Below are 110840 nucleotides of genomic sequence, written 5' to 3'. Positions count from 1 at the left end.
CTTCATGTCGCGCAGGCTGCGCGCCTGCAGCTTCTCGATGGCCTCGTCGGTGGCCTGTTGGTCGGGCGACATGCGCGCCAGGGCGTGGGCCTCGGCGATCTGCTCGTCCACGGCCAGCATTCGATCCATCACGCTGCGCACGTCGTCGCTCAGACGCAGGTCGCGGCCCTCGGCGAACTGTTGCAGGGAGCGATACACCCGCACCAGGAAGTTGCGGAACTTGCGAAAAACCGCACGAAGGTCGCGGCTGGGTGCCCGGCCTTCCAACAGGTACTGTTCGAACGACTCGGCAAAGCGCTCGTGGTGCGGGCGTTTTTGCTCCAGCGTCATGGATCGCCAGGTCGGTAGGTCAGGAACCCCGAACCACTCCAGCACCGTCTGCATGTCAGCCACCACGTCGGCCGGGGCGTCGGGCATGGCTGCGACGTCGGCCATCACCTCCCAGAAGAAGTGCCCTGTCTCGTGCAGGAACGTGGACAGATCGGCGTTGTCGTTGAGCGTGATCAGCAATTTGCCGGGGTGGAACGTCCCCCGTGCTCGCTGTTCAAGGGTTTCCCCGAGGGTTAGAATGGAAGCGTTCCCAGGAGGTGTTTCGATGAAATTCCCCGACTCCTTCCCCCCAGGCAGCAAGTTCGTCGCCGACTTCTCTGGCGATGAATTCGTCCGGTTCCCGGACGGGTCCTGGTTCAAGGCATCCGACGACGGTGCCTCGCTCGTGCCGCTCCCCCGCATGGCTCCCGAAGGACCCCGCTCCGGCGCCCCTATGTCCGAATCCGGGTTCATCGCCGTGGCGGCCAAGTCCCGCGCGTTCGCTGCCCGCAAGGCCGAAACCTCGAAAGCCGCCGCGTAAATCGCGGCCTGCAGCGCCTCCAGCTCGCCGCGCCGCGCGTCTCCTTCGGGCAGGGAGCGCGACATCTCGTAGAGCTTGTGCCCGCTGTCCTTCGCGACCAGCATTTCCGGCACGTTGACCTGGATCTCCGCTTCTACCCCTTCCTCGGTGCGCACGTTGATGAGCGCGTCCCGATAGCCAGTCGGAAGCGGGTCCGTGAAGCGATTCTTCACCCGCACCACCTCAAAGCGCTGCGCCACGGCATCGATCGCCTCGGCCACCTGGTCCGGGCTATTCACCACGATGGTGGCGCGCAGTAGGTCGCGAATCTGGTCCGGCTGTGGCTCCCCGTAGACCTCGACGGTGTCGCGCATGAGCTTCACCGCGGCGCGATCGAATCCCTTGACCTTGCCCAGCAGCGGCTGGTTGCCGAACCCCTCGTTGATTTCGCGCACCGCCTGGTCGAAGGCAGGTTTCGCCTCGGTTGCCGCCTCCAGCATGGGCGTCAGGATCTCGCGCGCCTGCGCGACCTCCTCCGCGCTCAGGCTGTCCGTCGCCCGTGCCTTCGAGTACGAGCCCAGGGCCTGCTGCACCGCCGCCAGGGTGTCGTCATCAAGGATGTCTCGCAACAGCTCGCTCTCGCGCACCACCGGCGACTGGGCTCGGCGTTGCAGGGCAACGATCTCCCGCGCGACTTCAGCGGCGGCGGCCTGCGGATCCTGGCCAGCCGCCGCTCGATCCTGCACGCGCTGCTGGAATGCCGCCTCGCCCACCGCCGCGACGGCCTGGGCCATCACGTCCGACATGGGGATTCCCATCACGGCATCGATTTCCTGCGCACTGGGCGGCAGGGAGGGCTGTTCCAGCACAGCCGATGCCGGTGCCTGACTCTGGCCTGCCACACGCAGCGGGTAGCGCTGGTAGGCCTGCAGCGCATTGATGCCCAGGCGCTGGCCCAGCACGGCGTAGAAGTCGCGCACCAGCGTGGCGTAGGCGTCGTTCACCTCGGTGCCAAACCGCCCGGCCGCATTGAGTTCGCCGAGGATGGTTTGCTTCACAGTATCGGCGACGGCCTCGGCCTGTACGGCGTCCGTGGCCTGCTGCATGACCCGAGCCGCCTCCTGCTGGATTAGGCCCTGGGCCTCCAGCGCGGCGGCCTGGGCCTCGGTGGCGGTGAGTGCATCGGGCGACATGCGCACGCTGTTAACCACCGCCTGCTCCAGGCCGGTGCCTGGCACCGCGGTGAGCACATCCGCCAGCTTGATCTCAACCGCGCTGTTCGTGGCCAGGGCATCGGCGAGTTGCTCGGCCAGGCCGGGTATCTGCCGCAGCACCTCGGGCGGCATCTGGTTGAGCACCGCGGCGTCGATGTAGACCGACTCCGTTCCGGCTTGCCGCGCCATCTCGGCCATGGTTTCCCGGAACTGCGCCGGGTCGCGCTCGCGCAGCTTGGACTGCGCGGCGGTGGCCAGGAGCCGCTGCACCGCGATGGCCTGCTGGCCGGCTTCGGTCTGCGCGAGCTGGTCCTGCAGGTAGCCGTTGAGCGCGGTGTCGATGCCCTTCGTGAGGGCCACATTGCCGCCAACGCCGATGACTGTGGCGATCAGCGTCTCGGCCGCGGCGCTGGGTCGGTCGGCCAGGTAGTCACGAAACGAGCGCTCGGGGTTGAGCACCGCCCACTCGTTCATGTCCTGCAGTACGGTGGCGATCTGCTCACCTGGCACTTCCAGGGCGATCTGGCGGCCCAACATGCGCACGAAGCCGGTGTCGACCGCGAGGTCCCCGATCAGGCGCTGCAAAGGCAGCCGCTCGGTGGCGTACTCAATGGCCGCGTCGGACGCGCCGTAGACGAACGACGAAAGCTGCGACACGCCTCGGTCGCGCGCGGTCTGGTAGGACGATCCGAACGACTCGGCCACCATGCCGGTGAGGGCTGCTGCCATGCCTGGGGGGCCCGCAGCCGCCAGCGGCAGGTACTTGCTGTTCTGCACGAAGGACTGCACCCCGGACGAGACGCCGAACACGCCGCTGGTGGTGCGATCTGCGATGGCCGTCTGCCCCTGGGCGATGCTGTCGAACCCCTCAGCCAGGCGGCGCAGTGGGTTGCCGCCGATGCTGGTGAACTCTTCGAGGAAGTCGAACGGCACCGCGAGCGTTTCAGCCACCGCGCGAAAGGCGCCCGCGCTCGCCGCGCTGCTCCGGTGAAAGCCCGCCTTCAGGTCGCCCTGCAGACCGCCGCGCCCGTCAGCGCCCATGAGGTAGCGGGTCGTCGCCTGGACTCCACGCTCGATCTGGGACAACACGCCCACGTCGTCCTTCGCCATCTCGGTGAAGGAGGGGTTTGCCAGCTTCGCGCGCAGCACCGGGGAATCGGCCGAGGCCTCCCAGATCTCGCGGAGCTGAGCCACTGACTTCGCTGCGCCCTCGTCGGTCTCCACGACCGCGCGCGGCATGCCCGTCACCTGCGACAAGTAGTTGAGTTGGGCGGCGCGCTCGGGCGTCGTGTTGGCCGTAGCCGTCAGCGAGCCGCGCACCGCACGCTCCTGGCGGTCCTGCTCGACGAGGCTGTCGTAGAGCGAGGGGGCGGCGTTGGGTTGCTGGGGCTGAGGTTGTGCGGTCAGTTCGTCGTAGATGGTGCCCATCACTTCGCCTTTTGCTGCCGGTACTCGTACCACCGCCGCATGACGGTGATGTCGTCGCTGGGGTGGCCACGCTCGCGGAGGAAGCGCTTCATGTCGGCGAAGTCCTGCGCGGGCACGTCGGAGACGCGCAGCTGCACGTTGTTGTTGGGCCCGACATTGATGTATCCGCGCTCCGCGACCTCGGTCGGGTCCGCCTCGATTAGTCCGACCTCCCGGTCAGGCAGCCACGGGCGATCGATGGTCACGCGAGCGCTCACCACCCCTTGAGCGACGGCGCGCTTCTCTTGGTTGGTCAGCTCGCGCTGCTTGCTCTTCTGCTCGGCCGCGATAGCGTTGTCGATCGCGTCGCGCGCGCGGACCACCACGGCAGCACCAGCCTTGTTCTTGGTGCCTGGCTTGGGGTCGTACCCAGCCGACAGCAGCACCTCGTTGAACATGTCGTTGTCGAAGGTAGCCCGTGACAGCTTGGCCTGGTCCCCCTGGTAGTCCTGCCAGGCCTTGGCGACCTTGGCATAGTTCTTCTCGCCCAGTGCCGGGCGCAGGGCCAGCACCTCATTGCGCGAGAGGCGCGCGAGCGTGTTGGGGTCGGAGTACAGGATCGCAGCATCGGCGGTTCGCTGCTCCTCAGCGCGCTCAGCACGCTCGCGGTCGGCGATCTGGTGCGCCTGCGCGGCGCGCCACCGGTTGGTCTGCTGCTCGGAAAATTGGTCGCGCTGCTGCGGCGTCATGCGTTGCCAAGCGGGCGAGGCCTGAATCTGGCGCATGCTGCGCCCATTGTTCAGCAGGTCATAGGCACCCTGGATGCCGGCGGCCTGTTCCTCGGTCTGGCGGCGATTCCACAACGTGACCGCGCGGTCAAGTTCCTGCCGGGCGGCTTTGAGCGCGTCGGGCTTGCCGTCGAAGCGCTTCACCAGGTCCGCGTCGATCTGGTCGTAGGGCACCGCGTCGTAGTAGGCCTTGTCCTTCATCGTGGCGCGGAACACGTCGCGCGCGCCGCCTGCGCCCTCCTCGGCGTCCACGGTCTGAGCCAAGCGTGCGCCGATCTCTGCGCGCTGCGAGCGGGTGAAACTCTCGGCCACGCCAGGGCGCTCGAAATACTGCTTCGCGCGCTTGGGGTCGGCCTGCATCAGGCCCACCACCACGTCGGCGTGGACCTTGCCCACGTTTGTGCGGATCGCCTCGTCGATCGCCTCCGATGGCAAGCCCTTGCGCACCAGATACTCGCGCGTGGCATCGGTGATCTTCTTGATCGACGTGTTCAGTTCACCGTCGTTACCAGCGATGCCGAAGCCCGCAGCGTCTCGGGCTTCACGCGCGGCCATGGCTTCGAAGGCCACCTGTCCGACCCGGTCAGCCTGCTCGACCTCGAACGTCCCCGCGCGGCCGGTGGCCTGCAGGCGCATGCGCGACAGACTGCGGCTCACCGCCTTCTTCGTTCGGTCGTCAAGCTGGTCGCCGTAGGTTTGCGCCGCCTTCGTCCACCAGTCTTCAACCTCGGCCCGGTAGCCGGCGGCCTTCTCGCCCTGGCGATTGGGCAGGGTCTGCTCCTCGAAGAGCTTGAACTCCTCGGCGATCTTGTTCTCGACGTCGAAGGCCTTTTCGAGGGCCCGCTTCTCCTGCAGCCGATCGAGGCCTATGCCTGCCTGCAGGGCGCCACTTCCCAGCGCCTCAAGCTGACGGCCCTGGACACCGCCGAACGCCGCGTCGCTGCGAACTGCCTGCTGCGGCACGATCTGCAGGGCTTCGGTGCGGACCTGCGGGCCTCGGGATACGGGGACGGTCGCCATGTGCCCTCACTTTTGATACCACCGGCTGGCCACCTGCCCGGCCCCGGTCAACAGCGTGGTGCCGGCGGCCATCAGCGGATTGATGCTGCGCGCGGTCGCGCGCTGCATGTTCGCCTCACCGGTGTAGTTCGCGCCCTGATTGCGGATCGACCACGCCTCCCTCCGGGCGTTGTTGCGCGCGGTGTTGGTGTCGGTCAGAGCGAAGAAGTCCGTCTGGTCCTGTAACTCGGCCGCCGTGCCTTCTGCCAGGTCAAGGCCGCGCGCGGCCATACTGGCGCGCTGGCTCCCCTTGAGCATGTCGGCGTTGCGTCGGATGGCCGCCACCTCTTCCTCGCCGCGGCGCGTGGCGTCCTGCGCAGCGTACTCGGACAGCGTGGCGTTGTTCGCCGCGACCTGGGCGTTGTAGCCCGCCAGGGCCTTTTGCCCCTGCGCCTGCTGGTAGCTGCCGTAGGCGCCGGCAGCGAGGCCCACGCCCATGAGGATGGTGGTCGGTTCGCACATGGTCAGGCCTGCATCTCGAATCGGTGGAACGGCGCGCCTGTGGCGGGGTGCGGCTGCGCGGGGTGGAAGGTAAATCCGGCTCGGCGCAGCCAGCGCACCGCGAACTCGTTGTCGGCATGCACCATGTTCACTAGGTGGGGGTAGGCGCGCAGCATGGCGCCAATGTAGGAGGGGGCCAACCGCATAAGCGCACGTCGATGCCGCGTCACCAGGTCCGTGCCCAGCAGCCAGGGTGCCGCCACGCCGCACACCAAGGACAGCGGCGCCAACCCCAAGATCGCCGCCACGCGCCCGTCGATGAGAACAGTGGCCATGTGTGTCGAGCAAGCCAGGCTGTCGGCGATGGCCTTGCGATGGTCCGTGTGGCCACTGCACCTCAACTCCACGCGGTCGGCCGCGCGCAGGTTGTCGGCCAGCTCGTCCACGTGCGCCGAGGTGGGCTGGACGGTTTCAACCACCGGTGGCTACCTCCAGCGTCATCGCGAGGATGCTGCAGGGCAGCGGCTCGTCCTGGCGCACGCACACGCTGCCGTCGGTTCCCCAGTTGCCCGGAACTTGAACGCGCACCTCGGCCGTCTTGAGCGAAGGCGGCGAATCGAAGGGATCGGACACAGAGCGGGACCGGTTGGGCACCAGCTTGTCGAACGACACGCCCACCTTGAACAGCGACGTCTGGGTCACGCGCAGGCTCACGGCCTGTACGTTGCGCAGCATCCCCTGGCCGGCTGCCTGCATGCCTTCGAAGGCGATTGGCAGCGTCTCCAGGTCGGAGGTGTACGGAAGGCCAGCATGCACCACCGATGCCGCCTTCTCCAGGGTGATGCGCCCCCCTTCCACGGTCTGATTGGGCTCCACGGCACCATCGGCCAGGATGCGCACTTCCTGCCCTTCCAGGTGCCACAGGCCGCGCACCGTGGTGGTGGGCGCCCCCTCGTAGGTGCCACCGCAGTCCACGAAGTAGGACTCGTTCAGGTCGCTGAAAACCCTGTTGGCCAGGCGCTCGATGTACTTGGCGGTGCGCCCGCCCAGTTCCCGCTCCACCACAACATAGGTGGCGTCTTCAATGCCTTCGGCGACGGTGCACACGCTCTTGAAGCTCCCGGCGGTTTCATGCTGGTGCCAGCCGTAGACCTGCTGTTCGGGCACGTAGGTCATGCCCAGCAGGCGCCCGTCGCTGCGCACCGACCAACACACCTGATCCGGGGCGCGGGAATAGGCGAGCTGGTGGATGGTGTACCCGTTGAACAGGTGAGGCGCCATGATCGACATGTCGATCGAGCGGTAGCTGCCACTCGCCGCCTCCCCGCCATAGGCAAGCTCGCGCACGCGAGAGCCCTGGGCCTGGACATACAGGATGGAGCCCGACGTCACCACGGGCTGCACGTTGCTCGCGCCCGAGTAGCCCATGGGCTTCACCGACAACGAGGTGGGCGTGATGGCCGGCTCGTTGTCGGCGAAGATCCGCCATTCCCCGCCAGCGGTCAGCGCCATCAGATCGGACAGCGGCACCAGGTGACGGATGCGGTTCTGCTGCAGCGCGGCGACGCGAAACTCCAGTCCGTCGTCGGCTTGGCTGGGCACGCTGCTGGTGAGGTTGGACTCGGTGCCGTTGCGCGTGGCGATGATGGTCTGTGGCCGCAGATTCGTGCCGGCGAAGAACCGGCGCTGCTCGTGGTAGGTCACTGCGCTGGGGTAGTCGTTCGCCCCCGTGTTGAGCGTGATGAGGGACTCTGGAGGCGTCTTGCCCGTGTCCGGCAAGACGTTGTCATCGATGATCGATAGCCCCGTGGTCTGGCCCAGAAACCCCCAGGCGCCGCCGCGTCGCTTGTAGACGTTGTAGCGACCCGCGCCCACGACCGCAGACCAGCTCACCGTGTTGTAGTTGCCAGCCAGAGTGAGGTTGTTGTTCGTCGACACCTGTCCGGGAATCAGGGACTCGGTGACGCCATCTGTGGACACGGCCGTGACGGTGTAGGCGTGGGGAGATAGGTTGCTGCTCACCGCGATGGTGGGCACCACGCCGAGGCCACCGGGCGCGGCCAGCGTTGGCGCGAAGCTCACGTTGGTCAGTGTCCAGTTCGTCGCCCCCAGCCGCGCGAGCTGTTTGGCCGGGTAGCTCGGATGGGTGAGCGTCAGGACGTCGCTGTTCTGCGCGAAGTGCAGATCGCCCAGGTGGTCGCCGTCGTAGGGGGTCGCCAGCGTGTACGCCCGCGATGCCGTACCACCGCTGGTGTACGCCGGCATGGCCGAGGTGTTGATCGGGTTGCCCGCCAGGTCCGTGAGCTGGAAGGTGTTGGCGCCGGCGTTGACACCGGCCACCTTCACCCATCGGCCGTTGAGGTCGGTCATGCCCCCGATCGAGGCCAGGAACATCCAGTCGCCGTTCGACGGATCCGCGCCGGTGTAGGTGAGCACGCCCGGGTTGGCCTGCGTGATCGCGGTGATGGGCAGGCCCGTCTCGACGAGGGTGGACCCCTGGGTGTGGAAGCGGATGTACTGGTGCCCGAACTCCAGCACCATGGTCTGCTCGGCGCTGAAGGCGAACGGGATCAACCACACCGGCTTGCTGCTGTCGCGCGCCTCCAGCACGTGGCGAGTGCCCGGGCGGCGCACTGCCGGCCCGTGAGGCAGCGTGATGAAGTTGAGGGCCTTGCGCAGCCCGGTCTGGAACTTGGTCAGCTCGAACCGGCCGAACAGCTCAGGTGTGATTTCGCCGCCCGCGAAGGAGCGCCACAACGTCTTGGTGCTCATCGCGCCCCCAGGTGCGAGGGAACGTGGTCAACGCGCTCGTGTGAACCGCGGGCGGCCAGGGTCGCGGCCTCGCTGCCTTGGGCGATAGCAAGCTGGCGGTAGTTCTGCGCCGCCTTGGCGCCATCGGCTCCCCGAACCATGGGGCCGGCGAGGTAGCTGGCCAGCAGGTAGCCCAGGGCCGAGACGAAGGTGGGCGTGTAGCGCGTGGTGTCCACGACGTCACGCAGGTACAGCAGCACCGCGTCCTCGACGTTGGTCAGCAGCACGCCGCTCTCGACCTCGAAAGTTGCGCTGTCCGACTCGTTGAACAGGTCAGCGCTGGAGATCCGTCCGTTGGCGAGATCCCACATCAGCGATTTGGCGATCTGCGGCGTCAGCACCCGCACCGGCCGCAGGCAGTCGGAAGGCACCTGGTAGGCGAACGCCCAGACGTCGCTCGGGTTGCTTACCTGAGCCACTGCTTGGCGCTGCAGGGCAAACGGCCAGGCGAAGCGCTCAATCAGCTCCTTGCGCGCGATCGGATAGAACCGCTTGCAATAGCCAGCCTCGGTGCTCCCGTCGGGCGGGTCGATGCCGGAAATTGTGTTGTCGTTGCCCAGGTGGGCCAGCGCGGTATTGCAGATGTCGACGGCTGATGCCATGGCGATCTCCTTCGGCTCAATGTAGGAGCGGGGTGCCCCGATAAGCGCACTACCGGCGCCGGATCCAGACCACTCCTTTGCCGCCCTTGAAGGTGCCCGTGTACTCAACCCCTGTAGGCCCATAGGTGACGCCCTCACGAACGTCCGCCGGGTCCGGGTAGCCGCCAGGCACGGTGACGGTGGCGTCGAACTGCGCGGTCAGCGTGGTGGTCTCACCGACCGCGCTGAGCATCACCTGCGTGGCGCCCAGCGCTTCGGCCATTGCGATCGCCTCGGCGAGCGAGGTCGAGATCACCACGCCGCCAGCCAGGCTGTCGCCTACTGCCACCGCTTCGCTGATGGACGCGGGCATGACGCGCCCGGCCATGAGCGCGGTGTCGGGCGTGACAGGCTCCGCGAGCGCCGCCCCAAACACACCCAGGCCGATGAGGGCGTCAGCCAGCGCCGCGTTCTCCGCGAGCGCAGCCTGCATGACGTGGGCGGCCACCAGGCTGTCGGCCAGCGTGAGCGCTTCGCTGAGCACCTCGTTGTAGGTTGTCCCGCCCCCGGTCACGCTGCTCGCGTACTGGTCTGCGAGGGTCACGGCGTGGCTCAGTGCCGCGGCGAACTGCTGCGTCCCGCCGAATCCGTCGCCCGTGCTGATGCCCTCGCTGTACGAGGCCGCCATGACACGGGCCACGCTGAGGCCATCGGCCAGCACGACAGGCTCAGCGCGCACGCTCACGAACACCGCTGTGCTGCCCCGTGCGTCCGCCAAGGTGACGCTCTCGGCGCGCGCGCTGCCAAAGACGGCTGCCGCTGTGCGCGCATCGGCCACGGTGACCGCCTCGCTGACGCTCTCGTTGTAGGTGGTGCCGCCGCCTGCGGCGTCGTATACCGCGATGAGGCCCAGGGTGGGGTAGCTGTTCGCCGGGCCGGTGATGGACGTGCTTGAGCCGGCGGGAGCGGTGCGCGTGTACACGCGGCCCTTGTCCGCGTTGGTGACCTGCTCACTGCCCTGCTGGGTCCAGTCGGTGATCGCGCCCAGCGTGCCGCCGCCATCGCATCCGGTCCACGCGACAACCAGGTCGCCCGGCTGGGTCGAGGTCGAGCGGGTGAGCGCGCCCGTTGCGTTGCCGACGCATTGCGGTCCGAGTGCGTTGGGCGGCTCGAGGCGGAAGCAGTTGGCGCTGTCCGCCACTTCGAAGAACGCGATCTGACACGTCGGCCCCTCGGAATAGAAGCCGGGCTTCTGCAGGCGCACGGTTTGGGCGCCGGTGGCGTTTACCCGACCCCAGGCCAGGTAGGCGCCCATGTAGTCGGTCGAGCCCACGGCAATCAGGCCGTCGGTGGTGAAGCCGGACCCCGTGAACGAGGTCACCGCCTGTGAAGCGTTACCGTCGTAGTAGGTGCCGAAGACCGCCCAAGCCTTGGCGCCTGACGGTACGGTGATCCCGACGTTGCCCGAGTCGCCTGAGTTGCTCAGCGCAACGTTGACGAAGCCAACGGGCGTGGCCATGGGGTCGCCCCCTGGCTCAGCTTGCGCTGACGGTCAGCGTCACGTTGAGCGTGTCGCCAGCCACCACGCTGCGCGAGACGGCGAAGTCTCCGGCGCTGTACAGCAGGCCCGACGTGCCGGTGTTCACGCTTGCCACGAACGCGCCGGCTACGGTGGTAGGGCCGGCGACCGTGATACTGAAACTCACCGCCGTCGCGGTGTTGCTGCCGGCGGCCGTGGTGCCGAAGGTGATCGCGGGGCGGTTGCCCGTGTACGGGTTCACCTCGGCCCAGCCAGCGTGCGACGCCAGGGTGTCGCCCACCGCCGCCGTGCCCGTGCCCTTGAGGCCGAGATACCAGGCCGCCGTGTAGGCGGAGCCCTTGAAATACTTGTCGATCAGGTCCGTCTTGCCGACGGTGGTGACCAGGTTCTCGATGCGCTCGGTCCATTTGACCTGGCCATCGGCGCCGACGCACTCGACCTCGTAGATGAAGCGCGGGGCCTTGGTGGTGGCGTTTGCGTCCATGGGAATGTCCTCAGATCGACCGGCGCCCGGCCAGTGTCACGGTGATGTTGGTGGTGCCGTCCCCGCCGATGAGCCACGGCTTGAGAAAGACGGGCAGCTCGACGATCTGCTTGAGACCGCCAGACGAGAAAACGAGAGGCTCGCCACTGGTGTCGGTGAGGCGGTGGTAGGTCACGCCGTCGTTGCTGCCGCCGATGCTTACGCTGGCCCCACCGAACAAGCCTTCGACCTGAATCGAGCGGTCGGAGTAGACGGCGAGTCGCACGGATTCGCCGTCATCCCCTGCCAGCAACCCGGCCCAGGTGGTGACCGCCACATCGAGACTGGTCTCGAATGGGAAGGCGGTCTCTCGTGTCCGGGTTGCCACGGGGCTCAGGCGGCGGTGCCGTCGCCAGCCTCAGTCTTGCCCGCGCCCTTGGCGGCTTGCTTGCCACCGTGGACGTCGTTGAAGCTCTGCCCGCCCTTGGTCATCTCGCTCAGGGTCTGAGGCATGGTCGGCTTGGTCTTGCCCGCGCCCTTGGCGGCTTGCGCGGCCTCCTCCGAGCCAGCACGCACGAACCACGAGCCCTTGGTGCCGTCGGGAACCTCGATGGGCTCGGGCGACGGATACACCAGGTTGCCGGCGAAGAAGGCGGTCTTGACGACAATGACTTGCATGTCGGCCTCCCGGGTCAGGCCTGGAACGGCGCGTCGTAGGCCTTCCACGAGTTCGCGTCGAGCACCAGGAAGGCGTCGAACGAACCCGCGGTGATGGCCTGCGCGCCGGTGACCTGGCGGATGCCCACGTAGCGCTTGTAGGGCGTGTCGCCTTCCAGAGGAAGCTGCACGGCCAGCAGGCGCTTGCCCGGCGCCAGCGCCCCGCCGGCGTTGCCGCTGGTGGTGCTGGTGACGATGGCTGCGGTCATCAGGTGGTCCACCGGGTTGGTGGTCAGTGCGGCGTTGTCGGCACTGGTCAGCTTGAACTGGACCGTGCCGGCGCCTGCCGCGTTGATGCCGGCGGCGCCGACCTGGATGACCAGCATCGGGGCCTGATCGCCACCGAGGTCGCGAACGTTGCCGATGTCGATCTGGTCGCCGACGGTGTACGTGCCGGCGGCGCCGGTGTTGAGGGCAACGCCCTCCGCGAAGGTGGTGCGCTTGTCGGAAATCATGAGGTGCTCCTTGCGGTTCAGGGGGCTGCGGTCAGGCGACCACGCGCGACTCGGTGTTGAGAAGCGAGTCGGTGCGGCGCACGGGGATATCGTCGAAGGTCATCACGCGCTTGCCCTCGACCGTCTCCCAGGTGAGGTTGGTGGCGATCTTCTCCAGGATGCCCAGGCGCAGCTTCTCGCGGATGGTGCGGTTCACGTACCAGCACGCGCGCCCCTTCCCGAAGCTCGGGATGCGCTCGGAAGCCATCACCATCCAGGTGATGAGGTTCTTCGTGTTGGCGAGCGTGCTCAGCTCGGAGATGTCGATGTTCGCGACGCGCACGAAGTAGCGCCAGTCGCGCACGCACAAGCCGGCGTCCTGCCGGTAGTGGGTGCGGTAGCCCTCCATGCGGCCACCGTTGCCATCGACGTTTTCGATCGTGACCTGACCCTTGTCGGTCATCTGCAGGCCGGCCTTCGAGCCCTTGGGCACGATGCCGAAGCCGGTCTGAGGGCCCCACACGCACAGCCAGATCGAGGTCAGGTCACCACCGGAGCCAGAGAAGGCGTCGATGATGTTGTCCGCGTTCTGCGCCGACAGCGAGTTGAAGCGCGGGCCCAGGCCGGTGAAGGCTGCGGCTTCGCTCAGCTCGTTGCCGTAGAACACGGTGCGCGCGAGCTTCTGCGCGATACCCTCGATGTGCGCGGATTCCTCGGAGAGGCGGAAAGCGGCCGTGTTGCCGTTGAGGTCGGCCAGCGCCTTGTCGGTTTCGGCGTAGGCCTCCAGCATGCCGCACGTGTCGGTCACCTGCGCGGTGCCGCTCTTCGTGGGCTTCACGCCACCGTACAGCTTGCGCCAGGTGGGCTCGGGGATCTCAGTGCGCACGGTCGTCTTGTGACCGGTTTCGAGGTTGCCCTCTTGCCAGGTCATGTCCGTGAGAATCTCGTTCTCGGCATTCATGATCTCCACGATCTGGGCGATCTTGCCGTCGGGGTCCTGGCGCTTCGCGAGGTCCAGGAGGGTGGGATGGGTCTTTTCGAGCGCTGCCATTTGGCGGTCCTTTCAGGCCCTCAGGCCATGGTCGGAAACAGAATCTTTGCGGGGTCCTTCTCCGTTCCGGGCTCGCTCTTGCCAGACACGTGGGTGTCCGCGCTGACGAGCTTGCCGACCTGGTAGAAGAACTTCACGACGGCGGGGTGGCTGCCCAGGCCTGTGGCCATGAGCACATCCTTGAGCTCGGGCGTGCCGAACTTCGCCATCGCTTCCTTTGCGACTGCGACGCTGGCGTCGAACTTGGCGCCGCCGATCTCGGGATCGGCCTTCACCTGTTCAACCCAGGTCTCAACCGTCTGCGCGTGAGCCTGTTGCTGGCGCTGCAGCATCTGGGCGCCGATCTCGGCGACCTTCTGCGCTTGCTCAGGCTTGAGGCCGTACTCCTTTGCGAGGGCAGTCAGCGAGTCCGCGGCCGTCTTGTCGAGTTCCACGCCCTCGGGCATCTGGTACTCGAAAGCCAGTTCAGCGGGCTTGCCGTCTTCGCCTTGCTTGCCTTGGCCGTCCACGGCCGGCGCGCTCGCGCTCTGCGATTCGCCGGCTGCGGGCGCTGGGGCTGGCGCTGCAGAGGGTGCTGGTGCGGGGGATGCAGCCGGTGCTGCTGCGGCGGCAGGTGCTGCGGCCGGGGCGGCTGGGGCTGCGGTGTTCTCGTCGCTCATTGCTGGTGTTCCTTCAGCATTTGCAGGTACTCGTCCGGACAGTGCTCGGTGATGGCGCTCAGCAGGTGCAGACCAACGTTGCGCTGCCCTTCGTTGAAGATCGTTCGGTCGTCACCCGTGTAGGACGGCCGGTAGATGCCAGCGACTGCGAGCTGTCGCCACACGAACCGTCGACCACGCTGGTCCGACATCACCCACCTGAGATCCGCCACCTCGGCGGCCAACTCGCGGGCCTGCTCTTCGGCGGCCTGGCGCTGCTCGCTGTTGGTGAAGAAGTCCAAGAGGCTCAACTTGCGGGGGATTCTGGGGAGCGCGATGCGAGATAAGCGCACGGCCTCATAGCGCTGGCGAGGTGCCGTAGCCCTGCAGGCCTTCCATGACGTCGCGCATGTTGTCGACATCGATGTCGCTGGCCGACTTGGCGGCATCGACCATCGCCGGCATGGCCGCCGCCGCCTGTTGCGCGGCCTGCTGCTGGGCGCGCTGAGCACGGCGCTCCTCGGCCACCTCGTTGGGCACCACCAGCTCCGGGTTGACGCCGAAGATGTCGGCGTACTCGTTGACGATCTCGTCGGGGTTGAGCTTGTCCAGCACCTGCGGGTATGCCTGCGCGAGCTGGCCCACGGTGGAGACCATCCGGTCCATGCCGCCCGCGGCGACCATCTGCTGAGCCTGCGCCAGGACGGAGACGAACTCCACCTTCAGCTCCAGGCCTTCCAGCTCTGGAGGCGGCTGCAGGGCGCCCGTGAGCAAGCCCGCACGCGCGATGCGATCGAACGTCATGTCGATCAGTGGTGACAGCAGTTCGTTATGCAGCCGCTCCAGCACGGGGCCGAGCATCAGCAGCTTCTCTTCGTGGCGCTCAGCGATCTCGGTCGCCGTGGTGCCAGAGCGCGTGTCGTTGGCCAGCATCAGGAACAGGTCGGCGAAGTAGCCCTGACGGATGCGCTCACGCACGTCCTCGATGTCCACGAGCATGTGGGAGAGGTTCAGGTTCACCTCGAATGCCGAGCGGATGCCGGACCCTGGGCCCGTCGCATCCACGTAGAACGAGCCACCGGGCAAGCGCGACGAAGTGCCTGCCGACTTCAGCGCCGTGGGGATTTGCAGCGGCGGATTGACCTGGTAGTCAATGGCCTGCCCCTTGCGGAGCTGCTGCTGCTGCAGTTGGCGCACGTCACCCAGCACCATCATCCCGGGGCTGTAGCCGTAGACGTCATTGCCGGTCACGTCCCAGCGCGGGCACAGCGCGGGGAAGCGCTCGAAACCGGATTCGCGAAGCAGCTTGTCCCAGTTGTCGGCCGCCGGCTCGAAGTAGCACGAGGAGAACGGCATGTTCCTCGCGTCGCGCATCTTCACGTCGCGCTCGCGGCGCGGCTCGACCATATGCAGCACCGTGACCCAGGCGTCGAGCTTGTCGCTCGTGTACATGTTCTGCACGGTGTGGCTGCAACTCTCCTTGCCGAACTTCTCGACCATCTGGCCCACGGTCATCTGGAACTCACGGCACAGCGTGTCCACGATGCCCTTGGAGTTCGTCGCGATGGCGTACTCGCCAATGGTCATGGGGTAGTGGTGGATGACGTTCTCGAAGTCGTCCATCACGAAGTTGGCCCAGGTGCCGAACAGGCCCAGTTCGTCGTAGCAAGAGCGCAGCGCCAGGTAGGTGTTGCTCTTGGCGTAGATGGTGCGCATCAGCTTGTTGACGCCGTACAGCCAGGCTTTCACACGGCTGGACTCCATCAGGTCCGTGTCCTCCAGGGCCATCTTGAACCACGGCCGCGCCGGGCTGGTCATGCCCGACATCATCCCGGCGCTCTGCGTGCGCTGCGCCAGCATGGCCGTGTTGTCGATGATGTTCTGGTCGCGGCGCGTGCCACGGTTGCGGTCCGTGACGAAGAAGCGACCCAGGCGCGGCTGCTGGTAGCGGCTGATGTCCTGCCAATGGGGATCCCACGACGATCGTTCCAGCCACAGCGCTTCCTTGCGCTTGAGCTTGCGTTTGCGCCAGTCCACGGGCTTCTGGGTCAGGCCGTTCATCAGGCCCCCAAGAGCGAGGGCAAGCCCGCGCGCGTGCGCTTCACGGACAGGGCGTCTGCGGCGGTGCCGCCGGTCAACAGCGTTGAGGGCCCGCCTGCGCCACCGGTCGAGGCGCGCCGGCCCGGGGCCTGCGCTGCCTTGGCACCCTGACGGTCCCAGGCAGCGAGCTTTGCCTGGTCGGCATCGGCGCGCATCGCCTGGAACGAGGCCTCGCGGTTGGTTTTGCGCGCGGCCACCGAGAACGGATTGTTGGCGAAGGGTGATTTGTCGGCGGAACTGCCGGTCAACAGCGTCCCACCCTCGTCCAACTTCTTCTGGTTGGCGGCGTAGGCCTCCTGAAAACGCGCTTGACGCTCTTCATCCGTCCAACGTTCTGTGGGCGTCCAGGTGCCGTTCACCGGCTTGGTAGCCCAGTCGCCTCCTGGCTGGGTTGGCGTGCACATGCTCAGCCCCCGAGCAGCGAACCGCCGCCGGTGGACAGCAGACGGTTGTCCACGCCAGTGGGACCGGTGAGCAGCGTGCCGCCCGGAATGCCTCCGGCATCGGAGCGCGAGCGGCGCGTTGAGTTCATGTCGGGCGCCTTGGCCTCCTGCGGTGGCGGCGGAGGCGCGGGCGGCGCGGGGATCTTGGGCTTGCTGCCAATGCACACGGCGACTGACTCCTGACGAGGTGCGGGGGATCGACCTCGCGAATCTAGGAGCCCAACCAGGGGATAAGCGCACGCCTACATGCGGTAGGGGTCGTAGTCGAGCACCTGCTCGCGCGCGCTGTCGGAGCGCTGCAGGCTCGACAGCTTGGGGATGTCCATGTTGGCCAGCACCACCGCCGTGGCGCGGTCAGGGCTGCGTCCGATGCGGTCGATGATGTCGTCGCGGCTCTCGACCTTGATCGTGACGCCCGACAGCGTCCACTTCGGCGCGCACAGCTCCTTGAGCAACTCCGGGTCGGGTGGTAGCTCGGCGCCGGTGTCGTTCTCGGGATCGAGCACCTCTCGCATGTCCCACCAGATCTGACTGCGCAGGTTGAAGAACCGCATCCGGCCGGACTTGTCGGTCTTGTGGGACTTCTCGGCGACGTTGATGCCGTAGACGGGTTGATCGGCCTCCTGCAGCTTGTCGTAGGGGCTGGCGCCAACGCCGATCACGTCCAGCGCGATGGGCGCCTTGTGGCGATGGATCGCCATGACTAGGCCGGCCACCTTGCCGCCGTTGGGCGTACTGCTGCCGGGATGGATCTCCAGCTCGTCGAAGTACATCGGGCACTCCGGGTGCTTGTAGCGCGGGGCCAGCGTGGTGTTGTCCTTCCCCCCGCGCGCCACGTCAACACCCAGCAGCATCTGCTCGCCCTTGGGGCTGCGCTTCTTCCACCGCGCCATGGCCGCCTCCACCCAGGCCGTGGGGATCACCTGCCACGGGTCATCCTCAATGCCGGCCGCGAAGTCGCCGAACAGCATCTGCGAGCGCAGAGGCTCGGGCAGGCTCTGCAGCGTGGCCATGTAGCCGCTGTTCATGTAGTAGGGGTTATCCGTCACCCGCGCCGGGATGAACGTGCGCGACTTGGGCTCGATGATCTCCTCGGGCGTGTGCTCGGCCGGGTTGAAGTCGTAGACGATGCGCCCACCGATGAGCACGAAAGGCGCGCCGGTCAATGGCTGGCCATCGCTGTCCACCCAGGTGTCGCGAGACCCCCCGTTGCCGTTGGGCAGCATGGCGGCGTAGCGCAGTGCACCGGGCGCCGTGGGGTACAGGATGTGCTTCTTGTCCAGCCACGGGCCGAAGAAGTCGATCACCCATCGGCCGTCGGCGGTGGTGGGCGGGTTGAAGGTCATCAGCACGCGCGTGCGCTGCCCTTCCCTGTCGGTCCGGTTCCAGCCCATGACGAAGCGGACCTGCTGCTCGCGCATCTCGGTCACCTCGTCGAACACCTTGAGGTCGTGCGGGCGGCCCTGCCAGCGGCGTTCGTCGCCAGGGTTGTCCAGGCCGGCCAGCTCCAGCAAGCGATCGTCCGGCAGTTTCCACGCGCCCTTCTGCGAGTTGTAGCCGTCGGTGGTGCCGAGGATCTCCGTGACCCGCTGGACGAAACCCTCGGTCTGCGCCTTCTCGCGTCGCACCACGAGGGATCGCCGATGCTCGGTCGTGACCAGGCCGGCGGCCAGATCGGTCTTCCCCCCGCCTGCAGCGCCACCGTACCCGGTGATGTCCGCTTGCGCGTGGAAGGCCATCGTCTGCGGCCCAACCAGCGGCGCCCATGGCCGTTCCGTCAGGTCGGCCGCGATCAGCTCATCCAGCTCCCGCCGCTCCGCCTCGGTGAGGTGCGGCAGCAGGTGGCGGACCTGGTCGGCATTCACCCGAATGCCCCGAACACCCCTGCCAGGGTGAACACGACGAGGCCCAGGCAGGCCGGCACCGCGAGCAAGCCGCCCACGACCAGCAGGCCGATGTAGAACCTGTCCGCAGCGTTCAGCCGGCTGCGATCACTCGCCATGGTCACCCGCTGCAGCCTTGCGCTGGGCAGCGGCAGCCATGAGCGCAGCCACCCGCGCCGCGCGCTTCGTGGCGTCGATCTCGATCGGCCCACCGCCGGCACCGGTCTGCTCGATGCGCTCGGCGTACACCTGCTTTCGCCGGCCCCTGAGGATCAGCGACAGGAGTTGGTCGCTGTGCTTGCGGATGGTCAGCGGGACCAGCTTGCCGTCAGGCCCGCGCACTGGGCGCACGATGACGTCGCCCTTCTCGTCACGCTGGATGGCGCCCTTCTCGTCCAGCACCGGCTCGTACAGCCAGGCCAGTTCACCCTTGTGCACCACGGGCTCCTCGTAGCCGGTCACGGCGCGGCGGAAGGCCTCCTGTTCGGCGCAGTCGATGCCGTCTTCCATGGCGTCCTCGACCGCCTTGTTGAAGTCCGGGTCATCCTTGCGTGCGCGCCACAGGGTCATGCGCGTGATGCCGGCCGCCTGGCAGGCCTCGCGGACCACAGGCACGCGGCTCAGCGCCTCCAGGACGATCGGACGCCAGTCCACGGGCTTGGGGTTGCCGACGCGCTTCTCCTTTGCGGCGGGGCCTCGTCCGGCTGGCTTGGTGGTGGTCTTGTGGCTGGTAGTGGCCATGGCGCCAACTGTAGGAGCGCCATACCCGCTCAAGCGCACGGTCAGGCCGCGATGTGCTCTTCAAGCATGCGCAGCCCGCGCAGCTTCCAATCGGTTGGGATTTGGCCACGGCGCCGTCCGGTGCAGATGTCACGCACGTGGGTCTTGCTCACCGCCACCTTGCCGTCGTCGAACTTCTTGGCGATCTGGCCAAAGCTCAGGCCCTGCTCCCTGAGCCACAGGATGAGTTCGACGTCCTCATCGCTCAGCTTGGCACGCGCGTGGTCCTGGCCCACGGCATAGCCTCGGTCGTTGACGCCGACGTACCTGGTTGGTCGCTTGCGTTTCACCACGATCACCCCTTAGGTTGGTCACTTTGGGTATCGCCACGTGAAAGTGGCGGCGTGGTGCGAGCACTCAACCAGCGCCACAGAGACGCGCCCGTCAGGCTTTCCCAGAAGCCGCGCGTCGGCCTTGAGCAACCGCTGCGCCAATGTTGGGACGTGCTGCGAAGGCGGCGGCAGTCCTTGGGCCAGCTCACCCCGGCGCACCGGCGAGTGAGCCCGTCCCGCTGCCAGGATCCAGTCGATCGCCTTCTGCAGACTCTCGGCGTCCTCGGCGAAGAACTCCGCGTTGTAGTCCAGCGCGTTCATCAGGCGATCAGCCTGATCCTGGTTGGCGTCGCGCGCACGCTCCAGCGCATAGACGATCTGTCGCGTGGGCTCGTTCAGATGGGCGAGTTGTTGGCGGGTCAGGATTTCAGCCATGACCCCCCCTTTCCACCCGGCCAAAACGTATTCCACCGAAGGTAGGAATACTGTGAGGGTGAGGGTGCATCGCCAAGTATTCCGTCACGCATTGCGATCGCACACCTCGCCGCAATGCGTTTGGCATGCGATTCGCATTGCGATCGCATTGCGATTGGTATGCGAATCGCATCACTCGTCCCCCCCGTTGAGTCCCCAGCGAGAGCGTGCGGCAATGGCGCCGGCCTTCGACGCCTTCTCTACCTTTGCCCTCGCCTTTTCCAGCTCAGCGCGTACCCTCTTGTGCACCCAGCTGTCGTTGCTGGCAAAAAAGAACGGCTCGATCACCGGTTGGATCCGGGCCCAGCCCTGTGGAGTCATGCGCGTGATCGCTGCCAGCGCGGCAGGGTCGCCGGGCAACTTCCCATCGGCCTTCCAGCTCGCCATCAACAGCAGCAGGTAGGCGCCATGCTGCTCTGTCGTCAGGTGCATCGTGTCGCCCAGATAGTCCGCGATGTACAGCGGCATCCAGTGGTCGTGTTTTGGGGGCTTTTTGGGTGATGCCATGTCACGCAGCCTTGAGGAGAGCGCTCCGCAGGGCCTGCGAGGCCTTGAACAGGCTCGTGCACTGGTGGAAGTCGTTGAAGTCCTGCCCCACAGAGGGGGGCATGTAGTACGGCCAGCCGGTTTCCTTGGCGACACGCTCGCCGGTCAGCGATGCGTCGTTGTCTGCGACGACCAGGCCCTGGGGCAGCTCCTTGGCCAGGCGCCCGAGGTTGTGCGCGCTGAAGCACACGAAGATGGTGAATCGGGCCTTGAGAGCGGAGAGTGCCGCTCGGATGGACAGCGCCGTGGCATACCCCTCGCACAGCACGATCGGCCCGCGGCTGTCGAAGACGAAAGCCGCATCGCTGGTGCGCTGGCCAGACAGAAACCGCTTTTCGCCGGTCTCGCTGATCAACTGGCAGCCGACCAGGTCCTTTCCGACGCGCATGGGGATGACCAGCATCAGCCCGCGCTTGCTCTGCCACACGTTCGCTCGCTCGTCTGGAAAGCCCTTCGACACCAGATAGGGGTGCGTCGCCAGCTCGCACTGCGACAGGATCCACTCAGCTCGCTCGACCGCCTTCTTCTGCTTTGCCGCGATTTCCTGCTGAGCCTGCCGTGCCACGCGCGCGATCTCGGCGTGGTTGACCTTGGACTCCGTGCCATCGCGCCACACCGCTACATCGGTCATGGTGGAATGCTCTTGAGCGAATCCATGGTCGCCCATGTACTTCACCGAGCCGTTGCGCTTCTTCGGGTGGGTGACAGTTGGGTAGCGCTTCCAGCGCCCCACCGGCGGCACCGTGTCGATCACGATGCCGAGCCCACGGCAGAAGTCGATGAAATCGCTCATGCCGCCTGCCTGCCCTTCGCCCAGGCGATTTGCCGACTCTTAACCCACCCCTTCACCTCAGCCGAGGGCGGCATGGCGGCTTCAAAGTGCAGATCGCGCGGCCAGACGCCGAACTTCTCCCGGTACTTGGACGGGGTCCAGGCCTCTTTGTAGCCACGCTCTCGCTGGATGTAGAGCAGCATGGAGTACCACTTCTGCTTCGTCTCCTTGCTGGCGCCAGCCTTGCCGCCTTCGAGCTTAGTCAACTCGCCCGGCACCGTGACCACCTCGTTTCGCTTGAGGCGCACGAACCCGCAGCACGGGCAGGTCTCGGCACCGGTCGGCCAGATGCGCGAGCAGCGCGGGCACTTGGCCTCCTGCTTCTCTCGCTCGGTCGGCTCCTTCTTGGGCTTCTCCCGGCCCTCGTCGATCTTGGTGATGCCGTTGAAGAACACGTCATCCCAATCCTTCTGGAACCGCACGTAGTTACCCGAGTGGTCAAGCCAGAGGGCAAACTCCTTGCCAGGCGCGCAGCGCATGACGCGGCCCATCTGCTGGATGTGGGACGACAGCGACTTGGAGAACGGTCGGGCGCTGATTCCGATCATCACGTCCGGTACGTCGAAGCCCTTGGTGAGGATGTCCGTGGCGATCAGGCCCACGATGTCGGTGTCGGGCTTGGCGAACTCCTTGATCGCGTCATCTTTGAACTGATCGTCATCCTTGTACGACAGCGACAGGAAGTTGTAGCCAGCCTCGGCGAATTTCTGCGCGAGGTCAGCGGCGTGGGCCACACCCGATGCGAACACCACCGTCTTGACCGGCCCGCCGAACACCTCGTGCGTCTTCTTCACCCACTCGGCCACGATGTCACCGGTGATGGCGATGCCCCTGTCCTCGGCGTCCCTGCTCGACCATTCACCGGCCACTTTTTTGGCGCCGGTCATGTCGATCTCCTTGGCCACGAACACCTGCAGCGGAACGAGCCGCTTGCGCTCGACCAGCTCGGCGGTGGTAACCGCTGACACCACGTTGGTGTAAGTCTTGCCCAGGCCCTTGGTGAAGGGGGTGGCGGACAGGCCCACAACCCACACGTGCGGGTTGTTCCGGATGAACTCGATCGTCTGCTTGCGCGTCTGGTGGGCCTCGTCCACGATCAGCAGCTTGAGGTTGGGGAAGCTGCCGCGCTTCTCCAACGTCTGCGCGCTACACACCTGGATCAACTCCTGCGGCCTGAAGCGCCAGTGCCCCGACTGCAGCACACCGTGCCCGATCCCGTACTTGTCCAGGCGTTCGCTGGTCTGGTTGCACAGGACGATTCGATCCAGCACCATTGCCCCTCGGTTGCCCTTGTTGCCGGTGGCCTCCAACAACTCCATCGCCATCTCGGTCTTGCCCGCGCCCGTGGGCGCGACCAGCATCTGGACGCGGTGACCGGCGATGAACCCATCGCGCAGCTTGCCCAGGATCGCCTCTTGGTAGTCGAAGAGTGTCAGCACGGAATGACTCATGCAGTGACCGCCCCGGCCTTCTCGGCCTGCTTGCGCCAGTGCTTGATCTGCTGCTCTTTCTGGGCGGACTCGCGCATGTAGGTGTCGCGCGAGGCTTTCACGGCGTCCAGCTCAATCTGCAGCACGCGCACCTGCTCGCGGAGCTGCGCGATCGTGTCAGCGGCGGCGGTTTTCTCCTCCTCGCTCGCGTCCATCGCCTCGACCGCGAGCCGGTCGTTGAGACGGTCGTTCTCTTCGGAGAGGATGCGCACCGCCTCTTGAGTCTCGGACAGCTTGTCAATCACCTCGGCCGCTTGCTCCTGGGCCTTGTCGCGCTCCTGTACCGCCTTGAGGGCTTGGAGCTGCGCGTCCTTCTTGCTGCCTGGCTCGGGAGGCTTGCCCTTCGGTGACGACGGGCCGGAAACTGCAACTGGCGACCTTTTTTCGGCTCGCGGAGTGGTAACCGTTACCACTTCCGGCGGTTTCCGAAGGCTGGCCACAAAGGGGTGAGTGACGCCGCAGGCCTCGGCGATCTTCCGGTCGCTCCACTGCGACCACTCAGGGTCGGCCAGCAGGGTCAGCACGGACTTGCGCTTGTCGGCATTGGAGCGGCGCAAGCCATGAGCGCCGTTCGCACCCAAGGAATAGAGGATGGCGTCGCGGACCGTACCCTCACGAACCTCGGCGCCAATCGAGGCCTTGCCCGCCTGCTTGTGTGCGTGGTATCGGTGGAAGCCGTCAGCGAGCCACTGGTCTGCTCCATCGTTGAACACGACGATGGGTGGGAAGTCGATGCCGACTTTGACCGCCTCGGCATAGTCGCCAACCACTTCCATGTCGATCTCGACGCGGGACTGGGTGCCGCCATCGATGCGGATGGCGTTGATGTTCAGCTTCTTCATGCTCGTGCTTTGGTGATTGCGGACCGTGTCGCCAGTGCGGCGGCGCGGGGCGAGTTGGCGGAAATCTTGGTGACGTACTGATTGCTGCCGCGCTCCGGCCAGTCCATCCAAGTCACGACGTACGCGGCACGCTGAGACGCGGTCAGCGATCGAAACCAAGCCGTGGCCGTCATGGCTTCGACTTCTGACTGCGTCATGGGGATGACGCCCTCCTTCATTCCCTCGATCTGCTCCGCACTCAGCGTTGGGAACGCCGCTGCAAGCGGGTGCTGGCTCAGTTCCATGTGATTCCTTCGTAGTCAAGCACCCAGCGGGCGCGTGAGATGGAGCAATGGCGCACGCTCCAGTACAGGAGCCGGCCTACGTAGGTGACGCGCTTGCGAGCGAGTGCGACGAGCCTCATGCCGCTACCTTCCCGCTGACGTTGAGACTGGTGATGGCGCGCTCGATCCGTTCGGCCATGGCGCTGTCACCGCGGCGGAACTCGCGGTACTCGCGCAGCAGCTCGGTGAGTTCGTCGCGTGGGTTGACGGGCTGGGGCTCGGCGTAGCTCAGCATGTGGGACATGTGAGCAAAGGCGCTGTGGTGGCCGATGTCGCGCGCCATGCGCAACAGCAGCATCAAGTGATCGGGGCTCAAGCGCTCGGGCTTGTCTTCGTTGAGGCAGGCCAGCAGGTGGCGCTGCGCTGCCAAGGGGTCCTTCTCCGGCCAGAGCCTGGCAGCGACCACCTTGGACCCTCCGAGGGCCTTAACGGCGTCGATCAGCGCGTGGTTGAGCGACTCGTACTCGTTCATGTGGGGCGTTCCTCCTCGTTCCCAATCGAGAGCGCCGAAACCGATGCCACCGGCTGCAGTTGGGAACGCTTGGGATGCGCTGGCGGAGTGCTCGGCTGAAACTGCATAGCCATGAACACAACCAACACCGACAAAAGCACCGCGACCGCCACGCCGGTCATCCACAGCAGCCAGCACATGCGCGTCGTCACCAATGCGCCCGCAGGCTTTGCGCGAGAGCTGATCAGTTGCGTGACCGTCCTCGAACTGCGCTGGGTAGGCGACGAACTGCGCGTCTTCTTCACCATGCGCGAGACGCGAATACCCGCCGGGGGCGGTGCGCGTCGCAGCGCTTCGTTACGCGGGGTGCGTGGGTCGGCTCGCAACATCGGGGATTCGCGATGAAGTCAGACGACAGAAGCAGCCATTTGGTGGGGCGCTCCCTCGCGGATCGCGCGCTGGGCGTTCGCTCGATCGGTCAGCGGAATGTCATCAATGGTCAGCGCGCCACCCGAGAGGGCCACGAACACATCGGCCATGCCGAGATCGACCTTGCGGCCGGCGAAGGCGATCTGGTTGCAGTGGCCCCGGGTCGTTCCGGCCTGTTGGGCGAAGGATTCGCGCTCGTTGACGGGTTTGCTGGTGTAGAAGGTCTTGAAGTCCATGGGGCCTCGCTTTCGCCCCGATCATTACCCGCAGGTAACTTCTTGTCAACACCTGCAGGTAATTTACCTTCTGGTAATTTCACACCGATGGATATCTTCGAGCGCCGACGCGCGAATCTCAGACTCCTGTTGACCAAGATCACGCAGGCGGAGCTTGCGCGCCGCTCCGGTGTCGCGCCCAGCTACATCAGCCGCGCACTGAAAGAGCCGGGCGACGACGGCTACAAGAACATCGGAGAGGTCACTGCGCGCAAGCTGGAGGCTGGAGCCAAGAGGGTCGAGGGTTCGCTCGACCTCATGCCAACCGCGTTCGAGCTGGTGATCGCGAACGCAGCCGACGCCAGCCTCAGGCCTGCCATGCCAGATGACGTCGAGATCCGCCAGTTCGATGCAGGCGGAGGCATAGGCAGCGGCCGTCTGCTGCTCGACGACCAACCCGGGGTGATCAAAAGTTGGCACGTCGATCAGGACTGGCTGCGCCTGAACGTGCGCAACTACACCGCCGTGCAAAACCTCTGCATCGTTACCGGCTTCGGTCCGTCGATGCGCCCCATGTTCAATCCAGGTGATCCGCTACTCGTGGACCGCGGAGTGCGTGAGGTCGTGACAGACGCGGTCTACTTCTTCCGAGTTGGCAGGCAGGGCTATGTAAGAGTTCTCCAGCGCATTCCCACCTCCGAAGGGACCAAGTTGCGCGCCAAGGCGAAGAACCCCGACTACGATCCATTCGACATCGACATGAAGGCAATGGACTTTGAGGTACTGGGCAAGGTGCTTACCGTCTGGAAGAGCGAACAATTCTGAGGAGGACTCCATGCGCACCACTATCACAGCCATCGCCCTCCTCGCCGCCGTTTCTGGCTGCGCCACCAACTCGGCGAACATGCGTGTCGGGACCGACATGAGTTACGCCAGCCTCAAGGAGCAGCGTGAAGCTTCACAGGCCGTACAGGTGGTGCGACAGGCGCCTCAGGGGGCGACGATGCTTGGCCAGATCGATGCGTCTCGCTGTCATCGCAACACGCTCCACAGCGAGCCCACCGATGCCGAGGTCCTTCTCGACCTGAAGGTGGCCGCATACGCCCGTGGCGCAGACGGGATCACCGGCGTGAACATCACGAAGGCTTCCGGCTTGATGCAGAACTGCTGGGCGATCCTGAACGGCACGGCCCAGGCCTTTCAGGTAAAGAAGTGACCGCTCAGCGACCGCAAGTGAAAATATTTACCTGTAGGTATTGACCCGGTTAATTACCCTGGGGTAATCTAGCGCCGTGGCCTGAATGAGGCCGTCATCGGAGCCAGATATGCAATACCTCTCCTGCGCCGACACCGCCAAGCTGGTGCGGCAAGCTCTAAAGGAAGCCTTCCCCGGCATCAAATTCTCGGTGCGCTCCAGCACCTACAGCGGCGGCGCTTCCATCCGGGTGGGCTGGATCGACGGCCCCAACGCTGCCCAAGTCGAAGCTGTGGCCAAGGTCTTTGAAGGCGCCTACTTCGACGGCATGCAGGACTACAAAGGCTCGCTGAGCGCCCTGGTGGATGGTGTGGTGACCAGCTTCGGCGCTGACTACATCTTCTGCGAACGCGGCAACAGCGACGCCGCGGTGCAACGCGCCATCGACTCGGTCTACCGGCGCCTACAGGGCAACTTCGAAGAGCGCGGCATCGCCAAGCCCACGCTCGCCGAGTACCGCAGCGGCAATCTGTGCAATGTGGCGATCACCACCAGCGGGTGGGATGCCTACTGGAACTTGCAGAGCTGGATCACGCGCACTGTGGTCAAGGCCAGCGACCGCCTGGCGGTGGCGAAGTCCAAGACCGCCGGCAAGGTGATTCAGTTGGGCGGCGATGGCTACGGCCAGGGCGGCACCCTGCAGGTCGCGGAGGTGGCGTGATGTACCGCATCATCGACATCCGCACTCAGAAGCCGGTCGGCAAGCCCTACAAGAGCGCGAGTCGCGCGCGGGCCCGCCGCGACAAGCTCGACCTGCAGCACGGCGCAATCCGCTATCGGGTGGTGTCTGCATGACCGCGCTGGCCAGCACCACCACGGCGGAGCTGCAGGCCATGCGCAAGCGCCTGGAACAGCAGATTAGGAGCGCCGAGGGCATAGCCAAGGCGTTCAAGCGTGCCCGCGATCTGTACGCCACCAAGGAATGGGCCGACCGCGTGTCCGGCCTCTGCGCGGAGCTGGAGCAAGTGCGCTACGAACTCACGTCGCGCGGTACGACCCTCGGCGGCTGGCTGGACAAGCGCGATCTGCCGTGGGTGGTGCCCATGGTCCTCTGCTTCGTGATCATGGGCATCGTCGAGGTGCTGGGATGAGCGCCCTACTCTTCCGGCCAATTGATCTTGACGCGCCGTCGCTTGGGCGTTTCGCTGGAGGCAATCGACTTGATGTCCTCGCGAGCTTTCGCAATCTCCAACCGGATCGTGTGCAGTTCTTCCTCAATCTCTCTCACAGACTTCCGGTCTTCGCTCGCCTTGGTACGCAAGCGCTTCGCTGCAACGAGATCACCGCGATCCTCGGCTTGGTCGGCCTCAGCCTCCAAACGTTGCACATGTGCATGTCCACGCTCCACCCTGTCGCGGAAAACAAGCTCCTGAGTGGCAAGGCTCTGCTGCATGTGACGCAAGCGAAGCTCGGCTTCGTCCCGGGAGCGCGCCGCCAATTGTTCCTCCAGAGCGGCCAGCCGGTTGATCACGGTAGTAGTGGCGTCTTCCCTCGCATCACCGATCCCTACGGACGAAAAGCTTTGCTCCAGGCGAGCGACAACCTCCGCAGTGAGGGACCGCTTGTTCTCCTCCGCAGCCCTATCGAGCGCCTCCTTGAGGCCCTCCGGTATGCGCATGTAGATCGTCGGATCGGTTCTCGCCATTTGTCGCCTGCGCAAAAAACCACTTGCGAAGTCTATGCACCGTGCATAGACTTCGATGTGTGCACAGAAAGTGCACAGAAGCTAGGAGTTTAGACCAATGAACGCGAAACCCGGAGGTTCCAAGCCCATTCAGTTGCGACTCGACGCCGAGACTCATCTGAAGTTGCAACAGGAAGCCGCTCGCCAAGAGCGTTCCATGACGTGGCTGGTGAACCGCATCCTCGCCGACGCCCTTAAGGCGTTGCCGCCTGCGCCCGCAACTTCTTAGCTCACAAAAGGTGAAGCCCCAGCAGGGTGAGAGCTGCTGAGGCTTCGAGATCAACACGCTAGTACCAACCAGAGAGTGATCAAGATGGATTCTAAAACGCGAGAGTGCTATCCGGGTGCGGGCCTGCCGTTCATCACGACGGCCGCCTCCAGCGACACTGCTCCGATCAACCACTTCGATGTGCAGCGGCAGGAGTATTGCGATGGGCTCACTACCGGCATGCATGCCGTCTACCGCCTCATGTTTGCAATCGAGACTGGTCCGCTCAAAGACTTCGGTGGCGAGGTGGCGGAAGACGAAGATGAGCTGTTTCGCTATGTCGTTGAGGACGTGATCAAGGCGATGGTCGATGGCATCGACGACCGCCGTGGCGCTGCCGTTGGCTTCCTCTGCGCCATGAGCCGCTTGCTGCGTGACCACGCCATGGGCAAGCCCTGGCGCGAGTCCATGATGGACGCCATTGCCGACGACAACAACTTCGCATTGGGCGAGTACGAATCGAGCCTGAAGCGCAATGCCGACCTGGTGAAGGCGGTGACGCCCGCGCAGCCCGTGTCGCTGGCTGTCGCGCCTAAGGCCACCAAGAAGCCGCGCGCCACCAAGCGCGCCACCGCGGGAGCGCTGGCATGAGCGCCGAGTCCCCCAACGAAATGCCGGAACTCGACCCGGGATGCCTCGCATGCCAAGCCGAGTACGTCCTGGCCGAACTGGACGACGGCCACGCCGCGCGACAGGCCTTGAGCGCCTTCCTCCGCCAGTCGAACGAACGCCTCTTCGCCGCCATTGAATTGGCTGAGAAAGCCGGCGATTCGCCGACCTGGGAAACGATTGAGCCGTTGGAAGCCTCAAGCGTGGACCTGCTGTATGCCCTCGGGTTGTTCGAGGCGATCCTCGGCGAGGCCGACGACCCGGCGATGGAGGCCGTCGGCACCCTCTTGCGCTTGGCCAAGAAGCGCGTGGACGAGATGACCTCATCGATGGTGCCCAGCGCGAACGCTGCGCGTGTGGCCACTCCAGCAACGGCCGCCACAGCCGAGGACAACACGCTGCGCGACCAAGCACTGGCGATCAGCACCCTCAACGGTCTGCTGGCGAGCCTGCGCGCGGCGCAGGCGCTCGACGAAGGCGGGAGTACCTGCTGGCGGGTGATAGATCACGCGCTGCAGGCGTACGAGCCCGCAATGGAGCACCTGCGCGCAGGCAACCGCGAGGACGCCATGAACGAAGCCCACGAGGGCGATTCATTCGTCCAGGCCGCCGCTGCGCTTGCTGCCAGCGCCGGCTATCAGAGCTACTGCAGTGCTGACCTTGCCACCGCACTCGCGGAGGTGTCTCAGCGTCTGGATCAATTCAGCAACGACCTCGATAGCGGCGGCCGTTTCTACCCGCAGGACCCGCCGCTGGCGCCCAAGCCAACCGGGGCCAAGAAGGCGGTGGCAGCATGACTTCCACTGTGCTTGTGGTAAGTGGCAGGATGCGCGATTTCGAACGACCATCTGCAAGGCCATGGATCTCGCACTTCTCACACTCGACGACATCGCCGCCATCTACAAGACGAGTCGCGCTCAGGCGCGCAACATCGTCAAGACTCCGGGGTTTCCCGATTTCGCGCCCGGGACCACGTGGCGTCAACCACGATGGATCGAAAGCGAGGTTTGGACTTTCATTCGCCGAGGCCGGCCACCACGGGACGATGAAGATGCCGAATGAGGGATTCCTGACAGACGAAGACGTTCGACGGCTGACTGGCTTCGCACGCGCCTCTGGTCAGGAAGCTTGGCTCAAGAAGGAGGGCGTACCGTTCAAGCGCCGTGGGCCCGTGGTACTGGTGCTGTGGACGCACATTGAGCGTTGGATTGAAGGCGCGCCAACTCCGACGAGGTCAGGAATAAATTGGGCCGCGCTCGAAGAGTCGAACGCGAAGACCGTCGCCTACAACGAACGAATCGCGAGGAAGAACCGTGAGCGCGGCATCTGAAATCCTATTGTCGGACGCGGATGTTGAAGCCTTGACCGGGTATTCCATCGCGACAAAGCAGCTTCAAGTGCTGCATCGACGAGGATTCCATCGGGCGTACATCAATCGTCGCGGCCAGGTGGTGCTTGAACGCTCTCACTACGAGTCGGTGTCCCGCGGCGAGGCCGCCGCCCAAGCGGGCCAGCTCAAGGCGGCCAACCTCACCATGTTTCGCCAGAAGCGGGCAGCATGATCCGCGCTCGCGCGACCCCTGATGGTCTGCCCTATCGCGTCTACGAGCGCTACGGCAAGCGCCGGTACAGCATCGGCTACAAGATGACCAGCGGGCGCTGGGCGTTCCGCTTCGACTGCGCCGTGGAGGACACCGCCCAGATCAAGACGCTGCGGCGCAAGGCCATTGAGGAATCCGCCCGCGTGATCGAAGACCGACCCCAGGGCGGTTTCAAGGGCCTGGTGACGGCCTGGTTCGAATGGCAAGAAGCCCTACCGGCGAGCGACGCCCGCAAGCGCGCCGACAGCACCATCGCCGAGAACAAGCGCGAAGCCGAGAACCTGAAGAAGGCTTGGGGCCACTTCGACCTGCACGAGATCACGAAGCCGATGGGATACGAGTATCTGGAGGCCTGCCTGCTCGCCGGCCGACCCGAGAAGGGAAACAAGGAGATGTCGCTGGCGCGCGTGATGCTAGAACACGCGATCCGCAAGGGCGCACTTGATGTGAACCCGCTGGACGGCCTGGAGAAGCTGCGCCTGGAGAAGGTGAAGCGCTACGTCACCGACAGCGAGCTGGCCCTGGCGGTGGAGGTGGGGCGACGCTGCGGCGGCGCGCGCCACATCGTCGCGCTGGCGCTTCGCACCGCCTGGCTGTGCGTGCGCCGATCCGTGGAGGTGCGCGCCCTGACGCGCGACGCGATCAAGGAGACCGGCATCCTGTGGAAGGACGGCAAGAGCAAGACCAAACCGGCGGTGCTGATTGAGTGGAGCCCTGAGCTAAAGGCCACCATCGACGAGGCCCTCGCCGTGAAGCGCTTCGCCGTCGCCGGCACGATGTTCGTGTTCGGCAACATGCGCGGCCAGCGCTACACGAAGGGTGGCTGGAAGGCCATGCTGGACGACCTCATGCGGGAGTGCGAAAAGGAAGCGAAGGCGCGGAAGATCGCATTCACGAAGTTCAGCCTGCAGGACTGCCGGCCGAAGGGCGTGAGCGACAAGCTGGAGGCCGGCCACGCGGACACCCAGGACGCCACGCTGCACACGGACGGGAAGATGATCGCGAAGGTCTATGACAGGCGCCAAGCGCGTCGGGCAAAGCCAGCCGCGTGACTCAAGGGAACGCTGACGTCTTCTCCAGAATCAATGCCGCCGTGGCTGCAACGCTGCGCGCTTCGGCTTGGTCGACTTTGTCTTGGAGCTCATAGTCAGCCACCTTGCGACGCACTCGTAGGGCGTCAAGCTGGGCGCCAAGAATCCGAGATTTGGACGCTGCTACAGGGTTCGCCCCGGGAGCAGGATGTCTCAGTTGGCTGCACAACCGCTGATGGGATCCGTTTGCGTTCACTACAGATCCGGGCACTGGCATCTGATCGTGCCAGCCGCTACAAGCGTGATAGGCCGCGTAGTAGGCTCGACTCAGCGCACTCCTCCAACACGCTTCATCGGCGCCGTCCGCGAGCGCCGTAGCAACCACGTGAATGTCTTGCGGGCCGACGCTCATGCCGGCTCGTACTGCAGAGCTTCCGCTCCTTGGCCAAGCACTTGGACATAGAAGCCAGAACGATCCAAATCGCGCTCTACGAGCAGTTCAGAAAACCGCCACCCCAGTTCTGCCGCCTGAGCTGGAGTGATAGCGAACCTGAAGCTAACGGTCAAAGCCGACTCATCATCGACATCTGACAACACGGACATGCCCGGAAAGTCGTCGAGCCACACAAGGCCTTCAGCACGCACCACTTCACCTAGAGTGTCGAGGACACGCATGCAGTGCTGATCATCGATACCAAGCCTGTCCAGGACATCCACAGCTGCGCGCGCAGCTTCAATGTCTTTCGTCAATTGGAGTACCTCACCTCGCTGGCGCGACTCATCCACAGCAGACAGAACCGCATGAAAGCCACCTGCCATGAGCAAACGATGGGCAAGGTTGTGAAACTGCAGCCCTTCACGTCGCGCGACAAGTTCCACGCCGAGCTTGAAGGCATCAGAGAAGTACATGCGATTGACCAAGTGAGAAAGGCGCGCTGCCTTAGCTACTACGCCTCCCTGATTCGCAGCAGCGTTCGCGAAGAGGCGCTCAGCTTGCGTGTCGTCACCTACCAAACCGACTAACACGCCCTCCAGGCAGTTGCCCTCGACCACATTGGTCTTTGCCAGGTCTTGGGCGTCACGCACCAGCCGACGAAAAGTCATCGACTCCTTCGCGTTGACATTTCCCACGCTGCGAATGAAAGCACGAACGCGGCCTTGCAACTCCTCAGCTTTGGAGAGCGGCTGTGGTGCGACCATAGGTGAGTGAGGTGAAGAAGTTGGAGCTCCCGTAGCCCCCCGGATGAGACATTGTGACCGCCCTGGCGGCAAGGAACACTCCTGCTTGTCGCCTATTGCACAACGTGTGTCGTTCGTGCTACGAAGCAAAGCGCTGCGCTACTTCAAGTCAGAGGATATTCCAAAAGCCAAATTCCTCATTCCAAAAAGGCCAACGGGTTACGCGATTTCTCACGTAACCCGTTGATTTTCTTGGCGGAGTGGACGGGGCTCGAACCCGCGACCCCCGGCGTGACAGGCCGGTATTCTAACCAACTGAACTACCACTCCTGGCAGGCGGCTTTCGTTCTTTCGAACCAAGTGCCACGACTTGTGCCTACTTGCCTTGCGGCTTGTTTGGCGACCCTACGGGGATTCGAACCCCGGTACTCACCGTGAAAGGGTGATGTCCTAGGCCTCTAGACGATAGGGTCATAACCTGGACGGAAGCCTCGCATTGTATCAGCGGCAGTGTCTGCTTTTCCTGCCGTCGCTACCATGCGCGACTTCGAAACTGTGGTGGAGGTAAGCGGGATCGAACCGCTGACCTCTTGCATGCCATGCAAGCGCTCTCCCAGCTGAGCTATACCCCCACAGGGTTCGCTGTTCCGTTTCGCTGATCACTCAGCGTTGCGTCCTAGCGAGCCTCGAATTATATGCCAGAAATTCAGGCTTTCTGAAGTCGCTCGATCACAAGTTCTCGCGACTGCAGTTCGAGCACCGCATCGAGCGACGGCGTCTGGGCCGTGCCCATCACCAGCACACGCACCGGCATGGCCAGTTGCGGCATCTTCAAGCCGTGTACAGCGAGCACCTGCTTGAGCGCGCCCGAGATCGCGGGCTTGTCCCACGCTGGCAGTGCGGCCAGGGCCGAAGCCAGCGCGGCCACGGCAGGCTTCACGGCCTCGGTGACGTGCTGCGCGGTTTCTTGTGCGCTCGGGTTCACGTCGGCATAGAAGGCCGCGGCCCAGTCGGCCAGCGCCACGGTGGTGTCGCAGCGGTCCTTGAACAGCGCGCAGATGCGCGGCAGGCGCTCGTCGGCCACCAGGCCGCGTTTCTTCAACTGCTCGGCCACCAGCGGTGCGAGCGCTTCGTCGGCCATGGCCTTGAGGTGCTGGGCGTTGACCCAGCGCAGCTTGGCCTCGTCGAACTGCGCGGCGCTGCGGCCGAGGTGGTCGAGGTCGAACCACTCGAGGAACTGCGCGCGGCTGAAGATTTCGTCGTCGCCGTGGCTCCAGCCCAGGCGCGCCAGGTAGTTCACCATTGCGTCGGGCAGGTAGCCCTCGTCGCGGTACTGGGTGACGGGCTTGGCGCCGTTGCGCTTGCTCATCTTCTCGCCCTGCTCGTTGAGCACGGTGGGCAGGTGCGCGTACACCGGGGGTTCCTGGCCGAGGGCGCGGAAGATGTTGATCTGGCGCGGCGTGTTGTTCACGTGGTCGTCGCCGCGGATCACGTGGGTGATGGCCATGTCGATGTCGTCCACCACGACGCAGAAGTTGTAGGTGGGCGTGCCATCGGGGCGTGCGATCACGAGGTCGTCGAGTTCGTCGTTGCGGATCTCGATGCGGCCCTTGACCTTGTCGTCCCAGGCCACCATGCCGCCCTGCGGGTTCTTGAAGCGCAGCACGGGCTTCACGCCCTCGGGCACCGGCGGCAGGGTCTTGCCAGGCTCGGGGCGCCAGGTGCCGTCGTAGCGCGGCTTTTCCTTGGCGGCCATCTGGCGCTCGCGCAGGGCGTCGAGCTCCGCCACGCTCATGTAGCAGGGGTAGACCAGCCCCTGGGCCTGCATCTGCGCCAGCACCTGCTTGTAGCGGTCCATGCGCTGCATTTGGTAGAAGGGCCCCTCGTCGGGGTCGAGGCCCAGCCAGGCCATGCCTTCCAGGATCACGTCGACCGCGGCCTGCGAGGAGCGCTCCAGGTCGGTGTCCTCGATTCGCAGGATGAAGTCGCCCTGCTGCGAGCGCGCGAAAGCCCAGGGGTACAGGGCCGAGCGGATGTTGCCGAGGTGGATGAAGCCGGTCGGCGACGGCGCGAAACGGGTGCGGACTTTCACGGGAGGGTGTCGAGGCCGCGCGAGAGGTCGGCCTGCATGTCGTTGATGTGTTCGAGGCCCACGGCCACGCGGATCAGGCCCTGGCCGATGCCGGCCGCCTGGCGCTGCGCTTCGGTGAGGCGGCCGTGCGAGGTGCTCGCGGGGTGCGCGCACAGGGTCTTGGTGTCGCCCAGGTTGGTGGACAGCGAGAGCACGCGCAGCGAATCGAGCACGTGGAAGGCGCGCTGGCGGGCCTGCTCGGGGTTGGAGGCCTTCACGTCGAAGGACAGCACCGCGCCACCGATGCCGCTCTGCTGCTTCATGGCCAGCGCGTGCTGCGGGTGGCTGGGCAGGCCGGGGTTGTGCACGCGCGCCACCGCGGGGTGCGCCTCCAGCCAGCGGCCCAGCGCGAGCGCGTTGGCGCTTTGCGCGCGCAGGCGAATGTCCAGCGTCTCCAGGCCCTTGAGCATGACCCAGGCATTGAAGGGCGCGAGCGTCATGCCCGCGCTCTTCATGATGGGCAGGAACTTCTCGGTGACCAGGGCCTGGCTGGCGCACAGCGCGCCGGCCATGACGCGGCCCTGCCCGTCGAGGTACTTGGTGCCCGAGTGCATGACGATGTCGGCGCCGAAATCCATGGGGCGCTGCAGCGCGGGCGTGGCGAAGCAGTTGTCCACGCACAGCAACGCGCCGGCGTTGTGCGCCAGATCGGCCAGGGCCTGGATGTCGCAGACCTCGGTGAGCGGGTTGGTGGGCGTCTCGGCGAACAGCAGCCTGGTGGTCGGGCGCAGCGCGGCCTTCCAGGCGCCCACGTCGGTCTGCGGGACAAAGCTCGACTCGACGCCGAACTTCGCCAGGTCGCTGCCGATGAGCTTGATGGTCGAGCCGAACATGGACTGCGAACACACCACGTGGTCGCCCGCCTTGAGCAGGCCCAGGCACATGAGCAGGATGGCCGACATGCCCGAGGCCGTGCCCATGGCGGCCTCGCTGCCTTCCAGCGCGGCGAGGCGGCGCTCGAAGCTGGTGACCGTGGGGTTGCCGTAGCGGCCGTAGGTGAAGCCCTCCTCATCGCCCGCGAAACGGCGAGCCGAAGATTCGGCCGAGGACTGCACGTAGCCGCTCGTGAGGTACAGCGCCTCGGAGTTCTCGCCATAGGGGCTTCGATCGACGGCCTCGCGCACCGCCAGGGTGTCGCGGTGCAGGGTTTTTCTCAGCGCGTCGTCCAACTCAGGCCTCCTGGGCGTTCGGCAGTGCCAGGCGGGAGGTGTCTTCTTCGCCCTCCTCGCTTTGCGGGCGGCCCTGGTTGAGCCGTTCGATGTCTTGCGGCGTGATGTCGCCGGTGACGTAGACGCCGTCGAAGCAGGAGGCGTCGAAGCCGTCGAGCTGGGCGTTGAGCGAGCCCACGGCCTGTTTCATGCCGTCCACGTCCTGGTAGATCAGCGCGTCGCAGCCGATGATCTCGCGCACCTCCTCCACCGACCGGCCGTGCGCCACGAGTTCGCCGGGCGTGGGCATGTCGATGCCATAGACGTTGGGGAAGCGCACCGGCGGCGCGGCGCTGGCCAGGTAGACCTTGCGCGCGCCGGCGTCGCGCGCCATCTGCACGATCTCGCGGCTGGTGGTGCCGCGCACGATGGAGTCGTCCACCAGCAGCACGTTGCGGCCCTTGAACTCGCTGCCGATGACATTGAGTTTCTGGCGCACCGACTTCTTGCGCACGGCCTGGCCCGGCATGATGAAGGTGCGGCCCACGTAGCGGTTCTTCACGAAGCCTTCGCGGTAAGGCAGGCCCAGCAGGCGCGCCAGCTCCATCGCGCTCGGGCGCGAAGACTCGGGGATGGGGATCACCACGTCGATCTCGTTCGGCGGCACGGTGGAGATGACGCGCTTGGCCAGCGTGGTCCCCAGGTTCAGGCGCGCCTGGTAGACCGAGATGCCGTTCATGACGGAGTCGGGCCGCGCCAGGTAGACGTACTCGAAGATGCAGGGTTTGAGCACGGCGTCGGGCGCGCAGCGCTCGGCGTGCATCTCACCGTCGAGGCTGACGTAGACCGCCTCGCCCGGCAGCACGTCGCGCTCGAAGTGGAAGCCCGTGCCTTCGAGGGTCACCGATTCGCTGGCCACCATCACGCTGCCGTCCTGGCGACCGATGCACAGCGGGCGGATGCCGTAGGGGTCGCGGAAGGCCAGCAGGCCGTGACCCGCGATCAGGGCCACCACCGCGTAGGAGCCTTTCACGCGCGCGTGCACGCCGCGCACGGCGTCGAACACGTCGGCCGGCTTGAGCGGTTCACCGCGCGTGCACTTCTCCAGCTCGTGCGCCAGCACGTTGAGCAGCACCTCGGAGTCGCTCTCGGTGTTGATGTGGCGGTGGTCGGTCTGGAACAGCTCCTGCTTGAGCGCCTGGGCGTTCGTTAGGTTGCCGTTGTGCACCAGCACCAGGCCGAAGGGCGCGTTCACGTAGAAGGGCTGGGCCTCTTCCTCGCTGTAGGCGTTGCCGGCCGTGGGGTAGCGCGCCTGACCCAGGCCGCAATTGCCCGGCAGGGCACGCATGTTGCGGGTGCGGAAGATGTCGCGCACCATGCCCTTGGCCTTGTGCATGAAGAACTTGCGGCCCTGCTGGGTGACGATGCCCGCGGCGTCCTGACCGCGGTGCTGCAGGAGCAGCAGCGCGTCGTAGATGAGCTGGTTCACCGGGGTCTGGCTGACGACGCCGACGATTCCACACATGATGGTGTCCTTGGGTTCAGAAGTTCAGGGGATGTAGCGCGCGAGCGGGTCGGGCAGCAGGGGTTTGGCCTGGCGCAGCGCGCCGCTCAGTGCGTTGGCGGTGGGCGAGTCCTGCCACCAGGCGGCCGATTGCATCTGCGTCATGGCAATGACCAACGCGACGGCGAGCAGGATGACCAGGCCCCGCAGCAGGCCGAAGGCGCCGCCCAGGACGCGGTCGACCGGGCGCAGGCCCACGGTGTTGACGAATTTCTGCACCAGCCAGGCCAGCACGCCGCCGAGAAAAGCGACGGCGATGAAGACCAGCGCGAAGCCGATGGCCAGTTGCAGCGGCGGCGCGACCTTGTCGATCGGCAGCCAGGGCACGACGTCGTCGGCGAAGGCCTGGGCGAACAGGAAGGCGGCCACCCAGCCCAGCACCGACAGCACCTCGAACATGAGCCCGCGCCACAGGCCCAGCAGCACCGACAGCAGCAGCAAGGTGAGCAGCACCCAGTCGGTCAGCAGCATGGCGGCCCTCCTTTCAGAGGGTCAGGATGGCGGCCGGCAGGCCCAGGGACTTGACGCGCGCGGCGGCCTTCTCGGCCTCGGCGCGGCTGTCGAAGGGGCCCACCCGCACGCGCACGCGCTTGCCCTCCGCCGTCTGGGCCACGTTCACGTAGGTCTTGAGGCCGGCGCGCTCGAGCTTCTGGCGCGTCTCGCGGGCGCGGGCCTCGTCGGCGAAGGCGCCCACCTGCACCACCACGCGCTCGTTCGCGGTGGAGGCGGCGGCGGGCGGCGCCTGGCCGCGCAAGATGGCCTGGGCGCGCGCGGCCTCGGCGGGGTCGCGCTTGGGCGGCTCGGGCGCGGGTGCGGGTGCTGGAGTGGGCGCTGGCGCCGGTGCCGGGCTCGGCGCGGGGGCCGGACTGGGGGCCGGACTGGGGGCCGGCGTGGGCACCGGTGCTGGCGAGGGAGCAGGCGCCGGCGAGGGGGCCGGGGCCGGCGAAGGGCTGGGCGCCGGGGCGGGCCGGGCCGTGCTGGCCAGGGGCGGCGCGGCGTCGCGGCCCGGAATGTCGATCGGGATATCCACCGCGATCGGGCGCGGCTGGCTGTCGAACAGCAGCGGAAAACCGATGACGCCAGCGGCCACCAGGATGCTGGCGCCGATGAGCCGGTGGCGCGCCCGGCGACGCACCGCTTCGATGGTGGGAGGCGATGCGTTGGCGCCGCCCTGGGAGCCGGAGCGTGGGCTGATCATGGGGTCGCGAGGGCCTTGGTCGGCACGGTTCAGGCGGCGAGATGCGGTGCCGCGAGCTTCGGCAATCCGTCCTGCAGCACACCACCGACGGTGTAGAACGAGCCAAAGACGAGGATTCTATCAGCGGGGTCCGCCGCGCTCAGGGCTGCGGTCAATGCCTCGCGCGGGTCGCGGTGCAGGCTGGCGTCGCGTCCCCCGGGTCCCTTCAGTCCCTCCACCAGGGGCTTGAGGTCGGCGGCCCGGCTGGCGCGCGGCAGCGGCAGGTCGGTCAGGTACCAGCGGTCGATCAGCGGCGCGATGCGCGCCAGCATGGTGCCGAGGTCCTTGTCGGCCATGGCACCGAACACGGCGTGCGTGCGCGGGTAGAAGCCCATGGCGTCGAGGTTGGCGGCCAGCGCGGCCACCGAATGCGGGTTGTGCGCCACGTCCAGCACCAGCGCGGGCCGGCCGGGCACGATCTGGAAGCGCCCCGGCAGCTCGACCAGCACGAAGCCGGTGCGCACGGCCTGGGCCGTGACCGGCAGGCGCCCGCGAAGGGCCTCGATGGCGGCCAGCGCGCCGGCCGCGTTGAGCAGCTGGTTGGCGCCGCGCAGCGCCGGGTAGGCCAGGCCGCTGTAGCGGCGCCCGCCGTGTGAGGGGTGCATGGCCCAGCCCCACTGCTGCTGGTCGCCCGCGACGTGGAAGTCGACGCCCACGCGCCAGAGCTCGGCGTCGATCTCACGCGCGTGGTCGATCAGGCTCTGCGGCGGCGCCGGGTCGCTCACCACCACGGGGCGGCCGGTGCGCATGATGCCGGCCTTCTCGCGGCCGATGCTCTCGCGATCGGGGCCCAGCAGGGCCATGTGGTCCAGGTCGATGCTGGTGATGACCGCGCAGTCGGCGTCGAGGATGTTGACCGCGTCGAGCCGGCCGCCCAGGCCGACCTCCAGGATGGCCACGTCCACCGCCTCGCGCGCGATGGTGCGCAGGATGGCCAGGGTGGTGAACTCGAAATAGGTCAGGCTCACCTCGGGCTCGCCGCCCTGCCCGCGCCGCGCCACGTCCACCTCGGCCATGGCGGGCACCAGCGTGTCGGCCGACACCACCTCGCCCGCGATGCGGCAGCGCTCCTCGAAATGCACCAGATGCGGCGAGCTGTAGACGCCCGTGCGGTAGCCCGACTGGGTGTAGATGGACTCCAGCATGGCGCAGGTGCTGCCCTTGCCGTTGGTGCCGGCCACGGTGATCACCGGGCAGCTCAGTTGCAGGCCCATGCGCCGCGCCACGGTCATCACGCGCTCCAGGCCCATGTCTATGGCCTGCGGGTGCAGGCGCTCGGCGTGGGCCAGCCAGTCGGCCAGCGTCACGGGGTGATCGGGAACGGGGATCTCAAGCATCCCGCGATTGTCCCACCCGCCCCCTGGCCCGACGCGGCTGGCGGACAATCCCGCCCATGATCACGCTGCATGGCATCCCGAACTGCGACACGGTGAAAAAGGCGCGCGCCTGGCTGGACGCCAACGGCCGCGAACACCATTTCCACGATTTCAAGAAGCTCGGCGTGCCCGAAGCCGGGCTGGACGCCTGGCTGGCCAGCGCGGGCTGGCAGACCCTGGTGAACCGCAAGGGCACCACCTGGCGCCAGCTCGACGAGGCCAGCCGCGCCGCCGTGGTGGACAGCGCCAGCGCGCGCCGCCTGCTGCTCGAGCGGCCCAGCCTGATCAAGCGGCCCGTGGTGCGGTGGAGCGATGGCGCCATCACCGTGGGCTTCGATGCGGCCGACTGGGCCGCCCGGCGCTGAGCCGCAGCCCGCCCCCCCAACCGCCCTCCCAGGGCCGCGACCTAAAATCGCGGCTTTGCCTTCTCCACGCCCTCCAGCACCATGACCACCACCCAGATCAGCGGCGTCACCGTCGCCACCCAGGCCAACGTCTACTTCGACGGCAAATGCGTGAGCCACAGCCTCACCCTGGCCGACGGCACGAAACAATCGGTGGGCGTGATCCTGCCCGCCACGCTGACCTTCAACACCGGCGCGCCCGAGGTCATGGAATGCGTGGCCGGTGGCTGCGAATACCTGCTGGCCGGCAGCAGCACCTGGGTGAAAAACGGCCCGGGCGACCAGTTCAGCGTGCCCGGCAACAGCAGCTTCCAGATCCGCGTGAGCGAGGCCTACCACTACATCTGCCGTTTCGGCTGAGCCACCACAGGACACCGACATGGCCACCATCCTGCAACACCTGCCCACGCAACAGAAAGTCGGCATCGCCTTCTCCGGCGGCCTGGACACCAGCGCCGCCCTGCTGTGGATGAAGAAGAAGGGCGCCCTGCCCTACGCCTACACGGCCAACCTGGGCCAGCCCGACGAAGACGACTACGAGGCCATCCCGCGCAAGGCCATGGCCTATGGCGCCGAGAAGGCCCGCCTGATCGACTGCCGCCTGCAGCTGGCGCACGAGGGCATCGCCGCGCTGCAGTGCGGCGCCTTCCACATCAGCACCGCCGGCATCACCTACTTCAACACCACGCCGCTGGGCCGCGCCGTCACCGGCACCATGCTGGTGGCCGCCATGAAGGAAGACGACGTCCACATCTGGGGCGACGGCTCCACCTTCAAGGGCAACGACATCGAGCGCTTCTACCGCTACGGCCTGCTCACCAACCCCAGCCTCAAGATCTACAAGCCCTGGCTGGACCAACGCTTCATCGACGAGCTCGGCGGCCGCAAGGAAATGAGCGAGTTCCTCATCGCCAACGGTTTCGACTACAAGATGAGCGTGGAGAAGGCCTACAGCACCGACAGCAACATGCTCGGCGCCACGCACGAGGCCAAGGACCTGGAGCACCTGAACTCGGGCATCCGCATCGTCAACCCCATCATGGGCGTGCCCTTCTGGCGCGAAGACACCGTGGTCAAGCCCGAAGAGGTGACGGTGCGTTTCGAGGACGGCCAACCGGTCGCCCTCAACGGCCAGAGCTTCGCCAGCCCGGTCGATCTCATCATGAAGGCCAATGAGATCGGCGGACGCCACGGCCTGGGCATGAGCGACCAGATCGAGAACCGCATCATCGAGGCCAAGAGCCGCGGCATCTACGAGGCCCCCGGCCTGGCGCTGCTGTTCATCGCCTACGAGCGCCTGGTCACCGGCATCCACAACGAAGACACCATCGAGCAGTACCGCATCAACGGCCTCAAGCTGGGCCGCCTGCTCTACCAGGGCCGCTGGTTCGACCCGCAGGCCATCATGCTGCGCGAATCGGCCCAGCGCTGGGTGGCGCGCGCGGTCACGGGCGAGGTGACGGTCGAGCTGCGCCGCGGCAACGACTACTCCATCCTCAACACCGAGAGCCCCAACCTCACCTACGCGCCCGAGCGGCTGTCGATGGAGAAGGTGGAGGACGCGCCCTTCACGCCGCTGGACCGCATCGGCCAGCTGACCATGCGCAACCTCGACATCACCGACACGCGCGGCAAACTGGGCGTGTACAGCCGCACCGGCCTGCTGACGAGCGGCGACGGCACCGACATGCTCAAGCTCGGCAAGGACTGAAGCAGGTCCACCGCTTGCGCTCGAAGGGCTCGCCATCTGGCGGGCCCTTTTTTTTTGATCACCGTCGGCCTTCGCCGCGATCAGACCCGCAGCAGCCCCCGAAAGCCGCGCGACGCGTAGTAGGACTGCACGCCGTTGTGGTACGTGAACACCTGGCCATAGCGGCGGTCGCAGAACAGGGCCCCGCCGAGCGCGCGCACGGCTTTCGGGGTGGCGATCCAGCTGGAGGTCTTCAGGTCGAACTCGCCCAACTCCTGCAGCCGGCGGTACATCGCCTCGTCGAGCATCTCGACGCCCATCTCGGCGGCCATCTCCATGGCGCTGCCTTGCGGCTTGTTCTCCTTGCGCGCGTCCAGCGCCTCGCGGTCGAAGCACAGGCTGCGCCGGCCCGTGGGCGTCTCGGCCGCGCAATCGCAGAAAAGGATCACGCCCGAGGCCTTGTCGCGCCCGATCACGTCGGGCTCGCCGCCCGAGGCCTCCATCCGGTGCAGGGACGACAGGGCGCCGGGGTTCGACCCCAGCCGCGCCAGCACCTCGTCCCAGGCCATGCCCTTGTGGCGCTTGGGGTGCTTCTCGAACCGGGTCTTCAGTGTTTGCAGCAGCTGTTCACGTTCGGTGGGTTTCATGGCTTCCGTGGGACCTCCGGGTTGGGAAATGGCCAAGTGTTCGGGGCCCGGGCCCGCTCACTGCCTCAGGATCTTGTCCATCGCCTTGCCTTTGGCCAGTTCGTCGACCAATTTGTCCAGCTGGCGGATCTTGCGCATCAGCGGGTCGTCCACCTCTTCGACGCGCACACCGCACACCAGGCCCGTGATCCGTGCGCTGTTCGGGTGAAACGCGGGCGCCTGGGCAAAGAAGGTCTCGACGTCGCTGCCCTGCTCGATCTGGCGGCGCAGTCCCGCCGCGTCGTAGCCCGTCAGCCAGCCGATGACCTGGTCCACCTCCTCGCGGGTGCGCTGCTTGCGCTCGGCCTTCTGCACGTACAGCGGGTACAGCTGGGCGAACTTCATCGAGAAAACGGGGTGGCCAGCCATGGCATGCCTCCTGGGTTCAGATCACCACCGGCTCCGGCTCCAGCCGGATGCCGAAGCGCTCATAGACGCTGGTCTGGATCGCCTTCGCCAGCGTGACCACCTCGCCCCCGGTGGCCCCGCCCCGGTTCACCAGCACCAGGGCCTGCTTGTCGTACACGCCCGCGTTGCCCACGCCGCGCCCCTTCCAGCCGCAGGCGTCGATCAGCCAGCCCGCGGCCAGCTTCACCGTGCCATCGGGCATGGGGTAGTGCACCACCTTGGGCTCGCGCGCGATGATGTCGGCGCACTGGTCCAGCGTGACCGTGGGGTTCTTGAAGAAGCTGCCCGCGTTGCCGATCACCGCCGGGTCCGGCAGCTTGGCGCGCCGGATGGCGCAGATCCAGTCGAAGATCGTCCGCGCGTCAGGCGTGGTGTTGCCGGTTTCGGCGATCTTGCGCTCCAGGTCGGCATAGCCCAGCACCGGCTTCCAGGCCTTGGGCAGCCAGAAACGCACCCGAGCGATGAGCGCGCGGCCCGCCAGGCCGAAGTCGCGCGCATCCGTGGGTGGGTGCTTGAACACCGAGTCGCGGTAGCCGAAGCCGCACTGCGCGGCGTCCAGCGTGAACCCCTCACCCGAACGCAGGTCGATGGCGTCCAGCGAATGGAAGCGGTCTTGCAGTTCCACGCCATAGGCGCCGATGTTCTGCACCGGCGAGGCGCCCACGGTGCCGGGGATGAGCGCCAGGTTCTCCAGCCCGGGCCAGCCCCGCTCCAGCGTCCACTGCACGAAGGCGTGCCAGTTCTCGCCCGCGCCGGCCTCCACCAGCCAGCCCTTGGGCGTTTCCTCCACCAGGCGCCGGCCCGCGATCTCCACCTTGAGCACCAAAGGCCTCACATCGCCCGTGATCACCAGGTTGCTGCCCCCGCCCAGCACGAAAGGCGGGGCCTCGCGGGTGAGTTCCGGCCAGTCGTCCGAGGCCCGCAGCGCGGCCAGGTCGGCCTCGGCGCGAATGCGCGCGAGGCGGTGCGCCTTGGCCACGATGCCAAAGCTGTTGTAGGCCTGTAGAGGCACCTGCTTCTCGACTATCATGGCCGCGATTTTCTCACCCACCGCCGCCTCGCCATGCCCTCGTTCGACACCGTCCTAGAAGCCGATCTCGTTGAAGTCAAGAATGCCGTCGATCAGGTCGCGCGCGAGATCGGCACGCGCTTCGACTTCAAGGGCACGAGCGCCGCCATCGAGCTGAAGGACAAGGAGATCACCCTCACCGGTGACGCCGACTTCCAGCTCCAGCAGATCGAGGACGTGCTGCGCAACAAGCTCGCCAAGCGCAACGTGGACGTGCGCTTCCTCGACATGGGCAAGGTCGAAAAAATGGGCGGCGACAAGGTCAAGCAGGTGGCCAAGGTGCGCAACGGCATCGCCACCGAAGACGGCAAGAAGATCCAGCAGGCCATCAAGGCCAGCAAGCTCAAGGTGCAGGCCGCCATCCAGGGCGACGCCGTGCGCGTGACCGGCGCCAAGCGCGACGACCTGCAGGCCACCATGGCCATCATCAAGAACGAGATGAAGGACCTGCCGCTCTCGTTCAACAACTTCAGAGACTAGTGGACCACCCCCGCCGCGCTTCGCGCGCCCCCCTCAAGGAGGCGGCGCCTGCGGCCCGGCACAGCCGGTTCCGCGGCGCCTCTGGGTGGCGGTGGTCACGAGCGCTGCTGGTTGGCCTCTGGGCGGGCTCCACCGGCTTTTCTTATGCCCAGTCGGTGTCGCTGTCGGGCATCTCCGGCAGCAAGGCCCTGGTCGTCATCGACGGCGCCGCGCCGCGTTTTCTGGCGGCTGGCCAGGCGCACCAGGGCGTTCGCCTGGTGTCGGTGCAAGGCGAATCGGCCGTCGTCGAGATCGGCGGCCAGCGCCAGACCCTGCGACTGGGCGAAGCCCCGGTGAGCCTGGGCGGCGGCGGGGCCGAGGCGGGCGGCGCCCAGCGCGTGGTGCTCACGGCCGACGGCAGCGGCCACTTCATGCCCCAAGGCCAGATCAACGGCCGCGCGGTGCAGTTCATGGTGGACACCGGCGCCACACAAATCATCATGGGCGAGTCCGAGGCCAAGCGCATCAACCTGGACTACCAGCGCGGCCAGCGCGTGACGGTGCAGACGGCCAACGGCACCGCGCCGGGCTACCGCGTCACGCTCGACTCGGTGCGCGTGGGCGACGCCCAGGTGCATGCCGTGGCCGCCATCGTGCTGCCACAGCCCATGCCCTTCGTGCTGCTGGGCAACAGCTTCCTCACGCGCTTCCAGATGCAGCGCAACAACGACCAGCTGATACTGGAACGGCGCTACTGACTCAGGCCTGCGCGGCCGTCACCACGATCTCGATGCGGTACGCCGGGTTGGCCAGCGCGGCCTGCACGGTGGCGCGCGGCGGCGCGGCGCCGGGCACCACCCAGGCGTCCCAGACCTCGTTCATGGCCGCGATGTCGCGGATGTCGGTGAGGAAGATCTCGGTGCGCAGGATGCGCGACTTGTCGCTGCCGCATTCCTTCAGGCGCTGCTCCACCTGTTGCAGCACGTCCGCGGTCTGGCCGCGGATGTCGGTGTCGCCGCGCTCGGGCACCATGCCCGCCAGGAACACGATGCCGTTGAACACGGCGGCTTCGCTGTAGCGCGCGGCCATGCCCACGCGCTGGATGCCTTGCTGGTTCATTGTTTCTTGGCTCCGAGCTGGCTTTCCTTGCCGGCCAGCAAGCGGTTGATGTTCTCGGCGTGGCGCCACACAAGCAGCACCGCCATCACCGCCAGGCTCAGCACCATCACGCCCGGCGCCTCCCAGGCCACCCCGCCGCCCAGCAGGTAGTAGGCCGGCGCGAACACCGCCGTGACGATGGACGCCAGCGAGGAATAGCGGAAGAAGATGGCGATGATCAGCCAGGTGAGCAGCGAGGCCAGGCCCAGCCAGGGGTTGAAGCCCAGGATGACGCCGGCCGCCGTGGCCACGCCCTTGCCACCCTGGAACCTGAAGAACACGGGGAACAGGTGGCCCAGGAAGGCCGCCAGGCCCACCAGCGCCACCGTGCCCGCGCCCAGGCCGAAAGGCTCGCCCCAGTGCGCCACCACGAACACCGGCAGCCAGCCCTTCACCGCGTCGAGCAGCAGGGTGACGATGGCCGCCGCCTTGCTGCCCGAACGCAGCACGTTGGTGGCGCCGGGGTTCTTGCTGCCGTAGGTGCGCGGGTCGGACAGACCCATCAGGCGGCTGACGATCACCGCGAAGGACAGGGACCCGATCAGGTAGGCGGCCAGGGTGGCCAGCGCGGGATAGAGCGCTTGCAAGGGCATCTCCTCGGTCAAGGGTTCTTATGGTCGGAATGGAGCGCGCGTCATTCTGCCAGCGCGCACCGCACCGCCTGCGCGCCCAGCGGACCGCTCAGCACGGCCGGCTCGATGCCGACCAGGAAGCCGCGCCGCCCGCCATTGATCCAGAGGCGCGGCAGTTCCAGCACGGTAGCTTCCACGAACACCGGCATGGCGCGCTTGAGCCCGAAGGGCGAGGTACCGCCCACCAGGTAGCCGCTGTGGCGGTTCGCCACTTCGGGCTTGCAGGGCTCCACCGACTTCGCGCCGATCTGGCGCGCCAGGTTCTTGGTGGACACCGTGCGGTTGCCATGCATGAGCACGGCCAGCGGCTTGGCGGCCTCGTCCTGCATGATCAGCGTCTTCACCACCGCGAACGGGTCCAGGCCCAGCACCTGGGCGCTGTGCTGCGCCCCGCCGTGCTCCAGGTATTCGTAGGGATGCTCGGTGTACGCCACGCCGTTCGCCTTGAGCCAGGCCGTGGCGGGTGTCTCGGAAACATGTCGGGGCTTGGGCATACCAGGGCTTTGTCCAGAGATGCCGCGGAACCGGCTCTGCCGGGCCGCAGGCATCGCCCCCATGAGGGGGTCGCGCGAAGCGCGGCAGGGGTGTTGCTTTTTACTGCGCGGGGTCGCGGCTGTCCCAGCGGATCTTGTCCACCGCCGCCTGCAGCTCGGGCGTGAACGGCGTGCCCCAGGCGTCCAGGCACTCATCCAGCTGGGCCACGGTGGTCACGCCGATGATGGTGGAAGCCACGCGCCAGTTGTTGTAGCAAAAGGCCAGCGCCAGCTGCGCGGGCGTGAGGCCGTGCTCGCGGGCCAGCGCGTTGTAGCGCTGGGCCGTGGCCAGGGCCTCGGGCCGGCCCCAGCGCTGCTTGCGCATGCTCTCGAAGATGGCCAGGCGGCCGTGCCCGCCCACCAGGCCGGTGCCGTCGTACTTGCCGGTGAGCAGGCCAAAGCCCAGCGGCGAGTAGGCCAGCAGCGACACGCCCAGGCGGTGGCTGGTCTCGTCCAGGCCGTTCTCATAACTGCGGTTGATCAGGCAGTAGGGGTTCTGCACCGTGGCCACGCGCGGCAGGCCGTGCTGCTCGGCCAGGCGCACGAACTCGTGCACGCCATAGGGCGTTTCGTTGGACAGGCCGATGGCGCGCACCTTGCCCGCTTTCACCAGCTCGGCCATGGCCTCGAGCTGTTCGAGCATCGAGGCGCAGGGTTTGTCCTTGGCGGGGTCGAAGCTGAGCGCGCCGAAGGCCGGCAGGTTGCGCGCCGGCCAGTGAATTTGATAGAGGTCAATCACCTCGGTCTGGAGGCGGCGCAGACTGCCTTCGCAGGCTTTCACGATTTCGGCCTTGCTCAGGCCTGCGTTGTCGCCGCGGATCCAGGGCATGCCGCGCGACGGCCCGGCCACCTTGGTAGCGAGCACCAGCTTCTGGCGCTGGCCGGGGTGGCGGGCGAACCAGTTGCCTATGATGGTCTCGGTGGCGCTGAAGGTTTCGGCGCGCGCGGGCACGGAGTACATCTCGGCCGTGTCGATGAAGTCCACGCCGCGCTCGACGGCGCGGTCCAGGATGCGGTGCGCGGTCGGCTCATCGACCTGCTCGCCGAAGGTCATGGTGCCGAGGCAGATCGGGGTGACTTGAAGGGGGCTCTGGCCAAGTGCGACGGGGTTCATGCAAGGATTTGTAACGTCAGAGAATTCCTACGGGGTCAATATCCCCGTAGGGGTATAAGTTTAGGCGCTGAGTTGTCCACCGTCGGCTGCGCCAGGCGGGGTCTGTTTTCCCCATCAACAACGAGGAGTTCCACCATGTCCCACACCGTTTCCCACACCACGCGTGGCCTGACCGTTCTCACCGTGGCGGCGGCTCTGGCCATCAGCGGCTGCGCGAACATGAGCGAGACGCAGAGCGACAGCGCCAAGGGCGCTGGCATCGGCGCGGCGGCGGGCCTTGTGTTGGGCGGCCTCACCGGTGGCTCCAAGGGCGCCGCCCAGGGCGCCGTGCTGGGCGCCGGCGCGGGCGCGCTGGGGGGCTACATCTGGTCCACGCGCATGCAAGAGCAGAAGAAACAGATGGAAGCGGCCACCGCGGGCACCGGCATCGGCGTGAGCCAGACGGCCGACAACCGGCTGAAGCTGGACGTGCCGGCCGATGCGGGCTTCGCGTCGGGCCGCTCCACGCTGAGCCCGACGCTGGTGCGCGTGCTGGGCCAGTTCGCCACCACGCTGCAGCAGAACCAGGCCACGCATGTGACCATCATCGGCCACACCGACAGCTCGGGCAGCGACGCCATCAACAACCCGCTGTCCTTCGACCGCGCCAATGCCACGCGCGACTACCTGGTGGGCCGGGGCGTCGCGGCGACGCGCATCAGCACCGACGGCCGCGGCTCGCGCGAGCCCATCGCCGACAACGGCACGGCCCAGGGCCGCGCCATGAACCGCCGCGTGGAAATCTATGTGGCCGAGCCGGCCAGTACCGCGCAGCGCTGACCCATCACTGCTGTCACCGCTCTCTCAAGCCCGGCAACCGCCGGGCTTTTTTTGCGCCCGGCGCGTCAGGCGAGGCGCGCGCGCTCCTCTTCCTGCACGCGCAGCACGCGGCGCTGCACCTTCCCCGTGGTGGTCATGGGCAGCGCGTCGATGAACTCGATCTCCTTCGGGTACTCATAGGGCGCCAGCCGCCCTTTCACGTGCGACTGCAGCTCGGCGACCAGCGAGGCATTGCCGACATGTCCCGGCGACAGCACCACGTAGGCCTTCACCACCGCCCCCCGCTCCCGGTCCGGCTTGGGCACCACCGCCGCGTTCGCCACCGCCGGGTGCTTGACCAGGCAGTTTTCGATCTCGCTCGGCCCGATGCGGTAGCCCGCGGCTTTGAACACGTCGTCGGCGCGGCCCTGGTACCAGAGGTAGCCGTCTGTGTCGCGCACGGCCAGGTCGCCCGTGCGGCACCAGCTGCTGGCGGGATCGCCGGTGAACTTGCCGCGCGTGGCCGCCTCGTTTTTCCAGTAGCCCAAAAAGAAGATCGGGTCGGGCTCGCCGTGCACGTCCAGCCGGTGCACGGCCACGTCGCCGGGCACACCCACGGGACATTCCTTGCCGTCGTCGTCGATCACCGCCACCCGGTGGCCTGGGTAGCCCTTGCCCATGCTGCCGGGCCGCGCCGGCCACAGGCGCGCGCAGTTGCCCACGATGTAGTTGATCTCGGTCTGGCCGAACATTTCATTCACCGTGATGCCCAGCTCGTCCCGGCACCAGCTGAACACGGCGTCGCCCACGGCCTCGCCGGCGCTCATCAGCCCCTGCAGCACGAAGCGAAACTGCCGCTTGGGGCGCGGGTACGCCTTCATCATGGCTTTGAGCGCGGTGGGAAACAGGAAGCTGTGCGTCACGCCGTGGCGCTCGATGAGTTCAAAGGCGGTCTGCGGGCTGAAGCGGCCGTTGTGCGCCACGATGGGCCGGCCGAAGTAGAGCGTGGGCAGCAGCGCATCCATCAGGCCGCCGGTCCAGGCCCAGTCGGCGGGGGACCAGAACACCGCCTCGCTGGGGCGGCTGGTGTCGAAGGGGTCGAAGCCGAACCAGTTCTGGCTGCACACGAAGCCCGTGAGGTTGCCGATGAGCGCGCGGTGCGGAATGAGCGCGCCCTTGGGGTTGCCGGTGGTGCCGCTGGTGTAGATCAGCACCGCGGCTTCGTCGGCGCGCGTGTGCGCGGGTTCGAAGGCCTCCTCTTCCTGCGCCAGCAGTTGCGCCCAGTCGAGCGCGCCGCCACGCGCGGGCCCTTCGGGCGCGTCGACGGCGATCAGTTCGTTCAACAGCGGGCAGGCGGCGCCCACGCCCTGCACCGCGGCCAGGGTGCTGGCGTCGCAGATGCCGAGCACGGCCTCGCTGTCGCGCAGGCGAAACTCCAGCGCCTCTGGACCGAAGAGCTGCGACAGCGGCATGGCCACCGCGCCCATCTGCAGCACGGCCATGTAGGCCACGGCGGTTTCGAAGCGCTGCGGCAGCACGATGGCGACGCGGTCGCCGCGCTGAACGCCCAGGGCGTCGAGCGCGTTGGACAGGCGATTGGCCTGGGCGAAGAGCTCGGCGTAGCTGTGCTCGCGGTCGGCCTGGCCGGGAGCGGTGGCGATCACCGCCGTGCGGCGGCCGCTGGCCGCGCCCGTGGCCCAGCGGCGCATGCAGACCTCGGCCATGTTGAACTCGGCCGGCACCTGCCAGCGGAAGTCCGCGTGCAGCGCGGGATAGTGGTCGATCGCGGTGTCACGGCCTGGGCGGCGGGCGGCGTGGGGCATGCCTTTGTCTCCAAGCCCCGCGACCGGGGGCTCTCTATGATCGGGCGAATGTACCAAGCACGACGCCCCTCACGCAGCGAGTTTCTCCCCATCCGCGGCTGGCGCTACCACCTGCGCCACTGGGGCACGCCCGAGGCCGGCCGCCCGCCGCTGGTGCTGGTGCATGGCTGGATGGACGTGGCCGCGTCGTGGCAGTTCGTGGTGGACGCGATGCGCGAGGACCGCCACATCGTCGCCCCCGACTGGCGCGGCTACGGCGACACCACATGGAACGGCGCCGCCCCCGACAGCTATTGGTTCCCCGACTACCTGGGCGACCTCGACGCCCTGCTCGACGCCCTGGCCGGTGAACAGCCCGTGGACCTGGTGGGCCACAGCATGGGCGGCCACGTCGCCACGCTGTACGCGGGCGCGCGGCCACAGCGCATCCGCCGTCTGGTCAACCTGGAAGGCTTCGGCATGCCGGCCTCCCCGCCCGAGCAGGCGCCCAAGCGCTACGCCCAATGGCTGGACGAGATCCGCGCCCTGCGCCGGGGCGACATGGACCTGAGCGACTACGCCGACGCCGAGGGCGTGGCGCGCCGCCTGACGAAAACCAATCCGCGCCTGCCGCCGGACAAGGCCGACTGGCTGGCGCGACAGTGGGCGCGGCCGAATGCCGAGGGCCGTTGGGCCATCCTGGGCGACCCGGCGCACAAGGTCACCAACGCCGTGCTGTTCCGGCCCGAGGAAGCCATCGAGGTCTACCGCCGCATCGCCGCGCCCACGCTGTGCGTGGTGGCCAGCGACGACAGCCTGGGCCTGTGGTGGAAGGGCCGCTACACGCTGGACGAATTCCGCGAGCGCATCGCGCACGTGCCGAACCTGCGCCACGCCCTGATCGAAGACGCGGGACACATGATGCACCACGACCGGCCCGAGGCCCTGGCGGCACTGATCGAGGACTTCCTGCGCGGCGGCTGAGTCACGTTTTCTTGCATACCCCGACCTTCCCGAAACAGGCAGGAAGGCATACTTGGCCGATGCGACCGCTCCATTCTTTTGCCGCCACGGCCGCCCTGCTCTGCGCCCCCGCCTTCGCCTTCAACGCCTGCCCCGGCTGGGACAACCCCTTGCCCGAAGGCCAGTCGCGCTACGAGCTCTTCGCCTCGCCCTACACCCACCACTGGTCCAACGACCCGGAACACCGCCCGGTGTTCGCCCTGGCGCTGAACCGCCAACTGCCCGACGACCGCTTCTGCGGCCTGTCCTTGTTCCGCAACTCCTTCGGCCAGCCCTCGGCCTACCTCTACGCGGGCAAGCGCTGGAACGACCTCATCGACGGCTGGCCCCAGGTCTACGCGCAGGTGAGCGCCGGCGTCCTCTACGGCTACGTGGGCCAGTACAAGAACAAGGTGCCCGGCAACGTCGGCGGCTTCTCGCCCGCCATCGTTCCGGCCATCGGCTACCGCCTCAACGACAAGGCCGGCCTGGAAGTGCAGATTCTGGGCACCGCGGCCCTGATGTTCGGCTTCACCTGGCGCTATTGACGCACCAGCGGGGCCATGGGCGGCGCGGCCATCGCCAGAGCCGCCCCTGCATGAGAAAATCAAGGTTTTTGCCGAACACACGCAGGAACCGCCATGGACGCCGAACAGATCAACGCCATCCGCACGCAACTCGATGACCTGACCACCCGTGTGGTCGAGTTGCGGAGGTATCTTTGACTACGATGCCAAGGCATCGAAGCTGAAAGAAGTCGAATCCGCGCTGGAAGACCCCACCGTCTGGGACAACCCCAAGCGCGCCCAGGACCTGGGCAAGGAAAAGAAAGCCCTGGAGGACGTGGTGCTGGTGCTCGACCGGCTCAGCGTCGAGCTCGCCGACAACACCGAGCTGCATGAGATGTCGGCCGCCGATGACGACCACGCCGGCCTGCAGACCATCGCCAACGAGGCCGCCAAGATCCAGGCCGAGGTGGAGAAGCTCGAATTCCGCCGCATGTTCAACAAGCCGGCGGACCCGCTGAACTGCTTCCTCGACATCCAGGCCGGCGCCGGCGGCACCGAGGCCTGCGACTGGGCCAGCATGCTGCTGCGCCAGTACCTGCGCTACGCCGAACGCAAGGGCTTCAGCACCACGGTGGAAGACGAGACCCCGGGCGACACCGCCGGCATCAAGAGCGCCACCATCAAGATCGAGGGCGAATACGCCTTCGGCCTGCTGCGCACCGAAACCGGCGTGCACCGGCTGGTGCGCAAGAGCCCCTTCGACAGCTCGGGCGGGCGCCACACCTCGTTCGCCTCGGTGTTCGTCTACCCCGAGATCGATGACTCGATCCAGATCGACATCAACCCCGCCGACGTGCGCGTGGACACCTACCGCGCCAGCGGCGCGGGCGGCCAGCACATCAACAAGACCGACTCGGCCGTGCGCCTGACGCACATGCCCACGGGCATCGTGGTGCAGTGCCAGGACAGCCGCAGCCAGCACAGCAACCGCGACCTGGCCTGGCAGCGGCTGCGCTCGCGCCTGTACGACCACGAGATGCGCAAGCGCATGGAAGAGCAGCAGAAGCTGGAGGACACCAAGACCGACGTCGGCTGGGGCCACCAGATCCGCAGCTACGTGCTGGACAACAGCCGCATCAAGGACCTGCGCACCAACGTCGAGATCTCCGCCACCCAGAAGGTGCTGGACGGCGACCTCGATCCTTTCATCGAAGCCTCGCTCAAACAAGGGGTGTGATCCATGAGTTCCCTGCGTGAAGGCCCCACCACGGTGGTGCGCCGCGAAGACTACGCCCCGCCCGCCTACTGGATCGACACGGTCGAACTCACCTTCGACCTCGACCCGGCCAAGACCCGCGTGCTCAACCGCATGGCGCTGCGCCGCAATCCGGCCGTGCCCGCGCAGCCGCTGCGCCTGGACGGCGAGGAGCTCAACCTCGCGCGCGTGCTGGTCAACGGCGCCGGCTGCTCCTTCAAGATGGACGGTGGCCAGCTGGTGCTGGACAACCTGCCAAGCCTGGAGGAACACGGCGACGCGCCCTTCACGCTGGAGATCTTCACCACCTGCGCGCCCGAGAAGAACAGCCAGCTCATGGGCCTGTACGTGAGCCAGGGCACCTTCTTCACGCAGTGCGAGGCCGAGGGGTTCCGCCGCATCACCTACTTCCTCGACCGGCCCGACGTGATGGCCAGCTACACCGTCACGCTGCGCGCCGACAAGCAGCGCTACCCGGTGCTGCTGTCCAACGGCAACCTGGTCGAGTCGGGTGAACTGGCCGATGGCCGCCACTTCGCCAAGTGGGTCGACCCCCACCGCAAGCCCTGCTACCTGTTCGCCCTGGTGGCGGGCCAGCTCGTGGCGCGCGAGCAGCGCATCGTCTCGCGCGGCGGCCAGGAGCACCTGCTGCAGGTCTACGTGCGCCCCGGCGACATGGACAAGACCGAGCACGCCATGAACTCGCTCATGGCCAGCGTGGCCTGGGACGAGGCCCGCTTCGGCCTGCCGCTGGACCTCGAGCGCTTCATGATCGTGGCCACCAGCGACTTCAACATGGGGGCGATGGAGAACAAGGGCCTCAACATCTTCAACACCAAGTACGTGCTGGCCAACAGCGCCACCGCCACCGACACCGACTTCGCCAACATCGAATCGGTGGTGGGCCACGAGTACTTCCACAACTGGACCGGCAACCGCGTCACCTGCCGCGACTGGTTCCAGCTCTCGCTCAAGGAAGGCCTCACGGTCTTTCGCGACCAGGAGTTCAGCATGGACCTGTGCGCCGAGGCCTCGGCGCGCGCGGTCAAGCGCATCGAGGACGTGCGCGTGCTGCGCACCGCCCAGTTCCCCGAGGACGCGGGCCCCATGGCCCACCCGGTGCGACCCGACAGCTACGTCGAGATCAACAACTTCTACACCGTCACGGTGTACGAAAAGGGCGCCGAGGTCGTGCGCATGATGCAGACCCTGGTCGGCCGCGAGGGATTTGCGCGTGGCATGAAGCTCTATTTCGAGCGCCACGACGGCCAGGCCGTCACCTGCGACCACTTCGCCCAGGCCCTCGCCGACGCCAACCCCGACAGCGCGCTGGCGCGCCTGCTGGAACCCTTCAAGCGCTGGTACAGCCAAGCCGGCACGCCGCGCGTGCGCGCCGAGGGCCACTACGACGCCGCCGCCCGCCGCTACACGCTGTCGCTCACGCAGCGCTGCGCGCCCACGCCGGGCCAGGCGCTCAAGCAGCCCTTCGTGATCCCGGTGGCGCTGGGTCTGCTGGACGCCGAGGGCCGTGAACTGCCTCTGGCGCCCGAGCAGCGCCTCTTCGTGCTCACCGAGGTCAGCCAGTCGCTGGTATTCGACGGCGTGGACAGCGAGCCCGTGCCCTCGCTGCTGCGCGGCTTCTCGGCGCCCGTGGTGCTGGAATGCGACTACAGCGACGAGCAGTTGCTGATCCTGCTCGCCAACGACAGCGACCCCTTCAACCGCTGGGAAGCCGGCCAGCGCCTGGCGCTGCGCCGCGCGCTCGCGGCCATTGCCGCCCCCGGCGCGGTGGACGACCCGCTGGACGCCGCCTTCATCGAGGCCATGCGCGCCGTGCTGCGCCACGAACGCCTGGACGCGGCCTTCAAGGAACTGGCCCTCACCCTGCCCAGCGAGACCTACATCGCCGAGCAACTCGAGGTGGTGGACCCGCAGCGCGTGCACGCGGTGCGCGAGGCCATGCGCGAACAGCTCGCCACGGCCCTGCAGGCCGACTGGGTCTGGGCCTACGAAGCGCACAAGGACAACGGCGCCTACCGGCCCGACCCGCTGAGCGCGGGCCGCCGCGCCCTGGCCGGCCTGGCGCTCGCCATGCTGTGCCTGCAGGCGCGCCGCTCGGGCGACGCCGTCTGGCCCGGCAAGGCCTACCAGCGCTTCAAGGACGCCGGCAACATGACCGACCGCTTCAACGCGCTGTCGGCCCTGGTGGTGGCCGACCACCCGCTGGCGCGCGAAGCGCTCACCCGCTTCCACGCCATGTTCCGCGACGAGGCCCTGGTGCTGGACAAGTGGTTCGCCCTGCAGGCCGGCGCGCCCGACCGCGGCGGCAACGTGCTGCCGGCGGTGAAGCAGCTCATGGCGCACCGCGACTTCAACCCGCGCAACCCCAACCGCGCGCGCAGCGTGATCTTCAGCTACTGCAACGCCAACCCGGGCGCCTTCCACCGCGCCGACGCGGCCGGCTACGTGTTCTGGAGCGAGCGCGTCATCGAGATCGATCGCTTCAACCCGCAGGTGGCCGCGCGCCTGGCGCGCGCGCTGGACCGCTGGAGGAAACTCGCTGAACCCTACCGCGGCGCCGCGCGCGAGGCCATCGCCCGCGTGGCCGCGCAGACCGAGCTGAGCAACGACGTGCGCGAGGTCGTGACCCGCGCCCTGTCTGACGACTGAGAAACCCCCGACCATGAGCCAACGCATCTCCCTCACCCGCTACCTCGTCGAAAAGCAGCGCGTCGACGGCCACATCCCCTCGCAGCTGCGCCTGCTCATCGAGATCGTCGCGCGCGCCTGCAAAAGCATCAGCCATGCGGTGAACAAGGGCGCGCTGGGCGGCGTGCTGGGCACCGCCGGCAGCGAGAACGTGCAGGGCGAGGTCCAGAAGAAGCTGGACATCATCGCCAACGAGGTCCTGATCGAGGCCAACGAATGGGGCGGCCACCTCGCGGCCATGGCCAGCGAGGAAATGGACAGCATCTACGTGGTGCCCAACCGCTACCCGCAGGGCGAGTACCTGCTGCTGTTCGACCCACTCGACGGCTCGTCGAACATCGACGTCAACGTCAGCATCGGCACCATCTTCAGCGTGCTGAAGATGCCCGAGGACGACCGCGGCGTCGACGAGGGGGACTTCCTGCAGCCCGGCCACCGGCAGGTGGCGGCGGGCTACTGCGTCTACGGCCCGCAGACCACGCTGGTGCTGACCGTGGGCGACGGCGTGGCCATGTTCACGCTGGACCGCGAGCAGGGCTCCTTCGTGCTCACGCAGGAAGACGTGCGCATCCCGGCCGACACCAAGGAGTTCGCCATCAACATGAGCAACATGCGCCACTGGGACGCCCCGGTGAAGCGCTATGTGGACGAATGCCTGCAAGGCAAGGAAGGCCCACGCGGCAAGGACTTCAACATGCGCTGGATCGCCAGCATGGTGGCCGACGTGCACCGCATCCTCACGCGCGGCGGCATCTTCATGTACCCCTGGGACAAGCGCGAGCCCGACAAGCCCGGCAAGCTGCGCCTGATGTACGAGGCCAACCCCATGAGCTGGCTGGTGGAACAGGCCGGCGGCGCCGCCACCAACGGGCGCGAGCGCATCCTGGACATCCAGCCCTCCAAGCTGCACGAGCGCGTCAGCGTGATCCTGGGCAGCAAGAACGAGGTCGAGCGCGTCACCCAATACCACCGCGAGGCCTGAGCCGCCGGCCACGGCCCAGGCCCCGCCCGCTTGGCTATAATGCCGGGCTTCGCCGGTGTAGCTCAGTTGGTAGAGCAGCTCATTCGTAATGAGAAGGTCGGGGGTTCGACTCCTCTCTCCGGCACCACCTTCCCAACCCCCGCGGTCCGTCCGGCCCGCGGGGGTTTTTCATTGGGGCGCGCTGGGCGCCGCAGGCTCAATGGCTGGCGCGCGCCTCGCCACGGGGCTCGCCCTCGCGCGCCAGGCCGGACCTGAGGGTGCCGGCCAGCGCCGCCAGTTCGTCGGCCAGCACGCCCAGCACGTCGTCCATCGACAGCACCCCCACCACCGCCTGGCCGTCGTCGCCGATCACCAGCAAGCGCCGCACGCCGTGCCGGCGCATCGCTTCCACGGCTTCGTGCACCGAGGCCTGGGCCGACACGCCATGCAGGTCGGACGAGCACACGCCGGCCACCACCTGACCGTCGACGGGCCGCTCGCCCGCCAGCACCTGCAGCACCAGGTCGCGGTCGGTGACGACGCCGACGATGCGCCCGGGCTCGAACGGGTCGGTCAGGCCGAGCGCGCCCACGCGCTCGGCCTGCATGGCGCGGGCCGCCTCGCGCACCGAGGCATTGGCGGGAATGGTGACCGGCGCGCGCCGGCAGATATGGGCGATCTTCATGGTGGTTCCAAGGGGTCGGGGACCCATGTCGATCAATGTGGCCCAGGCGGGGGGCGCGCATGTTGACGGCCATCAAGCTGGCCACGCGGTGCCCCGCGCGACGTTCCAGCCCGCGGACATGACCTGCGTCAAGCACAGGCGCCGCGCCCCGCGTCATGGTGCGTCCATCCCTGCACCCCATGGAACGAAGACCATGTCCACCGTCCAGCTCAATCTCGACACCGATGATGCCGTCCTGCCGCCCCCGCGCACGGAAGGTGGCGCCACGCTGGCCAGCGCACTGCGGCTGCGCCGCAGCACGCGCGAGTTCCTGCCCAACGCCCTGAGCCTGCAGGAGGTGTCCGACCTGTTGTGGGCCGCGTTCGGCGTGAACCGCCCGCCACGGCAGGGGCGCACCGCGCCCTCGGCCCACGATTGGCAGGAAATCGCGGTGTTCGCCGTGCTGCCGGAAGGGGCCTTCCGCTACGACCCGCAGGCGCACCGGCTGAGCCTGGTCAAGGCCGAGGACCTGCGCGGCTTCACCGGCCTTCAGGCCTTCGCCGCCTCGGCCCCGCTGGACCTGGTCTACGTGGCCGACTTCGCGGCCATGCACGACGTGCGCGCGGACGAACGCCCTTTCCTTGCCGGCGCCGACGCGGGCTGCATCGCGCAGAACGTGTACCTGCACTGCGCGGCCCATGGCCTGGGCACGGTGGTGCGGGCCCTGATCGACCGACGCCGGCTGGCCCAGGCGCTGGGCCTCCAGCCCACCGAGCGCATCGCGCTGGCGCAATCGGTGGGCCGCTGCGCGACGCCCGCGGACACTTGAGCGCGGGCGTCGCGCAGCGCGCGGCTCAGCGCGCGGGACAGGCGGCGCGCGGGGGCGTGCGCAAGGGCGTGCCGCGATCGGCCGCGCGGCGTTCCATGAGGCGGTGGTGTTCCTCCATCAGCTGGCGGCACTCCTCGGGCGTTTTGGCTGCCCGCATTTGCGACCGGTGCTGCGCCCGCTCTTCCTTGCTCATCATCGACCAGCCCGGCGTGTAGCGCGGCCCCACGCGGGCGCCGCTGGGCGGAACACCCGGCCTGGCCGCATTGGGTGCGCCGGGCGGGTAGTTGTCCTCGCCGGGCCGGCTTGTGCTTTGAGCAAAGGCCGCCACAGCGGCGCAGGCCAGCACGGCCGACAGCGTGATCGATCGAAGGGTGGATGTCCGCATGGCAATGGTCCTTGAAGTGAAGAAATGCCCAGCGTAGGAGCGCGCCGCCCGCCGTGGCTTGATGGCCATCAAGTTGCGCGCGACGCGCTCAGGCGCCCCGCACGCATTTGTCGAACAGGTGCGGCGCCCGGCCTTGCGGGTCGTAGCGCGCCTTCAGGCGCTCGTAGCTGTCCATGCCGTACGCGCGGTCGAACACCTCGCGCGTGAAGAAGGTGTCGGAGTACAGGGACTTGATGCCCCCCAGGTGCAGCACCGCGTCTTCGACGCGGCGATTGACGTGGTCGGGCGATTGCCCCGCGCGCACCGGTACCACGTCCCAGAAACCAAAGTTGACGCACAGCCCGTCCGGCAAGGGGTACAGCGGAAAGCGCGGGGGCGCGCTGCCGCGCACCGGGCAGACCCACACCGGCCAGATGCCGACCTCGCTGCGCAGGAACTCCGCGAAGGCCACCGCCCCGGCCAGGGGAATGTCCACGTCCTGCACCACGCTCTCGTGCCGCTGGCCGAGCAGGCGGTCCAGGCGCTGCGCGGCGCGCCAGCGCGCGTTCCAGCGCATCCAGCGCGTGTAGGTGCGCGAATTCAGGTACCGCCGCCCCAGCAGATGGCGCAGCCAGCGGTGCTGCAGGCCGAAGCGGCGCGAGCACCAGAACCAGTCGGTGTCCCAGCGCCACAGGTAGCCGGCGGTGGTCAGTGTGTCTTCCTCGCGCCGCCGCAGCGACTCGTGGTAGATATCGAGCCAGGTGTAGTCGCTGGCGCGCGCGGCCTCGGGCACGAAGCGCGCCAGGCTGAGCACCTGCTCGCGCGGACCGAACAGCACGCCATCGACGAAGTCGGGGCCCACACCCGCCGGCATGGGCGCGCAGGCCGCGGCCAGGGCGTCGAAGAAGGCCCGCGGGTCGTCGAAGCGCTGGTGGCGCACGTGCACGAAGGGCTGCGTGGGCTGGGTGCGCAGCCGGGCGCTCAGCGCATAGCCCAGGGTGCCATAGGCGTTCGGAAAGCCGTGGAAGAGATCGGCGTGCTCGTTGTCGGCCGTGCAGCGCACCACCTCGCCACCGGGCAGCAGCACCTCCAGCGCGCTCATGGTCTCGTGCACGAGGCCGTGGCGGAACGAGGTGGCCTCGATGCCCACGCCCGCGAGCGCCCCACCCACGGTGATGGTCTTGAGCTGCGGCACCACCGCGGGCATGGCCCCGCGCGGCAGGGTCCAGGCCACCAGGTCCTCATAGGTGAGCATGCCCTCGGCGTCCACCCAGCCCGCCTGCGTGTCGGCACCCAGCACCTGGTTCAGGCCACTCAGGTCCAGCCGCTGGCGCGCCGCGCGCTGGCGATGGCGGAACAGGTTGGAGGTGCGCTTGTCCAGGGCCAGGGGCTTGCGCGACGGGTCCTGGCGCAGCCGCTCGGCGACCGCGCGGACGCGGGCCGCGTGCGCGCGCTGCGCTTCACGCGCCGCGCGCGCCTGGGGCATCGACGGCGTAGACATGGTCCCGCGTCATGGGGTAGGCGCCGCGGCCCGCATTGCCTTTGCTGAACAGCACCTGGAACAGGTGGGTGCACCCGACGGGGGAGCGGAACAGTTCCGCGCAGCCCACGAGGTAGACCGTCCAGATGCGGCGGAAGCGTTCGTCGAAGCGCGTGGGGTCCAGCGCCTGGATCTCGGGCCAGCGCTGCGCGAAGCGCCGCGCCCACTCATCGAGCGTGAGCGCGTAGTGGCGGCGCAGGTTCTCCACATCGAGCACCTCGAGCCCACAGCGCTCCATCTCCTGCATCACCTCGCTGAGCGCGGGAATCCAGCCACCGGGGAAAACGTGCTTGCGGATGAAGGGCTCGGTTTCGCGCGGTCCCACGTGGCCGATGAAGTGCAGCAGGCCGATGCCTCCCGGTCGCAGGCAGTCGGCGTGGGCCTGGATCACCTCGGCCAGCTGGTCGCGGCCGGCGTGTTCCAGCACGCCGATGGACACCAGCTTGTCGAAGCACTCGCCCACGTCGCGGAAATCGGCCTCGCGCACCGACAACGTGGTCGCCAGGCCTTGGCGCTCCAGCGCCTCGCGCAGCCACCGCACCTGGCCGGTGGCGGTGTTGACGCCGGTGCCGATCGCGCCCGTGGTCTCCCAGGCGCGCAGCAAAAAGCCGCCAAAGCCGCAGCCCAGGTCCACGTAGCGCTCGCCACGCGCCAGGCGCAGCTTGCGGCAGACGTGGTCGATCTTGTCGCGCTGCGCCTGCTCCAGCGTCGTGCAGCCCTCGCGCCAGTAGGCGCAGGTGTACATCTTGAGCGGCTCGTCGAGCCAGAGCCGATAGAAGGCCTCGCCCAGGTCGTAGTGCGCGCAGGCGTTGCGCTTGGCCTGGGCGCGGTCGCGGTTGCTCTGCCCGCGCTCGAGCAGGTGGTTCTCCACGCTGTTCACCACCGAGGCCTGCAGGTCGAAGCCGGCGCTCAGGCCCGCGGCCAGGGCCAGGTTCAGGGGCCCGGCCAGATCGACCTGGCCATCGAAGTAGGCCTCGAGCAGGCCCATGTGCCCACGCAGCAGCGTGGCCGCAAGCGCGCCCTCACTTCGAAAGTGCAGGCCGAAGGCGGCCGCGCCCTCCCCCGCCTTCAGGCGCCCGCCGCCGGGCAGCACCACCTCGAAGGCGACACCGGCGCGCCGCGCGAGCTCTTCCAGGAAGGCGGCGACGGGGGCCATGCGCACGCCTCAGGCGGACGCCAGCTCATCGCGCACGCGCTGGTCCAGTTCGAGCGCGCTCACGTGGCTCAGGTCCACGGGCAGGCTGGCCTTGAGCAGGCGGCGCGCGCCATCGCCCAGCGCATCGCGAAGCTCGCCGAGAAAGGGCTTGCCGGAGAACACCACCAGCGCGCCGTAGGCCTGCGACCGCGCGCCGGCCTCCAGGTGCTCGGCGAGTTCGCGCGCGAAGCGCTGATGTTCCTTGCGGTGCGGGTCCAGGCGGGGCTCCAGCGCCACGCCGCCTTGGCCGCGGCGGTCGGCGCGCTCATGGCCCGCGCGGTCGTCACCGAGCTCGCTGGCCTTGAGCCGGCCTTCGGGATGCGAGAAGGTGGCGATCGGCACCAGGGGCAGACCGGGTTCGCGCTGCAGCAGGCGCGCGTGCGTGGCACTGGCCACCAGAATCCATTCGATGCGGGGCATGGCACGGTCCTTTCGGGGAAAAGTGGTCTTGCCATTCACCATAGACCCGCCGCCCGCGGGCGTTGTTGATCCATCGCAAAGCGGTTCCGCGCGCGCCCATGCACAGTGGGGCCATTGTTCAACGTTCCCTGCGGAGACCTGCCATGAACCCGTTCAAGCGAATCCTTGTGCCCGTGGATGGCAGCGAGACCTCCAACAGGGCGCTCGAGGCCGCCATCCAGCTGGCGCGCGCCATGGACGGGCAGATCCGCGTGATGCACGCCATCGATCAGATGATGTACGTGAGCGGCTACGAGGCCACGGTGGATCTGCTCGGCACCGCGCGCACCTGGGCCCGCGAGGCCTTGGACGAGGCGATGGCGACCGTCAAGGCCGCCGGGGTGGCCTGCGATTCGCTGCTCATCGACGAGCTCGGCCCGCGCCTGGGCGAATCGGTGGCGCAGGCGGCGCGCGACTGGCGGGCCGACCTCATCGTGCTGGGCACGCATGGCCGGCGCGGCGTCAACCGCCTGCTGCTGGGCAGCGGCGCCGAGCAGATCATCCGGCTCGCGCCGTCGCCGGTGATGGTCATCCGGCCCACCGACCTGGCCTGAGGTCGCGCCCGGGGCGCCGCCTCAGTGCGACATCAGCACCGGCAGCGTCATGGACCCCAGCACGGTGCGGCTGACCCCGCCCAGCACCCATTCGCGCACGCGCGCGTGGCCGTAGCAACCCATCACCAGCAGGTCGGCCGACAGGTCGCAGACGCGCGACAACAGCACCTCGCCCAGGTCCGCGGGCTCCTGGTCTTCCCGGTGCCATTGCACCGAGACGCCGTGCAGCCTCAGCCAGCCGCGCAGGTCCAGCCGGGGGCCTTGCACCAGCGGCCCCGGTTCGGCGCCCCAGCCCAGCACATGCACCCGCTCGGCGCGCTGCAGCAGCGGCAGCGCGGCGATCACCGCGCGCATCGCCTCCCGGCCGGGCTTCCAGGCAATGGCAATGCACCGCGGCAAGGCCTCGAACTGGCCGGTGTAGGGCACCACCAGCGCGGGTCGCCCGCTGGCGGCCAGCACCCCTTCGACGAAGTCGGGCGGCACGTCGGGCGCGTGCTGCCTGCCCGGGTCGTGCTGGCCCAGCACCAGCAGGTCGGCGAACAGCGCCTGCTCGGCGAAGCCCTCGATCAGCGGGAACACCGTCAGCTCGCTCCAGGTGGCGGAGCCATCGGGGCGGCGCATGTCGCGCTCGAAGGCCGCGCGCGCCTGCGCGCAGCGCTGCAGTTCGCGCTGCAGCAGGCTGGCCGCGTTCTCGCCGAGTTCGGGGTACGGCATCGCCAGGGGCACCAGGCTCGCGGCGTAGAGCGCGTCCAGCACGGCACCGTGCGCGTGGGCCAGCTGGCGGGCGATGCGCAGGCGCTCCAGGCTGCGTTCGTCCGCGTCCATGTGGACGAGGATCTGTTTGAGGGGCATGGCAACTCCTTGAAGCCGCCCGCAGCTTGCGGCGCGCCCGCGCGCGCCGGCTTGATGCCCGTCAAGAAGCGCGGCGGTGCCGCGTCACAGGCGGCTTTCGAGCTCCTTCAGCCGCTGGCGGATTTCGCCGCGGCGGCCTTCGTCGGCGGCCGCGCGGCCCGCGCGGTCGGGCGCCGCGATGGCTTTCTCCAGCGCGGCCTTGGCCTGCGGGTAGCGCTTCTTGCGCAGCAGGAAGTCGCCGTAGAAGAAGTTGGGGTCGATGCCGTCGGGGTTGATCGCGAGCGCCTGCTTGAGCAGGACCTCGGCCTTGGCGTCGTCGCCAAAGCCCAGCGGCCAGCCCGGCACCTGGTAGTACAGGCTGCCCAGGCTGGTGTAGGCCGAACCGTCAAGCGCCTTGGGATCGAGCTTGAGCGCCTCTTCCAGCTCGGCCTTGGCCTTCTTCACCAGGTCGAGCGCACCCAGGCCGCCCTTGGCGCCCGCGTAGGTGCTGAGCACGATGCCGTGCCAGATGCGCAGCTCGGCCGCTGCGGGCTCGGCGGCCACGGCCTGCGCGGCCTGCTGCGCGAGATCGGCGAAGGCGGCTTCGCGCTGCTTGTCGGGCAGCTTGTAGTTCACCTCGGCCCAGCGGGCCTGGATGCCGTCGAGCTGCTGGCGGGCGGCGTCGCCCAGGGCCAGGGCCGGCAGGCTCAGGCCGGCGCCCAAGGCGGCGGCGAGGGTGAGGGCGAGGAGGTGGTGTCGGGTTTTCATGGCGAGGCGGTTCCTTCGGAGGGTTGGCGCGCGAAGCGCTGGATGACGGGCAACTGCTTGCGCAGTGCGCGGTCCACCAGGCGCGGCAGCAGGCCGTTGAGGCGGACGAAAAACTTCTCGGGGCTGCCCAGGTAGATTTCCTTGCGCCCGTCGCGCAGCGCATCGGCGATGCGGCGCGCCACGGCCTCGGGCGGGTCCATGGCCACCTGCAGCTGCCGGTTCATCTGCACCATGGCGTCGGCGTTCATCGCCGTGCGGGTGGAGCGCGGGGCGGCGTACAGCACGCGCACCGGGCCGTCGGCCAGTTCGCGGCGCAGCGCCTCGGCAAAGCCGCGCAGCGCGAACTTGGTGGCGCTGTAGACCGCCTGGCCCGGGTAGCCGATGGAGCCAAAGATGGACCCGAGGAACACCACCATGGCGTGCGGGCGCTCGCGCAGCAGCGGCAGCATCGCGTGCGTGAGCTGCAGGGTGGCCGTGAGGTTGAGCGCGACCATCTGCTCGATGGCCGCGTCGTCCATGCCGTCGAAGAGGCCGAAGTGGTTGACGCCGGCGGCGTTGACGAGGCCGTCGACGTGGCCGATGTCGCGCGCGGCGTCCACCACGGCCTGGCGCCCGGCGGGCGTGCGCAGGTCGGCCACCACCACGCGCACGCGCTGCGGGTGCCTCTCGGCCAGGGCGTAGAGGGTGTCGGCCTGCCGGCCCGCGACGAGCACCCGCGCGCCGCGCCGGCACAGCTCCTCGACCAGCGCCTGCCCGATGCCGCCACTGGCGCCGGTGATGACCCAGCGGCTCGATGCCAGATTCATGGTGTGGCCTCGCTTTCAGGCGGTGAGCGCGGCCGGCTGCTCAAGCGGGCGCAGCGAGCGGAACAGGTCGCCATAGAGGCGGTAGACAACGCGGGCCGTGTGCAGCACGGCCTGCCGATCGCCCTCGTCGTCAAGGCGGTTGACCAGGCTGGCGAACAGCTGGATGTGGTCGAGGTCCAGCGCACCGTGCGAGCTGAGGTAGCTGAAGGCCTTGCCCGGCAGGCCCAGCGTTTCCTGGATGCGCCCGGCCGCGCGCGAGGCAAGCTGAATGCTGGTGCCTTCGAGCACGTTGACCATGCCGAAGAAGCTCACCGGGTTGTGGCGGGCGATGCGGTCGTACACGTAGCCGACCATGAGCTCCGTGGGCAGCGCGGGCTCGCCGCGGCGCACCGCGTCGGGGTCGCCGCCGCAGGCCGCGATGTCGTTGAGGATCCACTCCTGGTGGCCGTACTCCTCTTCGATGTACTCGGCCACGGCCTGGCGCAGCCATTCCAGCCGGTCGGGCAGGCGCGCGCCGCAGGCCATGAGCAGCGGCACGGTGTGCTTGACGTGGTGGTAGGCCTGGGTCAGGAAGGCGATGTAGTCGGCCGTCGACACACGGCCTTCCATGGCCTGGCCGATGATGGGCGCGCCCAGCAGGTAGGCCCGTTCGCTGGCGGTCTGCGCCTGCAATTGGTCGAAGAAGTTCATGCGATGTCCTTGGGTCGGGAGGTGGGATCGAGCGCGGCCAGCGCCGCGTGGTAATGCGCGCGCAGCGCGTCGCGCCGCAGGCGGCCGTTGCTGGTGGCCAGGCCGTTGTCCGCGCTGAAGGGCTGCGCCGCGCGCCGCCAGTGGTGCGCGCGCGCGTAGTCGGGCAGGGTCTGGTTGACGGCGGCCACGGCGGCGGCCAGCTCGCCGTCGCTCACGCCAGCGTGGCGCGGCACCAGCACGGCCAGGTTCTCGGGCAGGGCCTCGCCGTACAGCCAGGCCTGCGCGATCGGCGCCTGCTGGACCAGCTCAGACTCCACCCATTCGGGGTTGACGTTGCGGCCGTAGGCGGTGATGAACTGGTGCTTCTTGCGCCCGCTCAGCAGCAGATGGCCTTGCTCGTCGAAGCGACCGAGGTCGCCGGTGGCCAGCCATTCGCCGGCCTCGGGCGCTTCGCCCAGGTAGCCCAGGGCGCGCGCGCCCTGCACGAGCACTTCGCCGTCGTCGGCCAGCCGCACGCGCGCGTGCGGCAGCGGCCGGCCCACGGTGCCGATGCGGTTGTCGTTCGGCGTGTTCAAGCACACCACCGAGGCGCACTCCGACAGGCCGTAGCCTTCGAACACCGGCAGGCGCGCGGCCACGGCGCGGCGCAGCAGCGAAGGCGCCACGTGCGCGCCGCCCACGGCGATGAACCGCAGGCTGGGCGGTGGCGTCCAGCCGTGCTCGACCGCGCCCACCAGGGCCTGCAGCAGTTGCGGCAGCAGGATCAGGCTGTGCGGCTGGCTCTCGCCCAGGCGCCCGAGCAGGCGCGGCAGGTCAAGCCCGCTCGCGCCCAGCAGACCGATCTCGGCCATGGGCCGCAGCTCGGTGCTGGCGCCGCCCAGCAGCGGCGCGTACACGCCAGCCACGTTCTCCAGCAGCGTGGCCAGGGGCAGCACGGCCAGGTGCTGGCGCGCGCCGCTGGCCCCCACCACGTCCCAGAGGCTGGCCGCCACGGCGAGCATGGCCGCCGCGTCGAGGCACACGCCCTTGGGCAGGCCGGTGGTGCCCGAGGTGTAGGTGATCTTCACCGTGCCGGGGAACAGCGGCGGCGCGTCGGCCACCGGGCGCTGGCCCAGGCCCGGCGCCACGGGGCGAAAGCCCGCCTCCTGCGACCAGGGGGCCAGCGGACCGATGAGCGTGTCCACCCCCGAGCTGTCGACCACGTGGCGCTGCTGCGCGGGCGAAAAGAAAGCCGGCACGGGCACGCAGACCAGGCCCTCGCTCAGCAGGGCGAGGTCCCAGAGCACCCAGTCGATGCCGTTGTCCAGGCACAGGGCCACGCGGCGCGCGCCGAAGCCGGCCAGCTGGGCGCGGCGCCGCTGCACCTGCCGGACCAGCTCGGCGTAGTCCAGGCGCTGCGCGCCATCGCTGAGCGCCGGTCGATCGCCGTGCGCGAGCAGCGTCTGCCAGAAATGTTCGATGGAAGGGCTGGGCGACATGGCTCACTCCCCGTCCAGCCACCAGCCCGGCGTGGCTGGGAGGCGCGACAGCTGGCGCTGCGCGGGTGGGATTTCGCCGAACACCACCTGCGGCTGCTGGGCGTAATAGCGGCCCCACTGCGGCAAGGCATCGCCCATGCGCGCGGGGTCGGCGGGGGCCAGCACGCGCGGCGCCAGGCCCAGGCGGCGAAAACTGTTCAGCAGGCCACGCGTGCCGGTGAAGGCCACCCACCGGTAGCCCTGTGCGGCCAGCCAATCGGTCAACGCGACGATGAGCAGGCGGGCGCTGCCCGGGCCCTCGGCCGCGAGGTTGCCCACCTCCACCACCTCGTGTCGCGCCACGGGCTCGCCCGTCTCGGCCGCGATCGCGGCCTCGATCGGCACGTCGATGTAGCGCTCCAGGAACAGCGCGCCACCGGCGGCGGGCCGGCAGCCCGCCGCGCCCACGATCGCGTTGTCGGCGTCCATGAGGCCCAGCAGCCCGGGCATGAAGTGCGTGAGCCGCGCCTGGTGTTCCCGCTCGAAGCGGCGCCGGATCAGGTCCAGGCCGTTGTCGCGGGCCGCGCCCACCAGGGGCCGCAGCGACAAGGGCCCGCGTGGCGCGGCGTCCGGTGCGCGGGGCGCGCGGCCCGCGCCGAGGCGCGGGTGGGAGGGGGGGGTTCGGGAGTTCATGCGCCGCATGCTCGGGCGCCCCTCTTAGCCCAACATTAATCCGTGAGAACCCTCAGACGCCCGTGCGCACAACTTCATGCCAACGGCGAGAAAGCCCTTCCAACACCTAAGGATGCTCGTTGTAAATAGGGCAAACCATTACAAATGTAATCAGACGGTTATCTTCACCACGTGGAATAGGCCCGTCGTCCCGCACGGTGCGGGAGGCACGGGTCCCTTCAGGGCCCGAGACCCCACAACGGAGAAACCATTCCATGAAAAAGAGCCTGATTGCTCTGGCCGCCCTGGCCACCATCAGCGGCGCCGCCATGGCGCAGTCCAGCGTCAGCGTCTACGGCCGCCTTGACGCCTCCCTCGGCTCCGAGAAGGCCGGCGCGTCGGGCGCCGCCCAAAGCCAGTCGCAGATGTCCAGCGGCCTGCTGAGCACCAGCCGCCTGGGCTTCCGCGGCACCGAAGACCTCGGCGGCGGCCTCAAGGCCATCTTCCAGCTCGAGACCACGCTGGGCGTGGACACCGGCGCCGCCTTCGGCGCCGGCTTCGATCGCCAGTCCATCGTCGGCCTGACGGGTGGCTTCGGCGCGGTCAAGCTCGGCCGCACCGAGACCGCGTTCGACGACATCCGCGACATCAGCGTCGGCAGCGCGCTGTGGGATTCGGAGTTCTCGCCGACCAAGATCGCCTACGCCAACAGCGTGGGTGGCGTCGCCGTGGGCCACGTGGCCGACTACTCGTCGCGCAGCAGCAACCAAATCCGCTATGAGTCGCCGAACTTCGGCGGCTTCACCGGCGGCATCAGCTACGGCCTGGACGAGCAAGCCTCGCCGGTCAAGCGCGACGTGACCGCCTTCAACCTGCGCTACCGCAGCGGCCCGCTGGACGTGGGCCTGGGCTACCAGGAACAGAACCACGAGGTGTCGGCCACCAAACGCGAGTACACCACCCTGGCCGGCGCCTACGACTTCGGCGCCGTGCGCGTCTCCGCCGGCTACAACATGGCCGAGCAGGGCACGCTGGAGTCCAACGGCTTCGTGGTCGGCGCCAACATGCCGATGGGCCCCTGGGACTTCTCGGTGGGCTACGCCTACAACAAGTCCGAGAACGCCGGCGTCGACACCGCCAAGTCCAAGGGCCTGGCCTTCGGCGTGACCTACTCGCTGTCCAAGCGCACCCGCGTGTACGCCGCCTACCTCAATGGCGACGCCGAGAACGGCGCCGGCACCGAGGTCGCCGAGCGCCGCCTGTACGCCGCGGGCATCCGTCACGACTTCTGATCGTGACAGCGGGGCCTCGCGGCCCCGCTCCGGGGCCCTCGGGCCCCTTCCTTTCCAAGGTTTGGTTTTGACAGCCATCGCCCTCGCGGGCGGTGGCTTTTTTCATGGGCGCGGCCTCACGCCGCCATGCCCGGGTTGCCCTTCATGCCCACCAGCGTCGGGGTGTTGATCTTCACGCCCTTGACGACCTTGCGCGCGCGCAGGTGGCCGGCCACGACGTCCCACACCGGCTCGCCCTTGACGCCTTCCTGCACCGAGGCCCAGCCGGCCACCTTGTAGGTCTTGTCGGCCTCCACGGGCTTGCCCTTGAGCCGCATGTTCTGGATGCGCTGCCCCATGCGCTCGTTCGGCGCGATGGCGTACTGCATGCCGCCCACGCGCACCATGTCGCCGCCCTGCTGGTAGTAGGGGTCGGGGTTGAAGATGTTGTCGGCCACGTCTTCCAGGATGTCCTTGATCTGCGCGCCGGTGAACTCGTTGAGCGTGGTCGAGGGGTAGGTGATGGCCGTCTGGTCCATCAGCGCTTCCATGGTGATGGTGTCGCCCGGCAGCAGCGAGGTGCCCCAGCGCACGCCCGGCGAGAAACACAGGTCCGCGCCCTTCACGTCGATCAGCGCGTCGCAGATGACCTGGTCCCAGGAGCCGTTGAAGTTGCCGCGGCGGTAGAGCAGGTCCTCGGTGACGGCCAGCTTCTCTTCCAGCCGGGCCTTGTACGGCGCGCGCACGCCGTCGATGAAGGCCTGCATGTCGGCGTCGGCCGGCAGCAGGTTGGCGAAGATGGGCATGAGCTTGTACTGGTAGCCCTGGACCTTGCCGCCGCGCACGTCGAAGTCGAGCACGCCGAGAAACTTGGTGTTGGAGCCGGCGTTGGTGACCAGGGTCTGGCCGCCGGGGTTCTTCACCACGGTGGGCGCGGGCATGCCGTCGTGCGTGTGGCCGCCCAGGATGGCGTCGATGCCGCTGACGCGCGAGGCCAGCTTCAGGTCCACGTCCATGCCGTTGTGCGAGAGCAGCACCACCACCTGCGCGCCCTTGCCGCGCACCTCGTCCACCATCTTCTGCAGGTGGTCCTCCTGGATGCCGAAGGTCCAGTCAGGCACCATGTAGCGCGGGTTGGCGATGGGCGTGTACGGAAAGGCCTGGCCGATGACGGCGACCGGCACGCCGTTCATTTCGCGGATGGTGTAGGGCTTGAACACCAGGTCCTCGAAGTCGGTGGTCTTGATGTTGTGGGCCAGGAATTCCATGTGGCCCTTCAGGTCCTTCTCGACGATTTCCTGCACGCGCTTGGCGCCGAAGGTGTGCTCCCAGTGCGAGGTCATGATGTCGACGCCGAGCTTCTTGCAGGCGTCGACCATGTCCTGCGCGTTGGTCCACAGCGAGGTGGCCGAGCCCTGCCAGGTGTCGCCGCCGTCCAGCAGCCAGGCGTGCGGGCGGCCCGAGCGCAGCCGCTTGACCAGCGTGGCCAGGTGCGCGAAGCCCCCGACCTTGCCGTAGGTCTTGGCGGCCTGGGCGAAGTCGAGGTAGCTGAAGGCGTGCGCCTGGGCGGTGCCGGGACGGATCTTGAAGTGCTTGAGCAGGGCCTCGCCCACCAGGTGCGGGGCCTTGCCTGCGGCGCCGCCCACGCCCAGGTTCATGCTGGGCTCGCGGAAGTACACCGGCGTGAGCTGTGCGTGGCAGTCGGTGAAGTGCAGGAAGCTGACGTTGCCGAAGCCGGGCACGTCGTACAGGCGCTCGCCGGCGCCGGCGCTGGCGGCGAGGGCGTCGCGGTGGTCGAGCGCCATGCCGGCGGCGCTCGCGGCGGCCAGCAGTTGCATGAATTCACGACGGCTCAGGCTCATGGGGCACTCTCTCTAGAAGCAAATACTGATATTCAAACGCAAAAAAAGCCCGGCGGCCACAGAGGCCGCCGGGCTGCGGGAATCACTTGTTGACGGGCGAGTTCGGGTCGAGCAGCAGCGCCATCACGTGCTTGAGCTGCGTCTCGTTGAGGATGCCCTTGTGGCCCACTCGCGGCATCTGCGAGCAGGCGTTGTAGGCGCGCGCGTTGTAGAGCTTGCCCCAGGTGTACTCGACGATGGCCTTGGAACCCGCGGCGTTCGGGTCGCTCACGCCGCGCAGCTTGCCGTAGTGGTAGAGGCTGGGGCCCAGGGTGCCGAAGGAAATCTCTTCCTTGCTGATCTGGTGGCAGTTGTAGCAGTTGCCCCCGTTGGCCTGCTTCGCGTCGTCGGTCCAGGTCAGGCCACGGCCGCTCTGGGCGATCTTCTCGCCCTCTTTCCAGTCGCCCAGGAACTTGCCATCGGAAGGCCATTTGATGGTCTTCATGCTGGCTTCCTCGACCGCCTTGGCGAGCTTCTCGTCCAGGGGCTTGCCCGAGAGATCGGCTTGCAGGCAGGTGGCGTTGGCCTGGTCCTGCTCCAGGCGATCCAGGGTGGCGATGCCCTTGGCCTGGAAGGAGTTCTTCATCATGTCGGCCGTGGCCTTCTCGACGTCGGCCTGCGAGGGCGGCATCGAGCAGGCGGCGAGCAGCGCGGCCAGCGGCAGGATGGCGAGGATGGTCTTCTTGTTCATCGTGGGTCTCCTCTTCAGCGCTTGATCGCGGGCACGGCGGACTCGGCGCCCTTGGCGTTGACGCCCATGTAGACGCTCAGCGCCAGCGTGGCGTCGCTGCCGAACTTGGGCTCGGGCCAGCGCATCTGGCGGAAGCAGTCGTTCAGGCGCAGCTGCATGCCCCACATCTGCGCGTTGGACACGCGGTAGGCCGGCCAGGCGGCGAAGCCGATGCCGTCGCCCGGGTTCTTGGTGAGGTTGGGCAGGTCCTGCAGGCGGATGCGCTTGTCGTCCGCGCCGTGGCAGGAGGCGCAGGAGAAGTCGTGCGTGCCGCCGCGCGTGAAGAACAGGCGCTTGCCCGTCTCGTACATCATCCTTTCCTGCGGATGCGACTGCGGCAGGTCCATCTTCATGCCCTTGGACGCGGTGGCCACATAGGTGGCGATCGCCGTCACGTTGGCCATTTCCCCACGGCGAAACGGCGTCTTGCGAACCTCGTCGCCCTTGAAGCCCTGCAGGGTTTCCATGCAGGTGATGATGCGACCCTCCAGGTCTTCCACCCGGTTGGTGTCCTTGAAGAAGCGCGGCAGCTCCACGAAGGCGCCCTTGATCACGCCCGGGCCCTTGCCCAGGTCGCACTGCTCCAGCGAGGCGTTCTTCGGCCCACGCTTTTGCTTCCAGAGCTCTTCGCCCTTCATTTCGAACAGTTCGGCGGGGTTGCCGTCCTGCAGCATCTCGCGGTACTTGGCGATGCCGTCGGCCGTGGACGACTGCGCGTGCGCGGCAGCGGCGCCAAGCACCAACGCCGCAAAGGCGATGGCGCGGGAAACAGGTCGCTTCATGGGGAGATCTCCTCTTCTCAGGCGTTGTCGGAAAACCGGCGACCACCCGCCCCGCCCTGGACGGATGGCCGCGTGGGGGGTGCTCAGGCGATCGTCGCCTCGTCGGTGCGCGAGTCGCCCTTGTTGTCGCTCCACTTCACGACGATCTTGTCGCCCTTGGCGCCGCCCTTGAACTTGAAGGACAGGAAGGGGTTCTGGGCCACGGCGCCGGTGAACTGCGCCTGCAGCACGGCCTTGCCGTTGTGGGTGCAGTCGACGCTCGTGATGAAGTGGCCGGGGATGAGGTTGCCGGACGCGTCGCGGCGCGTGCCGGGCTCCATGATGTGCGACATGAGCACACGGACGGTGGTTTCGCCGTCGGCAACGGCGGCGCGGATGCGCATCGGATCAGCCATGGGGGACTCCTGTGTACGTTGAATCTCGGAAGGGGTGCGCGGCGATCAGCCGCCGCAGCCGCCCAGCGTGACCTTGGTTTCTTTGGTGGCCGAATAGAGCTTGCCGTCGGCCTTGACCACGGCGATCACGTTGGAGCTCTGGCCCATCTTCAGGCGCGTGGAGATTTCAGGCAGCGTGCCGGCCGGGATGGTGAAGGCCGCGGCCAGGGGCATAGGGTTCTTCTCGACGATCAGGAAAATCTCGGTGGTGTTGGGCAGCTTGCTCGCGGCACCGATGGGCACCACGGCGCCGTTCTCGGCGATGTCCGGGGCCACCACGCTCACCTGGTCGCTGTTGGCCGGCGTGCCGCCGACGGCCTTGAGGGCGTCGGCCAGGGTCTTGCCCTCGAAGCTGGCGCGCTCCAGCGCGGCCTGCGCCTGGCTCTGGGTGACGATGCCCAGAGAGACCAGGGTGGCGAGGGCACCGGTGGTCTTGAGAGCGTCTCGACGGGTCTGGTTCATGGTTGAACTCCTGTACAAATTCGGGGCGTGAGGGGGTGGGAGTTTACTTATCGGGGGCACCGGCCAGCACCCAGGCGGCCAATAGCCTCAATTCGTCGTCCTTGAGACCGGGCTGGGGCGGCATGGGCACCGGGCCATACAGGCCCGAACCGCCCGACTTGATGCGCGCGGCCACCTTCTCGGGCGCGTCGGCCTGGCCCTTGTGCTTGGCGGCCACATCCTTGAACGCCGGGCCGACCAGCTTGCGGTCGACCGCGTGACAGGCCATGCAGGCGCTCTTGGTCGCCAGGGCCTTGGCGGCCGCCGCGTCCATCGCGTGCGCCGGCAGCACCGACACGGCCGCGACCGCGGTCGCGGCGGCAATCAACATCTTCATGCTCATAGACTAATGTTTCCTCGTGGGAACGGACAGGGGGAAAACGCGTAGGGGCGGGCCCGGTTCAGCGCGGACCGGCAGCGATCCAGCGCGCGATCGCCTGGGCCTCGGCGTCCTTGAGCTGGGGCTGGGGCGGCATGGGGACGGCGCCGAACACGCCGCTGCCGCCGGCCTTGATCTTGGCGGCCAGGTAGGCTTCCAGATCGGCCTTGCCCTTGTGCTTGGCCAGGATGTCGGTGAAGCCAGGGCCGACGATCTTGTTGCTCACGCCGTGGCAGGCCGTGCAGCCGTTGCTGCTCAGCAGCGCCTTGACGTCCACGCCGCCGGACGCGGCGGGCGCGGCGGCTACCACCACCGGCGCGGGCGCCGGGGCACTGCCCGCCGGCGCGGTCGGCGGCGGCTTGGTGGTGTCGGCGCCGCGCACCGGACCCACCACGCGGTTCTGCTCCTGGATGTTGCCGTGCGCGTCGCGCGCGAAGTCGGGCAGCGCCGAGCGCACCTTGGCCTCGGTCGGGCAGTCCTTCATGCAGGCCACGTTCTTCACGTCGCCCTTGCCGGAGACCTTCCACAGGGGCTCGTAGAACACCAGGCCGTTGCGGTTGGGCAGGCGCTTCTGCACGTCCGCGATGTTCTCGTCCGACAGCGTGTAGTCGGCCGGCACCACGTCGGCCAGGCTCAGCATGTAGGCCAGCACGCCGTAGACCTCGTCGGTCTTGAGCGACTTGGGCGCGTTCCAGGGCATGGCGCGGTTGATGTAGTCCCACAGCGTGGACACCGTGGACGCCTTCATCATCGTGGTGCGCTGCGGGAAGACGCTGCCCAGCTCGAGGTTCTTCACCCGGCCGCGCTCGATGTCGGCCTTGGTGGTGCCGCCGACGAGGGGCGTGAACACCTCGTTCGACTCGCCGAAGACGCCGTGGCAGGACGCGCACTTCGCCTCCCACACCTGCTCGCCCAGCGAGACGCTGCCCGCGCCCTTGGGCAGGCCCTTGAAATCGGGCCGCACATCGATGTCCCAGGCCTTGATCTCGGCCGGGGTGGCCTCGCGGCCGAGATCGTGCCAGGGCTGCGCCTGGGCCCAGGCGAGCTGGCTCACCACCAGCGTGAGGGCGCCAACGAAGAACCGGGAAACACCGCGGAGCCGGCTTTGCCGGGCCGCAGCTGTTGCCCCCTTGAGGGGATCGCGCGTCGCGAGGCGGGGGAGTTTCATATCAATACACCTGTACGTTCGACACTTCGCCGTTCTCCGCCACCCGCCACGACTGGATCGCGTTCTGGTGGTAGATCGAGCGCGAGCCACGCACCGCCCTCAGCTGGTTGATCTTGGGTTGCACGTAGCCGGTGCTGTCGATGGCCCGGCTTTGCAGCACGGCGGGCTTGCCGTCCCAGACCCAGTCGATGTTGAAGCGCGTGAGCGCCTTGTCCAGCACCGGGCCTTCCAGGCGCGCGGTGCGCCAGTTGCGCCCGCCGTCCACGCTCACGTCCACGCGCTTGATCGAGCCACGGCCCGACCAGGCCAGGCCGCTGACGTTGTAGTAGCCCTTGTCGAGCAGCATCTGCCCGCCCGAGGGCGTGGTGATCACGCTCTTGCACTCCTGGATGCCGGTGTACTGGCGGTGCGTGCCGTCCGGCATGAGGTCGATGTAGTGGATGGTCTCGTCCTTGGTGGCCCACTTCTGGTCGCCCACTTCCAGGCGACGCAGGTACTTCACCCAGCTCACGCCCTGGATGCCGGGCACCACCAGGCGCAGCGGATAGCCGTTCTCGGGGCGCAGCATCTCGCCGTTCATGGCCCAGGCGACGATGCAGTCTTCCATGGCGCGCTCCATGTCGATGGTGCGCGTCATCGACGAGCCATCGGCGCCCTCGGCCAGCACGTACTTGCCGAGCTTCTTGTCCACGCCGCACATCTCCAGCAGGGTGGACAGGCGCACGCCGGTGAACTCGGAGCAGCTCACCATGCCGTGCGTGTACTGCACGGACGGCAGGGCGACGTTGCCCCACTCGGGCGCCGAGTTCGCGCCGCATTCGATGAAGTGGATGCGCGAGACGCTGGGCAGGCGCATCAGGTCGTCCATGGTGAAGACGCGCGAGCGCTTGACCAGGCCATGCACCATGAGGCGGTGCTGGCTGGGGTCGATGTCCCACCAGCCCTGGTGGTGGCGCTCGAAATGCAGGCCGCTGGGCGTGATGATCCCGAACAGCCCCTGCAGCGGCGTGAAGCTCACCGAGGCCTGCGGCACGCGCGTGAGACCCGGGCTCTGGCGGCGCTGCAGGTTGGCTTCCCACTTGCTCGGCTGGCCATAGGGGTTGTCCGCCACCGGCCGGCCCAGGCCGCGGGTGTGCTCGGGCATCTTCAGGATGGCGGGGTCGCCTTCGCTCGCGCGCGCGCGAGGGGCGTGGCCCACGGCCACGGCGCCCGCGCCCATGGCCAGCGCCTTGCCCATGAAGCTGCGGCGCGCCTTGCGCGCGGCGTCGAGCTGGTTGGCGTCGAGGTGGTTTTCAGGGGCGGGCAGCACCCGTCCGATGGTGTGTTGCAGTGCGTCCGACACGATGCGTCCGTTCAGGGAGAGATCTCAGGGCCGCGACTATATCGTTAATTGCTGATATTTGGATGCGCGTAAACCCTTGATGCAATTCCCGACCCGCTGGTCTTCAATGCCCCTGTGCGACCCGCGCATACCGGTATCTGTTTTTCGAGGGAGGCCCGCTGCTACAGTTTTGGGTGCGCTTCCATCCCAACCCGCAATCGGAGACGACGATGCAAAGGACAACAAAATGGCTGGCGGCGGCGACCCTGCTCGCTGCCGCCGCCGGGGCCCAGGCCCAGGTCAACCAGATCAAGGTCTGGGCGGCGGCCTGCGCCAACTGCCATGGCACCGACGGCCGGGCCGAGCCCGGCATGATCGCCCTGGCCGGCCGGGACAAGAACGAGCTGCTGCAGCAGCTGCTGGCCTTCAAGAACGGCCAGCGGCCCGCGACCATCATGCACCAGCTGTCCAAGGGCTACAGCGACGAGCAGCTGGCCCAGATCGCCGCGTACTTCGCGGCCCAGAAGAAGTGAGGAGCCCCGCCATGAAACGTCGTCAATTCGTACAGACATTGGGCGCCGGCTCGGCGGTGGCCGGCCTGGGCCTGCTGGCGGGATGCGCCACCGGCGGCGGTGCCGGCCCCAAGGTGGTGGTGGTGGGCGGCGGCTACGGCGGCGCCACGGCCGCCAAGTACCTGCGCCTGTTCTCCGAAGGCCGCGTCGAGGTGACGCTGGTGGAGCCCAACGCCAACTTCGTGTCCTGCCCGCTGAGCAACCTGGTGGTGGGCGGCCACAAGACCCTGGCCGACATCACGGTGTCTTACGACCAGCTGCAGCGCAAGCACGGCGTGAAGCTGGTGCGCGACATGGTCGAGAGCATCGACCCCGACAAGCGCACCGTGAAGCTGGCCAGCGGCGCCACCCTGCCCTACGACCGGCTGATCCTCTCGCCCGGCGTGGACTTCATGCCCACCATCCCCGGCCTGGCCAAGCCCGGGGCGGCCGACAAGATCCTGCACGCCTGGAAGGCCGGCCCGCAAACGGCCGCGCTGCACGACCAGCTCAAGGCCCTGCCGGACGGCGGCACGTACGCGCTGTCGATCCCGCTGGCGCCCTACCGCTGCCCGCCCGGCCCCTACGAGCGCGCCTGCATGGTGGCGAGCTACTTCAAGGTGGCCAAGCCCAAGAGCAAGGTCATCATCTTCGACGCCAACGACGACATCACCTCCAAGAAGGGCCTGTTCCTCAAGGCCTGGGACGAGCACTACAAGGGCCTCATCGAATACCGCCCCAAGCACAAGGTGGTCGACGTGGACGCCGCCACCAACACCCTGAAGTTCGAGTTCAACGACGACTTCAAGGCCGGCGTGGCCAACGTGCTGCCCGACATGCGCGCCGGCGCCATCGCCGTCAAGAGCGGCCTGGCCACGGCCAACGCGCGCTGGTGCGAGGTGGACTTCCTCACCTTCGAATCGAAGGTGGCCAAGAACATCCACGTGCTGGGCGACGCGATCCAGATCGCGCCGGCCATGCCCAAATCGGGCCACATGGCCAACCAGCACGGCAAGACCTGCGCGGCCGCGGTGGTCTCGCTGCTGATGGGCCAGCAACCGCCGCAAAACCCGCTGTACGCCAACACCTGCTACAGCTTCGTCACCGCCAAGGACGTGGTGCACGTGGCCAGCGTGCACCGCTACGACGCCGCGCAGAAGACCATGCTGACGGTGCCGGGCTCGGGCGGCCTGTCCAGCGCGGCGAGCGAGATCGAAGGCGCCTACGCCCTCGGCTGGGCACGCAACATCTGGGCCGACATGCTGGCCTGATCCGCCAGCCCTCCCAGGAAACAACCCCGCTTCGGCGGGGTTTGTCCTTTCTGGCGGCGCGGGCTTGACCCTGTACCCGCTACAGGGATTTCAATCGGTGGACCGGAGAGCAACCACGATGTCCACCACCCGCCACGAACACGCGAACGACCCCCACGGCCACGATCACGGCCACGGTGGGCACGACCACAAGGAGAGCCACGACCACGACCACGACCACGGCCAGGCGCAGGCCTGCTGCGACGGCGCCGCCTGCGCCGCGCCGGTGTCGCTCACCCGCCCCCCGCGCGCCGCCGCGCCCGGCGAGCTGCTGCTGCGCATTCCCGCCATGGACTGCCCGACCGAGGAAGGCGAGATCCGCCGCGCGCTGGAGCGCTTCAGCGAGGTCCGCCGCCTGCACTTCGACCTGCCCGGCCGCACCCTGGGCATCGAGGCGCCCGAAGCGTCCTGGGAACCGCTGGACGCGGCCATCCGCTCGGCCGGCTTCCAGACCGAACGGGTCGCCGCGCCGCCCTCGGCGCAGGCCACCGCGCAATCGCAGCAGCGCGAGCTGTGGCGGCTGGTCGCCGCCCTGGTGGTGGCCCTGCTGTCCGAACTCATCGAATTCTTCGCCCCCGACACCCTGCCCTGGGAACTGCTGGGCATGGGCGTCGCGGCGGGCGCCATCGCGCTGGCCGGCACCTCGGTCTACCGCAAGGGCTGGTCGTCGCTGCGGCGCGGCCAGCTCAACATCAACGCGCTGATGGCGGTGGCCGTCACCGGCGCCTTCCTGATCGGCCAATGGCCCGAGGCGGCCATGGTGATGGCGCTGTACTCGCTGGCCGAGCTGATCGAGGCGCGCTCGGTGGAGCGCGCGCGCAACGCCATCGCCGGCCTGCTGGCCCTGTCGCCGCCCCAGGCGGAGGTGCGCCAGGCCGACGGCCAGTGGGCCCTGGTGGACGCGAAAACGGTGGCCGTGGGCGCCACCGTGCGCATCAAGCCCGGCGAACGCTTCGCGCTCGACGGCCGGGTCACCGCCGGCCACAGCGCGGCCGATCAGTCACCCATCACCGGCGAGAGCATCCCCGTGGACAAGGGCCCGGGCGACGAGGTTTTCGCCGGCACCATCAACCAGCACGGCGCGCTGGAGTTCGAGGTGGCCAAGCCCGCGGGCGACACCGTGCTGGCGCGCATCATCGACGCCGTCGAGCAGGCCCAGTCCAAGCGCGCGCCGACGCAGCGTTTCGTCGACCGCTTCGCGTCCGTCTACACGCCGGCGGTGTTCGTCATCGCGCTCGCCGTGGCGCTGAGCGGCCCGCTGCTGTTCGGCTGGCCCTGGCTGAGCGCCGTCTACAAGGCGCTGGTGCTGCTGGTCATCGCCTGCCCCTGCGCGCTGGTGATCTCCACCCCGGTGACCGTGGTGAGCGGCCTGGCGGCGGCGGCGCGCCGCGGCATCCTCATCAAGGGCGGCGTGTACCTGGAGGAGGCGCGCCGCCTGCGCGTGCTGGCCGTCGACAAGACGGGCACCCTCACCGAGGGCAAGCCGCGCCTGGTGGCGCAGGCCCTGCTGCCGGGCGCGCTGGCGCCCGAGCGGGTGCTGGCCATCGCGCGCGGCCTGGCGGCGCGCTCGGACCACCCGGTGTCCAAGGCCATCGCCGTCGGCCTCGACGGCCCCGCCGCGCCCGTCGAGGCCTTCGCCGCCGAGCCTGGCCGCGGCGTGCGCGGCCAGGTCGAGGGCCAGGCCTACGCGCTGGGCAACCACCGCTGGATGGAAGAGCGCCGGCAGTGCTCGCCCGAGCTGGAGGCGCTGATGCGCGAGCACGAGGCCCAGGGCCGCACCGTCACCCTGCTCGCGGGCGCCCAGGGCGTGCTCGCGCTGTTCGCGGTGGCCGACACCACCAAGGCCAGCAGCCGCGAGGCCATCCAGGCGCTGAACGCGCTGGGCATCGGCACGGTCATGCTCACCGGCGACAATCCGGCCACGGCCCAGGCCATCGCGGCCCAGGTGGGCATCGGCGAGGTGCGCGCCAATCTGCTGCCCCAGGACAAGCTCGAAGCCATCGAGGCCCTGCGCGCCCAGGGCGCCGTGGGCATGGTGGGCGACGGCATCAACGACGGCCCGGCGCTGAGCGCCGCCACCATCGGCTTCGGCATGGGCGGCGCGGGCAGCGACACCGCCATGGAAGCCGCCGACGTCATCGTCATGAACGACGACCTGCGCAAGCTGCCGGAGACGGTGCGCCTGTCCCGGCGCACGCACGCGGTGCTGTGGCAGAACATCGCGCTGGCGCTGGGCATCAAGTTCGTCTTCCTGCTGCTCGCGCTGTTCGACAACGCCACCATGTGGATGGCGGTGTTTGCCGACATGGGCGCCAGCCTGCTGGTGGTGTTCAACGGGCTGCGGCTGCTGCGGGCCAGGGCTCAGTAGCCGAAGAAGACCGCGCTGGAGGTGTCGACGTGGTGACCGCTCAGCAGGAGCTCCTTGCCGTCCCGCGTCATCGCGGTGGCCAGACCGAGCCACTGGTTGCCCAGGGGCGTGGGCGCCTTCAGCCGCGCCTTGAGCACCAGGGGCTGGCTGGCGTCGGGGTTCGCCACGAAGCAGTACGCCGCACCGGCGTCGGCCGGCGATTCGAGCGGCTGCGCGTCTTCCAGCGCGACCTCCGCCGCCCGCTGCAGGCCCTTGTGCTGGGCGCCGTCCTCGCTGGCCCCGACAAGCAGCTGCGGACCGTTGGCGCTCACCAGCGACACGCTGATGCCGAAGCGGTCGTTCGCGTGCGGCGTGTGCGCCAGCAGGACCGAGTGCTCGCTCCAGGCCGTGCCCTGGCGCCGGTACACGATCACCTGGCCCGCGGCGGAACGGATCGGGCCGCCGTCCTGCGGGTCGTAGCCCTTCTCGGCGTAGCCCACCGCCAGCCAGTCGCCGCCCGCGCCCATCGACACGGCGCCACCAAAGCCCCGGTAGGCGGGGGATGAGGGCGCGGGGTTGGGCGTGACTGGCGAGGACCGGTTGGCCTGCGGCGCAAAACCCGCCGCCAGCGGGTCCGGCTTGGCCGCGCCGGACCAGAGCCAGGCCAAGTCATAGATCAGCACGCCACCGGCCAGCTGCCCGTTGAAGGAGGCGCGCGGCGCGCCCACGGCGACCCGCTGGGCCGACTGGTCCGCCGTGAGGGCCGCACCGAAGAACACACCGGTCGACCCCGGCTGCACCGGCGGCTTGACATAGGCCTTGAAGCTGTACAGATCGCCGCTGGCCGCGTACGCGTACACCGCGCCGCGGTCTTCGGCGCTGCGGTCGTTCAGGGCGTCCGCCTCGGCCGTGCCGTAGCGGTAGGCGCCACCCTCCGCGCCGCCGTCCTCGTTGGGCGCGCCAACGATCAGCTGCCCCTCGTTGCCGATGGCGACCGCGGTGCCGAAGGCGTCCTTCGCCCCGGCATTGGGGGCCTTGATGCGCGCCACCAGGTTCCAGCCGCCGCCGCTGGCGTGTCGGTACACCTGCACCGCGCCCGAATCATTCACCGGCGCCGTGCCCGCGGGCGGGTTGGGGTTGACGCCGTCCAGGGCGGTCGGCGCGTCGTCGCCCGGTACGCCCACCGCGAGCCATTGCCCGTTGGCCGACAGGGCCACACTGGCGCCGAAATGGTCGAGCGCCGCGCCGTTCACCCGCGCCAGCGTGAGCGGCAGCGGCGACCAGGCGGCGCTGTCCACCGCGCGCTCGTACAGCAGCACCATGCCGCGCTCGCCATTGGCGCCCGGCAAGCCCACCGCCAGCACCTGCGCGGTGCCGCGCTGGCCGCTGGCCATGGCGCGCGCCACCTGGGTGCCATCGTCGACGTCGGCGGTGGCGGAGACGATGGCGCTGGCGAGGTCGCCGCTCACCACGGCGGTGCCCCTGCCCAGGGTGCAGCCGCTGGCGCCGCAGGCGGTGACGCGGTACCGGTGGGTGACCGCCTCCGCCAGGCTCAGGTTGGTGAAGGTGACCGGGGTCGCTGGCATTGCCCACGAAGCAGTAGGCCGCGCCGGCTTCCGCCAGCGATGCGATGTCCACGGGCACGATGTCCGCCGCGCGCATCAGGCCCTGGTGCGGGGCACCGTCTTCGGGCGTGCCGACCAGCAGCTGGGGCCCGTTGGCGCCATTGACCAGGGCCAGGCTGGAGCCGAAGCGGTCGTTGGCGCGCGGGGCCGGCGCCACCGGCGAGGAATGCCAGGTCCAGGCGTTGTTCTGGAACCGGTACACGGCCACCTGGCCCGCGTTCGCGGGCAGGGTCTGCCCGGTCTGCGGCACCAGGCCACCCTTCTCGGCGTAGCCGGCGGCCAGCCAGTTGCCGTCGGCGCTCATGGACAGGGCGCCGCCCAGGCCGCGGTAGGCGGGGGACAAAGGGCTGGTGCTGGCATCCACGCGGCGATCGCCCCCGGGGCCGACGGTTTGCAGCAGGTTCCACCGCGTCCAGGGAGGATCGGATGGCGGGGCCCACGACACGCTGTAGAACGCCACCCCCCCGGCGAGCGCGCCGTCGTAGGACGCGCGGGGCGCGCCCACGGCCACCCGCTGCCCGGTCGCGTCCATGGCGAGCGCGGCACCGAAGTACATCGACGACTGGGACGCATCGGTGACCAGGGGTTTCACATAGGCGTCAAAGGCATAGCCCTGCGCGGTGTTCGCGTAGGCGTACACCGCGCCCCGGTCCTGGATATTGGTGGGGCCATCGCCCAGTTCGGGTGAGTCGGCGGAGGACGGCTGGTACACGCCCGGGTCCGCCGCGCTGTCCTCGTTGGGCGCGCCCACGAGCAGGTGGCCCTGGTCGCTGATGGCCACGGCGGTGCCGAAGGCGTCGCCCGCCCCCGCGTTGAGGGCCTTGAAGCGGGCATGCGGTGTCCAGCCCTGGCCCGCCACGTACTGGTAGACCTGCACCGCGCCCGAATCCTGCACCTCGCGCGCCAGCGCCGAGGGCTGGGGGTTGACGCCCGTGCCCGCAGTGGCATGGTCGTCGCCCGGCACGCCCACCGCGAGCCAGAGCCCATGGGGCGACAGGGCCACGCTGGCGCCGAAGAAGTCACCCAAGGCCGCCTGCGGCAGCGACAGGGTCTGGACCTCGGTCCAGGCCCCGCCCTGCGGCAGGCGTTCGTAAACCTTGACCAGGCCCATGCCTTGGTTCGCCCCTGGCAGGCCCACGGCCAGCACATGCCGCACGACGTCCTGGTCGCGCAGGGCCGTGGCCATCACGCGCGCCCGGTTGCCGCCGGAGTCGTCCACCGGGTTGGACACGCTGTCGATCGAGGCGGCCAGATCGCCACTCACCGTGGCGAAGGCCGTGGCCAGGGTGGTGCCGTTGTCCGCCAACGCGCGGATGCGGTACCGGTGGTTCATGGCCTCGACGAGGCGCAGGTCGGTGAAGGTGTGCGACTGCGTCGGCGCCGCGGCGCCGGCCACGGCCGTCGAACCGAAGGTGTCGACACCGTCGGTGGCGTCGACGTCCCGGTCGATCCGGTAGTTGAAAGCGCCTGTGACCGCGGTCCAATCGAGCTTCAGGCCGCGCTGGGGCGCGGCCGTGATCGTCAAGGTGAAGGGGGTGGCGCCCGCACCAGAGCCGGGGTCGGGAAGGGGCGCGCTGCCCGAACCCGGCGGCGGCGCGGCCGGCGGTGTGCCGGCGGGCGGTGGTGCGGGGACGGGGGCCGGGGAGGGCGCCGGTGCAGGCGATGGGGATGGGGATGGGGATGGCGATGGCGATGGCGCGGGGCTGCCGCCCGGGGCCGGGCTGGGGCTTGTGCTGGGGCTCGCGGAGTTGCCCGATCCGCCACGGGTGCCGGCATCGCCCCCACCGCCCCCGCACGCGGTCACGGACACCAGCGCCATCGCCGCCGCGAACCACCCCATCGATCGACGCACCGTCTGCATGCCGCGCTCCCCAGGAAGCCGGGCCCGGGCACGCCCCCGCGGAAACGGCCGGGACGCGACCGGGCGGGCCCGCCACCCGGTCAGTCCACAAGGTAGCCAGCCGGGGCGCCCACGGGTATCCGCAGCCCGCCCGAGACCGCCCCGGCTGGACGGCCGACGGCACTATGGTCAGAGGCCCTGCTGGTCGGGTTCTTCGGCCCGCACAGGCGTGGCCTGCGCCAGGGCCAGCCACACGCCCAGCGGCAGCTGCGGCACCGCGCGGCGCGGCGCCTCGCGGCGCAGCTCCCAGCCACCGGCGGTGCCGGCGTCCACCAGCACGCCGCAGTCCTCGGGCACGTCGCGCTCGTCGCCCACGGGTCGGCCCTTGGCGTCGCGGCCCAGCACGTACCAGACCGCCCCCGCCATGCCCAGGTAGGCCGCGCGCTTGTCGGCCTTGCGCAGGTCGGACAGCAGGTCGGCGCGGCTCACCTTGATCTCGTGCACCACGGGCTCCAGCCAGTCGGTGCGCGAGCTGCGGCGGATCGAGTACACGTCCGGGCAGGCCACCACCCAGTCGCTGGCCAGCGGTGCGCCCTCGCGCGGCAGCGGCGCGCGCAGCGCCAGCCCGCACCAGGCCAGCCGGCCCGCGCGCGCCTGCTCCAGCGCCACGCGCTGCACCAGCGCCTCGTGCGCCGACAGCGCCGCGCGGTTGCGCGCGTAAATGCGCGCCAGCAAGGCGATGCCCTCGTCGCTCACGCGCAGGTGCTCGCGGCCCACGCCGTCGAAACAGCGCTGCAGGCAACCGGCCGCGATCAGCTCGACCTCGATGGCATCGTGGCAGGGCCAGCCGGCCGAGCGGTGCATCTCGCGCAGGCGCTGGTGGTGGCGCCGGGTCAGGGGCAGCGGCAGTGGCAACGGGGAAGGCTCGCTCACCGCGCCATTGTCCTTCCTGTCCTTCCGTATCATCCCCGCTCCGTGTCCGCCGAACCCGTCCCCGAGCCCCTGCGCGTCGCCGTGCGGCGCCTGTGCGACTTCGCGGCGCGCGCGGGCGACCTCGACCACCGCTTCACGCCAGCACCCAGCGCCTTCGAGGGCATCGCGGGCCACGCCAGCGTGGCCGCGCGCCGCCCCGCGCACTACCAGCGCGAGCGCACGCTCTCGGGCCTGTGCGAGGGCCTGCTGCTGCAGGGCCGAGCCGACGGCTACGACCCCCAGGCCCGCCGCCTCGACGAAACCAAGACCCACCGCGGCGACCCGGCCCTCATCGCGCCCAACCGCCAGGCCCTGCACTGGGCGCAGGCCCAGGTCTACGGCTGGCTGCTGTGCGAAGCCGAGGGCCTGGCATCGATCGAACTCGCGCTGGTCTACTACGACATCGACAGCGGCCATGAAACGGTGCACACGCGCCAGGCCACGCGCGAGGCCCTGCAGGCCTTCACGCAAGGCCTGTGCGCGCGCTACCGCGACTGGGCGCGGCAGGAAGCCGCGCACCGCCGCGCGCGCGACGCCGCGCTGGCCGCCACGCCCTTTCCCTTCCGCGACTACCGCGCCGGCCAGCGCGAACTCACCGAGGCGGTGTTTCGCGCCCAGCGCGCGGGCCGCCACCTGCTGGCGCAGGCGCCCACCGGCATCGGCAAGACCGTGGCCACGCTCTTCGGTGCGCTGCGCGCCATGCCGCTGGTGCGCAGCGACCAGCTGCTGGTGCTCACGCCCAAGACCACCGGCCGCGCCATCGCCCTCGACGGCCTGCGCCGGCTGAAGGCCCAGCCGCTGCGCGTGCTGGAGCGCCTGGCGCGCGAAAAGGCCTGCGAGCACCCCGACAAGGCCTGCCACGGCGAGTCCTGCCCGCTCGCGCAGGGCTTCTACGACCGCCTGGACGGTGCGCGCCAGGCCGCCGTGCGGCGCGCCTGGCTGGACCGCGAGGCCCTGCGCGACATCGCGCTGGCGCACCGCATCTGCCCCTACTACCTCGCCCAGGAAATGCAGCGCTGGGCCGACGTGGTGGTGGGCGACGTGAACCACTGGTTCGACCTCAGCGCCCAGGCCTGGTCGCTCGCCCAGGCCGAGGGCTGGCGCGTGCAGCTGCTGCTCGACGAAGCCCACAACCTCGCCGAGCGCGCGCGCGCCATGTACAGCGCCGAGCTGGACCCGCTGCGCTTCGGCGCCTGGCGCGCGCAGGCACCGCAGGCGCTGAAATCCAGCCTGGACGCGGTGCACCGCGCCTGGGGCGCGCTGGCCCTGGACGGGCCCGGCACCACCACGCTCGACGACGCCCTGCCCGCCGCCTTCATGGCCACCCTGGGCCGCCACGCCGCCACCCTCAGCGACTTCATGGCGCGCCACCCGCAGGCCGCCGCCGCGCTGCAGCCTTGGCTGTTCGAGGCCCTGCACTTCCTGCGCGTGGCCGAGCGCTTCGGCGCGCATTCGGTGGTGGAGCGATCGCCCGGCCCGCCCGCGCGGCGCGGCAAGCCGCGCCCGCGCCTGGCGCTGCGCTGCCTGCTGCCGGCCGAGCTGCTCGCACCGCGCTGGGCCGGCGCGCACGCGGCCACGCTGTTCTCGGCCACGCTGGCGCCCATGGCGCATACCCAGCGCCTGCTCGGCCTGCCCGACCCCGTGGCGCGGCTCGACGTGGCCTCGCCCTTCGATCCGGCTCAGTGGTCGGTGCGCGTGGCGCACGGCCTGTCCACGCGCTGGGCCGACCGCGCGCGCACCCTGCCGCGCCTGGTGGACGAACTTGGCGCGCACTACCGCGCGCACCCGGGCAACCACCTGGCCTTCTTCAGCAGCTTCGACTACCTCACGCAGGCGCTGGAGGCGTTTCGCGCCGTCCTGCCCGACGTGCCCGTGTGGTCCCAGTCGCGCAGCATGGACGAGGCCGCGCGAGAGGCCTTCATCGCGCGCTTCGTCGAAGGGGGTCGGGGCATGGGCTTCGCGGTGCTGGGCGGCGTGTTCGGCGAGGGCATCGACCTGCCCGGCTCGCGCCTGGTGGGCGTGAGCATCGCCACCCTGGGCCTGCCGCCGCCCGACCCCTTGAGCGAGGCCCTGCGCGAGCGCCTGCAGCGGGCCGGCGCCCAGGGCTGGGCCGACGCCTACCTTTACCCCGGCCTGCACAAGGTGGTGCAGGCCGCCGGCCGCCTGATCCGCACGCCCGAGGACCGCGGCACGCTGCTGCTGCTCGACGAGCGCTTCGCCAGCCCCGAGGTGCGCGCGCTGCTGCCGCCTTGGTGGGGCGTGGCCTGAAGCGGTCGCGGATCAGCCGTCCAGGCGCGCGTCGGGCGCTTCGGCATCGTCCGGCGGCAGCGGGGTCACCCGCACGCGCGCGATGCGCCGGCCGTCCAGTTCCACCACCTCGAAGCGCCAGCCCGCGCCGTCCACGTGCTGCCCCTGGTGCAGCAGCTCGCCGGCCATGGAGTGCATCAGCCCCGCCACGGTGGCGTAGCGGCCCCGGTCCTCGTCGGGCAGCGCGTCGATCTCCAGCCTCGACTTCAGCTCGGCCACCGGCATCGCGCCGTCCACCTGCCAGCTGCCGTCCTCGCAAGGGTGCGCCCAGGCGTCCACCGGCTGCTCGGGCGAGAGCTCGCCCGTGATCGCCTCCAACATGTCCAGCGGCGTCAGCAGGCCCTGCACCACGCCGTACTCGTCCACCACGAAGGCCATGCGCGTGGCCCGCGCGCGGAACTGCTCCAGCAGTTCCATGCCGGTGAGCGTCTCGGGCACGAACACCGCCGGCTGCGCGAGCGGGCCCACCGGCCCCCGCTCGCCCCCGGCCTGCAGGGCCAGCAGGCGCGGCACGTGGATCACGCCCACCACGTCCTCCAGCCCGCCGCGGCACACCGGGTACCAGGAGTGCCCCGAGGCCGCGGCCTGGCGCACCGCGTCGTCCACGCCGATCGCCGCATCCAGCCATTCGATGTCCGAGGCCCGCACCATGATGGAGGTGAGCAGGCGCTCGTCCAGGCCGAACACGTTGCGCACCATGCGGTGCTCCTGCGCTTCGATGATGCCGGCGTCCACGCCCTCGGCCAGGCTGGCCTGGATCTCTTCTTCCGTGACCACCTGCGCGGCGCTGTTGTCCACGCGCAGGGCCTTCAGCACCCCCTGGGTGGTGTGCGTCAGCAACCACACGAAGGGCTTGGCGCCGCGCGCCACCGCCGCCATGGGCCGCGAGACCCAGCGCGCCACGGCCTCGGGGTAGAGCTGGCCGATGCGCTTGGGCACCAGTTCACCGAACACGATGGTGATGAAGGTGATGACCGTGACCACCAGCGCCGTGGCCAGCACGCCGGCCACGCTGCCCTTGAGGCCCAGCGACTGGAACCACAGGCCCAGGTCGTCGCTGAACGCCGCCTCGCCCACGATGCCGTTGAGCATGCCGATGGAAGTGATGCCCACCTGCACCGAGGACAGGAATTGCGTGGGGTTGTCGAGCAGGTCGAGCGCGGTGCGCGCGCCCTTGTCGCCGGCCTCGGCCATGGCCGCCAGGCGGGCCTTGCGGCTGGACGCCAGCGCGAGCTCGGACATCGCGAAAGCGCCGTTGAGCAGCGTCAGGAAAACGATGAGGACGGTATCCATGGCAGGGGGGGTACCCATAATCGGGCGATGGCAATTTATCTCATCGGCGATGTGCAGGGCTGTGACGAGCCCCTGGGCCGCCTGCTCGAGCTCGTGGACTTCTCGCCCAGCCGCGACCGCCTCGTGGTGCTGGGCGACCTCATCAACCGCGGCCCCGCCTCGCTCGCCGCGCTGCGCCGGCTGATCGCGCTCGGCGGCAGCGGCCAGTGCCTGCTGGGCAACCACGACCTGCACCTGCTCGCGGTCTCGCAGGGCGTGCGCCGGCCGCACCGCGTGGACACCATCGGCGACATCCTGGCCGCGACCGACCGCGAAGCCCTGCTCGACTGGCTGCGCCAGCGCCCCCTGGCCCTGATGGAGCGGGGCTGGCTGCTGGTGCACGCCGGCGTGCTGCCGCAGTGGGACGCGGCCGAGGCGCTGCAGCTCGCGCACGAGGTGGAAACCGTGCTGCAGTCCCCCGACTGGGGCGGCTTCCTGCACCAGATGTACGGCAACCAGCCCGCGCGCTGGCACGAGGCCCTGCAGGGCAGCGACCGCCTGCGCGTGATCGTCAACGCCTTCACGCGGCTGCGCTTCTGCACGCCCGAGGGCGAGATGGAGTTCGAGACCAAGGACGGCGCGGGCGCCGCGCCCGAGGGCCATCTGCCCTGGTTCGAGGTGCCCGGCCGCCGCACCGCGGACACCCCCGTGGCCTTCGGCCATTGGTCCACCCTGCGCGGCGTGCACCGGCCGCACCTGCTGGCGCTGGACACGGGCTGCGTATGGGGCGGCTGCCTCACGGCCGCACGGTTGGGTGCGTCGCCGGATGAGCTGGAGCGCTTCGAGGTGAAGTGTCCCCAGGCGCAGCGCCCGGGGCGGTGAGGGCCCGGTCCGGTCAGGACGCGGCCGGCGGCGGCGGCGCGCTGGACTTGAACAGCGCCGGCACCTTGCGCCGCTGCTTGATGTTGGGCGACAGGCCCTTGGGCGCGTTCGCGCGCTGCGCGGTTTCCCACTGCGGCGGCGTATCGCCGGCCGGCTTGGCCTCGTAAGGCTGGTCGAAGAAGGGGTCGGCCGGCGCGCGCGCCACACGCGGGGCCGGCGCACGGGCGCCGCGCGATTCACGCGGTTCACGGGCCTCGCGGTTGTCGCGGCCTTCGCGCCCCGACTCCTCGCGCTGCCAGGCGCGCTGGCCGTCGTTGAAGCGGCCCGCGGGGCGGCGGTCCTGCTCCAGCTCCAGCGCCTCGATCTCCAGCTTCTTGCCCAGCAGCTTTTCCAGTTCGCCCACCAGGCGCGCGTCGCGGCCCGAGACGAAGGACACCGCCAGGCCGGAGGCGCCCGCGCGGCCGGTGCGGCCGATGCGGTGCACGTAGTCCTCGGCGTTGAACGGGATATCGAAGTTGAACACCGCCGGCACGTCCTTGATGTCGAGTCCGCGCGCGGCCACGTCGGTACAGACGAGCAGATCGACGTTGCCCTGCTTGAAGGCGTCGAGTGCCTTCAGGCGCTCGTCCTGGCTCTTGTCGCCGTGCAGCGCGGCGGTGTTCAGGCCGTCGCGCTCCAGCGAGCGCGCCAGGCGCGCGCAGCCGAGCTTGCTGTTGACGAAAACGAAGGCCTGCTTGAGCCCGCGCTCGCGCAGGATCTGGCGCAGCGTGCCGCGCTTGTCGTCGTCGTCGACGCGGTAGAAGTGCTGCTCGACCGTGGAGGCCGTGGCGTTGGAACGCGCCACCTCCACCGTGATGGGGTCCTGCAGGTAGCTGCTGGCCAGGCGCTTGATCTCGGGCGAGAAGGTGGCCGAGAACAGCAGCGTGGTGCGTTGCTTGGGCAGGTAGCTCAGGATGCGCTGCAGGTCGGGCAGGAAGCCGATGTCGAGCATGCGGTCGGCCTCGTCGAGCACCACGTACTCGACCTGATTGAGCACGCAGTTCTTGGCCTCGATATGGTCCAGCAGGCGCCCCGGCGTGGCCACCAGCACCTCCACGCCCTTCTTCAGCTCCAGGGTCTGGGGCTTCATGTCCATGCCGCCGAACACCACGGTGCTGCGCAGCTGCGTGTACTTGGCGTAGAGCTTGACCTGCTCGGCCACCTGGTCGGCCAGCTCGCGCGTGGGCAGCAGCACCAGGGCGCGCACGGGGTGGCGCGCGGGCGAGGTGGAGGCGTTCTCGTGCTTGAGCAGGCGCTGCAGCAGCGGCAGGGAGAAGGCGGCGGTTTTGCCGGTGCCGGTCTGGGCCGCGCCCATCACGTCGCGACCGGTGAGCACCTGAGGGATGGCCTGCGCCTGGATGGGCGTCATGGTCTCGTAGCCCATTTCGGCCACGGCCTTCGCGAGCGCGGGCGCGAGGTTGAGTTCGGAGAAGCTTTGGGTCATGTCGGGAGCGCCGGGGTGGCGGTAAGCCCTCTATTGTCGCACCCGCGCTACAACCCCGCCCGGTACCCATCCAGAGGTGCCACGGAACCGGCTTTGCCGGGCCGTCGGCGCCGCCCCCTTGAGGGGGTCGCGCGAAGCGCGGCGGGGGTGCTCAAAGTGATGCCGCCTTGAAGGTGTCGCAGGCACGCACATCGCCCGTCTGCAGGCCCTTCTGGAACCAGCGCTGGCGCTGGTCGCTGGTGCCATGGGTGAAGCTGTCGGGCACCACGTGGCCCTGGCTCTTCCTCTGCAGCGCGTCGTCGCCGATGGCCGCCGCCGCATTGAGCGCCTCCTCGACGTCGCCGGGCTCGAGGATCTGGCCCTGCTGGTGGTTGTGGTTCGCCCAGATGCCCGCGAAGCAATCGGCCTGCAGCTCCAGGCGCACCGACAGCGCGTTGTACTCGCGCTCGCTCATGCGCGCGCGGGCCTTCTCCATCTGGTCGGTGATGCCCATGAGGTTCTGCACGTGGTGGCCCACCTCGTGGGCGATCACGTAGGCCTGGGCGAAGTCGCCGGGTGCGCCGAGCTGGCGGCGCAGGGTGTCGTAGAAGCTGAGGTCGATGTAGACCTTCTGGTCCGCCGGGCAGTAGAACGGCCCCATGGCCGACTGCCCGGTGCCGCAGGCCGTGGGCGTGGCGCCGCGGAACAGCACCAGGCGCGGCTTCTGGTACTGGGCGTTGGCGGCCTGGAAGATCGCGCCCCAGGCGTCCTCGGTGCCGCCGAGCACGGCGGCCACGAAGCGGCCCGACTCGTCGCTCGGCGCGCCGGCCTGGCCCTGCGGCGCCTCCATGGGCGCGGGGGCCTGCAGGCCCCCGCCGTCCAGGGCACCCAGGATGGTGAGCGGGTTGATCCCGAACACCCAGCCGGCCACCAGCGCGATGGCGATCGTGCCGAGGCCGATGCCCCGGCCGCCGCCGATGCGCGGCAGGCGCCCCCCTCCGCCCGGGCTGTCGCGCCGGTCCTCGATCTGGTCCGACTGCCGGTTGTTTTCCCATTTCATCGCCAAGCTCCTTCACCCGCCGCGCGGGCCTGCTCGCGATGGTACGGCCAGCGGCCGCGAATCAGGCCTTGGGCAGGGTCACGCCCACCTGGCCCTGGTACTTGCCGCCCCGGTCCTTGTAGGACACGTCGCAGACCTCGTCGCTTTCGAAGAACAGCACCTGGGCGCAGCCCTCGCCCGCGTAGATCTTGGCCGGCAGCGGCGTGGTGTTGCTGAATTCCAGCGTCACGTAGCCCTCCCACTCGGGCTCGAAGGGCGTGACGTTGACGATGATCCCGCAGCGCGCGTAGGTGCTTTTGCCCAGGCAGATGGTGAGCACGTTGCGCGGGATGCGGAAGTACTCCAGCGTGCGCGCCAGGGCGAAGCTGTTGGGCGGGATGACGCAGACGTCCTTGTTGACGTCGACGAAGCTGTTCTCGTCGAAGTTCTTCGGGTCCACCACCGTGCTGTGGATGTTGGTGAACACCTTGAATTCGGGCGCGCAGCGGATGTCGTAGCCGTAGCTGCTGGTGCCGTAGCTGATGACGCGCTTGCCGTCGACCTGGCGGACCTGCCCGGGCTCGAAGGGTTCGATCAGGCCGTGCTGCTCGGCCATGCGGCGGATCCACTTGTCGCTCTTGATGCTCATGGGCGGCGATTGTAGGCAGCGCCCCCACCGCTTTCCTCAGCCATTTTTCTCCACTCATTTGCGAATAGTTCGCATTTGTGTTTATCATGCCGGCATGCCATCCGTGAAGCCCGCCACCCCCCTCCCGCCATCGACGCCTGCGCCCGTGCCCTCGCCCGTGCCCTCGCCGGTGCCCGCGGCGCAGGTGCAGTTCGGCCAGCTGAGCGGTGGCCGGCGCGACGTGTTCATCGAACACGACGGCCAGCACTACAAGCTGAGCCTGACCGCACAGAACAAGCTGATCCTCACCAAATAGGTTCCACCGGTGCGCCGCGGCGCGCGCCTTCCGCTACCAGCCAGCCAGTTGCCGCTTCGCGGCGCGCGAGCCAGCCCGTGTCTTCCACCACAAACACCGGGTGCCCTCGTGCCACGCCTTCGCCTTTTCCCCTCTTCCGCCCTCCACCCCGTCGCGCTGGCCTGCGCGCTGCTCGCCACCGCGCCGGTCCATGCGCAAACCGTGCCCGGCTCCGCCACGCAGGTCGCCGCCGGCTCGCTCAAGCCCGTGGTGGTGTCTGGCTCGCGCAGCGAGCGTGAACTGGAGGACGTACCCGCGCGCATCGACGTGATCGAAGGCGAGGCCTTGGACCCCACCCGGGCCCAAGACATCCGCGAGCTGGTTCGCGAGCTGCCCAACGTGGAGGTCAAGCGCGCGCCGCAGCGCTTCGGCGCGGTCAGCGGCTCCACCGGCCGCGACGGCAACGCGGGCTTCAACATCCGCGGCCTGGACGGCAACCGCGTGCTGCTCACGGTGGACGGCATCCGCATGCCGCGCGAACTCAACAACCAGGTGTTCGGCGCCGCCGCCTTCGGCCGCGACTACTACGACCTCGGCCTGATCTCGCGCGTGGAGATCCTGCGCGGCGCGGCCTCGGCACTCCATGGCTCCGATGGCCTGGCCGGCATGGTGGCCATGACCACCACCGCGCCCAAGGACCTGTTGAAGGAGGGCCAGACCTTCGGCGGCCGCGCGGGCGTGCGCGCCGACACCGAGGACAAGAGCGCCGGCACGGGGCTCACGCTGGCCGGCATCGCCAACGACCGCCTGCAGTGGCTGGGCAGCGTGCAGGTGGGCCGCGCCCAGGAACTGGACAACAAGGGCGACAACCGCTCGCTCAACAGCAACCGCACCGCCCCCAACCCGCAGAAAGACCGCAGCGTCTCGGCGCTGGGCAAGATCGTGCTCACGCCCGGCGCGGGCCAGACCCACACCTTCACCCTCGAACACGTCGACAAGGACACCGAGGTCGAGGGCTACACGGGCCGCTCGCCCACGGCCACCGGCGTGCAGGACCTCGATGGCACCAGCGAGATGCAGCGCACGCGCGCCAGCTGGGACGGCCGCTTCTTCCTGCAATCTGCCTGGGCCGACACGCTGCGCGCCACCCTGGGCTACCAGCAGTCGCGCTCGCGCGAGTGGTCGCGCGAGGTCCGCACCGCCCTGCCCACCGTGCGCGAACGCGACGTGCGCTACGAGGAAGACCTCTGGCAGGCCGTGCTGCAGGCCGAGCGCACGCGCCCGCTGGGCAACGGATGGGCCCATACCCTGGTCTACGGCGCCGACGTGTCGGTGGCCGAACTCGACAACCTGGTCACTGGCGTGGCCGGCCCGGCCTACGAAACCTACCCGCTGCAGCGCTTTCCCAAGACGCGCGAGACCAACAGCGCGTTCTTCCTGCAGAGCGAGTTCGTGAGCGAGCGCTGGAGCGTCATTCCCGCGCTGCGCTACGACCGCTTCTCGCTCAAGCCGCAGAGCAGCCCGCTGTACCCGCTCGCCCCGGCGGCGCTGTCCGACAGCGCGCTCTCGCCCAAGCTGGGCCTGATCCTGCGCCCCCAGCCGCACTGGCAGGTGTTCGCCAACGCGGCGGCCGGCTTCAAGGCGCCAAGCCCGCTGCAGCTCAACAACTTCTTCCAGAACGCGCTCGCCAACTACCGCACCCTGCCCAACCCGGACCTCAAGCCCGAGACCAGCCAGACCCTGGAGCTCGGCGCGCGCGGCGAGCACGGCCGGCTGAACTGGCTGGTCACCGCCTTCACCGGCCGCTACAAGGACTTCATCGAGGACAACGTGCGGGTCGGCGGCACGGGCGCGCCGGGCAATCCCCTCCTGTTCCAGGCCGTCAACCGCGGCCGCGTCAAGCTCAGCGGCGTCGAACTCGAAGGCCGCTGGACCGTGACGCCGGCCACCACGCTCAAGCTGGCCTATGGCCGGACCAAGGGCCGCGACACCTTGCTGAACCAGCCGCTGAACTCGGTGAACCCGGCCAAGCTGGTGCTGGGCGTGGACCACCGCATCGCCGACTGGACCCTGGGCGCCGTGCTCACGCACGCGCTGGCCAAGGACAGCGAGGACATCAACCGCAGCAGCACGCCGCAGCAGTTCGCCACGCCCGCCTGGACCACGCTGGACCTGCGCGCCACCTGGCGCATCACCCCCCGCACGCGACTGAGCGCGGCGGTCCACAACCTGACGGACCGCAAGTACTGGCTGTGGAGCAGCGTGCAGGGCGTGGCCGGCAACCTGGCCACGCTGGACGCCTACACCTCGCCCGGCCGCAGCCTGTCGCTGGCGCTGGTCACCGACTTCTGAGCCCCACAAGGAGAACCCGCATGGACAAGCACGACATCCGCACCGCCTACCAGGCCGCGCGCGCCCAGGGCCGGCGCGCGCGCGACGCCGCCGAATCCATCGGCGTGAGCGAGGGCGCCGCGCTGGCCGCGCACATCGGCGCCGACGAAGGTCCCACGCGCGCCGTCGCGCTCAGGGCCGACTGGCTCGCGCTGCTGCGGTCGCTCAAGCCCTGCGGGCCGCTGCTCGCGCTCACGCGCAACGAGGGCGCGGTACACGAGAAGACCGGCGTCTACGACAAGCTGTCCGGCGAAGGCGCCATCGGCCTGGCGCTGGGCGAGGATATCGACCTGCGCCTCTTCTTCCACCAATGGCACGCGGGCCTGGCGGTGACCGAGTGGGCGCAGAACCCAGGCAACGAAGCCCTGCCCAGCCTGCAGTTCTTCGACCGCCACGGCACCGCCGTGCACAAGATCTTCGTGCGCGAGACCAGCGACCGCGCGGCCTGGCGCCGCGTGGTCGAGCAGTGGCAGGACCATGCCGCCAGGCCCGCCTTCGAGCGCCCGACCTCGCCCGCCACCAAGGCCCCCGCGCGGGTCGACGCCAAGGCCTTCTCCGAGGCCTGGGGCGCCATGACCGACACGCACCAGTTCTTCCCGCTGCTGCGCCAGTTCGGCGTGGAGCGCCGCCAGGGTTTTCGCCTGGTCGAAGGCCGCTACACGCGCCGCGTGGACCGCGGCGCCGTGCGCGAGACGCTCACCGACGCCGCCTTCGACGGCACGCCCATCATGGTCTTCGTGGGCAGCCCTGGCTGCATCCAGATCCACACCGGGCCAGTGAAGCGTGTGGAACCGCTGGAGATGAAGGGCCAGACCTGGCTCAACGTGCTCGATCCCGGCTTCAACCTGCACCTGCGCGAGGACCTGATCGACGAGGCCTGGGTGGTGGAAAAGCCCACCAGCGACGGCGTCGTCACCTCGCTGGAGGCCTTCGACGCGCGCGGCGAGCTCATGGCCATGTTCTTCGGCGCGCGCAAGCCGGGACAGCCCGAGCGCGGCGCCTGGCGCGACATGCTGGCCCAGCGGCCCACGCTGGACGCGCCCACCCCGGCCTGAGGCGCGCCATGGCACCCACCCGCGTCAACCCGCACCGCCGCGCGCTGTTGCGCGCCACTGCCACCCTGGCCGCCGGCACCGCCCTGCCCGCCTTCGCGGCAGCACCCCCGCGCGCGCCACGCCTGGTCACCGTGGGCGGTGGCATCACCGAGGTGGTCTACGCGCTCGGCGCGCAGGACCTGCTGGTGGGCACCGACACCACCAGCCTCTACCCCGCCGCCGCCCTGGACACGCCCAAGGTCGGCTATCTGCGCCAGCTCTCGGCCGAAGGCCTGCTCGCGCTGCGGCCCGACACCGTCATCGCGCCAGGCGATGCGGGGCCACCCGTGGTGCTCGACCAGCTGCGCTCGGCCGGCGTGACCGTCGATCTCATCGAGAGCAGCCACGACTGGGGCGAGGTGCGCCGCAAGGTGCAGGCCGTGGGCCGCGCCGCGTCGACGGCGCGCGCTGCACAGAACCTACTGGTCGCGCTGGACGCGCAATGGGACCAGGCTTTGCGGCGCGTGCGCGCGCACGCCGGTCCCCCGCCCCGCGTGCTGTTCGTGCTCGCGCACGGCGGCAGCCCCATGGTGGCCGGCGAGGCCACGGCGGCCCACGCCTTGATCGGCTTCGCTGGCGCGCGCAACGCCGTCTCGGGCTTCAGGGGCTACCGCCCGATGACGGCCGAAGCCATGGCCGCCGCCGCACCGGACGCGATCCTCACCACCACGCAGGGCCTGGACGCCATCGGTGGCGAGGCCGCCTTCTGGCGCCGCCCCGAGCTGCCGCTCACGCCCGCCTGGCGGCGCCGCGACAGTGGCCGCGCCCTCGTACACCTGGACGCGCTCGAACTGCTGGGCTTCGGCCCGCGCCTGCCCCGGGTGGTGGGCGAATTGCACCAGCGCCTGGTGGCCGCGTGAGCGCCGTCCGCAAGGGGATCCTGTGAGCACGCTCGCGCGCGTGAGCGCATCGCCCTGGCCACCGGCGCAGCGGCGCGGCCCCTGGACACTGGCCCTGCTGGGCCTGCTGCTCGCGCTCTGCGCGCTGTGGGCCGCCGGTCGGGGCGCCTACGGCCTGCCGCTGCACGAATTGCCCGCGCTGCTGTGGGGCGCGCTCGCCCGTGGCGCCGAGGCCGCGCGCAGCGGGCCTGAACTGGTCTTCTTCAATATCCGCCTGCCACGCCTGCTGCTCGGCGTGGCCGCGGGCGCCGGGCTGGGCATGGCCGGCGCGCTCATGCAGGGCCTGTTCCGCAACCCACTGGCCGATCCCGGTCTCATCGGCGTGAGCAGCGGCGCAGCGCTGGCGGCGGGAGCCACCATCGTGCTGGGCGCCACCTGGTTCCCCGAGATGCCACGCGCCCTGGGGAGCTGGCCGCTGGTGCTGATGGCCTTCGCGGGCGGGCTGGCGGTCACGGGCCTGATCTACCTGCTCTCGCGCAGCGAGGGCGGCACCCGCGTCGGCCTGATGCTGCTCGCCGGCATCGCGGTCAATGCGCTGGCGGGCGCTGGCCTGGGCCTGCTGAATTTCCTGGCCACGGACGAGCAGCTGCGCAACCTGCAGTTCTGGTTGCTCGGCAGCCTCGGCGGCGCGCGCTGGAGCGCGGTGCTGCTGGTCGCCGGCATCACCACCGCCGCGCTGGCCATCGGCCTGCGCCTGGCGGGCGCGCTCAACACGCTGGCGCTGGGCGAGGCGCAGGCCGTGATGCTGGGCGTGCGCGTGGAACGCCTCAAGCGCTTGTGCGTCGTGGTCACGGCACTCGCGGTGGGCGCGGTCACGGCCACCACCGGCACCATCGGTTTCATTGGCCTGGTGGCGCCCCACATCGTGCGCCTGCTCGCCGGCGCCGACCACCGCTGGGTGCTGCCGGGCTCGGCGCTGCTCGGCGCCTGCCTGGTGCTGGTGGCCGACGCCTGGGCGCGCACGGCACTGGCGCCGGCCGAGCTGCCGCTGGGCGTGATCACCGCCGGGGTGGGTGTGCCCTTTTTCCTGGCCCTGCTGCGCAGTGCGCAAGCGAGGACGCTGTGAGCGGCGGCGGCGACCCGAGGCGGCTGCGCGCCGAGGGCCTGTGCGTGCGCCATGGCGCGCGCGAGGTGCTCAAGAACATCGACCTGCAGCTGCGCGCCGGCGAGGTGGGCGTGATCCTGGGTCCCAACGGCGCGGGCAAGTCCACGCTGCTGGGCGCGCTGGGCGGCTTGCAGCGCACCGACGCCGGCCGCGTGTGGCTCAACGGCCGGCCGCTCGACACCGTCAACGCGGCCGGCTTCGCGCGCCATCGCGCCTACCTGCCGCAGGACCTGGTGCCCGCCTTCGACTTCACCGCGCAAGAAGTGGTGGAACTGGGCCGCTACCCGCACCGCCTGCACCCCGAATCCGATGAAGCCGCCATCGTGCGCGCCGCCATGCGCCGCGTCTCGGTCGAGGCGCTGGCCCGGCGCGGCATCCGCCAGCTCAGCGGCGGCGAGCGCGCGCGCGTGCAGTTGGCGCGCGCCATGGCCCAGGTCTGGCGGCCCTGCGCCGACGGCCTGCCGCGCTGGCTACTGCTGGACGAACCCACCGCCGCGCTGGACCTGCAGCACCAGCACCAGGGCCTGGGCGCCCTGCGCGACTGGTCGCGCGAGCAGGGCATCGGTGTGCTGATGGTGCTGCACGACCTCAACCTGGCGCTGCGCTACGCCGACCGCGCGTGGGTGCTGGCCCATGGCCAGCTGGTGTCCCATGGCGCCACGGCCGACGCCCTCACCGCCGACCTGGTGCGCGCGGTCTGGCGCGTCAAGGCCCACCCGGTGCTCGACCCGGTGGGCGTGCCGCAGTTCGTCATGACCCCCTGAGGGCCGGCGGCCCCATGGCCGTCCAGACCGCAGTTCTTCAGCGAAGGCCCTTGGGTCCATTCTGGAATTTCAGTAATTTCTGAAAGTTCAGGCCAAACCGGCTACAGTGCCGGCCATGCCGCTGCAAGACCACCTCCCGCCCCTCAACCGCGAGTTCGTCGCCCACTTCGGGGAGATGGGCAGCCGCTGGGGCATCAACCGCACCGTGGGGCAGATCTACGCCCTGCTCTACCTCTCGGACCAGGCGCTGTGCGCCGATGAGATCGCCGAGACCCTGGAGTTCTCTCGCTCCAACGTCAGCATGGGCCTGAAGGAGCTGCAGGCCTGGCGCCTGGTGCGGCTGCGCCACCAGCCCGGCGACCGACGCGAGTACTTCGAGGCGCCCGCGGACGTGTGGGAGATCTTCCGCGTGCTGGCCGAAGAGCGCCGCCGGCGCGAGATCGAGCCCACCCTGTCCATGCTGCGCACCGCGCTGCTCGAAACACCCAAGACCGAGGCCGAGCGCCACGCGCAGCAGCGCATGCGCGAAATGCACGACCTCATCGACCGCCTCATGACCTGGTTCGACGACGTGCAGAAGCTCGCGCCCGAGACGGCCTTGCAACTCATGGGCATGGGCGCTACGGTCACGCGTGTGCTCGAGATCAAGGACCGCCTGACCGGCAAGGCCCCCGCGCGCGGCGACAAGGCCGGCAAAGCGGCCTGACCCAGAACCCGAAGGAGCGCCCGCCATGGAATTCGACACCCTGCTGCTCTCGCGCCTGCAGTTCGCCGCGAACATCAGTTTCCACATCCTCTTTCCCACCATCACCATCGCCCTGGGCTGGTTCCTGCTGTTCTTCCGCCTGCGCTTCGTGCGCACGCGCGAACAGGCCTGGGAGGAGGCCTATTACTTCTGGACCAAGGTGTTCGCGCTGAGCTTCGCGCTGGGCGTGGTCTCGGGTGTCACCATGAGCTTCCAGTTCGGCACCAACTGGCCGGGCTTCATGGAAAAGGCCGGCAACATCGCCGGCCCGCTGCTGGGCTACGAGGTGCTCACCGCCTTCTTCCTGGAGGCCAGCTTCCTCGGCATCATGCTGTTCGGCCGGGGCCGCGTGAGCGAGCGCGTGCACCTCATCGCCACCTTCCTCGTCGCGCTGGGCACCACGTTCTCGGCCTTCTGGATCCTCAGCCTCAACTCCTGGATGCAGACGCCGGCGGGCGCCGAGATCATCAAGGGCGAGTTCATTCCGGTGGACTGGTTCGCCATCGTCTTCAATCCCTCCTTCCCCTACCGCCTGGCGCACAAGCTGCTGGCCTCGGGGCTCACCGCGTCCTTCCTCATCGCGGGGTTGTGCGCCTGGCAACTGCTCAAAGGCAGCGCCACCGGCGGCACGCACAAGGCGCTGCGCACCGCCGTGTTCGCGGCCGCGCTCATCGCCCCGGTGCAGATCTTCGTGGGCGACCTGCACGGCCTCAACACGCTGAAGCACCAGCCGGCCAAGGTCGCCGCGATCGAAGCCGTCTGGGAAACCGAGAAAGGCGCCGCCCTCACGCTGTTCGGCATCCCCGACGAAAAGGCCGGCACCACGCACTACGCCGTCAAGGTGCCCAAGCTGGGCAGCCTCATCCTCACGCACGAATGGGACGGCGAGCTGCGGGGCATCGCCGACTTCCCGAACGCGCACCCGCCCGTGGCCCCGGTGTTCTACGCCTTTCGCGTCATGGTGGGCGTAGGCTCGCTGATGCTGCTCGTCGCGCTGTGGGGCGTGTACAAGCTGTGGCCGCAGCGTGGCGCCGCGCTCACCCGCCTGCCGCGCCCGCTGCTGTGGACCCTGGCGGCCATGACGTTCTCCGGCTGGCTGGCCACGCTGGCGGGCTGGTACGTCACCGAGATCGGCCGCCAGCCCTTCATCGTCTATGGCCTGCTGCGCACGGCCGATGTGGCCACCACCATCGCATCGGGCCACGTGGCGCTCACGCTCGCGGCCTACCTCACCGTCTACGGCCTGCTGCTGATCACCTACGTGGGCGTGCTCAAGTACATGGCCGAGCATCCCGTGAAGCACGCGCCCGAAGCGCCGCATGGCGAACTGGGCAAGGCCGGCGCCTGAACCTCGACGGAGATCCACATGACCTGGGCCGAATTCCTCCCCTTGATCTTCATGGCCGTGATGGGCCTGGCGCTGCTGGCCTACGTGGTGCTCGACGGCTACGACCTCGGCGTGGGCCTGCTGCTGCCGCTGGGCGAGCGCGACCAGAAGGACACCATGATCGCGAGCATCGGCCCCTTCTGGGACGCCAACGAGACCTGGCTGGTGCTGGGCGTGGGCGTGCTGCTGGTGGCGTTTCCCAAGGCGCACGGCATCGTGCTGCAGGCGCTGTACCTGCCGGTGGCCGTCATGCTGGTGGGCCTGATCCTGCGCGGCGTGGCCTTCGACTTTCGCGTCAAGGCGCCCACCCGGTACCTGCCGTTCTGGAACCGCGCCTTCTTCGCCGGATCGCTGGCCGCCAGCATGGCCCAGGGCTGGATGCTGGGCAGCTACATCACGGGTTTCGACACCGGCCCGATCGGCCTGCTGTTCAGCCTGGGCATCGCCGTCACGCTGCCCGCGGCCTACCTGCTGCTGGGCGCGGGCTGGCTCATCATGAAAACCGAGGGTGAGTTGCGGCACCGGGCCGTGGGCTGGGCGCGCCGCGCGCTGTGGCCCATGGGCGTGGCGCTGCTCGCCATTTCGGCGGCCACGCCGCTGGTGAACCAGGCGGTGGTCGAGAAGTGGTTCGGCCTGCCGCAGATCTTCGCCCTGCTGCCGGTGCCGCTGATCTGCGCGGCGGCCTTCTTCGCCGTGCACTGGGTGGTCACGCGGCCGAACCTCATCGACGCCGGCTATGGCTGGCTGGTGTTCGTGAACACCGTGCTGATCTTCGTGCTGGCCTTCTTCGGCCTGGCCTACAGCATCTTTCCCGACATCGTGATCGGCCGGCTCACGCTGTGGGACGCGGCGGCGGCCACGAGCTCGCTGACCGTCATCTTCGTCGGCGTGGCAATCACGCTGCCGGTGATCGTCGTGTACACGATTTATTTGTACCGCGTCTTCTGGGGCAAGGCCCACCCGCTCACCTACAACTGAGCCCGGCGGCCCACCCACCGATGGGCCCGCACCCCGGCGGGTGCGCCGCGCCGGTCCCGAACGGCCGCGCATTCACGTGAATGCCATGGGGCTTCCCGATCATTGGTGCGCCAACAGGTTTTCGTTGGCAACACCACAACGCGGAAGACCTCCATGCTCGCCCACAACAATGCCCGACCCCGTGCCAGCGCGCTCGCGCTGGCTGCCTGCCTCACGCTCGCCGCCTGCGGAGGCGGCGGTGGCGGCGCCGCCGACAGCGGCACCCCGCCCAGCCCGCCACCCACCACCCAGCCGACACCGACCACGCTCAAGATCGGCGTGATGCCCGACACCCAGGGCAGCAACTCCGGCGTGGCCCTGCACCCCATGAAGGCGGTGCTCGACTTCCATGTGCAGCAAGGCGTGAAGATCGTGCTCGCCGTCGGCGACCTGGTCGAGAACGGCACGCCGCAGGAATACGCGATGTGGCGCGGACTGGCCGACCAGTACAAGGACAAGCTGACCATCCTGCCCGTGATGGGCAACCACGAGCCCAAGGGAACGGACCAGGACTGGCACGACACCGTCGAGTCCCTCATCCCGGCCGACGCCGAGCACATGCCCGGCTCCCGCAACAAGAACTACGCGCTGGTGCGCGACAACGTGCTGCTGATCAACATCTCCTACGGTTGGTTCGAGCGCGCCTACGGCTTCGTCGAGGCCATGGTCAACAAGCACGCGGCCAAGGTCGACCACATCATCCTGCAGACGCACAACTCCTTCGCCGGCAGCCGCTATGGCCTGGTGCGCGAGAACATCGTCGACGGCAGCATCTCCATCGTGAACGACGTGCTGTTCCGCGACGCCTACGACAAGTACCGCCAGTTGCTCGCGGCGCACGACGTGATCTACGTGAGCGGCCATGAGCACCACTACTCGCGCAGCCTGATCCGCGACGACACCGACCGGCCCTTCCTGCAGATCATCTCCGGCAACGCCGCCTACAAAGGCTACGAAACCCGCTTCAGCGAGCACGAGCGCATCCAGGACTACCTGATGATGAAGGTGCAGAGCGACAGCACCGGCTTCGTCGACGTCAACGCCTCGGTGTTCGAGGTGACGGGGCCGAAGATCGACTACCGCTCGTACTTCGTCACCCATTCGGTGCTCAGCAACGCCGCCGCGCTGCAGCAGCTGGACAACCCGAGCTGGACACTGATGGACCGCTTCGTTCGCACCCGCGACCGCTGCGCCAAGACCGTCTACCCCTCCAGCGTGCCCAGCGACATCCAGCGCAATGGCGCGTACGACCCCTCGTACCGCACCAGCCCCTGCACATCGGCCGGCGGCAGCCGCGCGCGGCTGCTCGACGGCGTGAACAACACCTTCAATCGCCACGACACGCGCACCCGCACCATGAACGCCACGCCAGGCTATTCGTTCGCGAACAGCAACCTGGAAATGGAGTCCATGATGTACCGCTACCTCTTCCAGCGCCACCAGAGCTACAGCCCCAACCTCAACAACAGCCAGCGCGCGCGCGTGATCAACGTCGGCGCGCCCGACGAGGAGGTGGAGGTGCGCGGCACCACCATCGACCTGAAGAAACAGGTGCTGCTGAACTGGCAGGCGAAGGGCGCGGCCACCCTGAGCGACGAGCTGATCGTCAGCGGCATCAGCGGACAGGGTGGCACCTACATCGACCCGTATGGCGTCGCCAAGGACATCGCCACCGACACCGGCCTGGCCGGCAGCTACGGCAATGGCACCGAGCTGGGCAAGGCGCCGGTGGTGCTGCCCGCGCACGCCACCAAGGCCTGGGCCCTGAACGAGTCCACCGTGGGCGACAGCTACGTGCTCGAGTTCGCCGCGCCCGCCGGCCGCACCGCGGCCAACAGCGCGATCGCGCGCTACGACACCGCGGCACGCGCCTGGGTGCCGCTGGCCGACGCCAGCTGCGTGAGCGCGCAGGCCTACCAGACCGGTTACCTCACGGCCCTGCCCGCCGACGTGAACGCCAGCTGCGGCAACACCACCGTGGTGGGTTTCGACGCCGGCCGGGGCGCCTTCTGGGCCCGATTGAACCGCGACGACCGCCTGGCCATCGTGGCGCGTTGACGGCGGTCGGGCGCCCGCCCGCACCCGCGTGGACGGGCCCTAGCGGCCGTTGACCACGGTGCACGCGACCACGCGGTCGTCGCCCAGCACGATCAGGGCGAACAGGAACTCGTCCAGGCTGTCGGCCTGGGCGGTCTTGCGCGCCAGCAGCGGCGTGGCCTTGGGGTCCAGCACCACGAAGTCGGCCTCGTGGCCCGGCTGCAGGTTGCCCACCACGCCTCGCAGCCCCAGCGCGCGCGCCGCGCCCGCCGTGTGCTGCCACCAGAGCTGGCCGGGCGCGAGGCTCAATCCCGGCTTGGTCTGGCCTTCGCGGCCCACCGTGTAGGCCGCCAGCATGGTGCGAAACGGCGAGAAGCTGGTGCCACCGCCCACGTCGCTGGCCAGGCCATAGCCCATGCCGGCCGCGTCGGCGGCCCGGTAGTCGAAGAAGCCGCTGCCCAGGAACAGGTTGCTCGTGGGGCTCACGGCGGCCACGGCCCCGGTGGCCGCCATGCGCTCACGGTCGGCCTGGCTCAGGTGGATGCAATGCGCGTAGACGGCGCGCTCGCGCAGCAGGCCGAAGTCCTCGTACACGCCGAGGTAGCTGCGGCTCTTGGGAAAAAGCTCCATGGCCCAGCGCACTTCGTCGAGGTTCTCGGCCACGTGCGACTGGATCCAGACCTCGCGGTGGGCCGCCGCCAGTTCCCCCGCGCCGCGCAGCTGCGCGGGCGTGCTGGTGGGCGCAAAGCGCGGCGTGATCGCGTAGCCCAGCCGGTCCACGCCGTGCCAGCGGCGGATCAAGGCCTCGGTGTCGAGCAGGCTTTGTTCGGTGTCGTCGCGCACGCCCTCGGGGCTGTGCCGGTCCTGCAGCACCTTGCCGGTGATGAAGCGCAGGCCGCGCGCGCGGGCCTCCTCGAACGCCGCGTCCACCGAGACCGGGTGCGAGGTGGCGAAGGTGAGCGCGGTGGTGACGCCGTTGCGCGCCAGTTCGTCGAAGAAGAAGCGCGCCACCTCGCGCGCGTGAACGGGGTCGTGGAAGCGCGATTCGTGGGGGAAGGTGTAGCGCTCCAGCCAGGGCAGCAGACCGGCGGCCGGCGCGCCGATGACGTCGGTCTGCGGGTAGTGCACGTGCATGTCGATGAAGCCCGGCGCGATCAGACGGCCGCGCAGGTCGTGCACGGCCACGCCGGGGAAACGGTCGATCAGCGCGCCATGCGCGCCGGCCGCGCGCACCACGGCCCGGCCCTGGGCATCGGGCCCGACCACCAGCAGGCCGTCGTCGTCGAACTGGGGGGCGCCGCTGTCCTCGTCGAAGCGCAGCAGGCTGGCACGGTAGGCTTTCATGGTCGGGAGCCTACACGGCCCGGCGCCCATCGTCATACGGCCGCGCCGATGCGGCCTATGCCGGCCGGAGGGTGTTTCAGTTCAAGCTGCCCTGCACGCCCTCGACGAACCAGTTCATCGTCAGGATCTGTTCGTCGCTCAGGCGCTGGCCGGCCTCGATGACGGCCTGGCCGTTCTGGCCGCGCACCGGGGCCGAGGCGGGCGCCGCGAACACCACCAGACGGCCAGCGGCCATGTCGGCCTGGCGCGCGTTCACCTCTTTCTGCACGGCCTCGGGCACCTTCTTGCCGAAGCCCTCGACGCGGATGAACCCCTGCGCCACCCCACCCCAGACCTGCTCGCTGCGCCAGCTGCCATCGAGCACGGCCTTCACGCGGCGCGTGTAGTAGTCGCCCCAGCGGTGCGTCACGGCCACCACTTGCGCGTCGGGCGCCACCGCGCGCATGTCGGAGTGGTAGGCCACGGCCAGCTTGCCGCGCTCCTGCGCGGCCACCATCACGGCGGTGCTGCCGGTGTGGAAAGCCAGCACCTCGGCACCCTGGTTCATCAGCGTCATGGCCGCGTCGCGCTCGCGCGGCGGGTTGAACCACTCGCCCAGCCACACCACCTTCACCGTGGCGCGCGGGTTCACCGAGCGCATGCCCAGGGTGAAGGCGTTGATGCCCTGGATCACCTCGGGAATGGGAAAGCCCGCCAGGTAACCGGCCTGCGTGGCCAGCCGGCCCGCCGCCACGCCCGCCAGGTAGCGGCCCTCGTAGTAGCGCGCGTTCGCCGTGGCCACGTTGGGCGCGGCCTTGTAGCCGGTGATGGACTCGAACTTCACGTTCGGGAAATCGCGCGCCACCTTCAGCGTGGGCTCCATGTAGCCGAAGCTGGGCGTGAAGATGATGTGGTTGCCCTGCTGCGCGAGGTCACGGATCACGCGCTCGGCGTCGGCGCCTTCGGCCACGTTTTCCACGTAGCTCGTCTGGACGCGCTCGCCCAGCGCGGCCTGCACGGCCTGGCGGCCGAGCTCGTGCTGGCGCACCCAGCCGGCCTCGGTGAGCGGCGTCACATAGACGAAGGCGGCTTTCACCGGCGGCTTGACCGGCTGGGCGTGAGCGACAAGGGGGGATACCAACACGGCGGCCAACGCCGGCGCGAAGGCGCGCCAGGCCGCGAGGTTTTTGTACATGGTGTTCCTCTACATGGCTTCCGGTGATGAAAAAACGCGAACCGGGGAAGCACCGGATCGCGTCGGGGCCGTATTGTAGGCCGGGCCTCGACGGCGGAGCCTTCGCCTCACTGGCGCAGAAAGTCCAGGCCGGCCTGATCCGCGCCCTGCAGTTGCACGTCGCGCTGGCTCGGCGTGTACGAACACCCCAGACACAGTGGGTCGGACGGCGTCACGGTGTAGGCCCCGTCCGGCAGCACGAAACCGTAGGCCCCGAGAGCGTCGACGGCGCGCACCAGGGCGGCCGCGCCGGCGCCCACCGTGATCCATTCGGCCGTGCTCGGCAACCCGCTGACGGCCCAGCTCACGCGGCCCGCGAGGCGGTGGGCGGGCGCCTGGAAGTCCACGCCCCCCACATCGGCCGAGACGATGTCCACGGTGCGCGAGGCCGGCTGAAAGGCGAAGCCGAACGGCCCAGACAGCGGCGTCACCGCATAGCGCCCCGGCGGCAGGCAGCTCAGGGCATAGTCGCCCCGCGCCGCGCCGCTCAGGGGCAAGGCCGTGGCGCTGGCGGGGCCGGCCAGCGCCACGCTCACCCCGCTCTCGGCGTAGCCCAGGCCCCACAGGCCGCTGTCGCTCAGCACACGCCCGGACAGCGCGAACGACGGCCCGGTCTTGCGAATGTCCAGGCGCGCCGTGCCGGTGAGCCCGGCCGTGTCGGTGGCGGTGACGGCGATGCGGTTGGTGCCCGGCACCAGCGGCACGGAGGCGCTCCAGGTGTGCCCGTACAGGCCCACGAAGGGACTCGTCTTCACCGACTGGCTGGCGGTGCCCGCGGCGCCCGAGGTCTCATTGCGCCAGGTCACGGTGACCGCAGTCATCTCGACCGCCGAACCGCCGCAGCAATGCCAATCGGTCGGGCTGATGAAGGCCTGGCCGCTCAGGCCAAGCTCGTTGCACACCGTGTCGGTCGACGCGGGGGCGTCGATCACGACCCAGCCCGAAGGCGGCGGGGGCGGCACCGAGCCCCCGCTGCCGCCACAGGACAGCTGGGCCAGCGACAGTCCCACGGACCACAGAGCACGCCAAGCGCGCATGGCTCACCCCTTGCGATGCGATGGGCCACTCTAGGCCAGCCCGACCGGCCGCAAGATGACGCACGTCAAGGCGGCGCGCTGGCCGCCTCCAGCCGCGCCAGGTAGCGCTGGCGCGTCTCCTCGTCGATGAAGCTCGCCTCGAAGCTGTTGCGCGCCAGGGCGATGACCTCCTCGCGCGACAGGCCCAGGGCCTCGACGGTCTGCACGAAGTTGGCGTTGAGGTACCCGCCGAAGTAGGCCGGGTCGTCGCTGTTGACGGTGGCGCACAGGCCCGCGTCCAGCAGGCGCTTCATCGGATGCTCGCGCAGGTCTTTCACGACGCAGAGCTTGAGGTTGGACAGCGGACAGACCGTGAGCGGCGTGCGTCGGCGCGCCAGCTCGGCGACCAGCGCGGGGTCGTCCAGGCAGCGCACGCCGTGGTCGATGCGCTCGGCCTTCAGGTCGTCCAGAGCGCCCCAGATGTAGGCCGGCGGCCCCTCCTCGCCCGCGTGCGCCACGACGTGCAGGCCCAGCTCGCGGCAGCGCGCGAACACGCGCGAGAACTTGCTCGGCGGGTGGCCCAGCTCGCTCGAGTCCAGGCCGACGCCGACGAAGTGCTGGCGGTACGGCAAGGCCGCTTCCAGCGTGGCGAAGGCCTCTTCTTCGCTGAGGTGGCGCAGGAAGCACAGGATGAGCCGGCTGGAGATGCCCAGCTCGGCCTGCGCCCATTCGCAGGCGCGCTGCAACCCACCGATGACCACGCCGATGTCCACGCCGCGCGCGGTATGCGTCTGCGGGTCGAAGAACAGCTCGGCGTGGATCACGCGGTCGGCGTAGGCGCGCTGGAAGTAGGCCCAGGCCATGTCGAAGAAGTCGGCCTCGTGCAGCAGCACGCTGGCGCCCGCGTAGTAGATGTCGAGGAAGCTCTGCAGATTGGTGAAAGCGTAGGCCTCGCGCAGGGCCTCCACGCCGTGGTACGGCAGCTTCACGCCGTTGCGCTGCGCCAGCGCGAAGATCAGCTCGGGTTCGAGCGAGCCTTCGATGTGGATGTGCAGCTCGGCCTTGGGCAGGTGGGCGGCGAGTTCGGCAGGCGACATGGTCAGCAGGTTCCCAGGGCAATGCCCAGTCGTTGGAGGTAGCGGCGGTAGGCACTGCTCACCCGGTCGGCGGGGCCGTGCACTTCGGCCACGCGGGCGGTGCGGCCGATCGGCAGCGCCTTGGGCGTCTGGGACTCCACCACCGGCCGGTCCTGCGCGAACACCGTGTCCTGGAAATCGACCAGCGCCTCGTCGCTGGAGCGGTCGTTCTGCGTGGCCATCACGAACCAGGCGGTGCAGGCTTCGTCGCCATCGGGCCGGATGAACAGGGCAATGGCGTTGCGCACCGGGTCGCCGTCGCTGGCGTCCTTGCGCAGCAGGGCGGCGTAGGGGTGCGACACCTCGTAGGCGTAGTCCACCCAGGCGCCGCCGCCGGCCTCGGCGTAGCCGCGCGGCTGCCAGGCGCGCGCCTTGAGCACCTGAAGGCCTTGCGGGCTTTCGCTGACCACGCCGCCGAGCACCTGCGCGTGGCCGCGTTCGCCCAGCCAGCCCTCGTGCACGAAGCCGAAGTGGCTCAGGTCCAGGAAGTTTTCCACCAGGCGCGGCGCGCTGGTGGCCACCGCGTACGGCCCGCAGACCACACGGCGCCAGCCGGGGTCCCCGGCCTCGGCGAAGGCGGGTGGCGCGTCGGGCAGGCCGGCCGCCGGCGCGTCCAGCCGCACCCACACCAGGCCGTGGGCTTCGCGCGCCTCGAAGGCCGTGGTCGCGTGGCCCACGGGCGGCTGGAAATCGGGCGAGGCCGGCACGTGGCGGCAGCGTCCTCCGGCCTCGAACTGCCAGCCGTGGTACGGGCATTCCAGGCGCGGCCCCTGCACGGTGGTGAGCACGCGCCCGAGCGACAGGCGCGCGCCGCGGTGCGGGCAGCGGTCGGCCCAGGCGTGCACCGCGCCGTGGTCGCGCCACAGCACCAGGGACTCGCCGAGCAGGCCCAGGCCCAGCGGCGCCTCGCGCAGCGTGTGCGAGGCCAGCACGGGATGCCAGAGTTGACGTTCGATCATGGTCCTCAAAAACAAAAGCTGCCCGAAGGCAGCTTGCTGGCACGCCAAGCACCGGAGGCGTTGCGAGCGGGTGCCAGGCCAGGCGGACGGAGCACAGGAACCGGAACGTACTCTCCGTACGTGAGGATCCCGAGCACCGCCCAACGGCGCATGGCGCCCGCGCAGTCGCCGATCTCAGTTCGGCAGCTTGCCTTCCACGCCTTTGACATAGAACTTGATGCCCCCCAGGAAAGCGTCGTCCGCCTTCTGGTCCTTGGCCAGCACTTCCTTGCCGGCCTGGTCCTGGATGGGACCGGTCCAGGGGTGGAAGCTGCCGTCCTTCAGGCCGGCCTTGATGGTGTCGATCTTGGCCTTGGTCTCGGCCGGCACGTCGTCGGCGATGGAGACCATGTCGATCGCGCCTTCCTTGTGGCCCCACCACACGCCGCCGGTGCTCCAGGTGCCTTCCAGCACGTCCTTGGTGGCCTTGATGTAGTACGGGCCCCAGTTGATGACGGCCGAACCCAGGTGGGCCTTGGGACCGTAGGCGGTCATGTCCGAGTCCCAGCCGAAGGCGCGCTTG

Annotated in this window: 118 protein-coding genes, 4 tRNA genes and 1 other RNA gene (2 of these 123 cut by a window edge); 42 read left to right on the top strand and 81 right to left on the bottom strand. The window is 68.9% G+C overall.

From position 1 onward, the window contains the following. From SOM08_RS06230 to SOM08_RS06095, 28 genes are all read right to left on the bottom strand, one after another. A protein-coding gene (locus SOM08_RS06230) for a hypothetical protein (protein ID WP_322470298.1) crosses the window boundary here: on the bottom strand, positions 1–3471 show its 5' portion. It extends 3291 nt beyond the left edge of the window; 3471 of the gene's 6762 nt are visible here — the first part of the coding sequence; the start codon lies at positions 3469–3471; the stop codon falls past the left edge of the window. Continuing rightward, the gene (locus SOM08_RS06225) at positions 3471–5258 is read right to left on the bottom strand and encodes a hypothetical protein (RefSeq protein ID WP_322470297.1); all 1788 of its coding nucleotides are present in this window, start codon (positions 5256–5258) and stop codon (positions 3471–3473) included. The genes SOM08_RS06230 and SOM08_RS06225 overlap by 1 nt, the downstream gene beginning before the upstream one ends. Before the next feature lie 6 nt (positions 5259–5264). Then, entirely contained in the window at positions 5265–5759 is a 495-nt protein-coding gene (locus SOM08_RS06220) for a hypothetical protein (protein WP_322470296.1), read from the bottom strand. Between the two features lie 2 nt (positions 5760–5761). Then, on the bottom strand, positions 5762–6217 hold the full coding sequence (locus SOM08_RS06215) for a hypothetical protein (RefSeq protein WP_322470295.1): 456 nt from the start codon (positions 6215–6217) through the stop codon (positions 5762–5764). After that, the gene (locus SOM08_RS06210; RefSeq protein WP_322470294.1) at positions 6210–8510 is read right to left on the bottom strand and encodes a hypothetical protein; all 2301 of its coding nucleotides are present in this window, start codon (positions 8508–8510) and stop codon (positions 6210–6212) included. Before SOM08_RS06210 ends, SOM08_RS06215 begins: the two co-directional genes overlap by 8 nt. Then, on the bottom strand, positions 8507–9151 hold the full coding sequence (locus SOM08_RS06205) for a hypothetical protein (protein WP_322470293.1): 645 nt from the start codon (positions 9149–9151) through the stop codon (positions 8507–8509). The genes SOM08_RS06210 and SOM08_RS06205 overlap by 4 nt, the downstream gene beginning before the upstream one ends. A 49-nt stretch (positions 9152–9200) precedes the next feature. Continuing rightward, entirely contained in the window at positions 9201–10649 is a 1449-nt protein-coding gene (locus SOM08_RS06200) for a hypothetical protein (RefSeq protein ID WP_322470292.1), read from the bottom strand. 16 nt (positions 10650–10665) lie between these two features. Continuing rightward, positions 10666–11154 carry a hypothetical protein gene (locus tag SOM08_RS06195; protein WP_322470291.1) on the bottom strand — a complete coding sequence of 163 codons (489 nt, stop codon included), beginning with the start codon at positions 11152–11154 and terminating at the stop codon, positions 10666–10668. Positions 11155–11164: 10 nt separating this feature from the next. After that, positions 11165–11470, bottom strand: a complete 306-nt coding sequence (locus SOM08_RS06190; protein WP_322470290.1) for a hypothetical protein — start codon at positions 11468–11470, stop codon at positions 11165–11167. A 56-nt stretch (positions 11471–11526) separates the two neighbouring features. Further along, positions 11527–11811 carry a hypothetical protein gene (locus tag SOM08_RS06185; protein ID WP_322470289.1) on the bottom strand — a complete coding sequence of 95 codons (285 nt, stop codon included), beginning with the start codon at positions 11809–11811 and terminating at the stop codon, positions 11527–11529. 14 nt (positions 11812–11825) lie between these two features. Then, positions 11826–12305, bottom strand: coding sequence for a Bbp16 family capsid cement protein (locus SOM08_RS06180; RefSeq protein ID WP_322470288.1), 480 nt, complete (start codon positions 12303–12305; stop codon positions 11826–11828). A gap of 31 nt (positions 12306–12336) precedes the next feature. Next, positions 12337–13335, bottom strand: a complete 999-nt coding sequence (locus SOM08_RS06175) for a major capsid protein (protein WP_322470287.1) — start codon at positions 13333–13335, stop codon at positions 12337–12339. Positions 13336–13355: 20 nt separating this feature from the next. Beyond that, positions 13356–13994: a hypothetical protein gene (locus tag SOM08_RS06170; protein WP_322470286.1), complete on the bottom strand. Its 639-nt coding sequence runs from the start codon at positions 13992–13994 to the stop codon at positions 13356–13358. After that, positions 13991–14275: an endopeptidase gene (locus SOM08_RS06165; protein WP_322470285.1), complete on the bottom strand. Its 285-nt coding sequence runs from the start codon at positions 14273–14275 to the stop codon at positions 13991–13993. Before SOM08_RS06165 ends, SOM08_RS06170 begins: the two co-directional genes overlap by 4 nt. Before the next feature lie 55 nt (positions 14276–14330). Next, entirely contained in the window at positions 14331–16034 is a 1704-nt protein-coding gene (locus tag SOM08_RS06160; RefSeq protein WP_322470284.1) for a portal protein, read from the bottom strand. Further along, complete coding sequence (locus tag SOM08_RS06155) at positions 16034–16477, bottom strand: hypothetical protein (protein ID WP_322470283.1); 444 nt, start codon at positions 16475–16477, stop codon at positions 16034–16036. The genes SOM08_RS06160 and SOM08_RS06155 overlap by 1 nt, the downstream gene beginning before the upstream one ends. A gap of 2 nt (positions 16478–16479) precedes the next feature. Beyond that, entirely contained in the window at positions 16480–16605 is a 126-nt protein-coding gene (locus tag SOM08_RS06150) for a hypothetical protein (RefSeq protein ID WP_322470282.1), read from the bottom strand. Positions 16606–16758: 153 nt separating this feature from the next. Further along, positions 16759–18381 (bottom strand): terminase, encoded by a 1623-nt coding sequence (locus tag SOM08_RS06145; RefSeq protein WP_322470281.1) that lies wholly within the window; start codon positions 18379–18381, stop codon positions 16759–16761. Beyond that, a complete protein-coding gene (locus SOM08_RS06140) occupies positions 18378–18518 on the bottom strand; it encodes a hypothetical protein (RefSeq protein ID WP_322470280.1) in 141 nt (46 codons plus the stop codon). Before SOM08_RS06140 ends, SOM08_RS06145 begins: the two co-directional genes overlap by 4 nt. Continuing rightward, entirely contained in the window at positions 18508–19140 is a 633-nt protein-coding gene (locus tag SOM08_RS06135; protein WP_322470279.1) for a hypothetical protein, read from the bottom strand. Before SOM08_RS06135 ends, SOM08_RS06140 begins: the two co-directional genes overlap by 11 nt. 41 nt (positions 19141–19181) lie before the next feature. Beyond that, positions 19182–19472, bottom strand: a complete 291-nt coding sequence (locus SOM08_RS06130; protein ID WP_322470278.1) for a hypothetical protein — start codon at positions 19470–19472, stop codon at positions 19182–19184. Positions 19473–19490: 18 nt separating this feature from the next. Next, entirely contained in the window at positions 19491–19886 is a 396-nt protein-coding gene (locus SOM08_RS06125; protein ID WP_322470277.1) for a hypothetical protein, read from the bottom strand. A gap of 171 nt (positions 19887–20057) precedes the next feature. Further along, a complete protein-coding gene (locus tag SOM08_RS06120) occupies positions 20058–20432 on the bottom strand; it encodes a YdaU family protein (RefSeq protein ID WP_322470276.1) in 375 nt (124 codons plus the stop codon). Position 20433: 1 nt separating this feature from the next. Beyond that, the gene (locus SOM08_RS06115) at positions 20434–21264 is read right to left on the bottom strand and encodes a hypothetical protein (protein WP_322470275.1); all 831 of its coding nucleotides are present in this window, start codon (positions 21262–21264) and stop codon (positions 20434–20436) included. Beyond that, a complete protein-coding gene (locus SOM08_RS06110) occupies positions 21261–22742 on the bottom strand; it encodes a DEAD/DEAH box helicase (protein WP_322470274.1) in 1482 nt (493 codons plus the stop codon). Before SOM08_RS06110 ends, SOM08_RS06115 begins: the two co-directional genes overlap by 4 nt. Positions 22743–22750: 8 nt before the next feature. Beyond that, positions 22751–23635, bottom strand: coding sequence for a hypothetical protein (locus SOM08_RS06105; RefSeq protein ID WP_322470273.1), 885 nt, complete (start codon positions 23633–23635; stop codon positions 22751–22753). Next, positions 23632–23919, bottom strand: a complete 288-nt coding sequence (locus tag SOM08_RS06100) for a hypothetical protein (protein ID WP_322470272.1) — start codon at positions 23917–23919, stop codon at positions 23632–23634. The genes SOM08_RS06105 and SOM08_RS06100 overlap by 4 nt, the downstream gene beginning before the upstream one ends. 115 nt (positions 23920–24034) lie before the next feature. Continuing rightward, positions 24035–24430 carry a hypothetical protein gene (locus SOM08_RS06095; RefSeq protein ID WP_322470271.1) on the bottom strand — a complete coding sequence of 132 codons (396 nt, stop codon included), beginning with the start codon at positions 24428–24430 and terminating at the stop codon, positions 24035–24037. A gap of 111 nt (positions 24431–24541) precedes the next feature. On the opposite strand from SOM08_RS06095, the gene SOM08_RS06090 reads away from it, so the two are divergent. After that, positions 24542–24814, top strand: coding sequence for a hypothetical protein (locus SOM08_RS06090; RefSeq protein WP_322470270.1), 273 nt, complete (start codon positions 24542–24544; stop codon positions 24812–24814). 2 nt (positions 24815–24816) lie between these two features. Here the strand turns inward: SOM08_RS06090 and SOM08_RS06085 are convergent, their stop codons facing one another. After that, complete coding sequence (locus SOM08_RS06085; RefSeq protein ID WP_322470269.1) at positions 24817–25074, bottom strand: hypothetical protein; 258 nt, start codon at positions 25072–25074, stop codon at positions 24817–24819. Positions 25075–25161: 87 nt separating this feature from the next. On the opposite strand from SOM08_RS06085, the gene SOM08_RS06080 reads away from it, so the two are divergent. The 5 genes from SOM08_RS06080 to SOM08_RS06060 all read left to right on the top strand — a co-directional run bounded on the left by SOM08_RS06080 (position 25162) and on the right by SOM08_RS06060 (position 27399). Continuing rightward, positions 25162–25878, top strand: coding sequence for a LexA family transcriptional regulator (locus tag SOM08_RS06080; protein ID WP_322470268.1), 717 nt, complete (start codon positions 25162–25164; stop codon positions 25876–25878). A 10-nt stretch (positions 25879–25888) separates the two neighbouring features. Continuing rightward, positions 25889–26269 (top strand): hypothetical protein, encoded by a 381-nt coding sequence (locus SOM08_RS06075; RefSeq protein WP_322470267.1) that lies wholly within the window; start codon positions 25889–25891, stop codon positions 26267–26269. Positions 26270–26378: 109 nt separating this feature from the next. Further along, positions 26379–26969, top strand: coding sequence for an LPD29 domain-containing protein (locus tag SOM08_RS06070; RefSeq protein WP_322470266.1), 591 nt, complete (start codon positions 26379–26381; stop codon positions 26967–26969). Continuing rightward, entirely contained in the window at positions 26969–27103 is a 135-nt protein-coding gene (locus SOM08_RS06065; protein ID WP_322470265.1) for a hypothetical protein, read from the top strand. Before SOM08_RS06070 ends, SOM08_RS06065 begins: the two co-directional genes overlap by 1 nt. Continuing rightward, positions 27100–27399: a hypothetical protein gene (locus tag SOM08_RS06060; RefSeq protein ID WP_322470264.1), complete on the top strand. Its 300-nt coding sequence runs from the start codon at positions 27100–27102 to the stop codon at positions 27397–27399. Before SOM08_RS06065 ends, SOM08_RS06060 begins: the two co-directional genes overlap by 4 nt. A gap of 5 nt (positions 27400–27404) precedes the next feature. Here SOM08_RS06060 and SOM08_RS06055 read toward each other — a convergent pair whose 3' ends face one another. Further along, positions 27405–27953 (bottom strand): Arc family DNA-binding protein, encoded by a 549-nt coding sequence (locus SOM08_RS06055; protein WP_322470263.1) that lies wholly within the window; start codon positions 27951–27953, stop codon positions 27405–27407. Between the two features lie 97 nt (positions 27954–28050). On the opposite strand from SOM08_RS06055, the gene SOM08_RS06050 reads away from it, so the two are divergent. The 6 genes from SOM08_RS06050 (at position 28051) to SOM08_RS06025 (ending at position 31522) form a co-directional block, all read left to right on the top strand. Then, the gene (locus SOM08_RS06050; RefSeq protein WP_322470262.1) at positions 28051–28221 is read left to right on the top strand and encodes a hypothetical protein; all 171 of its coding nucleotides are present in this window, start codon (positions 28051–28053) and stop codon (positions 28219–28221) included. 75 nt (positions 28222–28296) lie between these two features. Further along, the gene (locus tag SOM08_RS06045) at positions 28297–28851 is read left to right on the top strand and encodes a hypothetical protein (RefSeq protein ID WP_322470261.1); all 555 of its coding nucleotides are present in this window, start codon (positions 28297–28299) and stop codon (positions 28849–28851) included. Beyond that, positions 28848–29666, top strand: a complete 819-nt coding sequence (locus SOM08_RS06040; RefSeq protein WP_322470260.1) for a hypothetical protein — start codon at positions 28848–28850, stop codon at positions 29664–29666. The genes SOM08_RS06045 and SOM08_RS06040 overlap by 4 nt, the downstream gene beginning before the upstream one ends. Before the next feature lie 248 nt (positions 29667–29914). Beyond that, positions 29915–30199, top strand: coding sequence for a DUF4224 domain-containing protein (locus tag SOM08_RS06035; RefSeq protein WP_322470259.1), 285 nt, complete (start codon positions 29915–29917; stop codon positions 30197–30199). After that, the gene (locus SOM08_RS06030; RefSeq protein ID WP_322470258.1) at positions 30183–30431 is read left to right on the top strand and encodes a DUF4224 domain-containing protein; all 249 of its coding nucleotides are present in this window, start codon (positions 30183–30185) and stop codon (positions 30429–30431) included. Before SOM08_RS06035 ends, SOM08_RS06030 begins: the two co-directional genes overlap by 17 nt. Next, the gene (locus tag SOM08_RS06025; RefSeq protein ID WP_322470257.1) at positions 30428–31522 is read left to right on the top strand and encodes a hypothetical protein; all 1095 of its coding nucleotides are present in this window, start codon (positions 30428–30430) and stop codon (positions 31520–31522) included. Before SOM08_RS06030 ends, SOM08_RS06025 begins: the two co-directional genes overlap by 4 nt. Positions 31523–31909: 387 nt before the next feature. Here the strand turns inward: SOM08_RS06025 and SOM08_RS06020 are convergent, their stop codons facing one another. The 10 genes from SOM08_RS06020 to folC all read right to left on the bottom strand — a co-directional run bounded on the left by SOM08_RS06020 (position 31910) and on the right by folC (position 40097). Further along, positions 31910–32701 carry a hypothetical protein gene (locus SOM08_RS06020; protein WP_322470256.1) on the bottom strand — a complete coding sequence of 264 codons (792 nt, stop codon included), beginning with the start codon at positions 32699–32701 and terminating at the stop codon, positions 31910–31912. A 232-nt stretch (positions 32702–32933) separates the two neighbouring features. Next, positions 32934–33010: transfer RNA gene (locus SOM08_RS06015), tRNA-Asp, on the bottom strand. A 67-nt stretch (positions 33011–33077) separates the two neighbouring features. Beyond that, positions 33078–33153, bottom strand: a tRNA-Glu gene (locus SOM08_RS06010). An 83-nt stretch (positions 33154–33236) separates the two neighbouring features. After that, positions 33237–33312 (bottom strand) — tRNA-Ala (locus tag SOM08_RS06005). Positions 33313–33386: 74 nt separating this feature from the next. Further along, the gene (gltX, locus tag SOM08_RS06000) at positions 33387–34772 is read right to left on the bottom strand and encodes a glutamate--tRNA ligase (RefSeq protein WP_322470255.1); all 1386 of its coding nucleotides are present in this window, start codon (positions 34770–34772) and stop codon (positions 33387–33389) included. Then, complete coding sequence (locus tag SOM08_RS05995) at positions 34769–35980, bottom strand: O-succinylhomoserine sulfhydrylase (protein WP_116958141.1); 1212 nt, start codon at positions 35978–35980, stop codon at positions 34769–34771. Before SOM08_RS05995 ends, gltX begins: the two co-directional genes overlap by 4 nt. 1 nt (position 35981) lies before the next feature. Beyond that, positions 35982–37484 (bottom strand): amidophosphoribosyltransferase, encoded by a 1503-nt coding sequence (purF, locus tag SOM08_RS05990; protein ID WP_322470254.1) that lies wholly within the window; start codon positions 37482–37484, stop codon positions 35982–35984. 24 nt (positions 37485–37508) lie between these two features. Then, the gene (locus SOM08_RS05985; protein WP_116958143.1) at positions 37509–37994 is read right to left on the bottom strand and encodes a CvpA family protein; all 486 of its coding nucleotides are present in this window, start codon (positions 37992–37994) and stop codon (positions 37509–37511) included. A gap of 13 nt (positions 37995–38007) precedes the next feature. Next, positions 38008–38721 carry an SPOR domain-containing protein gene (locus SOM08_RS05980; protein WP_322470253.1) on the bottom strand — a complete coding sequence of 238 codons (714 nt, stop codon included), beginning with the start codon at positions 38719–38721 and terminating at the stop codon, positions 38008–38010. Between the two features lie 29 nt (positions 38722–38750). After that, positions 38751–40097: a bifunctional tetrahydrofolate synthase/dihydrofolate synthase gene (gene folC, locus SOM08_RS05975; RefSeq protein ID WP_116958145.1), complete on the bottom strand. Its 1347-nt coding sequence runs from the start codon at positions 40095–40097 to the stop codon at positions 38751–38753. 56 nt (positions 40098–40153) lie between these two features. Here folC and SOM08_RS05970 point away from each other — a divergent pair, with 56 nt between their 5' ends. The 3 genes from SOM08_RS05970 (at position 40154) to argG (ending at position 42251) form a co-directional block, all read left to right on the top strand. Beyond that, positions 40154–40501 (top strand): arsenate reductase, encoded by a 348-nt coding sequence (locus SOM08_RS05970; RefSeq protein WP_116958146.1) that lies wholly within the window; start codon positions 40154–40156, stop codon positions 40499–40501. Positions 40502–40582: 81 nt separating this feature from the next. Further along, the gene (locus SOM08_RS05965) at positions 40583–40900 is read left to right on the top strand and encodes a pyrimidine/purine nucleoside phosphorylase (protein ID WP_116958147.1); all 318 of its coding nucleotides are present in this window, start codon (positions 40583–40585) and stop codon (positions 40898–40900) included. A gap of 19 nt (positions 40901–40919) precedes the next feature. Continuing rightward, complete coding sequence (gene argG / locus SOM08_RS05960; protein WP_116958148.1) at positions 40920–42251, top strand: argininosuccinate synthase; 1332 nt, start codon at positions 40920–40922, stop codon at positions 42249–42251. Positions 42252–42331: 80 nt separating this feature from the next. Here the strand turns inward: argG and SOM08_RS05955 are convergent, their stop codons facing one another. From SOM08_RS05955 to murB, 3 genes are read right to left on the bottom strand one after another with little or no spacing between them, the layout of a single operon-like run. After that, positions 42332–42877 carry a DUF4256 domain-containing protein gene (locus SOM08_RS05955; RefSeq protein ID WP_322470252.1) on the bottom strand — a complete coding sequence of 182 codons (546 nt, stop codon included), beginning with the start codon at positions 42875–42877 and terminating at the stop codon, positions 42332–42334. A gap of 57 nt (positions 42878–42934) precedes the next feature. Next, a complete protein-coding gene (locus SOM08_RS05950) occupies positions 42935–43285 on the bottom strand; it encodes a DUF2200 domain-containing protein (RefSeq protein WP_116958150.1) in 351 nt (116 codons plus the stop codon). Between the two features lie 16 nt (positions 43286–43301). After that, positions 43302–44354: a UDP-N-acetylmuramate dehydrogenase gene (gene murB, locus SOM08_RS05945; RefSeq protein ID WP_116958151.1), complete on the bottom strand. Its 1053-nt coding sequence runs from the start codon at positions 44352–44354 to the stop codon at positions 43302–43304. A gap of 33 nt (positions 44355–44387) precedes the next feature. Between murB and SOM08_RS05940 the strand changes: the two genes are divergently transcribed. Both SOM08_RS05940 and SOM08_RS05935 read left to right on the top strand, forming a co-directional pair. After that, on the top strand, positions 44388–44873 hold the full coding sequence (locus SOM08_RS05940; protein WP_070398916.1) for a YajQ family cyclic di-GMP-binding protein: 486 nt from the start codon (positions 44388–44390) through the stop codon (positions 44871–44873). Positions 44874–45028: 155 nt separating this feature from the next. Then, the gene (locus SOM08_RS05935) at positions 45029–45610 is read left to right on the top strand and encodes a retropepsin-like aspartic protease family protein (RefSeq protein WP_322470251.1); all 582 of its coding nucleotides are present in this window, start codon (positions 45029–45031) and stop codon (positions 45608–45610) included. A gap of 1 nt (position 45611) precedes the next feature. On the opposite strand, the gene SOM08_RS05930 is transcribed toward SOM08_RS05935, so the two are convergent. From SOM08_RS05930 to SOM08_RS05915, 4 genes are all read right to left on the bottom strand, one after another. Continuing rightward, positions 45612–45971: a RidA family protein gene (locus SOM08_RS05930; RefSeq protein WP_116958152.1), complete on the bottom strand. Its 360-nt coding sequence runs from the start codon at positions 45969–45971 to the stop codon at positions 45612–45614. Beyond that, the gene (plsY, locus tag SOM08_RS05925) at positions 45968–46597 is read right to left on the bottom strand and encodes a glycerol-3-phosphate 1-O-acyltransferase PlsY (RefSeq protein WP_322470250.1); all 630 of its coding nucleotides are present in this window, start codon (positions 46595–46597) and stop codon (positions 45968–45970) included. The genes SOM08_RS05930 and plsY overlap by 4 nt, the downstream gene beginning before the upstream one ends. A 47-nt stretch (positions 46598–46644) precedes the next feature. Further along, entirely contained in the window at positions 46645–47136 is a 492-nt protein-coding gene (locus SOM08_RS05920; RefSeq protein WP_116958153.1) for an aminoacyl-tRNA deacylase, read from the bottom strand. Between the two features lie 100 nt (positions 47137–47236). Continuing rightward, complete coding sequence (locus tag SOM08_RS05915; protein ID WP_116958154.1) at positions 47237–48289, bottom strand: aldo/keto reductase; 1053 nt, start codon at positions 48287–48289, stop codon at positions 47237–47239. 135 nt (positions 48290–48424) lie between these two features. Here SOM08_RS05915 and SOM08_RS05910 point away from each other — a divergent pair, with 135 nt between their 5' ends. Next, positions 48425–49108 carry an OmpA family protein gene (locus SOM08_RS05910; protein ID WP_181936433.1) on the top strand — a complete coding sequence of 228 codons (684 nt, stop codon included), beginning with the start codon at positions 48425–48427 and terminating at the stop codon, positions 49106–49108. Positions 49109–49173: 65 nt separating this feature from the next. Here SOM08_RS05910 and SOM08_RS05905 read toward each other — a convergent pair whose 3' ends face one another. Then, complete coding sequence (locus tag SOM08_RS05905) at positions 49174–50910, bottom strand: acyl-CoA synthetase (protein ID WP_322470249.1); 1737 nt, start codon at positions 50908–50910, stop codon at positions 49174–49176. 48 nt (positions 50911–50958) lie between these two features. Here SOM08_RS05905 and SOM08_RS05900 point away from each other — a divergent pair, with 48 nt between their 5' ends. The 6 genes from SOM08_RS05900 (at position 50959) to SOM08_RS05875 (ending at position 57473) form a co-directional block, all read left to right on the top strand. Beyond that, entirely contained in the window at positions 50959–51873 is a 915-nt protein-coding gene (locus SOM08_RS05900; protein WP_322470248.1) for an alpha/beta hydrolase, read from the top strand. 59 nt (positions 51874–51932) lie between these two features. Next, positions 51933–52439 (top strand): hypothetical protein, encoded by a 507-nt coding sequence (locus SOM08_RS05895; protein ID WP_116958157.1) that lies wholly within the window; start codon positions 51933–51935, stop codon positions 52437–52439. 93 nt (positions 52440–52532) lie between these two features. Continuing rightward, positions 52533–53637 (top strand): peptide chain release factor 2 gene (gene prfB, locus SOM08_RS05890; RefSeq protein WP_116958158.1). Its coding sequence is split into 2 segments (ribosomal slippage): positions 52533–52613 and positions 52615–53637, totalling 1104 coding nucleotides; the frame shifts between segments, so codons are not numbered across the junction. A 3-nt stretch (positions 53638–53640) separates the two neighbouring features. Then, on the top strand, positions 53641–56325 hold the full coding sequence (gene pepN, locus SOM08_RS05885; protein WP_322470247.1) for an aminopeptidase N: 2685 nt from the start codon (positions 53641–53643) through the stop codon (positions 56323–56325). A gap of 13 nt (positions 56326–56338) precedes the next feature. Further along, positions 56339–57346 (top strand): class 1 fructose-bisphosphatase, encoded by a 1008-nt coding sequence (locus tag SOM08_RS05880; protein ID WP_116958160.1) that lies wholly within the window; start codon positions 56339–56341, stop codon positions 57344–57346. Positions 57347–57397: 51 nt separating this feature from the next. Beyond that, a tRNA-Thr gene (locus SOM08_RS05875) sits at positions 57398–57473 on the top strand. A gap of 69 nt (positions 57474–57542) precedes the next feature. On the opposite strand, the gene SOM08_RS05870 is transcribed toward SOM08_RS05875, so the two are convergent. Next, on the bottom strand, positions 57543–58010 hold the full coding sequence (locus SOM08_RS05870) for a cyclic nucleotide-binding/CBS domain-containing protein (RefSeq protein ID WP_181936434.1): 468 nt from the start codon (positions 58008–58010) through the stop codon (positions 57543–57545). A 193-nt stretch (positions 58011–58203) separates the two neighbouring features. Between SOM08_RS05870 and SOM08_RS05865 the strand changes: the two genes are divergently transcribed. After that, positions 58204–58818 (top strand): nitroreductase family protein, encoded by a 615-nt coding sequence (locus tag SOM08_RS05865; RefSeq protein ID WP_322470246.1) that lies wholly within the window; start codon positions 58204–58206, stop codon positions 58816–58818. Positions 58819–58843: 25 nt separating this feature from the next. Here the strand turns inward: SOM08_RS05865 and SOM08_RS05860 are convergent, their stop codons facing one another. The 4 genes from SOM08_RS05860 to SOM08_RS05845 all read right to left on the bottom strand — a co-directional run bounded on the left by SOM08_RS05860 (position 58844) and on the right by SOM08_RS05845 (position 62337). Beyond that, positions 58844–59203, bottom strand: coding sequence for a hypothetical protein (locus SOM08_RS05860; protein ID WP_147326187.1), 360 nt, complete (start codon positions 59201–59203; stop codon positions 58844–58846). A gap of 88 nt (positions 59204–59291) precedes the next feature. Continuing rightward, positions 59292–60683 (bottom strand): FAD-binding oxidoreductase, encoded by a 1392-nt coding sequence (locus tag SOM08_RS05855; protein WP_322470245.1) that lies wholly within the window; start codon positions 60681–60683, stop codon positions 59292–59294. Next, positions 60643–61878, bottom strand: coding sequence for a cyclopropane-fatty-acyl-phospholipid synthase family protein (locus SOM08_RS05850; protein ID WP_322470244.1), 1236 nt, complete (start codon positions 61876–61878; stop codon positions 60643–60645). The genes SOM08_RS05855 and SOM08_RS05850 overlap by 41 nt, the downstream gene beginning before the upstream one ends. Positions 61879–61887: 9 nt before the next feature. Then, on the bottom strand, positions 61888–62337 hold the full coding sequence (locus SOM08_RS05845; protein WP_116958165.1) for a host attachment protein: 450 nt from the start codon (positions 62335–62337) through the stop codon (positions 61888–61890). A 143-nt stretch (positions 62338–62480) separates the two neighbouring features. Here SOM08_RS05845 and SOM08_RS05840 point away from each other — a divergent pair, with 143 nt between their 5' ends. Next, entirely contained in the window at positions 62481–62930 is a 450-nt protein-coding gene (locus SOM08_RS05840; protein ID WP_116958166.1) for a universal stress protein, read from the top strand. A gap of 21 nt (positions 62931–62951) precedes the next feature. On the opposite strand, the gene SOM08_RS05835 is transcribed toward SOM08_RS05840, so the two are convergent. From SOM08_RS05835 to SOM08_RS05810, 6 genes are all read right to left on the bottom strand, one after another. After that, positions 62952–63782, bottom strand: a complete 831-nt coding sequence (locus SOM08_RS05835; protein ID WP_116958167.1) for a universal stress protein — start codon at positions 63780–63782, stop codon at positions 62952–62954. Positions 63783–63866: 84 nt separating this feature from the next. Beyond that, positions 63867–64529 (bottom strand): tetratricopeptide repeat protein, encoded by a 663-nt coding sequence (locus tag SOM08_RS05830; protein WP_322470243.1) that lies wholly within the window; start codon positions 64527–64529, stop codon positions 63867–63869. Continuing rightward, on the bottom strand, positions 64526–65335 hold the full coding sequence (locus tag SOM08_RS05825; protein ID WP_116958169.1) for an SDR family oxidoreductase: 810 nt from the start codon (positions 65333–65335) through the stop codon (positions 64526–64528). Before SOM08_RS05825 ends, SOM08_RS05830 begins: the two co-directional genes overlap by 4 nt. 15 nt (positions 65336–65350) lie before the next feature. After that, positions 65351–66025 (bottom strand): TenA family transcriptional regulator, encoded by a 675-nt coding sequence (locus tag SOM08_RS05820; RefSeq protein ID WP_116958170.1) that lies wholly within the window; start codon positions 66023–66025, stop codon positions 65351–65353. Continuing rightward, a complete protein-coding gene (locus SOM08_RS05815; RefSeq protein ID WP_322470242.1) occupies positions 66022–67503 on the bottom strand; it encodes an AMP-binding protein in 1482 nt (493 codons plus the stop codon). The genes SOM08_RS05820 and SOM08_RS05815 overlap by 4 nt, the downstream gene beginning before the upstream one ends. 3 nt (positions 67504–67506) lie before the next feature. Continuing rightward, positions 67507–68175 carry a thermostable hemolysin gene (locus SOM08_RS05810; RefSeq protein ID WP_322470241.1) on the bottom strand — a complete coding sequence of 223 codons (669 nt, stop codon included), beginning with the start codon at positions 68173–68175 and terminating at the stop codon, positions 67507–67509. A gap of 254 nt (positions 68176–68429) precedes the next feature. Here SOM08_RS05810 and SOM08_RS05805 point away from each other — a divergent pair, with 254 nt between their 5' ends. Next, complete coding sequence (locus SOM08_RS05805; RefSeq protein WP_116958172.1) at positions 68430–69446, top strand: porin; 1017 nt, start codon at positions 68430–68432, stop codon at positions 69444–69446. A gap of 116 nt (positions 69447–69562) precedes the next feature. Here SOM08_RS05805 and soxB read toward each other — a convergent pair whose 3' ends face one another. From soxB to soxC, 8 genes are all read right to left on the bottom strand, one after another. Beyond that, positions 69563–71287 (bottom strand): thiosulfohydrolase SoxB, encoded by a 1725-nt coding sequence (soxB, locus tag SOM08_RS05800; RefSeq protein WP_116958173.1) that lies wholly within the window; start codon positions 71285–71287, stop codon positions 69563–69565. A gap of 82 nt (positions 71288–71369) precedes the next feature. Then, the gene (soxX, locus tag SOM08_RS05795; RefSeq protein ID WP_116958174.1) at positions 71370–72017 is read right to left on the bottom strand and encodes a sulfur oxidation c-type cytochrome SoxX; all 648 of its coding nucleotides are present in this window, start codon (positions 72015–72017) and stop codon (positions 71370–71372) included. Positions 72018–72031: 14 nt separating this feature from the next. Continuing rightward, the gene (gene soxA / locus SOM08_RS05790; protein ID WP_322470240.1) at positions 72032–72838 is read right to left on the bottom strand and encodes a sulfur oxidation c-type cytochrome SoxA; all 807 of its coding nucleotides are present in this window, start codon (positions 72836–72838) and stop codon (positions 72032–72034) included. 83 nt (positions 72839–72921) lie between these two features. Continuing rightward, positions 72922–73233 (bottom strand): thiosulfate oxidation carrier complex protein SoxZ, encoded by a 312-nt coding sequence (gene soxZ, locus SOM08_RS05785; RefSeq protein ID WP_116958176.1) that lies wholly within the window; start codon positions 73231–73233, stop codon positions 72922–72924. A gap of 45 nt (positions 73234–73278) precedes the next feature. Then, positions 73279–73734 carry a thiosulfate oxidation carrier protein SoxY gene (gene soxY / locus SOM08_RS05780; protein WP_116958177.1) on the bottom strand — a complete coding sequence of 152 codons (456 nt, stop codon included), beginning with the start codon at positions 73732–73734 and terminating at the stop codon, positions 73279–73281. Positions 73735–73777: 43 nt separating this feature from the next. After that, positions 73778–74110, bottom strand: coding sequence for a c-type cytochrome (locus SOM08_RS05775; protein WP_322470239.1), 333 nt, complete (start codon positions 74108–74110; stop codon positions 73778–73780). A gap of 64 nt (positions 74111–74174) precedes the next feature. Then, positions 74175–75320 carry a c-type cytochrome gene (locus tag SOM08_RS05770; protein WP_322470238.1) on the bottom strand — a complete coding sequence of 382 codons (1146 nt, stop codon included), beginning with the start codon at positions 75318–75320 and terminating at the stop codon, positions 74175–74177. A gap of 1 nt (position 75321) precedes the next feature. Continuing rightward, positions 75322–76662, bottom strand: a complete 1341-nt coding sequence (gene soxC, locus SOM08_RS05765) for a sulfite dehydrogenase (RefSeq protein WP_322470237.1) — start codon at positions 76660–76662, stop codon at positions 75322–75324. Positions 76663–76871: 209 nt separating this feature from the next. Between soxC and SOM08_RS05760 the strand changes: the two genes are divergently transcribed. The 3 genes from SOM08_RS05760 to SOM08_RS05750 all read left to right on the top strand — a co-directional run bounded on the left by SOM08_RS05760 (position 76872) and on the right by SOM08_RS05750 (position 80870). Then, a complete protein-coding gene (locus SOM08_RS05760) occupies positions 76872–77174 on the top strand; it encodes a c-type cytochrome (protein ID WP_116958180.1) in 303 nt (100 codons plus the stop codon). An 11-nt stretch (positions 77175–77185) separates the two neighbouring features. Then, a complete protein-coding gene (locus tag SOM08_RS05755; protein ID WP_322470236.1) occupies positions 77186–78463 on the top strand; it encodes an NAD(P)/FAD-dependent oxidoreductase in 1278 nt (425 codons plus the stop codon). Positions 78464–78581: 118 nt separating this feature from the next. Beyond that, a complete protein-coding gene (locus SOM08_RS05750) occupies positions 78582–80870 on the top strand; it encodes a heavy metal translocating P-type ATPase (RefSeq protein WP_322470235.1) in 2289 nt (762 codons plus the stop codon). On the opposite strand, the gene SOM08_RS05745 is transcribed toward SOM08_RS05750, so the two are convergent. From SOM08_RS05745 to SOM08_RS05735, 3 genes are all read right to left on the bottom strand, one after another. After that, a complete protein-coding gene (locus tag SOM08_RS05745; RefSeq protein ID WP_322470690.1) occupies positions 80864–81898 on the bottom strand; it encodes a hypothetical protein in 1035 nt (344 codons plus the stop codon). The genes SOM08_RS05750 and SOM08_RS05745 overlap by 7 nt on opposite strands. Before the next feature lie 52 nt (positions 81899–81950). Next, positions 81951–83999 carry a hypothetical protein gene (locus SOM08_RS05740; RefSeq protein ID WP_322470234.1) on the bottom strand — a complete coding sequence of 683 codons (2049 nt, stop codon included), beginning with the start codon at positions 83997–83999 and terminating at the stop codon, positions 81951–81953. Positions 84000–84503: 504 nt separating this feature from the next. After that, complete coding sequence (locus SOM08_RS05735; protein WP_322470233.1) at positions 84504–85247, bottom strand: hypothetical protein; 744 nt, start codon at positions 85245–85247, stop codon at positions 84504–84506. A gap of 42 nt (positions 85248–85289) precedes the next feature. Here SOM08_RS05735 and SOM08_RS05730 point away from each other — a divergent pair, with 42 nt between their 5' ends. Beyond that, positions 85290–87554, top strand: a complete 2265-nt coding sequence (locus tag SOM08_RS05730; protein WP_322470232.1) for an ATP-dependent DNA helicase — start codon at positions 85290–85292, stop codon at positions 87552–87554. 12 nt (positions 87555–87566) lie between these two features. On the opposite strand, the gene SOM08_RS05725 is transcribed toward SOM08_RS05730, so the two are convergent. Beyond that, positions 87567–88886 (bottom strand): hemolysin family protein, encoded by a 1320-nt coding sequence (locus SOM08_RS05725; protein ID WP_116958185.1) that lies wholly within the window; start codon positions 88884–88886, stop codon positions 87567–87569. Between the two features lie 27 nt (positions 88887–88913). Here SOM08_RS05725 and SOM08_RS05720 point away from each other — a divergent pair, with 27 nt between their 5' ends. Continuing rightward, the gene (locus SOM08_RS05720) at positions 88914–89747 is read left to right on the top strand and encodes a symmetrical bis(5'-nucleosyl)-tetraphosphatase (RefSeq protein WP_116958186.1); all 834 of its coding nucleotides are present in this window, start codon (positions 88914–88916) and stop codon (positions 89745–89747) included. Positions 89748–89760: 13 nt separating this feature from the next. Here SOM08_RS05720 and SOM08_RS05715 read toward each other — a convergent pair whose 3' ends face one another. The 3 genes from SOM08_RS05715 to dcd all read right to left on the bottom strand — a co-directional run bounded on the left by SOM08_RS05715 (position 89761) and on the right by dcd (position 92897). After that, positions 89761–91230 (bottom strand): DEAD/DEAH box helicase, encoded by a 1470-nt coding sequence (locus SOM08_RS05715; protein WP_116958187.1) that lies wholly within the window; start codon positions 91228–91230, stop codon positions 89761–89763. Positions 91231–91381: 151 nt separating this feature from the next. Next, complete coding sequence (locus SOM08_RS05710; protein ID WP_322470231.1) at positions 91382–92269, bottom strand: neutral zinc metallopeptidase; 888 nt, start codon at positions 92267–92269, stop codon at positions 91382–91384. A gap of 61 nt (positions 92270–92330) precedes the next feature. Further along, positions 92331–92897, bottom strand: coding sequence for a dCTP deaminase (dcd, locus tag SOM08_RS05705; protein WP_070398958.1), 567 nt, complete (start codon positions 92895–92897; stop codon positions 92331–92333). Between the two features lie 94 nt (positions 92898–92991). Between dcd and hemP the strand changes: the two genes are divergently transcribed. From hemP to SOM08_RS05655, 10 genes are all read left to right on the top strand, one after another. After that, the gene (gene hemP, locus SOM08_RS05700) at positions 92992–93192 is read left to right on the top strand and encodes a hemin uptake protein HemP (protein WP_322470230.1); all 201 of its coding nucleotides are present in this window, start codon (positions 92992–92994) and stop codon (positions 93190–93192) included. Between the two features lie 108 nt (positions 93193–93300). Next, positions 93301–95523, top strand: coding sequence for a TonB-dependent hemoglobin/transferrin/lactoferrin family receptor (locus SOM08_RS05695; RefSeq protein ID WP_181936436.1), 2223 nt, complete (start codon positions 93301–93303; stop codon positions 95521–95523). A gap of 20 nt (positions 95524–95543) precedes the next feature. Next, complete coding sequence (locus tag SOM08_RS05690) at positions 95544–96617, top strand: hemin-degrading factor (protein ID WP_322470229.1); 1074 nt, start codon at positions 95544–95546, stop codon at positions 96615–96617. An 8-nt stretch (positions 96618–96625) separates the two neighbouring features. Continuing rightward, positions 96626–97516 carry a heme/hemin ABC transporter substrate-binding protein gene (locus tag SOM08_RS05685; protein ID WP_116958191.1) on the top strand — a complete coding sequence of 297 codons (891 nt, stop codon included), beginning with the start codon at positions 96626–96628 and terminating at the stop codon, positions 97514–97516. Between the two features lie 22 nt (positions 97517–97538). After that, complete coding sequence (locus SOM08_RS05680; RefSeq protein ID WP_116958192.1) at positions 97539–98621, top strand: FecCD family ABC transporter permease; 1083 nt, start codon at positions 97539–97541, stop codon at positions 98619–98621. Further along, on the top strand, positions 98618–99424 hold the full coding sequence (locus SOM08_RS05675) for a heme ABC transporter ATP-binding protein (RefSeq protein WP_322470228.1): 807 nt from the start codon (positions 98618–98620) through the stop codon (positions 99422–99424). The genes SOM08_RS05680 and SOM08_RS05675 overlap by 4 nt, the downstream gene beginning before the upstream one ends. Before the next feature lie 115 nt (positions 99425–99539). Beyond that, positions 99540–100130: a GbsR/MarR family transcriptional regulator gene (locus SOM08_RS05670; RefSeq protein ID WP_116958194.1), complete on the top strand. Its 591-nt coding sequence runs from the start codon at positions 99540–99542 to the stop codon at positions 100128–100130. 25 nt (positions 100131–100155) lie between these two features. Continuing rightward, complete coding sequence (locus SOM08_RS05665) at positions 100156–101517, top strand: cytochrome ubiquinol oxidase subunit I (RefSeq protein WP_116958195.1); 1362 nt, start codon at positions 100156–100158, stop codon at positions 101515–101517. A gap of 18 nt (positions 101518–101535) precedes the next feature. Next, entirely contained in the window at positions 101536–102534 is a 999-nt protein-coding gene (locus tag SOM08_RS05660; protein WP_116958196.1) for a cytochrome d ubiquinol oxidase subunit II, read from the top strand. 153 nt (positions 102535–102687) lie between these two features. Continuing rightward, complete coding sequence (locus SOM08_RS05655; RefSeq protein WP_116958197.1) at positions 102688–104631, top strand: metallophosphoesterase family protein; 1944 nt, start codon at positions 102688–102690, stop codon at positions 104629–104631. 39 nt (positions 104632–104670) lie between these two features. On the opposite strand, the gene guaD is transcribed toward SOM08_RS05655, so the two are convergent. The 7 genes from guaD to SOM08_RS05620 form a co-directional block, all read right to left on the bottom strand. Further along, positions 104671–105954: a guanine deaminase gene (gene guaD, locus SOM08_RS05650; RefSeq protein WP_322470227.1), complete on the bottom strand. Its 1284-nt coding sequence runs from the start codon at positions 105952–105954 to the stop codon at positions 104671–104673. A 76-nt stretch (positions 105955–106030) separates the two neighbouring features. Beyond that, a complete protein-coding gene (locus tag SOM08_RS05645) occupies positions 106031–107128 on the bottom strand; it encodes a BMP family ABC transporter substrate-binding protein (protein ID WP_116958199.1) in 1098 nt (365 codons plus the stop codon). 107 nt (positions 107129–107235) lie between these two features. Next, the gene (locus SOM08_RS05640) at positions 107236–108204 is read right to left on the bottom strand and encodes a hypothetical protein (protein WP_322470226.1); all 969 of its coding nucleotides are present in this window, start codon (positions 108202–108204) and stop codon (positions 107236–107238) included. Positions 108205–108269: 65 nt separating this feature from the next. Then, positions 108270–109280 (bottom strand): adenosine deaminase, encoded by a 1011-nt coding sequence (locus SOM08_RS05635; RefSeq protein WP_322470225.1) that lies wholly within the window; start codon positions 109278–109280, stop codon positions 108270–108272. A 2-nt stretch (positions 109281–109282) separates the two neighbouring features. Then, positions 109283–110278, bottom strand: coding sequence for an aromatic ring-hydroxylating oxygenase subunit alpha (locus SOM08_RS05630; RefSeq protein WP_116958202.1), 996 nt, complete (start codon positions 110276–110278; stop codon positions 109283–109285). 34 nt (positions 110279–110312) lie between these two features. After that, a non-coding RNA gene (locus tag SOM08_RS05625) (sX9 sRNA) lies at positions 110313–110400 on the bottom strand. Positions 110401–110452: 52 nt separating this feature from the next. Next, positions 110453–110840, bottom strand: the final stretch of a protein-coding gene (locus SOM08_RS05620; protein ID WP_116958203.1) for a BMP family ABC transporter substrate-binding protein. 767 nt of this gene lie beyond the right edge of the window; the window shows 388 of its 1155 coding nt (coding positions 768–1155); the start codon falls outside the window, past its right edge; it ends in the stop codon at positions 110453–110455.

The sequence above is a fragment of the Hydrogenophaga sp. SNF1 genome (genome assembly GCF_034421675.1).
Classification (GTDB): domain Bacteria; phylum Pseudomonadota; class Gammaproteobacteria; order Burkholderiales; family Burkholderiaceae_C; genus Hydrogenophaga; species Hydrogenophaga borbori.
The sequence above is the reverse complement of the archived record's forward strand: the minus strand, read 5'-3'. Positions and strand labels throughout refer to the sequence as shown.

Bases quoted from the DNA above. Each gene is read 5' to 3' on its own strand.
- SOM08_RS05955 (WP_322470252.1), bottom strand. From the start codon at position 42,877: ATGAAACCCACCGAACGTGAACAGCTGCTGCAAACACTGAAGACCCGG.
- SOM08_RS06170 (WP_322470286.1), bottom strand. From the start codon at position 13,994: ATGAGCGACGAGAACACCGCAGCCCCAGCCGCCCCGGCCGCAGCACCT.
- SOM08_RS05855 (WP_322470245.1), bottom strand. From the start codon at position 60,683: ATGTCTACGCCGTCGATGCCCCAGGCGCGCGCGGCGCGTGAAGCGCAG.
- SOM08_RS05670 (WP_116958194.1), top strand. From the start codon at position 99,540: ATGCCGCTGCAAGACCACCTCCCGCCCCTCAACCGCGAGTTCGTCGCC.
- SOM08_RS06135 (WP_322470279.1), bottom strand. From the start codon at position 19,140: ATGGCCACTACCAGCCACAAGACCACCACCAAGCCAGCCGGACGAGGC.
- SOM08_RS06205 (WP_322470293.1), bottom strand. From the start codon at position 9,151: ATGGCATCAGCCGTCGACATCTGCAATACCGCGCTGGCCCACCTGGGC.
- SOM08_RS06140 (WP_322470280.1), bottom strand. From the start codon at position 18,518: ATGGCGAGTGATCGCAGCCGGCTGAACGCTGCGGACAGGTTCTACATC.
- SOM08_RS05865 (WP_322470246.1), top strand. From the start codon at position 58,204: ATGTCCACCGTCCAGCTCAATCTCGACACCGATGATGCCGTCCTGCCG.
- SOM08_RS05880 (WP_116958160.1), top strand. From the start codon at position 56,339: ATGAGCCAACGCATCTCCCTCACCCGCTACCTCGTCGAAAAGCAGCGC.
- murB (WP_116958151.1), bottom strand. From the start codon at position 44,354: ATGATAGTCGAGAAGCAGGTGCCTCTACAGGCCTACAACAGCTTTGGC.
- SOM08_RS06115 (WP_322470275.1), bottom strand. From the start codon at position 21,264: ATGAGCGATTTCATCGACTTCTGCCGTGGGCTCGGCATCGTGATCGAC.
- SOM08_RS06100 (WP_322470272.1), bottom strand. From the start codon at position 23,919: ATGGAACTGAGCCAGCACCCGCTTGCAGCGGCGTTCCCAACGCTGAGT.
- SOM08_RS05640 (WP_322470226.1), bottom strand. From the start codon at position 108,204: ATGCGCGCTTGGCGTGCTCTGTGGTCCGTGGGACTGTCGCTGGCCCAG.
- SOM08_RS06195 (WP_322470291.1), bottom strand. From the start codon at position 11,154: ATGGACGCAAACGCCACCACCAAGGCCCCGCGCTTCATCTACGAGGTC.
- SOM08_RS05815 (WP_322470242.1), bottom strand. From the start codon at position 67,503: ATGTCGCCCAGCCCTTCCATCGAACATTTCTGGCAGACGCTGCTCGCG.
- SOM08_RS06210 (WP_322470294.1), bottom strand. From the start codon at position 8,510: ATGAGCACCAAGACGTTGTGGCGCTCCTTCGCGGGCGGCGAAATCACA.
- SOM08_RS06125 (WP_322470277.1), bottom strand. From the start codon at position 19,886: ATGGCTGAAATCCTGACCCGCCAACAACTCGCCCATCTGAACGAGCCC.
- SOM08_RS06070 (WP_322470266.1), top strand. From the start codon at position 26,379: ATGCAATACCTCTCCTGCGCCGACACCGCCAAGCTGGTGCGGCAAGCT.
- SOM08_RS05825 (WP_116958169.1), bottom strand. From the start codon at position 65,335: ATGAATCTGGCATCGAGCCGCTGGGTCATCACCGGCGCCAGTGGCGGC.
- SOM08_RS06185 (WP_322470289.1), bottom strand. From the start codon at position 11,811: ATGCAAGTCATTGTCGTCAAGACCGCCTTCTTCGCCGGCAACCTGGTG.
- hemP (WP_322470230.1), top strand. From the start codon at position 92,992: ATGCCATCCGTGAAGCCCGCCACCCCCCTCCCGCCATCGACGCCTGCG.
- SOM08_RS05965 (WP_116958147.1), top strand. From the start codon at position 40,583: ATGACCACCACCCAGATCAGCGGCGTCACCGTCGCCACCCAGGCCAAC.
- SOM08_RS05910 (WP_181936433.1), top strand. From the start codon at position 48,425: ATGTCCCACACCGTTTCCCACACCACGCGTGGCCTGACCGTTCTCACC.
- SOM08_RS05920 (WP_116958153.1), bottom strand. From the start codon at position 47,136: ATGCCCAAGCCCCGACATGTTTCCGAGACACCCGCCACGGCCTGGCTC.
- SOM08_RS05755 (WP_322470236.1), top strand. From the start codon at position 77,186: ATGAAACGTCGTCAATTCGTACAGACATTGGGCGCCGGCTCGGCGGTG.
- SOM08_RS05710 (WP_322470231.1), bottom strand. From the start codon at position 92,269: ATGAAATGGGAAAACAACCGGCAGTCGGACCAGATCGAGGACCGGCGC.
- soxX (WP_116958174.1), bottom strand. From the start codon at position 72,017: ATGAACAAGAAGACCATCCTCGCCATCCTGCCGCTGGCCGCGCTGCTC.
- SOM08_RS06155 (WP_322470283.1), bottom strand. From the start codon at position 16,477: ATGTGCACGCCAACCCAGCCAGGAGGCGACTGGGCTACCAAGCCGGTG.
- guaD (WP_322470227.1), bottom strand. From the start codon at position 105,954: ATGAAAGCCTACCGTGCCAGCCTGCTGCGCTTCGACGAGGACAGCGGC.
- SOM08_RS05905 (WP_322470249.1), bottom strand. From the start codon at position 50,910: ATGCCCCACGCCGCCCGCCGCCCAGGCCGTGACACCGCGATCGACCAC.
- SOM08_RS05725 (WP_116958185.1), bottom strand. From the start codon at position 88,886: ATGGATACCGTCCTCATCGTTTTCCTGACGCTGCTCAACGGCGCTTTC.
- SOM08_RS06025 (WP_322470257.1), top strand. From the start codon at position 30,428: ATGATCCGCGCTCGCGCGACCCCTGATGGTCTGCCCTATCGCGTCTAC.
- SOM08_RS05950 (WP_116958150.1), bottom strand. From the start codon at position 43,285: ATGGCTGGCCACCCCGTTTTCTCGATGAAGTTCGCCCAGCTGTACCCG.
- SOM08_RS05870 (WP_181936434.1), bottom strand. From the start codon at position 58,010: ATGAAGATCGCCCATATCTGCCGGCGCGCGCCGGTCACCATTCCCGCC.
- SOM08_RS06105 (WP_322470273.1), bottom strand. From the start codon at position 23,635: ATGAAGAAGCTGAACATCAACGCCATCCGCATCGATGGCGGCACCCAG.
- SOM08_RS05805 (WP_116958172.1), top strand. From the start codon at position 68,430: ATGAAAAAGAGCCTGATTGCTCTGGCCGCCCTGGCCACCATCAGCGGC.
- SOM08_RS05845 (WP_116958165.1), bottom strand. From the start codon at position 62,337: ATGCCCCGCATCGAATGGATTCTGGTGGCCAGTGCCACGCACGCGCGC.
- SOM08_RS05835 (WP_116958167.1), bottom strand. From the start codon at position 63,782: ATGCCCCTCAAACAGATCCTCGTCCACATGGACGCGGACGAACGCAGC.
- SOM08_RS05750 (WP_322470235.1), top strand. From the start codon at position 78,582: ATGTCCACCACCCGCCACGAACACGCGAACGACCCCCACGGCCACGAT.
- SOM08_RS05770 (WP_322470238.1), bottom strand. From the start codon at position 75,320: ATGAAACTCCCCCGCCTCGCGACGCGCGATCCCCTCAAGGGGGCAACA.
- SOM08_RS06120 (WP_322470276.1), bottom strand. From the start codon at position 20,432: ATGGCATCACCCAAAAAGCCCCCAAAACACGACCACTGGATGCCGCTG.
- SOM08_RS05635 (WP_322470225.1), bottom strand. From the start codon at position 109,280: ATGTCGCCTGCCGAACTCGCCGCCCACCTGCCCAAGGCCGAGCTGCAC.
- SOM08_RS06095 (WP_322470271.1), bottom strand. From the start codon at position 24,430: ATGAACGAGTACGAGTCGCTCAACCACGCGCTGATCGACGCCGTTAAG.
- SOM08_RS05915 (WP_116958154.1), bottom strand. From the start codon at position 48,289: ATGAACCCCGTCGCACTTGGCCAGAGCCCCCTTCAAGTCACCCCGATC.
- SOM08_RS05860 (WP_147326187.1), bottom strand. From the start codon at position 59,203: ATGCGGACATCCACCCTTCGATCGATCACGCTGTCGGCCGTGCTGGCC.
- SOM08_RS05690 (WP_322470229.1), top strand. From the start codon at position 95,544: ATGGACAAGCACGACATCCGCACCGCCTACCAGGCCGCGCGCGCCCAG.
- SOM08_RS05660 (WP_116958196.1), top strand. From the start codon at position 101,536: ATGACCTGGGCCGAATTCCTCCCCTTGATCTTCATGGCCGTGATGGGC.
- SOM08_RS05850 (WP_322470244.1), bottom strand. From the start codon at position 61,878: ATGGCCCCCGTCGCCGCCTTCCTGGAAGAGCTCGCGCGGCGCGCCGGT.
- SOM08_RS05665 (WP_116958195.1), top strand. From the start codon at position 100,156: ATGGAATTCGACACCCTGCTGCTCTCGCGCCTGCAGTTCGCCGCGAAC.
- SOM08_RS06220 (WP_322470296.1), bottom strand. From the start codon at position 5,759: ATGTGCGAACCGACCACCATCCTCATGGGCGTGGGCCTCGCTGCCGGC.
- SOM08_RS06065 (WP_322470265.1), top strand. From the start codon at position 26,969: ATGTACCGCATCATCGACATCCGCACTCAGAAGCCGGTCGGCAAGCCC.
- SOM08_RS05930 (WP_116958152.1), bottom strand. From the start codon at position 45,971: ATGAACCAGCAAGGCATCCAGCGCGTGGGCATGGCCGCGCGCTACAGC.
- SOM08_RS05715 (WP_116958187.1), bottom strand. From the start codon at position 91,230: ATGACCCAAAGCTTCTCCGAACTCAACCTCGCGCCCGCGCTCGCGAAG.
- SOM08_RS06225 (WP_322470297.1), bottom strand. From the start codon at position 5,258: ATGGCGACCGTCCCCGTATCCCGAGGCCCGCAGGTCCGCACCGAAGCC.
- SOM08_RS05940 (WP_070398916.1), top strand. From the start codon at position 44,388: ATGCCCTCGTTCGACACCGTCCTAGAAGCCGATCTCGTTGAAGTCAAG.
- dcd (WP_070398958.1), bottom strand. From the start codon at position 92,897: ATGAGCATCAAGAGCGACAAGTGGATCCGCCGCATGGCCGAGCAGCAC.
- SOM08_RS06075 (WP_322470267.1), top strand. From the start codon at position 25,889: ATGCGCACCACTATCACAGCCATCGCCCTCCTCGCCGCCGTTTCTGGC.
- SOM08_RS05985 (WP_116958143.1), bottom strand. From the start codon at position 37,994: ATGCTGCTGACCGACTGGGTGCTGCTCACCTTGCTGCTGCTGTCGGTG.
- soxB (WP_116958173.1), bottom strand. From the start codon at position 71,287: ATGAGCCTGAGCCGTCGTGAATTCATGCAACTGCTGGCCGCCGCGAGC.
- pepN (WP_322470247.1), top strand. From the start codon at position 53,641: ATGAGTTCCCTGCGTGAAGGCCCCACCACGGTGGTGCGCCGCGAAGAC.
- SOM08_RS06085 (WP_322470269.1), bottom strand. From the start codon at position 25,074: ATGGACTTCAAGACCTTCTACACCAGCAAACCCGTCAACGAGCGCGAA.
- SOM08_RS06050 (WP_322470262.1), top strand. From the start codon at position 28,051: ATGAACGCGAAACCCGGAGGTTCCAAGCCCATTCAGTTGCGACTCGAC.
- argG (WP_116958148.1), top strand. From the start codon at position 40,920: ATGGCCACCATCCTGCAACACCTGCCCACGCAACAGAAAGTCGGCATC.
- SOM08_RS05630 (WP_116958202.1), bottom strand. From the start codon at position 110,278: ATGATCGAACGTCAACTCTGGCATCCCGTGCTGGCCTCGCACACGCTG.
- SOM08_RS06150 (WP_322470282.1), bottom strand. From the start codon at position 16,605: ATGAACTCAACGCGCCGCTCGCGCTCCGATGCCGGAGGCATTCCGGGC.
- purF (WP_322470254.1), bottom strand. From the start codon at position 37,484: ATGTGTGGAATCGTCGGCGTCGTCAGCCAGACCCCGGTGAACCAGCTC.
- SOM08_RS06090 (WP_322470270.1), top strand. From the start codon at position 24,542: ATGAACACAACCAACACCGACAAAAGCACCGCGACCGCCACGCCGGTC.
- SOM08_RS05685 (WP_116958191.1), top strand. From the start codon at position 96,626: ATGGCACCCACCCGCGTCAACCCGCACCGCCGCGCGCTGTTGCGCGCC.
- SOM08_RS06035 (WP_322470259.1), top strand. From the start codon at position 29,915: ATGAAGATGCCGAATGAGGGATTCCTGACAGACGAAGACGTTCGACGG.
- SOM08_RS05900 (WP_322470248.1), top strand. From the start codon at position 50,959: ATGTACCAAGCACGACGCCCCTCACGCAGCGAGTTTCTCCCCATCCGC.
- soxY (WP_116958177.1), bottom strand. From the start codon at position 73,734: ATGAACCAGACCCGTCGAGACGCTCTCAAGACCACCGGTGCCCTCGCC.
- SOM08_RS05820 (WP_116958170.1), bottom strand. From the start codon at position 66,025: ATGAACTTCTTCGACCAATTGCAGGCGCAGACCGCCAGCGAACGGGCC.
- folC (WP_116958145.1), bottom strand. From the start codon at position 40,097: ATGCTTGAGATCCCCGTTCCCGATCACCCCGTGACGCTGGCCGACTGG.
- SOM08_RS06180 (WP_322470288.1), bottom strand. From the start codon at position 12,305: ATGATTTCCGACAAGCGCACCACCTTCGCGGAGGGCGTTGCCCTCAAC.
- SOM08_RS06055 (WP_322470263.1), bottom strand. From the start codon at position 27,953: ATGGCGAGAACCGATCCGACGATCTACATGCGCATACCGGAGGGCCTC.
- SOM08_RS06160 (WP_322470284.1), bottom strand. From the start codon at position 16,034: ATGAACGGCCTGACCCAGAAGCCCGTGGACTGGCGCAAACGCAAGCTC.
- SOM08_RS05840 (WP_116958166.1), top strand. From the start codon at position 62,481: ATGAACCCGTTCAAGCGAATCCTTGTGCCCGTGGATGGCAGCGAGACC.
- SOM08_RS06060 (WP_322470264.1), top strand. From the start codon at position 27,100: ATGACCGCGCTGGCCAGCACCACCACGGCGGAGCTGCAGGCCATGCGC.
- SOM08_RS05645 (WP_116958199.1), bottom strand. From the start codon at position 107,128: ATGTACAAAAACCTCGCGGCCTGGCGCGCCTTCGCGCCGGCGTTGGCC.
- SOM08_RS05830 (WP_322470243.1), bottom strand. From the start codon at position 64,529: ATGAAAACCCGACACCACCTCCTCGCCCTCACCCTCGCCGCCGCCTTG.
- SOM08_RS06200 (WP_322470292.1), bottom strand. From the start codon at position 10,649: ATGGCCACGCCCGTTGGCTTCGTCAACGTTGCGCTGAGCAACTCAGGC.
- SOM08_RS05720 (WP_116958186.1), top strand. From the start codon at position 88,914: ATGGCAATTTATCTCATCGGCGATGTGCAGGGCTGTGACGAGCCCCTG.
- SOM08_RS06020 (WP_322470256.1), bottom strand. From the start codon at position 32,701: ATGGTCGCACCACAGCCGCTCTCCAAAGCTGAGGAGTTGCAAGGCCGC.
- SOM08_RS05775 (WP_322470239.1), bottom strand. From the start codon at position 74,110: ATGAAGATGTTGATTGCCGCCGCGACCGCGGTCGCGGCCGTGTCGGTG.
- soxA (WP_322470240.1), bottom strand. From the start codon at position 72,838: ATGAAGCGACCTGTTTCCCGCGCCATCGCCTTTGCGGCGTTGGTGCTT.
- SOM08_RS05655 (WP_116958197.1), top strand. From the start codon at position 102,688: ATGCTCGCCCACAACAATGCCCGACCCCGTGCCAGCGCGCTCGCGCTG.
- soxZ (WP_116958176.1), bottom strand. From the start codon at position 73,233: ATGGCTGATCCGATGCGCATCCGCGCCGCCGTTGCCGACGGCGAAACC.
- SOM08_RS05810 (WP_322470241.1), bottom strand. From the start codon at position 68,175: ATGAACTCCCGAACCCCCCCCTCCCACCCGCGCCTCGGCGCGGGCCGC.
- SOM08_RS05970 (WP_116958146.1), top strand. From the start codon at position 40,154: ATGATCACGCTGCATGGCATCCCGAACTGCGACACGGTGAAAAAGGCG.
- SOM08_RS05895 (WP_116958157.1), top strand. From the start codon at position 51,933: ATGCGACCGCTCCATTCTTTTGCCGCCACGGCCGCCCTGCTCTGCGCC.
- SOM08_RS06080 (WP_322470268.1), top strand. From the start codon at position 25,162: ATGGATATCTTCGAGCGCCGACGCGCGAATCTCAGACTCCTGTTGACC.
- SOM08_RS06175 (WP_322470287.1), bottom strand. From the start codon at position 13,335: ATGGCAGCGCTCGAAAAGACCCATCCCACCCTCCTGGACCTCGCGAAG.
- SOM08_RS05760 (WP_116958180.1), top strand. From the start codon at position 76,872: ATGCAAAGGACAACAAAATGGCTGGCGGCGGCGACCCTGCTCGCTGCC.
- SOM08_RS06040 (WP_322470260.1), top strand. From the start codon at position 28,848: ATGAGCGCCGAGTCCCCCAACGAAATGCCGGAACTCGACCCGGGATGC.
- SOM08_RS05980 (WP_322470253.1), bottom strand. From the start codon at position 38,721: ATGATCAGCCCACGCTCCGGCTCCCAGGGCGGCGCCAACGCATCGCCT.